The organism is Roseomonas alba (assembly GCF_019430885.1).
Classification (GTDB): Bacteria; Pseudomonadota; Alphaproteobacteria; order Acetobacterales; family Acetobacteraceae; genus Neoroseomonas; species Neoroseomonas alba.
This window is the reverse complement of the sequence record NZ_JAHYBZ010000009.1, coordinates 110,573-223,547: the sequence shown is the minus strand read 5'-3', so window position 1 is coordinate 223,547 and position 112,975 is coordinate 110,573. Positions and strand designations below refer to the sequence as shown.

Here is a 112,975-nt window from a genome sequence, read left to right as displayed (position 1 = left end):
AAGCCGGCCGGCTGGAGCGCCTCCGGTTCCAGCAGTGTCGGGCGTGGGTCCACCGGGCTGTCGGCAAGGGCGAGGCCCAGCGTCGAGGTACAAAGCAACTCATGCAGCAGCGCCGCCTGCGCGCCGATGCCACGCAGATGCAGCCGCAGCCTGTCGAGCCCCAGCTTGGCGAAGGTCAGTTCCGGATTGGCCGTGCGCAGCGTGATGCGCAGCACCGCCAATGCGCCCTGCACCCGGTTGTTCGCCGGCGCGGTGATAGGCAGGCCCGACAGGCGGAAGGACTCCACCGTCACCGGCCAGACGGTGACGTCATGGCAGGTGGAAAAGCGAACCGGCTCGCCGCGCACCGGCTCCGTTTCGACCATCAGGCCGCGCGGCACCTGGGTCGGGCCCTGCGCCTCGGGCGGCGGCGAGAGCTTCAGCGTCGTCATCGACGGCACCGGCGCCAGCAGATGCGGCGACAGCATTTCGAGCAGCGTCTCGCTGAATTCCGGCAGCTCGTCGTCAAGCCGCTGCTGCACGCGCGCGGCGATGAAGGCGACGCCTTCGAGCAGGCGCTCAACATAGGGGTCGTCCACCGCCTCCGGCGTCACGCGCAGCCGCGCGGCGACCTTCGGATAGGCGTCGGCGAATTCCCCGGCGAGCTTGCGGATCGCCCGGAGTTCCCGGTTGTAGTAGGGCAGCAGCGATTCAGACATGGTTCAGCCCTCCCGCACCGCGACGTCGAGCGTCGTCGGCCGGACCACCGTCTCGAAGGAGATGTGCTCCGGCACGGGATCGGTGCGCAGCACCGCCTCGATGCGCAGGCGCAGCACGCGGTCGATGGACTCGCCTTCGTTCTTGTGCAGTTGCACCTTCACTGCCGTCAGGCGCGGTTCGAAGCGCGTGATGGTGGCCTGGATCTCGCGCGACAGGGCCGCGCGGCGTTCCTCCTCGGTGAAGGATCCGGCGGTCGGGTCCGGCACGCCATAGCCGATCGGCGACATGGGCAGTTCCGCGAGGCCACTCGGCGGCGGCAGGCGCCGGCGCCGGGCATTGAGCAGGGCCTCCAGGTCACGCCGCACGGCGGTGCGCAGCAGGTCCACCGCCATGGATTGCGACAGCGGGGGATCGCGCGGGCTGTCGGGATCGGCATCGAGCAGCCGGTCGAGCAGCGGCAGGCGGATGCGGGAACTGGAACGATTGTCGCTCATGATTACGACGGCCGGACATTGGAGGGGCCCTGCCCCTCCAAACCACAACGCCAAAGGCCACAAGGCCTTTGGAAACCGATACCGGGTGCCGGGCTCAGAGGGCGCTCAGCCGCAACAGGAACCTCTCTGCGCATGGCGGCCGAAATCGAGCAATCGCGACATGCCCCGCGCATACTGGCGCATTCGGCCTGCCCACCCCGCCCAACGCCAAGGTCGAGGTTTCCAAAGGCCCTTCGGCCTTTGGTGGGGTGAGGTCTGGAGAGGGACAAAGCCCCTTTCCAATCGCCCTGCGCAGCGGTCCCGATCAATCGAACGTCACCTCGGTGAGTTCCGCGAGGGTCTTCGCCTCCTCTCCCACCAGGAATTCCCGCATGCCGAGCCCGCGCACCAACCCGTTGTCATCCTGCCATTCCGTCCCGCGCCCGAGCCTCAGCGGATTGGGCAGCGTCTTCGCCGTCCAGGGATAGATGGTCGGCACATAGACCACGCCTTCCTGGCCGTCCTTCATCTCGATCGAGCAGCGCCGCCAGTAGAGGTCGCGCGGCCGCTTCGGTTCGTCGAAGGACAGGGCGCGCAGACGTTCCACCGGAACCCACATGTACTCGCCGCCAGAGGTATGGACCTCGACGATCGCGGCCAGCACGTCATCCGCGTCACGCAGGTCTTCGAAGGCGACACCATCGATCTTGCCCGGCGCGCGCGGACGCAGCGTCTCGACCTCGGCCGCGGCGGCCGCGGCGCCTGCCGTGTCGCCGGCGCGCAGCAGGGTCACCGCATGCGCCGCCGCCTTCTGGGCGTCGGTCGGGTCCTCGCCCTGGAACTTCGGCACGCGGCCCTCGGTGAAGACCTGGCGGCGCGCGACCTCGGCCCGCAGCAGCTGGCGGAACTCCATCACGGTGGGGGACGGCGTCTCCTCGATCACCGCATCCAGGGCGCGATCGGCACGCTCATAATCGCCCGCGAAGAGCAGCATCTCCGAGAGCAGCCAGCGCGCCCCCGCATCGCGGGGACTGGCCTTCACCGTGGCCATTGCCGCGGCCACCGCCCCTTCGATGTCGCCTGCCTTGAACGCTTCGCCTGCCGTGGTCATGCCGCTTGCCTCGCCGCCTGGAGATCTGTCACGAGGCGGAAGGCCGCCCCCACCTCGTCCAACTGGTAATGCGGCTGCAGCATGATCGTGCAGCCATAGACACCGGGCTGGCCCGGCTTCTCGCGCACCTCGACCCGCGCGTCGCGCAGCGGGTAGCGCGCACCCGCATCGCCCGCGCCGCCGGCCGAGATATTGGTGAACCCCTGCAGCCAGCGCTGCAGCCGGTACTGGATTTCGTCCCCCGTCTTGAAGGACCCGACCATGTCGCGGCCCATCAGCTTCACGCAATGGGCGAAGCGGCTGACGCAGAGCATGGCGTTGAACTGAGCCGAGAGCCGCTGGTTGGCGTTCGCCGCCGCCGCCGTCTCGCCCTGCATGCGCGGCGGGCGATGGATGGACGGCGTCGCAGCGAAGGAACCTTCGGGCAGCAGTTCGAGACCGATGAAGGGAATGAAGCCCGCCTCGACGGCCTGGCGTTCCTGCTCGTCGGTCAGCGCGACCTCGACGGGCGGGCGCAACGGGCCGCTGCGCGGATCGCCGGACAGATGCTCGGCCGGCAGGTTGTCGATGACCCCGCCGGTGGCCTCCGTCGCGATCGCTGCACCGCGTACATCGGCCGGCCAGGACGCCTTGGCAAAGGCACGGATCGCCGCGGCGGCCAGTGCATAGGCCGGGCTGATCCAGACCCGGGAATCCGACCCCGGTGCGTATTCGCGATAGCGGAAGCGATCCGCGCGCGTCGCATTGTCCGGCCAGGGCGTGCGGCCGAGCACGCGCGGCAGCACCACGGCGAGGAACCGGCTGTCCTCCCGCCCCTGGAGAGAGCGCCAGCGCGTGCGGTCGGTGCCGCGCAGCACATCTGTCAGATCCGCCGCGGCATTGACGCCCGCCCAATGGTCGAAGCCGAGCAAGGCCGGATGGGCAGCGATCGCCGCCGGAGCGAAGGCCGCCGCGGCCACGCCGGCCAGCCCGTCAAGCCCCGCCACATCGTCCGTCGGGCTGCCACGCCCCGGCGCGTGGCGCACTTCGTAATCGGCGACCAGCATGCCGAAGGGCTCGCCGCCCGGCGTGCCGAACTCGCCCTCATAGACCTGCTTGAACAGCACCGACTGGTCGAACTCGCTGGCGCGCTCGAAGTCGCGGCAGAACTCGGCCCAGCGGGCGGTGAAGACGCGGACCTTGACGCGCGCGCCGAAGGGCACGCGGTCCACCAGCCAAGCCAGCGCCCGCCAGCTCCCTTCCAGGCGCCGCAGGCGGTCATGATGCAGGACGGCGTCGAGTTGCGCGCCGATCAGCCGGTCGAGCGCGGCGATGTCGCGATCGACCGCTTCCTCCAGCCGCGCCATAGCATCGGCGCGGCCGGCGGCGGAGCCGTCATGGGCGACGATGTCGGCAAGCCGCGCCCCAAACCAGGCGCGCAGCGCCTCGACCGGGGATCGCTCACCCATGAAGGCGGTGAGGGCTTCTGCCCCCTCCGCCCCCGAACGGCCAAGGTAGTTCCCCGAAAGCGCGACGGCGCGCAGCGGCACGGGCGGGTTGGTGTCGGGCGGCTGTAGCACCACGCCGCATTCCCCTTCCCGCCCTGCCGTTGCGTCAGGCCTTTTGCGGAATACGCGCGACCATGCGCATGGAGGTGGTGAGTTCCTCCATCTGCAGCCACGGACGCAGATAGGCCACGGCGTTGTAGACGCCGGGCTTGCCCGGCACTTCCTTCACCTCGACCTTCGCCTCGCGCAGCGGGTAGCGCGCCTTGAGATCCTGGCCCGCATTTTCGTTCGCGTTGACGTAGTTCTGGATCCAACGGTTCAGCCAGATCTCGACATCGCTCGATTCCATGAAGGAACCGATCTTGTCGCGCGCCATCACCTTCAGGAAGTGGGCGAAGCGGCTGGTCGCCATCAGGTACGGCAGGCGGGCGGAGATCGCCGCATTCGCGGTGGCTTCCGGCCGGTCGTACTTCTTGGGCTTCTGCACGGACTGCGCCCCGAAGAAGACCGAGTAGTCGGTGTTCTTGTAGTGGCAGAGCGGCAGGAAGCCGAGGCCGGAGAGCTCTGCCTCACGACGGTCGGTGATGCCGATCTCGGTCGGGCACTTGGTGTCGCTGTCGCCGTCGTCCGAGGTGAAGACGTGGGTCGGCAGGTTCGACACCTTGCCGCCGCCCTCGGCGCCGCGGATCGCGACGCAGAAGCCGTACTGGGCGAAGGCGTCGGTCAGGCGCGCGCCCATGACATAGGCGGCGTTCATCCAGCAATAGTGCTGGTGCTCCATCGCCTTCGGCTTGCCGTTGGCGTCATAGGGCGCTTCCTCATAGGCGAAGTCCTCGACCGGCACGGTCGCGGCGCCATAGGGCAGGCGGGCGATGGTGCGCGGCATCACCAGGTTGAGGAAGCGCGCATCCTCGGTGTCGCGCAGGGCGCGCCACTTGGTGTACTCGGCCGTCTCGAAGATCTTGGCGAGGTCGCGCGGCTTGGACAGCTCGCGGTAGTCGTCCATGCCGAACATCTGCGACGAGGCCGCCGAGATGAAAGGCGCGAAGGACGCTGCCGCGACGGACGACATCAGGCGCAGCGTCTCGACATCGTCCGGGTGGGAGGTCCACTCGTAGTCGCCGATCAGCGAGGCGTAGGGCTCGCCGCCCGGGGTGCCGAATTCGTTCTCGTAGATCTTCTTGAAGAGCTGGCTCTGGTCGAACTCGACCGCACGCTGCAGGTCGCGCGACAGCTCACGCTTGCTGATCTGCAGCAGGCGCAGCTTCAGCGACGTTCCCGTCTCCGAATTCATCACCAGGTAATGCAGGCCGCGCCAGGAGCCCTCGAGCTTGCTGAAGCGCTCATTGTGCATGATCTGGTTCAGCTGCTCGCTGACCTTGGCGTCGATCGCGGCGATGGCGCGGTCGAAGGTCTGCTGCAGGTTGCGGCTGAAGGTCACGGTGCCCTTCAGCGCTTCCTCGGTCAGGGCCTTGATCAGGTCCTGCGCGCGGTCCTTCTCGGTCTGCTTGGTCGCGCCGATGACCTGGTCGAGGAGGCCAAGGCCGCCTTCGAGTTCAGTCGTCGTCGTGGAGCCGGCGGCGGAAGACTGAGCGTCGCTCATCGATCAGCCCTCCTTCTTGTCGAGGCCGAGTTCGGCCGACAGCTTGTCCAGCTTGTCCTTGTCCTGCAGCACCTGCTCCAGCAACCCTTCGAGCTCGTCCGAACGGTCCACCTTGGACATCAGGTCACGCAGCTTGGCCCGCGTCTCGAGCATCGCCTTCAGCGCCGGGACCTGCTCGGCCACCCGCGTCGGCTCGAAGTCGTCGAGGCTGTTGAACTTCAGGTTGACCGCCATCTGGCTGCCGTCGCCGGCGAGCGTGTTGTCGACCTTGATGTTCAGGCCCGGCTGGATGCGCGCCATGACATCATTGAAGTTGTCGCGGTCGATCTGGACGAATTTACGCTCGGCGAGCGGCTTCAACGGCTCGGAGGGATCGCCGGCGAAATCGCCCATGATGCCCATCACGAACGGGAGCTCGCGCTCGATCTGCGCGCCTTCAGTCTCGACTTCGTAGGTGATGTGGACGCGCGGCTTGCGGACCCGCGCGAGCTTGTCATGCACGCTGCTCATGAAGTTCCTCCTCAGGGCGAGGTCCGTGGCCCAACGGATTGCGGTGGCGGGAGACTACGCACCCCCAACGATCCGGGTCAACGCATCCGGACCATGGGGTGTGATACATGTGACGGCACGTCATTCGTCGGCAACCCGGATGCCGAGCGCGGTGAGCAACATGCGGCGCGCCGAATAGTCGGGCAGCACCTCGGCGAGCAGTTCCGGCAGGGGAAGGCGCGCCCGGCGCACCGCGTCGTCCAGCGTGAAGGCCAGAGGGGAATGCGGCTCCGTCTTGCGGAAGAAATTGGCGATGTCCTCAAGCTGGCGGATGGCATCCTCGCGGGTGCGCAGCGGCTTGGGGCCGCCCCCGCCCACCGCCGCGACGGCGCCACTGCCCCCCCCAGCCACGGCGGGTGCCCCGGCATCAGCGTCATGCGCCTCCTCCTCCGCCGCGGCAGTCGGCTCGCTCGGTGACCCGGCGATCCGGGTGACGAGGTCGATGATGCTCTGAAGGGCTTCAGACACCCGACGGGTGGAAGGCGCGTTGCCGCCGAAGCGGTTGCCGAGCGCCGTATCCATCGCGGTCCAGGCGTCGAGCGCGCGGCGCGCCTCCTGCCCCACGGCGCGCAGGGCCGCTGTGCTCGCCCGCGCCTCGTTCTGCAGCACGTCGAAATCCGGAACGCCGGAATCGAGCCGTGCCTGCTTCCGCTCGGCATCGGCGATCGCCGCCGTCTCCTCGGAACGCTGCCAGGTGAACAGGTCGCCATCGCTGCCGTCGCCGCGCTGGAACAGCGGATAGCGGCGGATGGAGGCCATCAGCGTGCCGTCCGCCCCCTCCCCCGACAGGCCGCCGATCGGCGCGCTGCGGTCTTCGAGGCCGTCCTCGCTCTCCAGGCTCGGGAAGCCATTGTCCCAATACTGGTCGCAGAGCCCCCCGATCAGCAGCGCCGCATCGGTCAGGCCCGGCAACCCATCCACACGCACCAGCGCCTCGGCCATCCAGGCGGCGATCTCGAAGTCTTTCGACTTCCCGCTGATCGCTTCGGCACCGAGCTTCTTCACCTCCCGCCAGGCGCTGGCGATGGCCGCGGGATTGGCCTCGGGATCGCCGCTGTCGATGGCCCGTTCGCCGGTGCGGGCGTCGTTCCGCTGGGTGCGGACACGCTGGTAGAGCGACGTGTAGGAATCGTCCGCCCGCAGGTCCTCCCCGCCGCCGCCGCCATCGGCGAGCGGCGCAAGCAGCGCCTCGAGATCGAGTACACCTTCACCCATCGTGAAACCCTCGCAAGCCACCGATGTGATGCCCCTTACACGGGTGAAAGGGGACCATCGCCAACCCACGCTAGCATGCTGGACTCGTTTCGCACGCCCCCCTAACGTCCCGTTCCGCGTGAGCGAAATCGCTTTGCGCGTTCCTGCTCATCTGGTGAGGCACGTCCGGCATGGTGGCGATCGACCTGAAATCCCTCGTCGGGCGCATGAACGCGCTCACGCGTCGTCAGCTCGAAGCGGCAGCAGGGCTGACGCTTTCCCGCACGCACTACAATGTCGAGATCGAGCACGTGCTGCTCAAGCTGGTCGAGACCAGCGGATCCGACGTCGCGGCGGTGCTGCGCAAGGGCGGCGTCGATGCCGGACGGGTCGCCAACGAGCTGACCCGCGCGCTCGACAAGTTCAAGACGGGCAATGCGCGGGCGCCCTCGCTGTCCCCCGACATCGTCACCTGGCTGCGCGAGGCCTGGCTGCTGACCAGCCTCGAAAGCGGGGCGCCGAAGATCCGCTCCGGCCATCTGCTCGCGGCGCTTCTGAATGACGAGACGCTCGGCCGCACGGTGAAGGACAGCGCGCCGTCGCTGCTGAACCTGCCGGCCGATGCGGTGCGGCGGAACCTCGGCGAGATGGCCGAGGGCAGCGAGGAAGCCGCCGAGGCCGGGGCGGAAGCCGCCGCCGGTCCCGCCGATGGCAGCGCCCCGGCCGGCGAGGCCCCGCGCTCCGGCGGCCCACTCGACCAGTTCTGCACCGAGCTCGTCGCTCAGGCGAAGGCCGGCAAGATCGACCCGATCCTCGGGCGCGACGGGGAGATCCGCCAGATGGTGGATATCCTCACCCGGCGCCGCCAGAACAACCCGATCCTCACGGGCGAGGCCGGCGTCGGCAAGACGGCCGTGGTCGAGGGCCTGGCACTGCGCATCGCCGCCGGCGACGTGCCGGACGCGCTGAAGGGCGTGAAGCTCTACTCACTGGACATGGGCCTGTTGCAGGCGGGCGCGGGCGTGAAAGGCGAGTTCGAGAACCGCCTCAAAGGTGTCATCGATGCGGTGAAGTCCTCGCCGACGCCAATCGTGATGTTCATCGACGAGGCGCATACCCTGATCGGCGCCGGTGGTGCGGCCGGCCAGAACGACGCGGCGAACCTGCTGAAGCCGGCGCTGGCGCGCGGCGAGATGCGCTGCATCGCGGCGACCACCTGGGCCGAGTACAAGAAGTACTTCGAGAAGGACGCCGCCCTGACCCGCCGCTTCCAGGTGGTGAAGGTCGAGGAACCCTCCGAGCCGCTCGCCGCCGCCATGCTGCGCGGCCTGGTGACCACGCTCGAGAAGCATCACGGCGTCCGCATCCTCGATGAGGCGATCACCCAGGCGGTGAAGCTGTCGGCCCGCTACATCCCGGCGCGGCAGCTGCCGGACAAGGGCGTGTCGCTGCTCGACACCGCCTGCGCCCGCGTGGGCATGTCCCAGGCGGCGATCCCCGCCCCGGTCGAGGACCGCCAACGGCGCCTCGCGCTGATCGACACCGAGCTTGGCGCCATCCGGCGCGAGGAAGCGACCGGTGCCGACCACGCGGCGCGCCGCGTCGCCCTGGAACAGGAGCACGCGAAGGTCTCCGCCGAACTCGAAGAGGTCCTGAACCGCTGGGAGGAGGAGAAGGCGCTCGTCGCGAAGATGCGCGACCTCCGCCACCAGATCGAGGCGGCGGCGGTGCCGATGCCCGGCCCCGACGGCAAGGCGCCGGAGCCGGTGGACACCGAGGCACTGAAGACGGAACTCGGCGAGACTGCCGCGGCGCTGCACAAGCTCCAGGGCGAGGAACCGCTGGTCTTCCCGGTGGTGGACGGTCAGGCGGTCGCCGACGTGGTCGGCACCTGGACCGGCATCCCGGTCGGCCGGATGGTCTCGGACGAGATCAACAATGTCCTGAAGCTCAAGGACCATCTGATGGAGCGCGTGGTCGGCCAGGACCATGCGCTTGACGCGATCGCCCAGGCGATCCGCACCTCGCGCGCCGGGCTCACGGATCCACGCAAGCCGATCGGTGTCTTCCTGATGGCCGGCACCTCCGGCGTCGGCAAGACGGAGACGGCGCTCGCGGTCGCCGACCTGCTCTATGGCGGCGAGCAGAACATGACCACCATCAACATGTCGGAGTTCAAGGAGGAGCATAAGGTCTCGCTCCTGATGGGCTCACCGCCGGGCTATGTCGGCTACGGCGAAGGTGGCGTGCTGACGGAAGCGGTGCGTCGGCGTCCCTACTCCGTGGTCCTGCTGGACGAGATGGAGAAGGCGCATCCCGGCGTGCAGGATGTCTTCTTCCAGGTCTTCGACAAGGGCGCGATGAAGGACGGCGAAGGCCGCGACATCGACTTCCGCAACACCGTCATCATCATGACGTCGAACGCGGGCACCGACACCATCGACAAGCTCTGCGCCGACCCCGAGATGGCGCCGGAGCCCGAGGCGTTGCGCGACGCGCTGATGCCGGACCTGCTGAAGTCGTTCAAGCCGGCCTTCCTCGGCCGCACCAACGTCGTCATCTACTATCCGCTCGCGCCCGAGATCCTGAAGAAGATCGCGGGCCTGAAGTTGCGCAGCATCGGACGTCGCCTCAAGGAGGCGTACAACGTGCCGCTGCAGGTGGACGATGCGGTGATCGACGCGATCGTCGAGCGCTGCAAGGAGGTCTCCTCGGGCGCGCGCAACATCGACAACATCCTCAGCCGCACGGTGCTGCCGGAACTCTCCGCGCGCATCCTCGAACGCCTCGCCGAAGGTCATGAAATCCTTCAGGTGAAGGTGGGTCTGAACGACGATGGCTCGTTCCGGTACGAGGTCGGTTGAGGTAAGGTTCTTCGTATCAGGAGGCGACAGGGTGTCGCCTTCCGGGGGTAGGTTGGGAAAGGGAAAACGCAGATGCCTATTCTGATGCAGTACCAGGGTGTTCCGGGTGAATCCAAGGTGAAGGGCTTCGAGAAGTACATCGAGCTCACCTCCTTCGAATTCGGCCTCGGCCGTCGCATCACCTCGGGTGTGAACTCGGTGCGCGAAGGTTCGGTGGTGAACATGTCCGAAGTGGTGGTGAAGAAGTCCACCGACGGCACGACGATCAAGCTGTTCGAGCAGGCCTGCAACGGCAAGCTCAACAACGACGTGAAGGTTTCCTTCGTGCGCACCGGCTCGGGCGACCCGCAGGAGTTCCTCGGCATCTACCTTAAGGCCACCGGCGTGTCCGGCCTGTCCTTCAAGGCCGCCGGCGGCTCGGGCGTCGACAGCCGCCCCGGCGAGACGCTGCACATGAACTTCGGCGAGATCGAGGTGAAGTACAACCCGATCGGCGACGACCTGACGGGCAGCCCGTCCTCGGCCAGCTGGAAGCTCGCCAGCATCACGAAGTGATGCCGCGCCGCGACGCGGCGTGATCTTCCGGCGCCCATCAGCGGCGCCGGCCAGAAGGATCGGCCATGCCGTCCGGAGCGATCCGGGCGGCATGTCCATAGAAGGCCCCACGCGGAGCTGAGCCAGCATGTCGGGCAGCGACGGCACCACCACCATCTACATGTGCTTCGGTTCCGTCCGCGGCGAATCCGAAGTGCCCGCCAAGGTGCGCAAGGCACCGGCGAGCGGCGGCTGGATGCAGGTGATGAGCTGCAACTTCGCCGGCGCCATGCATTACGGCCAGCGCTTCGCGCAGGAAACGGAAGGCGGCGGCCAGGTCTCGCCGATCGTCATCACCAAGCAGACGGACGCCTCCTCCACCGGCCTGTTCCGCGAGGCGCTGCTCGGCACCTTCGACAAGAACGTCGTCATCACCTTCATGCGCAGCGGGACCGACGGGCCGCAGGAATATCTGCGCCTCGAACTCCAGGGCTGCGGCCTCGTCGACTTCCAGATCGACGGCGGCCATGACGAACGCGCGACAGAGCGCTTCGCCATCCGCTACGGGCAGATGTCGATCATCACCGGGAATTTCGACAAGGGCGGCACGGCAACGGGCAACGCCATCGCCAGTATCGTCAACCAATCCTCCGGCCAGGCGGCACTGCCCGCCCCGACCGTGACCCGCCCCGCACAGGGGCAGACGGAGAGCACCGGGATGTCAGGAAGCGAAAGCACCATCTTCATGTGCTACGGCTCGGTCCGCGGCGAATCCGAGGTGCCGGCCAAGGTGCGCAAGGCGCCCGCGAGCGGCGGCTGGATGAAGCTGCTCACCTGCAGCTTCGCCGGGTCCGTCAACTACGGCCAACGCTTTGCGCAGAAGACGGATGGCGGCGGCGACGTGACGCCGGTAACCGTCACCAAGGTGACCGACGCCTCCTCCACCGGCCTGTTCCGCGAGGCGCTGCTCGGCACCTTCGACAAGAACGTCGTCATCACCTTCATGCGCAGCGGCCCGGACGGCCCGCAGGAATACCTGCGCCTCGAGCTGCAGGGCTGCGGGCTGGTGGATTTCCAGATGGACAGCGGCGGGGACAAGCGCGCCACCGAACGCTTCTCCATCCGCTACGGGCAGATGTCCGTCATTTCCTCGGGCTTCGACAAGGCGGGCATCGCCTCGACCCTGGGCTTCGCGACCGTCGTCAACCAGGCCTGAAGAGGAGGAAGGTCCCATGCCGCTCCTGATGCAGATCGCAACCATCCCCGGCGAAAGCGAGGTTGCGGGCCACACCACCTGGCATCCGCTGCTGGGCTTCTCCTGGGGCGGCACGCGTGAATCGCGCAGCATGAATGTCGGCTCGCATCGGGCCGATACGCGCGTCTGGGCGCCGCAGCTCCGTCACGCCTCGATCAGGCGCTTTACGGATTCGCGCTCGGCGCTGTTCTGGGAGGCCGCCTTCCGGAACATGGATATCGGGATGGTGAAATTCGAATGGCTGCGCACCGGCGAAGGGGCACCGGTCTGCTTCTTCGCCATCACGCTCACCGGCGTGCGCATCCTGCGCCTGTCGGCCGGCGCGGTCGGCGGGCGGCCGATCGAGGATGTCGACCTCAGCTATCGGGAGATCGAGCTTGGCGTGCGCGACGTCGGCAACACGCTGACCGGCGCACAGGACATCGTCACCTACAAGGTTCCCTCGCATGAGGGCGGCTGAGCACGTCTTGCCGGCCCGGCCAGGGATGCCTCGAAGAACCGTATAGATTCACGGATGCCATGACCGGGGGGGGCTCCGCCCCTCCGCATGCGACCAGCCCGTCACCGCAGTATTGCGGGCCGCGACGTCCTCCACCTCAGCCGACGCAATCCACTCCGATGGCGCTGACATTGTCCCGCGCGCCGCGGCCGACGGCCTCGGTGACGATCGCCAGGACATCGGCGCCGCCCCGGAGCATCGCCCCGATCTCAGCCTCCGCCATGGTCTTGAACAGGCCGTCTGTGCACAGCAGGAAGCGGTCACCCTCGGCGATGCGGCCCGAGACCTTGTCGAGTTCCAGCTCCCCCTGCGCGCCGACCGCGCGGGTGATGACATTGGCCTGCGGGTGGCTCTCCGCCTCTTCCTCGCGCAGCGTCCCCTGATCGACGAGCTCCTGCACCAGGCTGTGGTCCTTGGTCACCCGCGACAGCGTGCCCTGGCGCAGCAGATAGGCCCGCGAATCGCCGGCCCAGAGCATCGCGAAATGCTCCCCCCGCGCGAGCATGACGACGACGGTCGATGCCAGGATGCGGCCGGGCCCGCGCCGCGCCGCCTCCTCCTGCAATTCGCGATGCACCGCAGCCAGGCGCAGGCGCACCTGGGCGAGCAGTTCCGCCGCGGCCAGACCCGGCGGAATGACGCCCATTGCCGCGACGATGGCGTTCGACGCGACATCGCCCGCACCATGACCTCCGGCGCCATCGGCGACGACCCAAAGGCCGATATCGGGACGCTCGAGCAGCGCATCCTCGTTGCGGGGACGCACGGCGCCGGGATGGGTCGCGGCGAGGGAGGCAAGGCGCCAGGTCATGCGTCGGCTTCCAGCAGGCGGACGAATTCGGCCGGGGGCAGCAGCGCGGCGATTGGCCGGACGGCGGGCGGCAGGCGCCGACCCCCGCCGGTCCACCAGCCGCCCTCCGGCGGAGCGGCAGGGACCTCCGTCGGCGCCGCGAGCGGCGGCGGCACGGCCTCGGCCGGCAACCGATCCACGACGTCCTGGATCGGCGAGGTGGGCGACGCCACCTCGATAGGCTCAGCGATCAACGGCGATGCGCCCGAGGCGATCAGCGCGGCCAGCGGATCGGCCGGACCGGGCTCGACGGCGTCGGACGCGCCGCCGGGCAGGAGCGCCGCCGGGCTCTCGGTCGCGCCGGCGCCCTCGCCGAGCAGGAAGGCCAACGTGCCGTCGGACGCCGCCGGATCCTGCGATGCGGCCGGCGCTACCGATGCCGAGCCCATCAGCAGCCCGAGCACGTCGTCGTCCCCCGCGGCTCGGTTCGCCCCGTCCGTATCCGTGCCCAGCACGTCCCCCGAGGCCGCCGGCATATCAGTGCCCGCCAGCAGGCCCAGCATTTCCTCGGGCGCCGTCGCGCCACCGCCCAGTAGCCCGATCACATCGTCCGCAGCCGCTGCGACCGCGCTATCCGCGGCGGGCATCGCCGCCGCTGCCCAGGCCTGCCCGAAACCCTCGGCGTCCGTCGGCGCTGCCGGTGGCGGATCGATGGCCTCCAGCAGCGGCCAGGACGCCACGACGTCCGACAGTTCGGCATCCGGTGCCGGTATCGCCGCAGCCAGCCCATCCGCATCGAGCCGTCCCGCGCGACCGGCGATCGCCGCCGCCTCCAGCGCCGCGAACCAACCTGGGGCCGGCAGGGCGCCATCAGGCGGCAGGATGGCCGCCAGGGTGATGGGGAAGCGTCGGCCGACCATGTCCTCGCTGGACAGCATCACGCCGGCCACCGCATCCGGCCCGCAGGCACCTGCGGGCAGGGCGAAGCGCCAGGGTGGCGCGTCATCCCAGACCGCCGTCCAACGATCGCCCAGGCGCTCCCGCGCCTCCGCCATGCCCTGCTGCAGCCAGGCATCCCAGGGTCCGACGAAGCTCGTCGGCAGGCGGCGGCGCACGAAATCCCCGTGCGCCGGAACCTTGCCGTAAAGGCCGGTCAGGGGGAGAGCGTCGGGCATCGGAACTCCGTCAGCTCACGCAGGCCGAAAGGGTGCTGCGTGCTGCCCGCGCGCAGCTCGAAGTCGATGACGCGATCGCCCTGGGTCACGCGCAGCCGCAACCGCTCGGGCGACGACCCGCGCGCCAGCGTGCTGCCCCGTCGCATCACCAGACGCAGCGCCGACCAGGCGCCGTCATAGGCGAGCGGCCCCGCCAGCGACGGCGGATCGAAGCTCAGCGTCGTATTGCCGCGCGCCGGCCAGGCCAGGGGGATCGGCCGGAAGGCAGAGTTCCGCGTGATCTCGGTCCGCGTCCCTTCGGCCTCCAGCGTCGCCGAGATCGCCCCCGGGTCCATGCTCTGCGGCACCAGTTCAAAACGCAGGCCGATGGACGCGACGCCAGGGAAGAAAGCGTCGCGGATCGCCCGTGCCCGCTGGAACTGCATCAGGTCGGCAGCCGAAATCGGCGGCGGCAAGCCATCGGTCGCCACCGGCCGCCAGGGCGTGCTGGTGGTGTCGACATACTGCCGGACGTTCTGCGTGAAGAACTGGTCGAACACGCCGCCGGGGCCGAACAGGCGGATGAAGTCGTCCACCGGCAGGTCGTCACCGGCGATGTTGAAGGGGAAGCGCCGGTCGAGCCCGCGGCAGAAGGGCGCGAGCTGCTGCGCCCCCGCCGCCGCCAAAGCCGCCTTCGCGCCGCCGCCGCGCGCAGCCGCGGTGGCGGTGACCATGCCGTTCAGCCAGCGTTGCAGCGGCTGGGGCTGGCGCGCGGCCTCGGCCTGGAGGCGTTGGCCGGGGTCGAGGCCGACGCTCGGCGGCGGCAGTGTGCCCGGCGGCGTGGTCGCCAGGCGCTGCACCTGGACGAACAGGTCGTTGACGATCTTCAGCACGTCGTCGAGCGGCTGGCCCGAGGCGGTGCGGATGGCCTCGAAGCGCGGATCGACGATTTCGGCGACGGGCTCGGCGCCGGTGGGCTCGGGCGGCTGCGCCGGCTGGCCGGGCTGCTGCGCCGGCCGCGGCTGGGCGCCTGGCCGCGTCCAGCCCTGCGGCGGCGTCGCGAGCGTCACCTGCCGTACGATGGCGCGCAGCAGGTCCTTGATGGGCGAATTGGGCGCGCCGAGCAGGTTCAACGCCTCGGCCTGCTGCGCGAGCGCCGGCGGCAAGGGCACCAGGTTCAGGTCGTCCAGCATGGTCTGCCACTGCTTGACGTATTCCTGCGCGTAGAGCCGCAGCACCGCCTGCTCCAGCCGCACCGGATCGTCGGTATTCGCGCCGGCGCCCTCGGCCCCCAGCACCCAGTATTCGGCGACGCCCTGGCGCACCACGTCACCCAGGACCGGCAGCAGGCCGCGATACAGACCGTCCAGCGTGTAGAGCGCCGGGATGCCTTCGGTCAGCGGCTGGCCGGAGGCGCGCACGAAATACCGCTGCCCCGCCTGGCCCAGCGCATCCGCCGGCCGCCAGGGCTGGAGCGCGTTCGCCGAGGCCGCGGCCGCCGTCTGCAACCGCGAGAAGACACGTTCCGCGAGCGGCAGGCGCGAGAAGATGCGCCGCGCCGCGTCCACCAGCGCGCCATCCACCGGATAGCGCTGGAAGTTGCGCGCCAGCGTGGCATTCAGATGCCCCATCAGCGCGTCGCGGATCGGCTGGTTCACCGCGCCGGGGAAGCTCTGCTGCCAGTCCCGCGCGAACCACGCCCGCACCACGTCGATGTCGAGCGGGCCTTCCTGGCCGAGCATCAGATAGGTGCGCGTCGTGTCGTACAGCTCGTCCGGCCGCTGGAAGGAGCCCCGCATGACGATCTCGAGCCGTGCCAGCAGCCGCGGCAGGAAGGTCCGGTCCAGCGCGCGGCGATAGGCGGCGTTGGCGCCGGCCTCCAGCTTCGCGCCCTGGTCCAGTCCGAAGGGTGGGCCATCGCCCTGCGCGGCCGGCGGCAGGTCGCGCGCGGCGTCGAGGTAGGGCAGGACGCGGCGGAACTCGGCCTCGGTGATGCGCTCGAAGGGGATGCCCTGGGACGCTTGTTCAGCCTTGCCGATCTGCTCGGCGAGGCGCTGCGCGCGCGCCTGTTCCTTCGCCCAGGCGGTGTAACCGAAGAAGCTGCCTCCGGCGATAACCAGCGCGGCGATCGACCAGGCGGCGATGGCGACGACGCGCCGCCGCTTGTCGGCCTTGCGGTCGTTCGAGGCGAGCCGCGCCTCGTTGAACACAACGTCCTTCAGCAGCTTGGTGATGAAGTAGGCGCGCCCCTTCTGCTGCATCACCGCCGCCGGGCGACGCGGATCGAAGCCGAAGGACCGCGACAGCGCGCCGGCCAGCCGATCCAGCGGGCTGCCCTCCTGCGTGCCGGAGGTGAAGTAGACGCCGCGCAGCATCGGCGCGGGATCGAGCCGCGTGCCGCCGAAAGCCGCCGCGACGAAGGCGCCGAGCGGCGCCTCCAGCGAGGCGAACTGGGACGGAAACCCTTCCAGCGCCGCGCGCTGCTGCGGGCCGCGCTCGTTCTGCAAGCGCTCCAGCGTGCGGTCCTGAAGGCGACCCAGCAGGAGCTGGAACTCCTCCGCGAATTTCGCCGCATGGCCGGCCTCGCCGCCACCCTCGACGGGAAAGGTGAAGCCCCAGACCTGCTCGCGCGCTGTCTTGTCGAGGTCGTCGAAGAACTCCATGAAGCCGGCGACGAGGTCGGCCTTGCTGATCATGAAATAGACCGGCAGGCGCTGGCCGAGCTTGTCTTCCAGTTCCTTGATGCGCCGCCGCACGGTGCGGGCGTGCTGCTCGCGTTCGGCAGGGCCGAGGCGGGAAATCATGTCCACGCCGAAGGTCACCAGCACGCCATTCAGCGGCAGGCGCGGCCGGTTCTTCTTGAGAAGGCCAAGGAAGCGTTCCCACCCCGCCTTGTCCGCCGCCGCGTCGGAATCCTGCGTGGTGTAGCGCCCGGCCGTGTCGATCAGCACGGCGGTGTCGGTCAGCCACCATTCGCAGAAGCGCGTGCCGCCGACGCCCTGGAGCTTGCCGCCGTCGGACAGCGGGAAGTCGAGGCCGGAATTGGCGAGCGCCGTCGTCTTGCCGGACCCGGGCGGGCCGATGATGACGTACCAGGGCTGGTCGTAGAGATAGCCGCCCTTCTTGCCGGAGGCGGATTTGAGGCGGTCGAGCGCGGCGGTCAGCCGCTCGCGCATCTCGCTCTCTTCCTCGGCGGCGCGGTCGGCGCCCGGGTCCGGGGCGGCGATGCCGGCGACCAGCAGCAGGTCGCGCCGCTTCTTCTTCCGCTCCACGACCCACAGCACGACCAGGACGACGAGGAACAGGACGCCGCAGACGATCCAGCGGGTGATCTCGCTTTCCAACGGCCGGATGCCGCCGATTTCGACCAACGGACCGAACAGGTAGATGATCGGCCACAGCAGCACGACCGCCATCATCGCCGCGAGCGCGCGGCCGGTCATGAAGGGCTGGAAGACGTTCAAGGCTTCCATGTCAGTTCGCCCCCCGCATCAGCACCACTTCGATGCGTCGGTTCAGTTCGCGGCCCTCGGCCGTCCGGTTGTCGGCAATGGGCTCGGCATCGGCGCGGCCCTCGGAGGCGAAGCGGCCGGCATCGCCGTTCGCGGCGGCGATGATCGCCTCCGCCGCCTCGGCGCGCGCCGCGGAAAGGTGGAAGTTCGACGGGAAGCGCACGGTGCGGATGGGCTGGTTGTCGGAATGGCCGACCACCATCACGCGGCCCGGTTCCGTCCGCAGCCCCTCCCCGATCCGCCGCAGCATCGGAATGAAGCGCGGCTCGACCGTCGCGGAACCCGAGGCGAAGAGCCCGCCGCCCTTGATGCGCACGGTCACCGACCGGCCATCGCCAAAGACGGACAGCAGCCCCTGGTCGATCTCCGGCTTGAGGAATTGCTGCAAGGTCAGCAGGAAATCCGGCCGCGGCGGCGCGACCGAGGGCGGTGGCGGTGGCGGCGGCGCCGGCGGCCGTGGCGGATCGACGCGCTCGATCGTCGGCAGCGCGCCCGGCGGCAGCGCCGCCATGCGCTCATAGAGCCCATCCGAACCTTCGTTCATCGCATTGGCGAGCCACGCATAGCCCATGCCGAGCGCGAAGATCGCCACGCAGGCCGCGACCCAGGCCGGGATACCGCGGCGCGGCCCGCGATGCGGCGCGTTCACGCCCTTCCAATGCGGCGAGAGCTCCCGCTCCCATGGTGCACGCACCTGGGTCAGAAGCTGATAGAGGCCGGTACGGATGTGATCGAGTTCCGAGGCCCCGCGCGGCGATAGCCGATAGCGCCCCTGGAAGCCGAGCGAGAGGCAGAGATAGGTGACCTCCAGCGCATCCTTCCAACGCCCGGGGTCCTTCTGCATGCCGGCGAGCACGTCGAAGAAGCGGTCGCCTGACTTCACCTCCTGGTGGAAGGTGGCGACCAGCGACTGCACCGACCACACGGACCCCTGGCCCCAATTGTAGGACAGCACCACGTCATCGAGGCTGGCGCAGAGGATATAATGCGCCGCGCGCACCTGCTCGGCGGAGATCCCGGCCGCGGCGGCGTCGGTCTCGAACTGGCGGAAGGCGCGCAGCGCGCGCTCGCGCAGCTCGCCGCCCTGCGGCGGGGCCGTCATGCCCTGGTTCGCGAGACGCCCCAGCAGGTCGAGCAGCGGCTGGGCCGCGGCGGCCAGCGGCCCGACGCCGGTCTTGGGCACGGCCTCGGCTTCGCCCGCCAGGCGCGGCGCGGATTCGACGCGACCGCCGCCTGCCGCGGCACCGGTCGGCAGGCCGGGCATGCCGCCCACTGGGCCGGCGGGCGCGCCGAAGGCCGGCGGCGGCGCGGCAGGTTGGGGCGGCGGCGCACCGCCGCCCGGTCCACGAACGACGGTGCGGTCGTTGTCATGCGGTTCGGCGAAGGGATTGTCGCTCATCGCGCGTCCTTCGGGTCAGGCCCGGGCCGGCAGGGGGTCAGCCCCTGATCGCCCAGAGTTCCATCTTGAGGTTCGGGAAATCGCCGGAGACATGGATGGCGAAGGCCCCGGAATTCTGCATCTGCGCCCAGTGCGGGCTGCCGCGGTCGAGCTCGAAATAGACCGCCGCCGCGTGGAACGGGATCTGCCGCGGCGCGACCGGCAGCGGCCGCACCTGGATGCCCGGCAGGGCGACGTTGACCAGTTCGCGGATGTGCTCGACGGCGCCGATCTTTACCTGGTTGGGGAAGACGCGGCGCAATTGCTCGGAGGGCATGTCCGCCTGCACGGTCAGCACGAACTGGCTGGCACGCAGGATGTTGCGGTCGACGATAGGGCCGACGCGCACGCCGAACTGGCGTTCCTGGAGCGGGATGGAGACGGCGTTGGTCTCCAGCACCATCGACAGGCTGCGGCGGATATCGCTGACGACCGGCGCGAAGGACCGTTGCAGGTCCTCATGCCGATAGGCCGGGTAAGTCGCGGCCATGCGCTTCGGATCGGTGAAGGTGGCGAGTTCGCCCGCCAACTGCACCAGCGCCGAATAGAGCTGTTCCGGATGCACATTCCCCGCATCGGCCCAGTGGGCGAGCAGCGGCTGCCAACGATTGACCGCCTGCAGCAGCAGGAAGTCCGCGACCTCCGCGACGCCGCGCGCACCTGGCTGGGACAGCCGCGCGCCCAGCGCCTCCGCCCGCTGCCCGAGCATGCCGACCAACTCGCCGACCAGATTGGCAAGCGGCGGCGTGGCCGAGACCCGCAGGCAGGGCGGGATGAAGCGCTCATCGACCAGGACGCGGCGGTCGGCCTGTACCTCGACCACGCGGGTCAGGCCGATGGTGGTGAAGCCCGCGCGTTCCTCCGTCTCCAACATGAAGCGCAGTCGCGGGCGGCCGACCTGGAGCTCGGCCGGCACGGTCGCGTCGGAATGGGTGTCGAACGCCTCGAAGCCACGCATGCCGTAGCGGGCATTGGCCATGTCGGGGCCTTCGGTGAAGGCGATCTCCGGGCTGCCCGGCTGACGCACCGGCAGGGCCAGATAGACGACGCAGTTGCGCGTGCCCTCGGGCAGGTCGAGCGGCGGAGGCTGGTCGGCATGGCCCGGCACGGAGAAGGCCGTGCCGTCCTCCATGATCCCGGTCGCCGAGGCGATGGCGAATTTCCCCGCCGCCAGCAGGTCACGGTCGAGCGAGAGTTCCGTGATGCCCCAGGGATGCGGGCGCAGCGGTGCCGCGCGGGCCTGGAGCATCCATTCCGCGTGCCGGTCCTGCTGCTGGAAATGCTGGGCCCGGAGGAACATGCCCTCCTGCCAGACCACCTTGTCGTGCCACAGCATCCGAAGCCTACCCCCCTGTCCCCCGGCCTAGCCGTCGCGCCGTGACGCCTGTTCGTAGGCGCGCGCGAATTCCTTGCCGAAGGCGCTGTCGAAATCATCGTCGAATTGTTCGGTGACCTGCTGATGGAGGCGCTTGTAGGCGTCCCACAGGCGCTTGTCCTTGCTCGCGAAGAGGCCGCCGCCGCCCTGGTCGCCGCCCTCGAGCCCCTCGGGCGCGAGGCGCGCCAGCAGCGCCCGGGCCGCGGCCTGGGTCGCGGCCAGCGTCGCGACCTGGTGGGCCGTGAGGTCCTCCACCGTCTCGCGCACCGCGCGCGGCCCCGCCTGGGGGCCGGCGGAGAGCAGCGCGGCGAGCGCCTGTTCGTCCGACGCAGCGAACTTGACCGGGTTGTTGCCGGCCGAGCGCAGCATGGTCTGCTCGATGCGGAACTCGCGCTTCACGTCGGCACGGGCGATCAGCAACTGCCGCAGGCCGGACACCGCCGCGTGGAAGGCGGCACCGAGCGCGCGCAACGCCACTTCGGGATCCGCCTGGCCGGCGAGACCCGGCGGCAACCCCGCGCCGGCGAGGAAGGCCGCGAGCCCGGCATCGGCCCCGCCAGCCGAAGCCCCGGCGGGACGCGCCGGCGCCGGCTCATGAACCGGCGGTGACGGCGGCGCGGCCGGACGCGGCGGCTCGGCGAAGGGGTCCGCATGCGTGGCGGGTGGCGACGGTGGCGCAGCCCTGGCCGGCGCCGCACCCGCGAAAGGATCAGCGGGCGGCGGCGGCGCAGGGGGGGCTGCGAAAGGGTCCGCCGTGCGGGGCACCGCAGCCGGCGGCGCAGCATAGGCTGCGGGCGCCGCGAAAGGGTCCGGTTCCGCGGGATGGGCCGGCGGCGGCGCGAAAGGATCATGCCCCGATGCCGGCGGCGGCGTATGGGGGTCGCGCCTCACTGTCGGCGGCGCGGCGAAGGGGTCGGACCCCGCAGGCTGGGCCTGCGGCGATGGCGCATAGGAATCGGGCCCGCGCGCGGCCGACGCAGCGAAGGGGTCGGGTCCGGCGGAGCGTGACGACGGTGCCGCAAACGGGTCGGGCCCGCCGGCTGGTGGCGCGGCAAAGGGGTCCGGCCCCGCGGGGCGCGCCTGCGGCGGTGGCGCATAGGGATCGGGCCTGCGCGCCGCCGGCGCGGCGAAAGGATCAGGTCCGGCCGGATGCGCCGGCGGTGCCGCGAAGGGATCAGGCCCTGCAGGCGGCGGAGCGGGCCGCTGCGGCGCGGCCGCAGGGCCCGGTGACAGATCGACGTTCCAGTCGTCCGGAATGTGGTTCGGCGCCCCACCCGGAGCGGGTGGCGGCGGGGCCACCGGCGTCGAGGGCGTCGGCCCCAGATCCCAGCTGTCCGGGATCACCGAGACCTGCTGCATCGGCCGCGGCGGCGTGAAGGCGTCGGCTGTCGAGGGGCGATGATCCGGCATGGCCGGCCCCTCGTTGAACGGATCGAAATTCGTCGGCAGGCCCGACGCGCTCGGCAGGCCGGGCGCGCCCGCTGCAGGGGGCTTGGCGCCGAGATAGGGATCGCCCGGCAGACGCGGCTGCAACGGCTCGTCGCGCTGCGGCTGGCCACCCCAGGCATGCTGCTGCGCGGGTGGGGCGCCCCAATCCTGCGCCGGCGCGGCCGGCCCACTGGCCCAGCCCGGCGAGGGCCCAGTGTCCCAGCCACCGGCCGCCGATGGGCTCGCTGGCTGGTCCCAGCCGCCACCCACGGTGTTGCCGCCGCCCGGCAACCCACCACCGGTCCAGGCGGGCCCCGCGGACTGGCCGCCGGCCATGGCGACGCGCACCTCGATCTCATAGGCGCCGAGCCGCAGCCGGTCGCCATCCTCCAGCATCTTCACCTGGTCGCGCCCGACCGGCGTGTCGGCGTGGTTGATGAAGGTGCCGTTCGTCGACAGGTCGCGCACCTGCCATCCGCCGCCACGGAACTCGACGACGCAATGATGCTTCGACAGCAGCCGGTCCGGATCGGGCAGCACCCAGCTCGCATCGGCGCCGCGCCCAATGACGTAGTCGCCGCCGGGCACGCGGCGCTGCTCGGGCACCACGCTGTCCGGGCAGCGGATCATCGTCAGGGTCAGTTCCATCGGCGCGCTCCTCAACAGGTCGGCATGGCGCGGATCGTCACGGCATCCTCGGCCGCGGTGCCGGCGGGGGCGCCGGGATGGGCCTTGGCTTGATGGCGGGCGGCGGCTCCTCCGGCGGCGGCGGTGGCGGCGGGTCCTCCGGCTGCAGGCGCCCGGCCCCACCGCCCGCGATGTCGCGGGCGCTGACGAGGAAGCGCTCCAGCCGTTCCTTCTGCTTGTCCGGCACGTGGCGCACGGCAGCGAGCATCACGGCCCCGGTCACCGCCGTCGCGGTCAGATGATCCGGCGGCGGGACTGCCATCTGGCCCTCCGGCGCCATGCTCCCGCCGCTCCAGAAGGCGCCCATGGCAGTCCAGGATTCCGGCGTCGCGAACTTCGTCTTCTCGGCCGCGGCGGCGGCGGCACGGCGCGCGGGCTCGTCGGGACGGCGCACCCAGCCCTCCGCCGCGGTGATGGCGCCGCCATCCTCGGGCGGCAGGGCGGCATCGGGAATGGCGCGCGCGCACATGCAGGCCCACCATACCGCCTCGCGCTTCGGCAGCGCATGGGCGACCAGTTTCACCGCATCCTGGTGCCGGCCGGCGGCGACGAGACGCTCCACGCCGGCGCCAGCCGAATCGGCGCCGGCGATGGCAGCCTGGCCATCGCCGTCGAGTTCAAGCCGCGGCAGCAGGGGCGCGAGCGGCACGGCAAGCTTGGGGGGGATCTGGGTCATCAGTTGATGAGGACGATGCCCCCCTTCACGATGGTCACGGCACTGCCTTCCACCTGGTTCAACATCGCCTCGACCTTGCTCATGAGGCCGGCCTTGGCCTCGAACATCATCTCCGCGTCGTTCTTGATCATCATCGACTTCAGCTCGATCTGGAAGGGCGACATCTTGATCGAGCTGCCACCGCAGATCAGCTCGATCGCCTGCGGCGCCTTCAGCGTGATCTTGCCCGCCTTCGCCTCGACCGTGATGTTGCCGGTCTTGGACGTCTGGGTGATGTTTCCGTTAACCGTGGACGTGGAATTGCCGGTACCGACCGTCAGCGTCTGGTGGCCCTTCTGGACCTCGGTATCGAGGTTGCCCTCCTTCACCCAGACGCCAAGGTTGCCCTTGTCGACCACCGTGCCGTGGTCGCCCTTCTGGACGAAGACGTTGAAGTTGCCGGTGCCGACGACGGTCTCGCGGTTCCCCGTGTCCACCCACTCGTCGTAGTTGCCTGTGTGGACGGTGACGTATTTGTGGCCGTTCTTCAGGTAGTAGGTGTCGTCGCCGTCGAAGCTGCCGACATTGATCGTCTCCGTCCTGGCATTCTTGATCAGGACGTTCATGTCCTTCTCGGCCTGGATGAAGAACTCCTCGGACGACTTGGTGTCGTCGAAGCGCAGGATGTTGGCGTTGGACGTGCCACCCTTCTTCGACGATCGGGTCGAGAAGCCCCCCTGCTCCTTCTTGGAGGGCATCGGGAAAGGCGGCGGTGCGTCGTCGCTGTAGAGCGAGCCGACGATCACCGGCTTGTCCGGATCGCCATCGACGAAGCCGACCAGCACTTCGTCCCCGATGCGCGGCAGAAAGAAGGTGCCACCCCATTTGCCGGCGAATGGCTGGGCGACGCGCACCCAGATCTCGCAGGCAGTGTCGTCGGCCGGCCAGTGGCGGTCCCACAGGAAGCGGATTTTCACCCGCCCCAACTTGTCCGTGTAGATCTCCTCGTTCTTCGGTCCCACCACGATCGCGGACTGCAGGCCCGGCACATGCGGGCGCGGACGCGGATGCCGAGGACGATAGGGGCGGTCCGCCGGCATCATGGTGATGGCGCAGGAATAGCCCTGGCTGCCGCCATCGACGATGTGCGTCTCGTCGAAGGCACTGTGGACCACCTGGGTCAGGAGGAAAGGCGTCTCGGCGTCGCTGCTCGGGTCCGTGACAACCTTGATCTGCGCGCCGGCGAGCAGCGCCGGGTCATAGGCCGTCGCCCGTGCGACTTCGGCCTCCGCCTCGTAGGTCTGCATCGACAGCAGCGCCGGATCGGCGTCCGCCTTGGTATGCTGCCCGCCCGGCCACTGGAACATCTGGAAGGCCGCGTCGTTGTAGACGTCGGTGATGTTGGTCGCCGTCGTGCCGTCCAGCAGCACCGAGTGCTTCTGCAGATCGTAGTCCAGGCTGCGCACCGCCGAGGGCTTCAGTCGCGCGCGCTGATGGAAGCCGGTCAGCGAATCCCACGCCGTCGAGCCCGAGCTGACCCTGTATGGTCCCGAAGAAACCGGCAAATAGTCCGCCAGCGACGAGGCGACGAGCATGACATGCTCGTTGTCGCCATGGATGAAGTAGTAGCCGGCGCCGATCTCATCCATCAGCCGCTGGCAGAAATCGAAATCCGTCTCGTTGTACTGCAGGCAATAGGGCCGCGGCGTTTCCGGCGCGGACATGAAGACGGGTGCCGACGCCGCCCCTTCCTGGCAGAGCTTCTTGATGATCGCCGGCACCGACTCGTTCTGGAAGACGCGCACATTCGACTTGCGCGTGAGGTTCCAGAAAGTCGGCACGATCTCGAGCCCATAGGAGGCGTATTTCGTTCCAAAGACGCCGAGCTTGCGGAAGGCCGCGATCATGCCGTGGAACTGCCGCGGCTGCTCGCTCTCGCCGCGCGTGATGGTCACCAGCGCGGATTGGCCGATCATGTCCGCCGCGGTGATTGCCTTGTCCTCGCTCAGGACCTCGACGCGCACCAGATAGGGCCGGGAGATCGCCTCCACGGCTTCGACCCTGCGCAGGACCAGCTCCTTGCCGGTCGAGGTGGCGATCGCCAGCAGACGCGGCCCCTGGCTCAGCTCCTCGGACATACAAACGGCTCCTTTGCCCCGGCGCGCAGCATAGCCACCTCTGTCCGCGTCACGAAACAGCCGCGCCGGGCCCGGGCGGTCGCAAGATGAAGCGTTTCATCCGGCCTGTCGCGGTCCAAAGCGGAGCGGCGGTCTTGCGCCAGCGCAAGGCGTGCGCCGCGTCACATCGGGCAGAAGGCGGCATGCTCGATCAGCCCGGCCCCGCCAACCCCGCCGAGGACACGCTGCTGCGCCATGCGGCGATGCCGCTGCCGCGCTACACCAGCTATCCGACCGCCCCGCATTTCGCGCCCCTCGCGCCGGAGGAGGCGGCCTCCTGGCTCGGCGCCTGCACGGCGGAGGATGCGCTGTCCCTCTACGTGCATGTGCCCTTCTGCCACGCGCTCTGCTGGTATTGCGGCTGCCATACCGCGGTCACGCGATCCGCTGCGCGCATCGCGCGCTACGAGGCCGGGCTGGAGCGCGAGGCCGCGATGATCGCCGCCCTGCTGCCGGCGCATGGCGGCGTCGCCGCGCTGCATCTCGGGGGCGGCACGCCGACCGCGCTCGGCGCCGAGGGGCTCACGCGCCTGGCCGCGGCCCTGCGCCGCCTCTTCCCCTTCCGCGACGATGCCGAGATTGCCGCGGAGCTCGATCCCCGCACCCTCGAAGCGCCGATGATCGCAGCCCTCGCCAGCATGGGCGTGCGGCGCGCGAGCCTCGGCGTACAGGACATCAACCCGGCGGTGCAGGCGCTGATCGGCCGCGTCCAGCCCGCCGAGATGGTCGAGGCCGCGGTGCGCGGCCTGCGTGCCGGCGGCATCGGCAGCATCAACATGGACCTGATCTACGGCCTGCCCGCCCAGGGCGTGGCCGAGGTCGAGGCCTCCGCCCAATTCGCCGCCAAGTGCGGCGCCGACCGCGTGGCGGTCTTCGGTTACGCCCATGTGCCCTGGATGAAGGCGCACCAGAAGGCCATCCGCACCGAGGATCTGCCCGGCGCCGCGCTGCGCATGCGTCAGGCCGAGGCCGCGGCCCAGGTGCTGACCGATGCCGGCTATGTCGCGATCGGCCTCGACCACTTCGCGCTGCCGGGCGATTCCATGGCGCGCGCAGCCGCCACCGGCATGCTGCGCCGCAACTTCCAGGGCTACACCACCGACACGGCGCCCTATCTGCTCGGCATCGGTGCCTCGGCGATCGGGCGCACGCCACAGGGCTATGTGCAGAACGAGCCGGATGAGCGCCGCTGGCTGGCCGCCGTCGAAGCCGGCCGGCTGCCCGTCGCGCGCGGGCGTGCCCTGACGGAAGATGACCGGTTGCGCGGCACGCTGATCGAACGGGTGATGTGCGAGGGCAGCCTCGCCCTCGATGCGGTGCCGCCAGCCGTGTTGCGGGATGCCGGCCCACGGCTCGACGCGCTGCTCGCCGAGGGCTTCCTGCAACGCCGGGGCGGCCGCCTCGTGCTGACCGACCTTGGCCGGCCCTTCCTGCGGCACTTCGCCGCCTGCTTCGACGCCTACCTGGCGCCGGCGGCCGGGCGGCACAGCGCGGCGGTGTGACCGGGCAGGCTGCGCCAAGCCCGGCCGGTGAAGGCTACCGGCGCCCCTCGCACAGCCGCGCCAGCACCGCCGTCAGATCGGCCGGGTCATAGGGTTTCGGCAGCACCGGCACCCCGCGGTGCCCCGCCGGTAGGCCAGCCGCCCCATAGCCCGTCGCCACCACAAAGGGGATGCCGAGCGCGACCAACGCATCGGCGACCGAGACCGAATTCTCGCCGGCAAGGTTGAGGTCGAGCACCGCGGCGTCCGGCCGCTCCGCCTCCAGCACCTCCAGCGCCTGGGCCACCGAGCGCACCGGGCCGATCACGCCGAAGCCGGCATCCTCCAGCGCGTCCTCAACCAGCATGGCCACCAGAGCCTCATCCTCAACGACCAGGATGCGGTGGGTGGGAGACTCGGGGGGCATTCGACGGTTCCTTGGATTACTCTCTGGGATGGCGCGGCACGAAAGGGGGGCGGCCGGCATCGGGGCCGCGTCGATACCACGACCGGGATGGTTTCAGACAGGCCACAAGGGCGAACGATACATCAGCGTCGCGTGATCATCAGGACCAGGCCGAGTCCTGCCAGACCCACCACCGCCATGGTCACGACGGCGAGGCGCGGCCCGGTCGCGTCCGCCAACGCGCCGACCAGCAGCACGCCGAGCGGCCCGGCCCCGATGCAGGTCGTGGTCAATCCCAAGATCCGGGACCGCGCATCGGGCGGCGCCTCCATCATTACGAGGCCGGTCTGGAGGTTTGAGAAGGCTGCCGTGCCAAGCCCGCCGATCACCAGCAGAAGCACGGCCAGCGGCAGGGAAGGCGCCAGCGCAGCGAGGAACAGCGTCACCAGGAAGCCGCCCGCGCCCGCCGCCATCAGCAGCCGGCCCGGCGCCGCCCCGCGCCGCAATGCCAGCGCCAGGCCGGTCAGCAATGCGCCGAAGGGCTCGCCCGCCGCCAGAAGTCCCACCTCGGCCGGGCTGGCCTGGAAGGCGATGGCCCCGAAAGCAGGCAGGATGCCGGTATAGGAAAAGCCGAAGACATTCATCACCACCGTCACCCCCAGCACTAGGCGCAGCGCGGGATGCGCGAGGGCGATGCGCGCGGCTTCGGTGATCTCGCCAGCCAGGCGGCTCAGAACCAGGGGGCGGCTCTGCTGGCTGTGCCGCACGCCGAGCACCAGCAGGAAAGCCGTGAGGTAGAGGCCGGCGACGATGCCATAGGCCGCGGTGACGCCGACGGCCCCGTAGAACACGCCGCCGGCGACCGGTCCCAGCATGCGCGTGGTCGAGGATGTCATGCTGTCGAAGGCGATGGCGCGGCTGATATGCGCAGGCCCCGCGGCCTCGGCCACCATGCGCCGGCGCGTTGCGAGTTCGTTGGTCCAGGCGAGCCCGCCGACCAGCCCGTTCACGAAGAGGTGCCAGGGCTGGAGCAGCCCTGTCGCCGCCAACACGGCGATGATCAGCGCCGTCACCGCCTGCGTCGCCTGCCCGGCCATGAGCAGGCGCCGGCGATCGAGGCTCTCCGCGATCGCGCCGGCCAGCGCGCCCATGGCGAGCATCGGCAGGGCGCGCGACGTGAGCACGAGCGAGACGGCGAGCGCCGAATCCGTCAGCCCAAAGGTGAAGAGGCCACTGACCAGCATGTCCAGCCAGCGCATCGCGTTGGTGATCCCCCCGGCGGCCCAGAGCCGCCGGAACTCAGCATTCGCGAAGAGCGCGCGGACCGGACTTCGGCCAGGGCCGGCCGAGAGCGTGTTCAATATCCGGAATCGTCCAGCCTCAGCAGCGGGAAGGCACTGTGCACATGCGGCAGGTTGGTCGGCATCGCCGCATGCACGAAGCCCGGCCCGAGCTCGGCCACCGACGTCACGCCGAGCAGGCCAAGCGCCGAGCGAAACTCGTTCTCGAGGATTTCCAGCAGCCGCACCACGCCGGCCGCGCCATCGGCCGCAAGCGCGTAGCAGTAAAGCCGCCCGAGCCCGACCGCCTCCGCGCCGAGGCACAGCGCCTTCACGATGTCCGTCCCGCGCGAGAAGCCGCCATCGACCCAGACCTTGGCGCGGCCGCCGACCGCCTGGACGACCTCTGGCAGCACCTCGATCGACCCGCGCCCGGCGTCGAGCTGCCGCCCACCATGGTTGGAGACATAGACGACCTCGACACCATGCTGGACGGCGATCATCGCATCCTCGGCGGTCGCGATGCCCTTGAGGATCAGCTTCAGGTCCGGGTGCTGGTCCTTGATGCGCTTCACATCGTTCCAGTTGAGCTGTGCCTGGTAGTGTTGCGCCTGGTTGGTCGCGCTGGCGCGCCACGGCTTGGCGAAGCGGCGGACGATGTCGCGCTCGCGCCGCGAATAGATCGCGGTGTCCACGGTCAGGCAGAAGGCATCATAGCCGTGGGCCTTGGCGCGCTGGATGCTGTCCTCGATCGAGGCGGCATCGCCGCGGACATAGAGTTGGTAGATCTTCATCCCCGTCGCCGCGGCGGCGACATCCTCGAGGCCCGGCTTCGAGACGGAGGAGAGCATGATCGGCACGCCGAAGCCCGACGCCCCCTCGCCCGCCGTCACCGCGCCATTTGCGCCGACCGCCATGAATTCGAGTCCACCGACCGGGGCGAGGAAGACCGGCAGTCGGATCGTCTTGTCGAACAGCGTCGAGGTGCTGTCGATCTCCGACACGTCGCGCAGCACACGCGGGCGCAACGCCAGCGCATCGATGCCCATGCGGTTGCGCCGCATGGTGGTCTCGGTCTCGGTCGCGCCGACCAGGTAATCCCAGAGATTGGCGTCGAGCCGCCCCTTCGCGACCTTCACGAATTCATGGAGCGCCAGGTACTTATCCTGCAGCGCGGCCAGGGTTTCGGGATTGACGGGCATGGTGTGTCTCGCGTCCGGAGGTCAGAGGAAGTCGCGTGCGGCGGTGGCGTAGTCGGCCTCGCGCGTCACCTGCTTCATCAACGCGGCGGGGGCGATGCCCTGCAGGTCGGCCGGCGCGGTGCCGTCACGCAGCGCCTTCAGCGTCGCGTGGATGGCGGCGACCGCGGCGGCGAAGGGCTGGTGGCCCTGCAAGGCGACGCGCACGCCATGCGAGGCGAGACGCGCCTTGTCGGCCATCTTGGCCGGCGTGCCTCCGAGGATGATCGGCAGCCCGCCCGACACGGCCTGGATGGCGGCAAGCTGGTCCCAGTCGTTCACCCCGGTGAAGAACAGGCCATCCACGCCGGTCCCCACATAGGCCTTGGCGCGCCGCACGGCCTCGTCGAGGTTCACGAGGTTCAGCGCGCTGGTGCGGGCAATGACGACGAGGCCCTTCTCCTCCCGCGCCGCCACCGCCGCGCGCATCTTGCCGAGACCGGCTTCGAGGCTCAGCAGGCCCGGCTCGCCCACGCCATGACCGCGCGGCAGATCGGTGTCCTCGATGGTCAGGGCGGCGATGCCGGCGGTCTCCAGTTCCTCGACCGTGCGCATCACGTTCAGCGCATTGCCGTAGCCGTGATCGGCATCGACCAGCAGGGGCGGCGCGCCGCCGCGGCAGATGCGCCGCGCCTGGTCGGCGAATTCGGTCAGCGTCAGCACAATGATGTCCGGCGCGCCGAGAACGGTCAGCGAAGCGACGGAACCGGCGAACATCGCGGCCTCGAAACCGAGATCGGCAGCGATGCGCCCGGCGATGGGGTCATGCACGGAGGCGGGATGGATACAGTCCTTCCCCGCCAGGATCGCGCGAAAGGCTGCGCGGCGTTCGGCCGTGCTTGGTGGACGTCCCATCCCGGTTCCCTCGGAATTGTGTTGCCGCACTCTGCAACCGCGCGGCCGGTCGGTCTAGGCTGCCCCCATGCAGCCGAGGAATGCAGCATGAGCGAAGCGGTCGCCGAGGCCTTGTTGGCCCGGAAGGACGAGATCCTGGAACGGTTGAAGGCGCTGCTGCGCCTGCCGAGCGTCAGCACCGATCCGGCCTATGCCGAGGGAATGAAGGCCACGCGCGAATTCCTGATGGCGCGGCTGAAGGAGGGCGGCGTCGAGGATGTCCGCCTGCTCGACGGCGGCGGCCAGCCGGCGATCACGGGTGCGTGGAACGGCGCGCCGGGCAAGCCGACGCTGCTGATCTACGGCCACTACGACGTGCAGCCGCCCGACCCGTTGGAACTGTGGAAGACCCCACCTTTCGAGCCGACCATCCGCGACGGCCGGCTCTATGCGCGCGGTGCGTCGGACGTGAAGGGCTCGACCCTGATCGCGGTCGAGACGGTGATCGAGTTCATCAAGGCCGGCGGCTGCCCGGTGAACATCCGCTTCTTCCTCGAAGGCGAGGAGGAGATCGGCAGCCCGTCCCTGCGCAGCATCATCGACCGCTATCCGGATGCGCTGGTGGGCGATGCGATGATCTCGGCCGATGGCGGGCGGGCCAGCACGACGCTGCCCACCGTCAGCGTCGGCTCGCGCGGGCTGACGGCGCTGCGCTTCACCCTGCGCACTTCGGCCAAGGACGTGCATTCCGGTCGATATGGCGGGGCGCTGCGCAATGCGAATCACGAGATCGCCCGGCTGATCGCCTCCCTGCACCATGAAGACGGCACCATCGCCGTCGAAGGCTTCATGGACGACATGGCCCCAATTGGCCCGCGCGAGAAAGAGGACGCCGAGGCCCTGCCGGTGGACGAGGCCGAATTCTACGGCAGCGTCGGCGGAGCACCCTATGGCGATCCACGCTACAGCGTGCGGGAGCGTATCACCCTGCTGCCCACCATCGAGGTGAACGGCATGTGGGGTGGCTACATTGGCGCAGGATCCAAGACCGTGCTGCCATGCGAGGCGCATGCGAAGTTGACCATGCGGCTCGGCCCGGGGATGGACCCGGTGCGCGCCCAGGCGAAGGTGCGCGACCACCTGATCGCCAAGGCGCCGAAGGGTGTGAGCCTCGATTTCGAGGAATCGGGCAATGGCACCCCGGCCTTCACGCTCGGTGAGGGCCATCCGCTGCTCGCCGCGGCGGAGACCGTCATCCGCCGCACTCGCAACCGCGCCCCGGTGCGCGCGCGGGCCGGCGGGACCATCCCGATCACGGCGATCTTCAAGGAACGGCTCGGCCTCGACACCATCACCTTCGGCTTCGCCATGCCGGATGAGGATGTGCACGCGCCGAACGAGTTCTTCCGGCTGTCCTCGCTGGAGGAAGGGCTGCGGTCCTGGCCGCTGCTGCTGACGGAACTCGGGAAGGTCGCGCCGGAGGCACTACGCGCGGGCTGACAGTGAGATACCGCCGCGCCGTCGGTCACGACGCGGCGGTCGGGAACCAAGGGGAGCCCCTCCCCTCGAGCCACCACCCGCCGCGTTCATGCTGCTGGCCAAGACAACGGGGCGCCAGCCGGGCGTCCGCATACGGCGCCGGCCTTGCCCATGGTCGTGCTCAGTTGGCCGGCGGCGGACCGGCACCGGCCTCGCCGGCCAGCGCCTCGACGAACACATTGCAGTATCGTGCCGCCGTCACCTCGAACACCGCGCGCCGCAGCGCCGCATGGCGTTCCTGGCGCTCCTCCAGCGACATCTCCAGCGCGGTGTTCATCGCCTCGGCGATCTCGTCGGGGTCGTAGGGATTCACCAGCAGCGCCTCGGTGAGCTCCTCCGCCGCGCCGGCGAAGCGCGACAGGACCAGCACGCCCGGATCGGCCGGGTCCTGTGCGGCGACGAATTCCTTCGCCACCAGGTTCATCCCGTCGCGCAGCGGTGTCACCAGCCCGATGCGCGCGATGCGGAACAGACCGGCAAGCTTCGTCCGCGCCACTGTCTGCGTCATGTAGCGCAGCGGGACCCAGTCGAACTGGGAGAAGCGGCCGTTGATGTCGCCCGCCAGCCGGTCAAGCTCCCGCCGCAGCGCCTGGTATTCCACGACATCCTCGCGCGATCGCGCGGCGATCTGCAGCAGCGAGACGGTGCGGTGATGCTGCGGGAAGCGCGCGAGCAGCCGCGCGAATCCTTCGAAGCGGTTGGGCAGGCCCTTGGAATAGTCGAGACGCTCCGCGCTGATGGCGAGCGCGCGCCCGGTCAGGCTCTCCGTGAGTCGCCGGATATAGTCCGTGCCGGCGGACCGCGCCGCGACGCGCGCGAAGCTCGGCGCGTCGATGCCGATCGGATCGGCGATGGCGCGCACGCGGCCGCCTTCGGTCACCACCTCCTCGCCTTCCACGGCGAAGCCGCCGAAGCGCCGCGCGCAGTCGAGGAAGTCCTGCAGATGCGTGCGCGTCTGGAATCCCACCACATCATAGGCGCAGAGCGAGCGCATCAATGCCCGGGCCGGCGGCAGCGCATCCAGCACCGAGGGCGGCACGAAGGGGATGTGCAGGAAGAAGCCGATGCGCCCGGTGAAGCCTCTCGCCCGCAGTGCGTCGGCGAAGGGAATGAGGTGGTAGTCGTGCACCCAGATCATGTCGTCGGGGCGCAGCATGGGAATCAGCGCCTCGGCGAAGGCGGCATTGACCGCCAGGTAGCCTTCGAAATCCTCGCGCCGGTAACGCATCAGCCCGAGCCGGAAATGCAGCAGCGGCCAGAGCGAGGAGTTGGCGAAGCCAACATAGAAGCGGTCGTAGTCCTCGGCGCCGAGATCGATGGTGGCGTAGGTGACGCCGCCACCATTCACGATCTTCGGCTTGCCCGGGGTCCGTTCGGTCACGCGGCCGGACCAGCCGAACCACAGCGTCCCTGAGGAAACGAAGGATTGCAGGGCGACGGCGAGGCCGCCGGCGCTGGCGGCCCCCTTGGCGCGAGGCGGCGGGACCCGGTTGGAGACGATTACGAGGCGCGCCAAAGGCCTTCCTCCCAGGATCGGGACAGGCGCATGGCCGACAGGATGAGGCCCACCTGCGAATAGGTCTGCGGAAAATTGCCCCACAGGGCGCCCGTCGCGGGATGAACATCCTCCGAGAGCAAGCCAACGTGATTGCGCCAGGACAGGGCGCGCTCGAACAGGGCGCGTGCCTCGTCCTTGCGGCCGATGCGCGCCAGCGTGTCGATGTACCAGAAGGTGCAGACCAGGAAGCCGACCTCGGGCGTGCCGAAGTCATCCTCGTGGTCATAGCGCAGCACGATGCCGTCGCGGACCAGGCGCTTCTCCAGCACTTCGACGGTGCGCAGGAACAACGGGTCCGTCGCGCGGATCAGCCCGAATTCCGGCAGCAGGAAGGTGGAGGCATCGGCGACCGGCGTGCCGTCCAGCACGCCGGACAGCCAACCCTCCCCCGGCACCGTCGCGGCGTCGATGATGCGCAGGCGCAGCCCCTCGGCGCGACTGTCCCAGTCGCGGGCCTCGGCCTCCAGCCCCAAATGCTGCGCGATGGCGCCGAGCCGGTCGAGCGCCGCCCAGCACATCGCCGCCGAATGGGTGTGCGCCGCAGCATGGCCGCGATACTCCCACAGCCCCGCATCAGGGGAGAAGGCGGCATGTTCCGCCTGCGTGCCGATGACGGCGAGCTGGCGATAGAGCGCGATGTCCCCGGTGCGGGCGAGGCGCTGGTCGTGGAACATCTGCGCCGCGGTCATGATGATGGCGCCATAGCCATCGTTCTGGATCTGGGAGACGGCGGCATTGCCGATGCGCACCGGCCCGTCGCCGCGAAAGCCCGGCAGCGCGGTGGCGATGCGTTCCTCCACCCGCGTCCCCGGTGCGATGGGAAATAGCGGCGCGATCGGGCCCGGCGCACCGTCATGCACCGCATCCATGATGAAGCGCATGAAGCCTTCCATGGTGCGCGTCGCGTTCAGCCGGTTCAGCGCGCCAACGGTGAAGAAGGAATCGCGCAGCCAGGAGAAGCGATAGTCCCAGCAGCGGCCGCTGCCCGGCGCCTCGGGGATGGAGGTGGTCAGCGCCGCGACGATGCCGCCGGTGTCCTCATAGGAGCAGAGCTTCAGCGTGATGGCGGCGCGGATCACCGCCTCCTGCCAGTCGAAGGGCAGGTTCAGCCCACGCACCCAGTCGAGCCAATAGCCCTCGGTCTCGGCGACCATCACGCGGGCGACCGAATCGGGTGCCTCGGGCAGGCTCTCATCGGGGCCGAGCACCAGGGTCATCGGCCGGTCGAGGCCGAGCTCCGCCTCCTCCGTCACATAGGACAGCGGCGCGTCGGTGGTGAGCCGCAGCACCGTCTCGGCGCCGATATAGCGGATGTGGTTGCTGCCGATGCTGGTCCGCCCCGGATCGGCGCCATCGCTGAAGGAGGGCCTGATGCGGATGCGGATGCGCGGCCGGCCCGAGACAGGTTCCAGCCGCCGCAACAGCATGGGCGGTCGGTAGACGCGCCCGAAGCGGCGGAAGCGCGGTGCCACGTCGATGACGCGCAGTGCCGCGCCCGAATCGTCGGTCAGCAGCGTTTCCACCACGGCGGTATTGCGGCGGTAGCGTTGCGTCGCATTCGCCTGTCCGCGCAGCACCACATCCATGAAGCCACGCTGCGGATCGATGCCGCCGAGCAGCGCGTTGAACACCGGCTCGCCATCGAGGCGAGGAAAGCAGAACCACTCCAGCCGTGCCGTGGCGGAGATCAGGGCAGCGACGTTGCAGTTGCCGACGACGGCATAGTCAAGATTGGGCAAGGGGCTGCTCCTGTGTCAGGCGACGGGCGGCGCGGGCGAGCCAGGCGCGCACCTGTGGCGGCCCGCCGGTGAAGTCGCGGCCGACATGCAGGCCGAGGCCGCCAAGGTCGCGCGCCGCGGCCATCCCGTCCTCATCCGTCACGTCGTCGCCGACGAAGACCGGGCGGCGGCCGAGGAAGGGCGGCGCGGCCATCAGCGCAGTGACGGGCCGCGCCTTGGTCGCGGCGCGCGGGCGGATCTCGAAGGCCATATGGGCGGGCAGCAGGACGAAATCGTTCGGCGCCTGCAGCACGAGTGCCTGCATCGCGGCGCGCACGGCCTCGCCTTGCGTCGGCACGGCGCGGTAGTGCAGCGCGATGCCATGCGGCTTGCGTTCCAACAGCAGCCCGTCGCGCGTCGCTGCGAATCGGGTCAGGGTGTCGCACCAGGCGCTCGGCGGCGCCGGCACGGTGTCGTCGCCAACCGCGGCGCCAACAGCGTCGCGCAGTTCGGCACCGTGGCCGAAGCCGCCGGTGGGCAGGAATGGGGCCAGGAGCTGGTCCGCCGTCTCCCGCGCCCGCCCGGTCACGATGGCGAGCGCACCGCCCAGCCCACCCGACAGGCAGGCCAGCACCGATGGCAGGTCAGCAGGCACAATGACGGCGTCAGGCGTGGGCGCGAGCTCGAGAAGGGTGCCATCAAGATCGAGGAAGAGCGCCCAATCGGCCTCGATCTCGGGAACACCGGGAGGAGTCACTCGTCCTAGTTAGGTTACATTGCCAAGGATTGCACCCCTGTCATCGGTCCGGGGCCCGTGACATATGGGCGACGCGGCCGCGCCCGATGCGCGCGGCAGGGGGAATCGGCACGAAAGGAGGCACGAGGCCGCAGGAGCAGGACGATGGATCAGCAGGCGCGAAACGAGGGGCTGCAACAGGACGGCCCGGCGCCCGATCGCGTGACGTCCGGCGTGGTGCTCGGCTTCCTCTCCTTCGCGGCCTTCTCGTTCAGCGACGCCAGCGTGAAGGCGATCGAGGGCGCGCTGCCGGCCTACGAATCCTCCTTCTTCGGCGCGCTCTTCGCCTTCCTCGCCATGCCCTTCCTGATGCGGCCCGGCGATCGCTGGACCGACATCTTCGCCACGGGCAGCCGGGCGCTGTGGCTGCTGCGCTTCGTCGCCTATCCGCTCGGCGTCATCGGGTCCGTCATCGCCTTCACCCATCTGCCGATGGCCGAGGCCTTCGCGCTGATCTTCCTGCAGCCGGCCTTCGTGACGCTGATGTCCATGACCTTCCTGCGGGAGCGGATCGGCATCCGCCGCTGGGCCGCCGTCATCATCGGCTTCATCGGCGTGCTGATCGTGCTGCGGCCAGGGCTGCGGCCGCTTGAGATCGGGCATCTCGGCGCGCTGGTCGCGGGGCTCGGCGGGGCCGTGGTGGTCATCACCTTCCGCGCGGCGGGGCCGGAGGAGAAGCGGATCTCGCTGTTCGGCGCGGGCATCCTCGGCACGGTGGTGATCTGCGGGTTGCTCATGGTGCCGGGCTTCCGGATGCCGAGCGCGCTGCAATGGGGATTCCTGGCGAGCTACGGCCTGCTTGCCGCGCTGGCCAATATCCTACTTATGGCCGCGGCCTTCCGCGCGCCGGCGGTCGCGCTTGGCCCGACGCAGTACAGCCAGATGCTGTGGGCGATCGTGCTGGGCTACCTGTTCTTCGGCGACGGCGTCGACCTGCCCATGCTGGTCGGAATCGCGTTGATCATCGGGTCGGGACTGCTGACGCTGCTGCGGGAGCGCACCCGCGGCACGCCCCTGCCGCCACCGGTGGCGACAGGCCGTCCGGCATCATCCGTGGCGCTGACGCCGGAGCAGGATGACTGAACGGAGCGTGGCGAGGAGCGCTTGAGGCATGCCGCCTCACTCACACCGCTGCACTCGTTCCCATATCTATCTGATTTTGCGCGATTCTGGCGCGCCCGGGAAGATTCGAACTCCCAACCCCCAGATCCGTAGTCTGGTGCTCTGTCCAGTTGAGCTACGGGCGCAGCCCGCCCGGCGGTGAAGGGAGAAGTGGCGCGCCCGAAGAGATTCGAACTCCTGACCCCCAGATTCGTAGTCTGGTGCTCTATCCAGCTGAGCTACGGGCGCCCTTGCCGCTCACCGCGGCGAGGCCGGGGGAATAGCGGAGGCCGCGATGGGGCGCAACCCCCTCCCCCACGAGATTGACGCGACGGGAAGACCGATGGCGGGGGCTTTGCGCGCTCCGGGCCTCGGCAACGCTTCCATGACGACGTGTCGGTTTCGCTGCGATGGAGATCGGAGGGTCTCTGTTCCTCCGAATCACCCCACCCTCAGGGTCCCGCTGATGCTGCTTTGCAGCGCCAGTGCGTGCCCCCGGATGCTGGGCGTCCTGGACTGCGGTCTTCTGGCGCGGAGCAGGACGGACCCGCCAAGCGCGCGTCGTGCGCGAGTGCGGGTCCGGATGCTGTCCTGCCCGTGGCGCACGGCACCGGGTTGAGGTTTCCAAAGGCCCTTCGGCCTTTGGTGGGGAGAGCCTGAGAGAGGCAAAGCCCCCCTCGGACCGTCATCGCCTGCGTCACGCGACCACCACCCCAGCGGCCGCGATCAACAAGACCAGGCCTACCGGCGCTGCGATCCGCCTGCCCCAGCGGCTGTTCTTCTCCAGTGCCATGACGGCGCCGAGCACCAGCATCCAGCCCAGGCTGCCGGTCCCGACTATGAACATCAGCAGCATCAGCAGCCAGCAGCAGCCGACGCAGTAGGCACCATGCGCGACGCCGAGTCGGACGCTCTCCCACATCGGCCGTTCGCCGCTCCAGCGTGCGAAGACAAAGGCGAGCGGCGACCGGCACCCGTCAAGGCAGCGATATTTCATCGGCGAGAACTGGAACAGTCCGGCCGCGAGCAGAATGCCCGCCCCGATGACCCACCCGTTGAAGGTCAGCCAGACCGAGGCCCGCGCAAGCACGAGCAGCCCCAACCCCAGCAGATGCGCCATGATGCCAAAGGCGAACCAGACCGAGAGATAGCCGGCGAAGAGTAGCGCCAGCAGCCAGGCGCGGTCGGCTCGGTCGCGCGTCACCCGCCGGAACACGATGACCAGAGGTAGCGTCGTGGGCAGCATCATCGCCGCCGTCATCAGCACCCATCCGCCGGCATAGAGCAAGGCCGGCCCGACGATCTCGCCCGCCGGCAGCGCCGTGCACAGGCTCGCGGCGATGCCGATCTGCGTCCAGTCATGTCGCAGATAGGCGGCATAGGGCGACAGGTCCCACACGCCCAGCGCCGCCCAGGCCAGCAGCACGGTGCCGCCGAACAGCGGCACGAACCATCGATCATGCGGCGTCAGCCCGCCCATCGCCGTGTTCGGCGTCATGGCGGCGCCACCTCAACTCTGAAGTTCGAAGAAGCCCTGGATGGCGTTGTGGCCCTTCAGGCTGACATCGATGCCGAGCTCCGGCTGTGTCAACCGGAACTCCGACGCCTTGCTGACGAAGGCGGGCGAGCCGGGAATGGTAGAGAAAATGCTCTCAACCAGTCGTGTCGGTTCGCCGGTGGGGCCGCGATAGGGCTCCATCACGGCGTGGACGGCATCGCCGATCCGCAACGTCCCCTTGCCTTCCTTCACATCGAAGGTGAAGCGCGCGCGCCGGGCGTCCACCTCCTCCCCGACCAGGCCGGCGAGTTGTGCCATCGGCCCGCCAGCCTCGCCGCGGAAGACCTTCAGCAGCGCCGCTTCCTGCGGACCGCTGGCGCGGTCATCGACATAGCGGACCACACGCCATTTCCCGGCGAGCACATTGCCCGGAATGAAGACAGCGACCCCGAAATTCAGGCCGGAGACATCGACCCCGTCGATCTCGCCCTTCTCGATGCGATAGGCGAGCGACGAACGGCAGGTGCCGTTGTCCGGGTCTTCGCCGATCCAGCAGGGGCAGAGGGTGTTGCAGTCGCAGACCTCGAGCAGCTCACCCTTGAGATGATAGCCCATGGTGTTCCCTCCCAGCGTCGCGGCCCCGCGAAGGCGTGGGCCGAAGGCAATTCGATACGGAATGCCTGGCACCGCACCGGGCGGTACCAACGGGATCGGAAGACTGATTCGGGATCAGACTGACCCTGATGCGTTCCGCTGTCACGCGGAATCGCATCAGGCGTGGTGCAGTGCAGAAGCGGCCGGGGCGCGACCGCTACTCGATATCAGGCGGAGAGCTTGTCGAGCTCGCGCACCACGGCCTCACCCATCACGGTGGTGCCGACGCGCGCCATGCCAGCCTGCATGATGTCTGCCGTGCGCAGCCCACCGGACAGCACCTTGGCGACCGCGGATTCGAGCAGATCGGCATCCTCGTCCATGCCGAAGGACCAGCGCAGCAGCATGGCGAAGGACAGAATCTGCGCCAGTGGATTGGCGATGCCCTTCCCTGCGATATCCGGCGCGGAACCATGGATCGGCTCATACAGCGCATGCCGCTTGCCGCTGGTCGGATCGACCGCGCCAAGCGTCGCCGAGGGCAGCATGCCGAGCGAGCCGGTCAGCGCCGCCGCGAGATCCGACAGCACGTCGCCGAACAGGTTGGATCCGAGGATCACGTCGAACTGCTTCGGCCGCGAGCAGAGCTGCATGGCGCAGTTGTCCGCGTACATGTTCTCGAGCTCCACATCGGCGTATTCGGCCTTGTGGATCTCGCCCACCACGGCGCGCCACAGGCGGCCGGACTGCATGACGTTCGCCTTCTCGACCGAGGTCACCTTCCCGCGGCGCTTGCGCGCCAGGTCGAAGGCGACGCGGGCCACACGGGCGATCTCGTCCTCATGATACACGTCGGTGTCGAAGCCGCGGCGCTTGCCGTCGGGCAGGGTCTCGACGCCGCGCGGTTCCCCGAAATAGACGCCGCCGGTCGATTCCCGCACGACCATGATGTCCACGCCGCGCACGATGTCGGGCTTCAGCGAGGACGCATCGACCAGCGGATCCATCACCAGCGCCGGGCGCAGATTGGCGAAGAGGCCGAGATCCTTGCGCAGGCGCAGGATGCCGAGTTCCGGCCGCTGCTCGAACGGCAGGCCATCCCACTTCGGCCCGCCGACCGACCCGAACAGCACGGCATCGGCGGCCTTGGCCTTCTCCACCGTCTCATCCGTGATCGGCGTGCCCTGTGCGTCGATCGAGGCCCCGCCGACGACGCCCTCCTCCATGTCGAAGGTCACCGCACGACGCCGGTCCATCCAGTCGATGACGCGGCGGACTTCGCGCATCACCTCGGGGCCGATCCCGTCGCCGGGCAGAATGAGGAGTTTCTTGTTGGAGGGCATGTCTCGGGACGTCTCCTGATAGTCGGGGAGGCGCCCCGGGAGGGCGCCACCCGGGGGTGAGTCAGCTCAGGCGTAGAGCCAGGGCTGTGAAGCCTTCTGCTTCGCCTCGAAGGAATCGATGGCCGGCGCGTGCTGCATGGTCTGGCCGATATCGTCGAGGCCGTTCAGCAGCAGGTGCCTGCGCAGCGGGTCGATCTTGAAGGGGATCTCCTCGCCATTGGGACGCACCACCACTTCGCGTTCCAGGTCGACGGTGATGCGGGCATTGGGGCCCATCTTCGCGTCTTCCATGAGCTGCGCGCAGACTTCCTTCGGCAGCCGGACCGGCAGCACGCCGTTCTTGAAGCTGTTGTTGTGGAAGATGTCCGCGAAGTCCGGCGCGATGACGCAGCGGATGCCGAAATCGAGCAGCGCCCAGGGCGCGTGTTCGCGCGATGAGCCGCAGCCGAAATTCTCGAAGGCGATCAGCACTTCTGCCTTGCGATACGGCTCCTGGTTCAGCACGAAGTCCGGGTTCTCCGACCCGTCCTCCATGAAGCGGAAATTGGCGAAGAGGTGCTTGCCGAATCCGCTGCGCGAAATCGACTTCAGGAAGCGCGCCGGGATGATCTGGTCGGTGTCGACATTCGCCTTAGGAAGCGGCGCCGCGATGCCGGTGAGCTTGGTGAAGGCCTGCATCACACGCTCTCCTTCGGCTGATAGTCGCGCACATCGGCTAGGCGGCCTGCCAGCGCCGCGGCCGCGGCCATGGCGGGGGAAAGCAGATGCGTCCGCCCGCCCGGCCCCTGGCGCCCTTCGAAATTGCGGTTCGAGGTGCTGGCGCAGCGCTGGCCCGGCGTCAGCTTGTCCGGGTTCATGCCGAGGCACATGGAGCAGCCGGCCTCGCGCCATTCAAAGCCCGCCTCCCGCAGGATGCGGTCGAGGCCCTCGGCCTCCGCCTGCTTCTTCACCAGGCCGGAGCCCGGCACGACCATCGCGCGCACATGGTCCGCGACCTTGCGACCCTTGGCGATGGCAGCGGCGGCGCGGATGTCCTCGATGCGGCTGTTGGTGCAGGACCCGATGAAGACGACGTCCACCGCGAGGTCCTGCAACCGCTGCCCGGGCGTGAGATCCATGTAGTGGATCATCCGCTCCATCTGCACGCGCCTCGCCTCATCCGCCTCGTCGGCGGGGTTCGGCACCACGCCGGTGATCGGCAGCACGGCTTCCGGGTTGGTGCCCCAGGTGACCTGCGGCGCGATGGCATGCGCGTCGAGCTGGACGACCGTGTCGAAATGCGCCCCGGGGTCGGTGGGCAGCGTCTTCCACCACTCCATGGCGCGGGCGAGTGCCTCGCCCTTCGGCCCGTTCGGCGTCTTCGCGACATAGTCGTAGGTCGTCTGGTCGGGGGCGACCATGCCGGCGCGGGCCCCGCCCTCGATCGACATGTTGCACACCGTCATGCGTCCGGCCATGTCGAGCGCGCGGATCGCATCACCCGCATATTCGATCACATGGCCCGTGCCGCCGGCCGTGCCGATGCGTCCGATGATGGCGAGCACGATGTCCTTGCCCGTGCAGCCATAGGCCAGGTTGCCATCGACGCTGATGCGCATGTTCTTGGCCGGCTTCTGCAGCAGCGTCTGCGTGGCGAGCACGTGCTCGACCTCGCTGGTGCCGATGCCGAAGGCGAGCGCGCCCATCGCGCCATGCGTCGAGGTGTGGCTGTCGCCACAGACGATGGTCATGCCCGGCAGCGAGCGCCCCAGTTCGGGGCCGATCACATGCACAATGCCCTGCCGGTCATCGAGCAGCGGAATATAAGGCACGCCGAATTCGGCGACGTTCTTCTCGAGCGTCTCGACCTGCAGCCGGCTTTCCGGGTCGAGAATGCCGGTGCGGCGGCTGTCGTCGGTGGCGATGTTGTGATCGACCACTGCCAGCGTCGCATCGGGGCGACGCACGCGACGGCCCGCCGCCCGCAGGCCGTCATAGGCCTGCGGCGTGGTCACTTCGTGGGTAAGGTGAAGGTCGATGTAGAGCAGAGCCGTGCCGTCGGGGAGCGTGTCCACCACATGGGCGTCCCAGATCTTGTCGAACAACGTGCGCGGCTTCTGCGCTGACATATTCTTCTCCCTTCCCGACGGCCGCCGCCCCATGCGGCGGCCCGTGGAATAGTTACGCTTCGGTGGCCGGAGCCGCCGGCGCCGCGGCCGGGGCGGCAGCAGCGGCAGAGGCAGAGGCCTTCGGCGCCAGCTTCTCGGCGATGCGCGCCGACTTACCGGTGCGGCCACGCAGGTAGTACAGCTTCGCGCGGCGGACCTTGCCACGGCGGACCACCTGGATCTCGGCCACGTTCGGCGAATAGAGTGGGAACACGCGTTCCACGCCCTCGCCATAGGACAGCTTGCGGACGGTGAAGTTGCTCTGCACGCCCTTGTTGTTGCGCGCGATCACCACGCCCTCATAGGCCTGGGTACGGACGCGCTCGCCTTCCTGCACCTTCACCATCACGCGGACGGTGTCGCCCGGCGCGAAGTCGGGCGTCGCGCGGGCGGCGCTGAGGCGGGCCAGCTGATCGGCCTCGAACTGCTCCAGAAGGTTCATAACCTGGGTCCTTTCGATGATTCTCTTAAGCGGCGGCAGGGTGGCCGTCCATGCCCCCAGCCCCGCGTTGTTTCGCTTCGTGCCGTGCCCAGAGGTCGGGTCGGCGCTCTTTCGTGATCCGCTCGCTCTCGGCCCGCCGCCAGCGCGCGATGTCAGCGTGGTGGCCGGAGAGCAGCACCTCCGGGATGGCACGGCCCTGCCATTCGGCCGGGCGTGTGTAGTGCGGGTATTCCAGCAGGCCTTCGCCGCCGTGGCTTTCCTCGGTGGCGCTGTCCGCCGCCCCCATCACGCCCGGCAGCAACCGGACGCAGGCATCGAGCAGCACCAGCGCCGCCGTCTCGCCACCGCTCAGCACGTAGTCGCCGATCGAGACCTCGACCATGCCGCGCGCCTCGATGACGCGCTGGTCGATGCCTTCGTAGCGGCCGCAGAGCAGGACGCAGCCCGGCCCCTCGGCGAGGCCGCGGACCATCGCCTGGTCCAGCAGCCGCCCGCGCGGGGTCAGGTAAATCAGCGGACGGGCATCGCCCTCGGGCATGACGCCCGCGATGGCGGTGTCCAGCACGTCGGGGCGCATGACCATCCCCGCCCCGCCGCCGGCCGGCGTGTCATCGACGGTGCGATGACGGTCGGTCGCGAAGGAGCGGATGTCGGTCGCCTCCAGCGCCCACTTGCCATCGCGCAACGCGCGACCGGCGAGCGACAGCCCGAGCGGCCCCGGGAACATCTCCGGGAACAAGGTCAGGACAGAAGCCCGCCAGCTCATGCCGCGTCCTCCTCCCCCGCCTGCGGGCGCACCAGGATCTCGCCCGGCATCACCACCGTGACGCGCCCGCCCGCCAGGTCCACCACCGGCACGACGGCCTTGGTGAAGGGCAGCAGGTGCTCGCGCGTCCCGCCATCGACGATCAGGAAGGCGCCGGCGCCGTGGTCCTCGACCGCGCGCACCCGCCCCAGGGTCTCCCCATCCGCTGTCACGGCCGACAGGCCGATCAGGTCGGTCAGGTAGAACTCCTCTTCCTCCGTCGCCGGCAGCCGGTCGCGCTCGACATAGAGCTTGGTCCCGGTCAGGCGCTGCGCCGCGTCGCGATCGGTGACACCCGCGATGGCGGCGATATCGCCCCCCTTCAGGGTCAGCTCGAAGCGCCGCGCACCACTCTCGTCGGTCAGCGGGGAGTAGGCGGCGATGGCGGCCGGGTCCTCGGTGAAGGCGCGCAGGCGCACGAGACCACGCACGCCATGCGGCCTGCCGATCTCGCCCACCATCACGCGCTTCACCGCCACGTCAGATCACCCCGTTCGGAAGGATTCAGCCCGCCGCGGCGGCGGCGCGTTCCTGCGCCTTCTTCTTCGGCGCGGACTGCTTCGGCTGCTCACGGAACACGGGCATCGGCGCCAGGCCGGCCTTGCCCAGGAACTTCGCGACGCGGTCCGTCGCCACCGCACCCTGGCTGATCCAGTGGGTGATGCGCTCATCCTTCAGGCGCACGCGCTCGGCGTGGTCCGACGGCAGCATCGGGTTGTAGGAACCCACGGCCTCGATGAAACGGCCATCGCGCGGCGAACGGCTGTCGGCCACGACGATGTGGTAGTAGGGACGCTTCTTCGCGCCGGCGCGGGCAAGGCGGATCTTGAGGCCCATAGAGAGGCTTCCTTTCGCTGAGTGTCGTCTAGAATGGTCGCTTGTTTCCGGCCCCGGGCAGCAGCGCGGCGAGCCCGCCCCGCATCAGCCCCTTCTGGCCGAGCTTGTTCATCCGCTTCATCATCGCGGACATGTCATCGAACTGCTTGAGCAGCTTGTTCACTTCCTGAACCGAGGTCCCCGACCCCGCGGCGATGCGCTTCTTGCGCGACGCCTTGATCACGTCGGGGAGGCGACGCTCCTTCGGCGTCATCGAGGAGATGATCGCCGCCTGTCGCTTCAGGATGGAGGTATCCAGATTGGCGTCGCTCAGCTGCTGCTTGATCTTGCCGACACCCGGCAGCATGCCGAGGATGCCCTGCAGGCTGCCCATCTTGCCGATCTGCTTGAGCTGGGAGGCGTAGTCCTCCAGCGTGAACTGGCCCTTCTGCATCCGGGCCGCGAGCTTCTCGGCCTCGTCCTGGTCGATCGTCGCCGCGGCCTTCTCGACCAGCGACACGATGTCGCCCATGCCGAGGATGCGCGAGGCGATCCGGTCCGGATGGAAATCCTCGAGCGCATCGAGCTTCTCGCCCGCGCCCAGCAGCTTGATCGGCGCGCCGGTGACGGCCCGCATGGACAGCGCCGCACCGCCGCGCGCATCGCCGTCGATGCGCGTCATGACGATGCCCGTCACGCCGACCTTGTCCTGGAAGGCCTTGGCGGTGTTCACCGCGTCCTGGCCGGTCATGGCGTCCACGACCAGCAGCGTCTCGTGCGGATTGGTGGCGAGCTTGACCTGCGCCACCTCCTCCATCAGCGCCTCATCGATGGCGAGGCGGCCGGCGGTGTCGAGGATGACGACGTCGTAGAGCTCGCGCCGGCCGACATCCATCGCCCGCATCGCGATCTGCATCGGCGTCTGGCCGGCCACGATCGGCAGCGAGGTCACCTCGGCCTGCTGTGCCAGGGTCTGCAACTGCAATTGCGCCGCCGGGCGATGCACGTCGAGCGAGGCGAGCAGGACCTTCTTCTTGTCCCGCGACCGGAGCCGCAGCGCGATCTTGCCCGAGGTCGTCGTCTTGCCCGACCCCTGCAGGCCGACCATCAGGATCGGCACCGGCGACGGCGCGTTCAGGTCGATGCCGCGCTTGCCGTCATCGCCTTCGCCGCCGCCCAGCGCCTCGACCAGCGCGTCGTTGACGATCTTGATGACCTGCTGGGCGGGGGAGACGGAGCGGATGACCTCCTGCCCCACCGCGCGGTCGCGCACCTTGTTGACCAGGTCACGGACCACCGGCAGCGCAACGTCGGCCTCCAGCAACGCCACGCGGACCTCGCGCAGCGCCTCGGTCACGTCGGCCTCCGACAGCGCGCCGCGGCGGCGCAGCCGGTCGAAGACCCCGTTCAGCTTGCTGGACAATGCCTCGAACATCGGGCGGTCCGTTCCAGTCCTTCACAACGCGTTGCGGTTGCCCCAAACGAGTTTGCGCCGCTGCGCGAGCCTTCGCGGAGCGGCGGTGCCAGCCCATCAGGGGCCGACAGACGGTTCGGGGCGAACCGGGGAATGGGCGTTTAGGGCGGGTCGGGGGGAAAGGTCAAGAAGGAAGGCCCGGGGAAGGGTCTGGCCGCCCGCAGAGGCGAGCCGACGGCGAAATCCCCGTCCGATCGGAGGGGCGCCGCCCCTCCGAACCACCCCGCCAGGGGCTTGGAGCCCCTGGACCGCAATCTGTTGCGGCCGGGCACGGCGGTCATGCCAACCGTCCCAGCCGGCGTCGTGCGCCAGTATGGGACGAATACCATGCGTCAGTGGCGTCTTCCAAAGGCCCCAGGCCTTCAGCGGGTGGCGCAAGGGGCCGATTTCCCCTGTAGCGCCAAGGGGATGGCTGCCCAGGCCCTCGGCTCCGTTTATAGCGCGGGACCTCTCCGGGAGCACCGCCGATACGCTATCTCGAGACGTCAGACGACGAGCCTCGCGACAAGGCGCACCACCGCGACTGGATTCCCTGACAAGGAAGACGAGACCCATGGCCCCCGACGACCCTGCCCGCCTGATCGACGCCCGCATCCAGGAACTGGGGGATTGGCGTGGCGAAACCCTCGCGCGCATCCGCGCCCTGATCCACGAAGCCGACCCCGAGGTGGTCGAAACCTGGAAATGGCGCGGCGTGCCGGTCTGGGAGCATGCCGGCATCCTCTGCACCGGAGAGACCTACAAAGCCGTGGTGAAGCTGACCTTCGCCAAGGGCGCCGCGCTGGAGGACCCCTCCGGCCTGTTCCACAGTAGCCTGGACGGCAACACCCGCCGCGCCATCGATATCCGTCAGGGGGAGACGATCGACGCGGCGGCCTTCAAGACCCTGATTCGCGCCGCGGTTGCCCTGAACAACAAGAAGGCCCGGCGCTGACCGGGCCTTTACTTCGCTTGCACCAGGAGGCGCCGACAGGCGGCAGGATCGCTCTCCCGCGAGGCGTAGCGCCGGCAATCCGGAACAGTCCCGGCGTTCAGGCATCCAAGTGACCGGCAGGAGGGATACCCCTCCCCTCCGCTCACTTCGGTGCCAGCACCATGATCATCTGGCGGTTTTCCATCCGCGGGAACTGCTCGACCTTGGTGGTCTCGGTCAGCTCGTTGCGGATGCGCTCAAGTACTTTCGCGCCAAGATCCTGGTGCGCCATTTCGCGGCCACGGAACCGCAGCGTCACCTTCACCTTGTCGCCTTCCGAGATGAAGGTCTTCATCTGGCGCATCTTCACATCGTAGTCGTGATCGTCGATGTTCGGACGGACCTTGATTTCCTTGATCTCGACGACCTTCTGCTTCTTCCGCGCCTCGTTCGCCTTCTTCTGCTGCTCGTACTTGTACTTGCCGTAGTCGAGGATCTTGCAGACAGGCGGGACCGCATTGGGCGAAATCTCGACCAGGTCGAGGCCGACATCATAGGCGCGGATCAGCGCCTCGCGGGCGGTCATCACGCCCTGCATTTCGCCATGCTGGTCGATCAGGCGGACCTGGGGAACGCGGATCTCGTCATTGATACGCGGGCCGTCGCGGGTCGGGGCCTGGGCGGCGGGTACGGGGGGTCGGGCTATGGTCGTCTCCTGTCGACGTTTCGAACGGATTTCGGGCGAGTTATGGGGCGGCGGTCACGTTGCTGCAACCGCCGCCGTCTTCACGGCGCCATATTCTTCAGATCGGGGGCGGTTGCCTCGGCTGCAAGGCGGGCCACCGCCTCGGCGAGCGGCACCGTCTCCTGCTCGCGGCCGGGCAGCCGGCGCAGGACGAGCGAGCCCTCCTCCGCCTCCCGCTTGCCGACCACGGCCAGGACGGGGACGCGCTGGTCGATATGGTCCACGATCTTGCGGTTGATCTTCTCGTTCCGCAGATCGAGTTCCACGCGCAGCCCCGCCGCACGGAGCGCCTCGGCCGCCTGCTTCGCGAAGGGCGCGGCGTCGTCCACGATGGTCGCCACCACCACCTGCACCGGGGACAGCCAGAGCGGGAACCGCCCCGCATGCTGCTCGATCAGGATGCCGAGGAAGCGCTCGAACGACCCCAGGATGGCGCGATGCAGCATGACCGGGCGCTTCCGGGTGCCGTCCTCGGCCACGTATTCGGCGTCCAGCCGCTCGGGCAGCACGAAGTCCACCTGCAGCGTGCCGCATTGCCAGTCGCGGCCGATCGCATCGCGCAGGACGAATTCCAGCTTGGGGCCGTAGAAGGCGCCCTCCCCCGGGTTCAGCTCGTATTCCACACCGGCGATGCGGCAGGCCTCGCGCAGCGCGCCTTCGGCCTGGTCCCAAACCTCGTCGGTACCCGCGCGCTTCTCCGGACGGTCGGAGAACTTCACGCGGAACTCCTCGAAGCCGAGCTCGCGATAGATGGAGGACAGCAAGGCGACGAAGCGCACCGTCTCATCGGCGATCTGGTCTTCCGAACAGAAGATATGCGCGTCGTCCTGGGTGAAGGACCGCACCCGCATGATGCCGTGCAGCGCCCCCGAGGGCTCGTAGCGATGGCAGGCGCCGAATTCCGCCATGCGCAGCGGCAGTTCGCGATACGACCGCAGGCCCTGGTTGAAGATCTGCACGTGGCAGGGGCAGTTCATCGGCTTCAGCGCCAGGACGCGATCCTTCTCGGACTCATCCTCGACGGTCGCGATGAACATGTTCTCGCGGAACTTCTCCCAATGGCCCGAGGCCACCCAGAGCTTCCGGTCCACCAGCTGCGGGGTCTTCACTTCCTGGTAGTCGGCGCCGTCCAGCCGGCGGCGCATGTAGTCCTCGACGGTGCGGTACAGCTTCCAGCCCTTCGGGTGCCAGAAGACCGAGCCGACCGCCTCTTCCTGGAGATGGAACAGCCCCATCTCCTTGCCGATCTTGCGATGGTCGCGCTTCTCGGCCTCTTCGAGCTGATGCAGATACGCATCCAGCTCCTTCTGGTCACGCCAGGCGGTGCCGTAGATGCGCGAGAGCATCGCGTTGCGGTGGTCGCCGCGCCAATAGGCGCCGGCCACCTTCATCAGCTTGAAGGCGGTGCCGACATCACCGGTGCCGCGCATATGCGGGCCGCGGCAGAGGTCGATCCAGTCGCCCTGCTTGTACAGGGTGATGGTCTCGCCCTGCGGCAGGTCCTGGATCAGCTCGACCTTGTACTTCTCGCCCTTCTCGCTGAAGAGCGCGATGGCCTCGTGCCGGGTGGTGACGATGCGTTCGAAGGCGGCGTTGCGGGCGACGATCTCGCGCATCTTCGCCTCGATCGCCGCGAAGTCGTCCGGGGCGAAGGGCTCGTTGCGGGCGAAGTCGTAGTAGAAGCCGTTCTCGATCGACGGGCCGATGGTGACCTGGGTGCCGGGGAACAGTTCCTGAACGGCCTCGGCCAGCACATGGGCGGCGTCGTGGCGGATCAGCTCCAGCGCCTCGGGGTCCTTGCGGGTGATGAAGCGGAGCTTCGCGTCGGACTCGATGGTCCGCGCGAGGTCCTGCATCGCCCCGTCCACGGTCATGGCGAGCGCGGCCTTGGCGAGGCCCGGCCCGATGGCGGCCGCGACCTGCGTGCCCGTCACCGGCCCATCGAAGGACCGGACGGAACCATCAGGCAGGGTGATCGCGGGCATCGGGAAGGCATCTCCTTCGTGGGAAAATCGGGCGCGGACCATGAGCACCGCGCCCCTTCGGGTCAAGTCAGGCGGGGCAGTTCGGCCGCGACGTCCGCCGGTTCCAGGCCTGCGAGAGGAACATGGCGCAGAAAGGTGGCCCGCCGGCCACGGGGGGCGCAGAGCGCCGGGTCGCTGTCCTCGCCGAACAGGGCGAGCGTCGGACAGCCTGCCGCGGCCACCAGATGGGTGGGGCCGGTGTCGTTGCCGATGCAGAAGGCGGCGCGGCGAGCCAGAGCGGCGATATCGGCGAAGCTCGTCCGGCCGGTCAGGTCCATCGTGCCCGGCGCAGCCGCGACGATGGCCGCGGCCAGCGGCGTCTCGGCCGGCCCGCCGATCACCACCGCCGGCAGGGCCAGCGACGCGGCCAGGGCCCCGAACCGGTCCTCGGGCCAGCGCTTGGCTGGCCGCCCCGGGGAGGCGCCCGGGACCAGCAGGCAGAATCGGTCCGGCAGGGCGAAGCGGGACAGATCGGCATCGAGCCAGGACAGATCCGGCTCCGGAAACGCCGTGATGCCCGCCATCCGGAGTTGGTCGCGCTGCCGGTCGACCGTGTGCATCGCGTCGCGCGCCGGGTTCGCGTGCGGGTGCGAGGCCCCGCGCGCGATCCCCGACCATTCGGCCTGGCGACCGACGAACCAGCGGTATCGCGAAGACCGCGCGGAGGTCTGCAGGTCATAGACCCTGTCGAACCGCGCGCCGTGCAGCCGGCGCGCGAGGCGCCACAGGGCGGGAATGTCGGACCAGGACGGCCGGCCATCCTCCCACACCTCGTCGAACCAGGGCGCCATCCGGGCGAGCGGCGCATAGGCCCGCGTCGTCAGGAGCGTGATGCGCGCCCCCGGATGATGGGCGCGGATCGCCGCGAAGGGCCCGAAGGCCTGGGCGAAATCCCCCAGCGCCGCGAGCTTGATGACCAGCACCCGCATCACAGGACGTCCCGGTAGACGTCCAGCGTCGCCGCCTGCATCCGGGCCGTGGTGTAGCCCGCCAGCACCGCCGCCCGCGCCCGCGCGCCGGCGGCCGCACGATCCTCCGGCGTCATCGCCAGCACCCGGCCGATCGCCGCGGCCAGCGCCGCCGGATCGCCGGGCGGCACGCGCCAGCCGGTCACGCCCTCCTCCACCGTCTCGGTCGGCCCGCCAAGATCGCTCGCGATGACGCAGCGCTCCATGGCCTGGGCCTCGATGACGGTCCGCCCGAAGGCCTCGGGGTCGGTCGAGGCATGCACCACCACATCGGCCAGAAGAAGCGCCGCCGGCACATCCGCCGCATGGCCCACGAGGCGCACCCGCGCGTCGAGGCCAAGTGCGGCGATGCGATCCTGAAGCTCGTCGCGGAAGGCCGGCTTGGCACCGGCATCACCGACCAGCAGTGCAACGGCATCGCCGGGCAGTGTCGCCATGGCCTCGACCAGCACGCCCTGCCCCTTCCATCGCGTCACCCGGCCGGGCAGCATTACCACCGGACGCCCGGGCGCGAGACCCCAGGCCGCACGCAATGCCGCGACGCGATCGGGGGCCACGGCCGCGGGATCGAAGCGTCGCTCATCGACGCCGCGGGGGATGATGCGCAGCCGGTCCTCGCCCACGCCGTGCCGCGCCCGCACCACGCCGGCGATGAAGCGGCTGATGGCGATGACCCGGTCGCCGCGCGCCATCACCGAGTTGTAGAGCCGCTTGCCCGGGAAGCCTTCATTGTAGGTGCCGTGATAGGTGGTGACGAAGCGCGCGCCCGTGCGCCGTGCCGCCAACAGCGCCGACCAGGCCGGGGCGCGGGACCGCGCATGCAGGATGGCGACCTGTTCCGAACGCGTAATTTCGGCCAGTGTTGCGGCGTTGCGCCAGATGCCGAGCGGCGACTTGGTGTCGAGTGGCAGGGTCAGATGCCGGGCGCCGAGCGCCTCCAGCGCCGGCACCAATGGCCCGCCGGCCGATGCCACCAGCGCGCGAAACCCCGCCGCAACCAGGGCCTCGGCAATCTCGAGCGTGCCTCGCTCCACACCGCCCGAAACGAGCGTCGGGAGCACCTGCAGGATGGCGGGGGAGGAGCGCAGGCTCACGCTTCCCTGAAGTGTTTCATGGCGAGTCACATAATTTGCCGCAACGCAGCATGCCGGGTCTTGCGCCGATGGCGCGCGGGACGCAAGTGGATGCCATGTCGACCTATTTCCTCGCCATGATACTGCTGTCCGGCGGGAGCTTCATCCGCACCCGCTCGATCGCGCCGGAAATGCGGCCGGCTTCGGCCGCCTCGGACGTCGTCTGGAGCGTGGTCGCACGCGCCTCGTTCTGGATGTGGCTCGGGCTGATCATCTGGGGCTTCATGCATTATCATTGGTCGCAGCCGGTTGCCGCAGTGATGATGTCGCTCGTTGTCAACGCGGTGATCGCCCTGCGCGGTCCGATGCGGACCTGGCCGGGCCTGTCCCTGCTGTTCTGCGCCGCCGGGCTGATGTCGGGCGCGGCGACCTTTCTCCAATACTACCAACCCTGACACCCCGCCCGGCGGGACGGGGTGCCCGCCGTCACAGCGGCGGCAGATGCAGGGCGACGACATCGCCGCCCTGCCCCGGGACGGCGGGGAAGCGGGCGCGCACCGCCGGGTCGTGGCCGGGAATGACGCGGCTGTCATCGCCGCCGGCGAGCTTCTTCGCCGTGCGCCACCCCGCTGCCATGGCACCGAGGTCGAAGATAATCGGGAAGGGATTCCCGCTCAGCGCATTGGCGTAGAAGTGCATGGCGTCCGAGGCGACGACCACCGGCCCGCGGGCCGTCTCCACCCGCACCACCTGCAAGCCATCGGAATGGCCGCCCACGCGATGGACGGTGACGCCGGGCGCAACTTCAGCATCGCCGTCGTGGAATTCCACCCGGTCGGCGTAGAGGGCGCGGACCATGGCGACGACGTGCTCCGCCTCGAAGGGATGGCGGATGGCGTGAACGCACATGTGCCGGCCGACGGCGAAGTGCATCTCGCGTTCCTGGAGGTGGAAGCGCGCCTTGGGGAAGATGCCGAGGCTGCCGGCGTGATCGTAGTGCAGATGGGTGACGATCACGTCCTCGACCGTCGCCGGGTCGGTGCCCATGGCAGTGAGGGATTCCGCCACGGATCGCGACAGCTTGCGCCCCCGCTTCGCCGCGAGTTCGTGATCGAAGCCGGTATCGACCACGATCTCCCGCCCGCCGGGGCCACGCAGCAGCCAGACATAGTAGTCGAGCGGCATGGCCTCATGCGGATCGGGTAGCGGCAGCAGGTGATTGGTCTGCGCCTCCCGATCGTGTCGGCCGTAGCGGATGGCGTATGCCTCCCAGATCATGTTTCCTTGTTCCCTCCCAGGACCGTGCCGCTCATCTGTTCCGAGAGCTTGGCCACGGCGGTGTGATCCGCGCCCGGCCCAAGCAGGGCGGCGGCCGAGGCCCACATCTCCCGGCACAGCGCCGCGAAAGGCGTGGGCGTCGTCGTCTCGCGGCCGACCTCGAGCGCGATGGACAGGTCCTTGACCATGAGGTCGAGGCCGAAGCCCGCGTCGAAGCGCCGCGACAGCACGTATTCCTTGAACTTCTTCTGGGTCGAGTTGTTCATGCCCGTGCTGGCATTGAGGACATCGACCATCTTCGCCGGATCGAGGCCGAAGCGCTGGCCGATCAGCAGGGCCTCGATGCCGATCAGGTAGCCGCCGGCGGAGACCAGGTTGTTCAGCGCCTTCATCGCCTGCCCCGCGCCGATCGGCCCGCAACGGTGGATGGAGGTGCCCATGGCCTTCAGCACGGCATCGGCGCGATCGAGATCGGCGTCCTCGCCACCGGCCATGATGGCAAGCTGGCCGGTCTTCGCCCGCGGCACGCCGCCCGAGACCGGGCAGTCGATCATCGCCACGCCCTTCCCGGCCAGCACCGCTGCGATCTCCCGCGTGCGGCCCGGCTGGCCGGAGGTCATGTCGATGACCAGCATGCCGGGGGCGAGCGACGGGGCAATGCTCTCCATCGCCTCGGCCACCTGCTTGGAGGTCGGCACGATGGTGATGACGCAGTCGACACCCTTCGTGGCCACGGCCGGGTTCGCCGCCGCCTTGCCGCCGGTCTCGGCGGCGAAGGCGTCCGCGCGGCCCGGCACCACGTCGGCAACGGTGACATCGAAGCCTGCCTTCACCAGGTTGGCCGCCATCGGCCAACCCATGTTCCCGATGCCGAGAAAGGCAACACGCTTGATCGGCGCGGCCATCACTTCTTCCCCGGCAGCGCGCCCTCGGCGACCAGCACCTCATGAGCCGCCTTGAAGGCGTCGAGGCCGGCGGGGATACCGCAATAGGCGGTGGCGTGCAGCAGGGTCGCCTTGATCTCATCCACCGTGATGCCGTTGTTGAGCGCGCCCTTCACATGCAGCTTCACCTCCGGGATCTTGCCCAGCGCGGTGAGCATCGCGAGGTTCAGCAGCGAGCGCGTCTTGCGATCCAGCGTCGGGTCGCCCCAGGCCCAGCCCCAGGCCCAGGCGGTCGTCGCGCGCTGGAACGACATCATGAATTCGTCAGCCTTGGCCATCGAGGCATCGACGTATTCGGCGCCCAGCACCGCGCGACGGATCGGCAGGCCTTTGTCGAACAGGGCGGCATCGTCGGACATTTGGCGTCACTCCCTCAGGATGATTGAGGGCGGCACGCTGGCCCCTCGGGGCGGTACGGTCAACGGGCCGGGGCGATGTCCGGGCCGGCAATGCGCCGCAAGCCCGCCAGCATCGCAGCGAAGGGCTCGGCGCCGAGCTGCCCTGCCCATTCCGCATGGATGGTGCGCAGGCAGGCGAAGATGGTCTCGCACAGGGCGCGCCCCCGCGGGGTGAGGAAGACCAGACGCCGCGCGGCGCCTTCCGGGCTGCGGCGTTCGAAATAGCCTAGCGCTTCCATCTGGGCGATCAGGTGGTTCGCCGCCTGACGCGACATGCTTGCTCGCCGCGCGAGTTCCGAGGGCCGCACCCCATCCGGCGCGGGGTAGGTCAGCAGCGCCCAATGAGCGTCCTGCAGGTCGGTGAAACCGGCCTCACGCGCCGCCTGCCGCATGCGGGCCCGCACCTGTTCCAGGCAGAGCCGGAGCAGGGCGCCGACGAAGGGCGGGCCTTCGGTCAGCGGCGATGATTTCGGCATTGACTCGAACGTAAAGCCATTTTACGCCTCCATTCGTAAAGGGATTTTACGTTCCGGAGACCGCCCATGGAAGCCCAAACCGCCCCGCGCACCGTCCGCATCGGCGCCCTGGAACTGCATTTCCACGTCGACGAGACCGACGGCGCCGGCGATGTGGTGATGTTCGACTTCGTCGTCCCGCCCAATGCGCGCGTTCCGGCGCCGCACTACCACGAGGCCTGCGACGAGATCGTCTACGGCCTGGACGGCATCATGACGACGACACGCGCCGGCGTGGTGCATGAGGTCCGCAAGGGCGACGTGGTCTTCATCCCGCGCGGCATCGTCCATCACCACACCAACCTGCATGACGAGATCGCACGCGCGCTGATCGTCATCGCGCCAGGCACCATCGGCCGCCGCTACTTCGAGGAAATGGCCGAAGCGATCAGCCAGCCCGGCCCGCCGGACATGGCGCGACTGAAGGAGATCATGCTGCGCCACGGGCTGGTGCCGGCCTGACAGCGAGGGCGCCTTACCGGAACTGTGGAACCGGGAAGGGCATTGCCCCTCCCGGACCCACCCCACCAAAGGCCGAAAGGCCTTTGGAATCCTCAACCTGGCGCCGGGCGCCACTGTCAGAATGAGCGCCGAGACCCGCACTGGCGCACCGAACGCGCTGTGAGGGTGCAGAATGTCATTGGTGCAGGCAGCCAAGTATCCGGCTTTCCAAATGATCCATCATTTGGCGGGGTGGTTTGGAGGGGCAGCGCCCCTCCAATTCCGCCCTCACCGGCTATTCCTGGGCCCCACCGGCATGACAGCCCCGAAGGTCCCGAGTGCAGGGTCTGACGACCGCGCGCTTTCATGCCACGCTGTGGGTCGGAGGGATCGGCCCATGTTCTTCGACGGCTTTGCACTTCAATACCAGGAAGCGGCAGGCAAGCGCTTCCGCCTGCGCCGCGGCGGCGAGGGACCGCCGCTGCTGTTGCTGCACGGCAATCCGCAAACCCATGCGATGTGGCACAAGGTCGCGCCGGTGCTGGCGCGGCGCTTCACGGTCTATTGCCCCGACATCACCGGCTACGGCTTTTCGGCCAAGCCGCCGGTCAGCGCCGACCATGCGCCCTATTCCAAGCGGTCGATGGCGGCGGATCTCGTCGCACTGATGGCGGGCTTTGGGCATGCGCGCTTCCAGGTCGTCGCGCATGACCGCGGCGCACGTGTCGCGCATCGCATGGTGCTGGACCATCCGGCGGTGGTGGAACGCCTCTGCACCATGGACATCATCCCGACGCTCGAGCATTTCGAGCGCGTCGATATGGCCTTCGCCATGGGCTACTGGCACTGGTTCTTCCTCGCCCAGCGCCATCCGGGCCCGGAACGCATGATCCGCGCGGAGATCGAGCCCTGGTTCGACTTCCACACATCGCGCGAGCCGAAGCCCGCCGATTTCTTCCATCCGGAGGCGCGGGCCGATTATCTTGGCGCGCTGCACGAACCGGGGACCATCGAGGCCATCTGCGAGGATTACCGCGCGGCGACGACGATCGACCTCGACCACGACCGCACGTCCCGCGATGCCGGGGACACGGTGCGCTGCCCGATGCTCGCGCTGTGGGGTGCAAAGGGCAGCATCCCGAAATGGTACGACGCGGCGGAGGTCTGGCGGCGTTATGCCTCCGGTCCGCTGACCACGGGCGACGTGCTGTCAGGCCACTACCTGGCGGAGGAAGCGCCGGACGCGGTGCTCGCGCATCTGGACGGCTTTCTCAGCCAATGACGGCGTCCTCGGCCGGCAGCACCAAGTGCAGCCGGTTGCGGCCATCCGCAGTGCGCTTATAGACGAGCTCAGCGGCGACGCGGCGCAGCAGCGGCACACCCAGGCCGCCGACCGGCGCATCCTTCAGGCTGCCGGGCCTGACCGGCAGGGCCGCCTGGGTCGGATCGAAGGGCGCGCCGCGGTCCTCGAAGTCCAGGCCAGCATGCGCCCCGTCATGCCAGGCGGTGACGACGAGTTCCGGCGTGCCCCCGGCGGCGAAGCCATGGCGCAACGTGTTCAACGCGAGTTCTTCCAGCAACAGTTCGGCCCGCGCCGCGGTGTTGGGGCCGGCACCCTGGTCGCGCAGGAACGCCGCGACGGCGAGCTGCGCGGCGCGCAGCGCCTCCGTGCCCTCGTGCAGGATCAGGCGATAGGTCGCGCCCGCCGGCATCACGCCTTGATCTGCGCGCGGGCCGAGGCCTCGTCCACCAGCACCGGGATCAGCTCATCGAGGGCAGTGGTGCGGAAGACCTCGGCCACGGCGGGCTGGACGCCGAAGATCACGACCTTGCGGCCGGCCCGGTCGGCGGCGCGCGCGGCCGCGACCAGCATGCGCAGGCCGAGCGAGCCGACGAAGCTTACCGCCGTCATGTCCACCATGGCATGGCCGGCGGCGGCACGGATGCGAGCAGCGAAGACCGTCTCGACCTGCTCGGTGCCCGCCGCATCCAGGCGACCCTTCAGCACCAGGCGCAGCGGCCCGCCAGCACCATCCACCACCACCAGTTCCATCAGCGGATCTCCCAGTCTCGCCCGGCATCGCGCCGGGGCGTCATAGCAAGGAGCGGTGGCATGACACGGGCCTCAGGCGAAATCGAGTGCGACAAGTGACACATCGTCATCAAGCGGCCCCGGCCGCGCGGCGGTGCGGACGGCGCGCCAGAGGCGTTCAGGCTCGGCGATGCCCGGCATGGCGGCCGCCGTCAGCAGGGGCAGGAAGTCGCCGATGGTCAGTTCGCGGCCATCGGCGGTGACGATCTCGAAGGCGCCGTCGCTGAACAGGTGCAGGCGGGACCCGGGTGGGACGGTCACCTCAGCGCGGCGATAGGGCCAGTCAGGCATCATCCCCACCGGCGGGTTCTTCACCCACAGCGCCTGGGGCGCGGCCTCACCAGGCACAAGCAGGAAGCCCGGATGCTGCCCGGCGCAGCCGAAGCCGAGGATGCGCGTGCGCGGGTCGAACACGCCGTACCAGATGGTGAAATAGAGCCCGCCCTGGCGATCCATCTGGAAGCGGTCGTTCAGCGCGGCAAGCACTGCGGCCGCGTCGGTGAAATCGGTCCCCGGCAGTGAATGTACCCGCAGCAGGTTCATCACCGAGGCGGCAAGCAGCGCCGACCCCACCCCATGCCCGGAGACGTCCAGCAGCCACGCCGCGAAGCGATGCTGGTCGAGCCAGCCATAACCGAAGCCGTCCCCGCCGATATTCGTGGAGGGCACGAAGCGCCAATGCGCGCGCACCGGGCCATCCGGGATGGGCGGAGGCAGCAGCGCCTCGACATAGCGGCCGGCGCGGGCGAGGTCCTTCTCCACCTCCTCGGTCCGCGCGAAATCGGCGGCACGGCCGCTGCGATAGACGAGCGTGACCGGGCCGAGCGTCAGGCGCGCCCCGGGCGTCAGGCGCGTCGGCCCGTCGATCCGTCGCCCATCCACGATGGTGCCGTTGGTCGAGCCGAGATCGGTGACGACCGCCGCCTCCCCCTCCAACGCAATGACGCAGTGGCTGCGCGAGACATCGCCCGAATCCAGCACCAGCCCGGCCTGGGCGCCGCGGCCGATGGTCAGCGGCACGGGGCCGATGGCGACGCGGCGGGCCGGCTGGCCCTCGGTACCTTCAAGGTCGAGGAGATGGACGATGGGTTCCGCCGCCGCGACCGGCCCAGCCCGGCGGACCATGGTCCGCTCCTCCTCCGGCGGGTGGCGCTCGGTCGCGTCGCTGGTCATGGCAGCAGGCCAAGACCCTTGAGGTCCACGGCCCAGGGAAGGTCGGTGTCCTCGGTCGTCGCGCCGGAAGCGGTGATCAGCGCATGGGCCTGGCCGCGATGATGCGTCTGGTGGTTGAAGAAATGGGTGATCGTGATCCAGCGCGGCTGGGTCAGTTGCTGCTGCGTGGCACCGGAGAACCAGACCAGCGGTTCGGCCAGATGCTCGGGCGTCAGGCGACCGGCCCAGGCCTCGATACGGGCATCGGCCTCGACGCGCGCGGCCTTCAGCGCCGCCCAGTCCGCAACCATGTCCGGGCTGCCCTTGATGCCGACCGGCGGCTTTTCCCAGCCGTCGAAGCGGCTCATCCACTGGGTGTCGCCCCAAAGGAGGTGCGACAGGGTGCGGTGCAGGGACCCGAAGAAGGCGCCGCGGTCGAGGCGGCGCGCCGCATCGTCCAGCGTATCGGCGGCACGGTAGAGGCGGCGGTTCATCTCGGCATTGTAGGCCGCCATCATGCGGCACCAGTCCGGGCTGATCATCGCCTCTCTCCTATGGATCAGAGAGCCTTCCAGAAGAAGACGGTATCGCAGGGGCGGCGCTCCGAATCGATCTCGTAGCGCGGGATGCGACCGAGTTCGACCCAGGATTCGGCACGGTAGAGCGCCTCGGCCGCGCTGCCGGCCCGGGCGTCCAGGGTGAGGATATGCCGGCCATGGGCGCGCGCGGCCTGTTCCGAGCGGCGCATCAGGGCGCGGCCGATGCCGCGCCGGCGCATCGCCGGATCGACCATGAGCGTGCGGATGGTCGCGGCGTTGGGCGTCGTTTCCTCCACCGCGAAATCGATGGTGGCGCTGCCCGCGAGCCTCCCGTCGAGCCAGGCACCGAGCAATACGCGCGTCCCGGCTGCGACCGCCGCCGACGCCGCCTTCCAGAACAGCGTCGCGCGGTCGCGCGAGAGCGGCGGCAGGAAGGTGAGCGACGCGCCGTCGGCCACGCAAGCGATCAGCAGCTCGGACAGGCGGCGTTCGGCGGAAGCTGCCGCGGCGGCGTCCAGCGCCTCCACCACCAGACCCGCCGCGGGCTTGGCGTAGCGGAATTCCAGCGAGTGGGAGATGTCGTCGAGGATGCGGATCGAGCCGTGCCGGACATAGCCGAGCTTCTCGTAGAAGCCGTGCGCCCGGGTGAAGCGCGTATCGGTCCAGAGCACCATGCGCTCGGCACCCGATGCGCGCGCATGCGCTTCCGCGGTGTCGAGGAGCGCCGTCGCGAGGCCGCTGCCGCGCGCGGCGGCATCGACATACATGCGGCAGATCTCCCAGGCCTCGTCCTCCTTCAGCGGGCGAGTGCCGACCATGCCGACGAGGCGGCCATCCTGTTCCGCCGCCCAGAGCCTGCCGCCCTGGTCGCGGAACCAGGTGGCGAGGGCGCGCAGTTCGGGGACCTCGCCATCCACGTCGAGGATGCAGCCGGGGTACTCCGCCCAGCAGGTGCCGATCAGGGCGATGAAACCCTCGGCGTCGTCGTCGCGACCTTCGCGGATCATAGGAAGCGCAGTCCAAAAAGGTCGGAGGGGCTCTGCCCCTCCGAACCACCCCGCCAGGGGCCTGGAGCCCCTGGAGCACGATCTGTTGGTGCAGGACGCGACGGCCGCGCCAGGATGCTCATAGCGCGTGTCCTGCGCAAATGCGCGTCTCGGCAACCACTTTGCCAGCGGCGTCCGGCGCCAGGTTGAGGTTTCCAAAGGCCTTTCGGCCTTTGGTGGGGTGAGGTCCGGAGAGGGGTAGAGCCCCTCTCCGGCCGCCCTGGCCGATCACGCGAGTTCCTTGCAGAACTCCTGAATCCGCGCGCAGGCCTCGCGCAGGCTCTCCATGTCGGTCGCATAGGAAATGCGCAGATAGGGCGACATGCCATAGGCCGCGCCCTGCACCGCGGCGACGTATTTCTCCTCGAGCAGCGCGAGGGCGAAGTCGGCATCCGTCTCGATCTTCGTGCCGGCCTTGCTGGTCTTGCCGAGACAGCCCGCGACGTTCGGGAAGACGTAGAAGGCGCCTTCCGGCTTGTGGCAGACGATGCCGGGCGCGGCATTCAGCATGTCCACCACCATGTCGCGGCGCCGGCGATACTCCTCGGCGCGTTCGCGCACCAGATCCTGCGGGCCGTCCAGTGCGGCCGCCGCGGCGGCTTGGCCTACCGTGGACACGCCCGAGGTCGCCTGCCCCTGCATGTTCATCATCGCCTTGATGAGCTGCTTCGGACCACCGCAGAAGCCGATGCGCCAGCCCGTCATGGCATAGGTCTTGGAGGCGCCGTTGACCGTCAGGGTGCGGTCCTTCAGCTCGGGCGCCACCTCGGCGATCGTGCAGAACTCGAAGCCGTCATAGACGAGGTGCTCATACATGTCGTCGGTCATGACCCAGACATGCGGGTGCTTCTTGAGCACGGCGGCGATGGCCTGCATTTCCTCACGCGAGCAGGCGGCCCCGGTCGGGTTGTTCGGGAAGTTCAGCATCACCCACTTGGTCTTCGGCGTGATGGCGGCGTCGAGATCCTCGGGGCGCAGCTTGAAGCCGTTGTTCTGCGGGCAGGAGACGAGCACCGGCTTGCCGCCGGCGACCTTCGCCATGTCGGCATAGGAGATCCAGTAGGGGGCGGGGATCACCACCTCGTCGCCCGGATCGAGCGTCGCCATGAAGGCGTTGAAGATGCACTGCTTGCCGCCATTGGTGACGAGGATCTCGTCAAGCGCGTAGTCGAGCTTGTTGTCACGCTTGAACTTGCGCTGGATGGCGGTCTTCAGCTCCTTGGTGCCGTCCTGCGGCGGGTACTTGGTGTCGCCGGCGAGCGCAGCCTTGTGGGCGGCCTCGATCGCATGCATCGGCGTCGGGAAGTCCGGCTCGCCGGAGGCGAGGCTGATGACCTTGATCCCCTTCGCCGCGAGCTCGCGCCCCTTCATCGTCATCACGACGGAGGCGGAGATGGAGACCTCATTCATACGGGCGGCAAGGGCGGGCATCGGCGGGCACTCTTCCTTGGTGCTGGGAGGAGGCGACCCTATGCGCCCCGCCGCGCCCCGCCAAGCCACCTTCGGAAAGGGGGAGGCATGCCCGGCGGACAGTGCCCGGCCGCCAGGTGGGGGTCGATGCCGCTGAGCACCGCTCATGCCGTGTCATCGACGGGGCGGACGGCATGGTGCGCGGTGCCGGCGTCCCGGCAGCGCGCGCAGCCGTGGAGTCGCGGCCTCGCGGCAGCCGAAGGGTCCGCCGGTAGCGGGTTGCGCTTTGTTGCACGCAACCCCGGCAGGCCGCGGTCGGAGGCGGGCAGGATGCCAACAGTGATCCTGCCACGCCGCGGCCTGCTGGCCGGCATCGGCACCGCCATGCAATGCCGGCCGTCGCATAGAGGGCGCCCTCGCCCGGCCCTGCTGCGCCACGCCGGCGAGACCTGCCGCCTCACCCCACAGGCCATCGAGGGGCCCTTCTATCGCGACCCGAGCCTCGAACGCGCCGACATCACCGAGGGCAAACCAGGGGTGAAACTCGACCTGCGGCTGCAGGTCGTCGAAGGGGCGAATTGCCAGCCCCTGCCCGGCGCACGCGTGGATGTCTGGCACGGTGACGCACTCGGCGCCTTTTCGGGCTATCCTGGGCAGACCGATACGCATGCCGTGTCCACCGTCGGGCAGACCTTCCTGCGCGGCACCCAGTTCGCGGACAGCGCGGGACAGGTGGCGTTCAACACCATCTATCCGGGCTGATACCGGGGCCGGACGCCCCATGTGCATTTCAAGGTCTTCCTGGACAGCCGAACGGTGCTCACCGGCCAGTTCTACTTCCCCGACGCGCTGACGCCGTTCCTCTATGACAATGCCAGCCCCTGTCGCGATCGTGGCCGGCGGCGCGACACCACAAATGCGACAGACGGAATCCTGCGGGCGAGCGGCGGCGGACCCGAGCACAGCACCAGATTGGGCGAACCTCTCCCTTGTTCCCGGCCAGGGCGGAGGACGATAGCCGAGTCGCCTCGCGCTACGGCAGCGCGCCCGGCTCGCGTTCGCATAGCCAGTCGAAGGACTGTTCCGCGATGACGCGGAAGCCCTGCTTCTGCCAGAAGCCAAGGACGGCGCTGCCCTTCAGCACCTCGATCCGCACCGTCAGCGCCGCATGGCGGCCAGCCACGGCAGCGAAAACCGCGGCACCGAGGCCCCGCCCCTGCACCGAGGGCTCGAGATAGAAGGAATGGATCTCGACATGATCCGCGGCCGGCGTGGCGGCGATGCAGCCGACCCGGCGGCCATCCACCTCGACCACGGAAAGCGTGGCCGGATCGAACCCCGCGCGCATGCGCGTGCGCCGGCGATCAGGGTCGAAGCGGCCGACCCGATCCAGGTCGGCCCGCAACACGCGAATGGAGAGGTCGAGGAGCGGCTCGAAATCCGCTTCCTCGACCGGGCGCAGCGTGAAGGCCGCGCTCACTTCATCCCGGCGCAGAAGGCCTGGATGCGGGTGCAGGCTTCCTTCAGCGCCTCGTCCGAGGTCGCGTAGGAAATGCGGAAATGCCCCGGCGACAGGAAGGCCGCACCATGCACGGTGGCGACGCCGGCTTCCTCGAGCAGGGCGATGGTGAAGTCCTCGTCGGTCTCGATCTTCTTGCCGCCGGCGGTGGTCTTGCCGATGCAGCCATGGATGTCGGGGAACACGTAGAAAGCGCCCTCGGGCTTGTGGCAGCGGATGCCCGGGGCGGCGTTCAGCATGTCCACCACCATGTTGCGGCGGCGCTCATAGACTTGGCGCATCGCCTCGATGCTCTCCTGCGGGCCGGCCAGCGCCTCGACGGCGGCGGCCTGGGAGATCGAGGAGGTGCCCGAGGTGGACTGGCCCTGCAGCTTGTCCATCGCCTTGATCAGGGCGACGGGGGCGCCGGCGAAGCCGATGCGCCAGCCGGTCATGGCATAGGCCTTCGAGCAGCCGTTCATCGTCACGGTGCGGTCGCGCAGGCGCGGCTCGACCTCTAGGATCGTCGCCGGCTTGAAGCCGTCATAGACCAGCTTCTCATAGATATCGTCGGTGAAGACCCAGACGTTCGGGTGCTTCATCAGCACGTCCGTCAGCTTCTTCATCTCCTCGGCGTTGTAGGCGGCGCCGGTCGGATTGCAGGGGTTGTTCAGGATCAGCCACTTGGTCTTGGGCGTGATCGCGGCTTCCAGATCCTCGGCCGTCATCTTGAAGCCGTTGTTCTGGCCGCACTGGACGATCACCGGCTTGCCCTCGGCGAGCTCGACGATGTCCGGGTAGGACACCCAGCACGGGGCGGGGATGATCGCCTCGTCGCCCGGATTGATGGTGGCGAGCAGCGCGTCGAAGATGACCTGCTTGCCGCCGGTGGAGACGATGATCTCCTCCGGCTTGTAGTCGAGGCCGCTGTCGCGCGCGAACTTCTCGCAGACCGCCTTGCGCAGGGCCATGGTGCCGGCGACGTCAGTGTACTTCGTCTCGCCACGCTGGATCGCCGCGATCGCCGCATCCTTGACGTTCTGGGGCGTGTCGAAGTCGGGCTCGCCCGAGGACAGGCCGATCACGTCCTTGCCCGCCGCCTTGAGGGCCCGCGCCTTCGTCGTCATGGCGATGGTGAGCGACGGCGAAATGCGGTTGAGGCGATCGGCGATCAGGTTCATGGCTGGCCCGGAACGGTGTGTGGGGAAGGGCCGGACCCTAGTCCCGCCCCGGGCCGGCATCAACCCGGGACGGGCGCCCTTCCCCGCGCGATCAGCCCGGCAGGACGAAGGGCTTGGCGGCCGCCTCATAGGCCGCATAGCCCAGGGCCTGGCGGAACTCCGCCGGCGGCAGGGCGCCATCGGCCGCGGACTTGCCGGCCTTGAGCGCCGCCAGTCCGGCCTTCATCCCCGCCATCGCGGGGGATAGCGTCCCGGTCGGGAAGGTGCCGATCTTGAGGCCCAGCTCGGCCGCGCGCGCCTGGGTCGGCGTCTCGCGATCCGCACCCGGGGACAGCACCGCGAAATGCGGCCGGCCCTTCGACGCCGCGACGGCGCGCTTCACCTCCTCCTCATCCTTCGGGCTGTCGAGGAAGAGGATGTCGGCGCCTTCCTCGACATACATCTCGATGCGCGCCACGGCCTCCTCGATCCCCGCAGTCGGGCGGCAATCGGTGCGCGCCATGACCAGGATGCCGCTGTCCTTCGCGGCCGCGACGGCCGCGCGGACCTTCATGCGTACCTCCTCCCGCGGCAGGCAGGGCTTGCCGGCGGAGGTCAGGGCACGCGGGGTGATCTTGTCCTCGATGAGGATGGCGGCGGCCCCCGCGCGGCCATAGGCGCGCACCGTCCGCTGCACGTTCATCGCATTGCCGTAGCCATGGTCGCCATCGGCCAGGATCAGCAGATCGGGTGCCGCGCCACGCGCCATCTCCAGGCTGTTGAGCATCTCGGCGAAGGAGATGATGTCGAGATCCGGCCCGCCGAGGCGGCTCGCCGCGACGCAGGACCCCGAGAGGAAGGCCGTCTCGAAGCCGGCATCGTGGGTCAGCTTGGCGGTCAGCCCGTCCCAGATCGCCGGCATGGCAACGAAATCGGGCTTGGCGAGCAGGGCGCGGAAGCGGTCAGGCGGGGTCATGGCAGGTCCTTATTCATGGGTAGTCTCAGGGTCTGATTGGAAACGCGCCTTGCGGCACGATTCCATGTGCGGCACTGGCCCGCACCCCAACCCGGCCACTCACGTCAGTATCCTGGAATGGGTGGCCGGGCTGGGGGTGCGGGCCGGTGCCGGACTGTCCAAACAGTCTCTCAGTCGCGCCAGGGTTTGCGCGCCCAGATGGCGCGCAGCCTGACATCCTCCTCGAGGAAGAGGCGCTCCTGCGCCTCCGCCGTCATCGGGCGGAGTGGCAGGTTGAGCCGCGTCGCCTCGGCGATCCAGACGGGGTCGGCATTGGCCTCGGACACGGCATGGCGCAGCGCGTCCCGCATGCCGGCGGGCAGGTTCGGCGGGGCCACCATGCCGCGCGTGGACCCGCCCAGAACGGCGACCGCCTGGTCGCGGAAGGTCGGCACGCCCGGCGTGCCCGCCCAGCGTTCCGGCCCGCCCTGGGCGATGCCGCGCAGCGCGCCTTCGCGCAGCAGGGCGAGACCCTCGCTCATGTTGAAGGATCCGACATCGATGCTGCGGGACAGCAGGTTCTGGATGATCGGCGGCGTGCCGTTGAAGGGCACATGGGAGAATTCGACCCCGGCCGCGTCCTGCAGGGCGAGCACCAGCAGATGGTCGTCGCTGCCGATACCGGCCGTGCCGATCGTCACCTGCCCCGGCCGCTGCCGCGCCGCGGCGATCAGTGCCGCGACGCTGGTGATCGGGCTGTCGGCGCGGGTCCACAATCCGCAGGGGTCCTCGATGACATTGCCGAGGAAGGTGAAGTCCTGCACGCGGTAGCGCACCTGGCGTTCGATTGGCAGGGTGATGGAATTGGGCGCCTGGGCCGCGCCGATGGTGAAGCCGTCGGGCGCGGCCTGGGCAATGCCCTCGAAGGCCTGCTGACCGCCGGCGGTGGGGCGGTTGACTACGACGAAGGTCGCCCCCGCGAGGCGCTGTTGCATGAAGGGAAGAAAGCTGCGGGCCAGGATGTCCATCCCGCCGCCGGCGGGTCCGGGCACCAGGACCTGAATCGGCCGATCGCCTGGCCAAGCCGCGCGGGCCAGTCTGGGGGCCACCACTGTCGCAGCAGCGACGGTCGCGGCCAGGATGCTTCTCCGGCGCATGGTGTTTCCTCCTCGATGGGGCGCGCCCGTGCCGGGCGTCGTTGCGACGGCGATGCTACGGACTCGCGCCGGGAAGGCAATCCGCCGCGACTCAGCGCCGCGCGCGCATCAGCACTGTCGCCAGCGCAAGCATGGCGCCAACGGCGAGCACGATCACCGCACCGAGGGCGTTCACCTCCGGCGTCAGCCCACGCCGCAGCATGGCGAAGACGGCCATGGGCAGCGTCGTCCCTGCTGGCCCCGACACAAAGGACGCGATGACCACGTCGTCGAGCGACAGGGTGAAAGCGAGCAGCCATCCCGCCGCCAGGGCCGGCGCGATCAATGGCAGGGTGATGGTGCGGAAGGCGGTCGCGGGGGTTGCGCCGAGATCCATGGCTGCCTCTTCCAGGCTGCGGTCGGTCTCCGCCAAACGCGCCTGCACCACGACCGCGACGAATGCGGCGCCGAGCGTCGCGTGCGCCAGCAGCACAGTGAAGGCGCCACGGCCGTCCGGCCACCCCGTCGTGACTTCCAACGCCACGAAGAGCAACAGCAGCGAGAGCCCGGTCACGACCTCGGGCAGCACGAGCGGCGCGCCGATCAGCGCGCCGAACAGGGCGCGGCCGCGAAAGCGCCCGTAGCGCGCCAGCGCCCAGCCCGCCGCGCCGCCGAGCAACACCGCGAGCGTCGCCGCCCCCGCCGCGATGCGCAACGACAGGAACGCCGCTTCGACGATGCGTTCGTTCTCCGCCAGCGCGGCGAACCAGCGCAGCGAGAAACCGCCCCATTGGAAGGGAATGCGGTCCGCGCTGAAGGCGTAGATCACCAGCAGCAGGATCGGCAGCCAGAGGAAGGCGAAACCCGCCGTCAGCACGGCGGTAACGAAGCGGCCGCTGCTCATCCCCGTGCCTCAAGCCGCTGGAACAGGCGGATCGGGATCAGCAGCAGGACCAGCAGCGTCACGGCGAGCGCCGCGGCGACCGGCCAGTCGCGGTTCTGGAAGAACTCCTGCCACAGCACGCGGCCGACGAGCTGGGCCTCGGGCGGTCCCATCAGTTCGGGAATGACGAACTCGCCGGCCGCCGGGATGAAGACCAGCAGAAAGGCGGCCGCGGCCGCGGGCAGCGTCACCGGCAGTGTTACCGTGAAGAAGATCGTCGCCGGCCGCGCGCCGAGATCCGCCGCCGCCTCACCCAACGTCGGGTCGAGACGCAGCAGCGCCGCGAAGAGTGGCAGCACCGCGAAGGGCAGATAGGCGTGGATCATGCCGATCAGCATCGCGCCCTCGGTGTAGAGCAGCGGCAGCGGCTCATCCGTGATGCCGAGCCCCATCAGCAGACCGTTGATCCAGCCCTCGTCGCGCAACAGGCCGATCCAGGCGCCGACGCGTAGCAGGAACCCCGTCCAGAAGGGGAGCATCAGCGCGGCGAGCAGCAGTACGCGCCGCCCCGGCACCGCCCGCGCAATGCCCATGGCCATCGGATAGGCAAGCAGCAGGCAACCCCCGGCGGTCATCGCCGCGATGCGCAACGCGGCCAGCAGCGCGTCGAGGTAATAGGCATCCTGCGTCAGCGTCGCGAAGCCGGCGAGCGACCAGGCGAGGCGAAAGGGTGGCAGCCCGGAATCCGCCTCGGCCAGGGCGATGGCGAGGAGGATGCCCGCCGGCGCCGCGACGAAGACCAGCAGCCAGACCCAGACTGGCGCGAGGACCGCGAGGCGCCCCATCACGAGGCCAGCGCCACGACGTCGTCGGCATCCCAGGTGAGGGTCACGGCATCGCCGCGGGCGGGCGGGGCGCCGTCTTCCTCCGCATGGGCGACGCGCAGCACGGCACCCCCCGGCAGGCGCACCAGCAGCAGCGTGTCGTCGCCGCGGAAGGCGGCATCCTCGACGACGCCATGGGCGGTGTTGGGACCTTCGGCGGAGGGAACCACGCGGATGCGCTCGGGGCGCAAGGCCACGGCGACCGTGTCGGGCGCGATCGCGCCGGCGAAGGTGACGCCCGCCTCGGCGCTGTCGAAGCCCTCCGCCGCCGCCCGGCCTTCCAGCACATTCGCCGCGCCGAGGAAGCGCGCCACGAAACGGGTCGCCGGACGTTCGTAAATGGCACGCGGCGGACCGAGCTGCGCGATGCGTCCGCCCTCCAGAACAGCAACGCGGTCGGCGAGCGCCAACGCTTCCTCCTGGTCATGCGTCACCATCACAAAGGCGGCGCCGGTCTCGCGTTGCAGGGCGCGCAGCTCGAAGCCCGTGCGCTCCCGCAGCCCCGCATCCAGTGCGCCGAGTGGTTCGTCCAGCAGCAGCAGGCGCGGGCGCATCACCAGGCTGCGAGCCAATGCGACGCGCTGCCGCTGCCCGCCGGAAAGCTGATGCGGCCGGCGCGTCCCGAAGCCGTCGAGATGGACCATGGCCAGCGCCGCGGCGACGCGCGTCGCCGCTTCCGCACGCTTCACCCCGGCGCGGCGCAGGCCATAGGCGACATTGTCCGCCACGCTGAGATGCGGAAACAGCGCATAGGACTGGAACATCATGTTGATCGGCCGCGCCCAGGGCGGCGTCGCGGCGATCTCTGTGCCGTCCAGCAGCAGCCGGCCGGAATCCGGCGTCTCGAAGCCCGCGATGATGCGCAGCAGTGTGGACTTGCCGGACCCCGACCCGCCGAGCAGCGCGAAGAACTCGCCTTCAGCGATGGCGAGGTCGAGCGCATCCAGGGCCAGCGTCGGGCCGAAGCGCTTGGTGATCGCCTCGGCACGGAGAAGCGTCTTCAACGCCCCGCCTTGAAGCGCGACCAAAGCCGCGTGCGCAGCCGCTCCGCCTCGCGCGGCGGGGTGCTGGCGACGAAGGTGCGCGACAGCGCCTCGGCCGAGGGGAAGACATTAGGGTCGTTGCGCACCGCCTCGTTCACCATCGGCCGGCTGGCGGGCACGGCGTTGGGGTAGCGCACATGGTTGGTGATGCCCGCCATCACGTCGGGCTGCAGGATGAAGTTGATGAAGCGCTGCGCATCCTCGGGGTTCGGCGCATCGGCCGGGATCGCCATCATGTCGAACCAGAGCTGCGCGCCCTCGCGCGGCATGACGTAGCCGACCTCGACGCCGCGCCCGGCCTCGCGCGCCCGCACGCCGGCCTGGATCACGTCGCCGGAATAGGTCAGCGCGACGCAGGCCTCCCCCGTCGCCAGCGCATCGAGGATGGACGACGACGCGATGATCGCGCGCACATGCCGGCGGATGCCCATCAGCGCCTGTTCCACGGCGCGCAGATCCTCGGGCGCGTTGCTGTTGGGGTCGCGGCCGAGCCAGCGCAGCACGGACGGGATCACGTCGGTCGGGCTGTCCATGACCATGATGCCGCAGCGGGCGAGCTTCGCCGCATTCTCCGGCTTCAGCAGGATGTCGAGGCTGTCGAGCGGCCCCTCTCCCAGCGCCGCGCGCACGCGATCGATCCGGATGCCGAGGCCCACCGTGCCCCACAGATAGATCGCACCATGCCGGTTGTCGGGGTCGATGGCCGCGACGCGCGCCATCAGCACGGGATCGAGGTTGGCCCAGTTCGGCACCGCCGCGCGGTCGATCGGGCGCAACGCCCCGGCGCGCACCAGGCGGGCGAAGGTCGGCTCGCTGGTCGGGACGATAATGTCGTAGCCAGACCGACCCGCGGACAATCGTCCTTCCAGGGTCTCCAGGCTGTCATAGACGTCGTAGCGGACCCGGATGCCGGTCTCCCGCGTGAAGCGGGCGACGGCATAGGGGTCGATGTAGTCGGACCAGTTATAGACATTCAGCACCCGCTCCTGCGCCGCGGCCGGAAAGGCCAGGAACAGCAGGGCAAGCAGCGGCAGCAGGCGTCGGAGCATCGGCGCGGGTCCCTCGGGCGACGGTCGGCGGGGTCGAGGCAAGACTAACACGCACAGCCATCCTGCCATCCCCCGGCTACAGAAACAGGAATAGGTATTTTTACCTTGACCGCAGGTTGAATGTCCTGTATCCACCCGCTCACCACGGGGCGAGATGCGTCCGGCATCCACCCTGGTCCACCCCGACAGCCTGTCCCCCAGCACCCGCCCCCCGGCGGAAGGCCCGCGTGCGCCCTCCGCCCATGGCGGCCGAGGAGCCCCGCATGTCTTTTCTCCCCAGTGGCCTTTCGGCGCTGACCAACGCGAACGGCTTCACCCTGTGGCACTACCGCACCGAGGACAGCCGGACCACGGTGCTGGCGCCGGGCTACTTCGCCTCGGCCGGTCCCATGCTGCAGCCCGGCGACATTGTCATCGTCCAGGCCTCCGATGCCACGGCGCTGGTACCGATCCGCGGCGGCGCCATCACCGGCGGCGGCGTGACGGTGGATGCCGCGGGAGCCGCGCCGGCGCTGCTGCGCTCCGCGACGCTGCTGATCGACGTCGCGGTCGCGGCCACGGTCACGCCGCGGGCGATCGTGCTGGACCCGCCGCCCAGTCCGCTGTCCCAGGGCGACATCTTCACCACGGGGGCGAGCATCACCGGCCCCATGTCCCAGATCACCTTCCATTTCCGCACTGCGACCGGGGCGGAAGTCAGCGCGCCGCACACCGTCGCCGTCTTGGCCGGGCGCGCGGTAACCAGCTTCACCGCACCCCCGCCGGCGGGGGGCTACCGGCTGCTCGCCGTGGATGCCGCCGACCCGGCGAACTTCGCGCTGTCACCGCCCTTCGCGGTGACCCAGCCGCCCCGCCTGCTGAGCGAGACCGGCGGGTTGCTGCTGCTCGAGAGCGGCGGCGCACTCCTTCTCTAGGCCCCCCTTCCGTCCCGAGCCACAAGGGAGACTTTCATGTCCGATTCGAAGATCAGCCTGCTGCCCGCCATCGCGGCGGCGGCGGACAGCGACGTGCTGCCCATCGTCCAGGGCAGCGGCGGTTCCGCCGTCACGCGCCGCACCACGCTCGCGCAGCTGCGCAGCGGGATTCTCGCCGATCGTGCCTATCACGTCCGCGACTTCGGCGCCGTCGGCGACGGCGTGACCAATGACGCGCCGGCCATCCAGGCCGCGGTCGATGCCATGAACGCCGCCGGCGGTGGCGTGCTGGAGTTCGGCGCCCGCGTCTATCGCCTGGCAAGCCCCATCGTCGTCGACAGCGTCTCCATCATCTTCCAGGGCGCGGGCTTCACCGAAGGCTCGAACACCGCGGACGGCACCTGGTTCAGTATCACCACCACCGGCTTCACCCCCTTCACCTTCACCGGCGGCGGCGCACGCGGATCGGCCGTGCGCGACATCGCCATCCGTCAGACCCACGGCGCCGCGCAGGATGCGAGCTGGGCGCCGACCGACTACGACTTCGTCTTCCGGGTGCAGGACTGCCTCGGCCTGGTCGAGTTCCGCAACGTGTTCTTCGCCAGCATCAATCGCGGCATCTGGTGCGACAATTCGGGGCGGCTGAACATCGAGGGCCTGCGCGGCCAGGTCTTCACCACCGGCATCGAGATCGACCGTGCCTACGACACCTGCCGCATCCAGCACGTCCATTTCTGGCCCTTCGGCACGGCCGACGACGACGTGGTGCGCTGGCAGCAGCAGTATTGCGATGCGATCGTGATGCGCCGTGTCGACGGCATCTTCCTCGACGACCTCTTCGTGTTCGGCGCTCGGTCCATGCTGCGCTTCGCCTCCTCGGCCAGCGGCACGACCAAGAAGTTCTACGTGGGCAACCTCTATTCCGACTTCGTGCTCTATTCGATCTGGATCGAGGGCAACAACGTCACCGGCCAGATCGCGAACGCGACGACGCAATCCGAGATCTACAGCGGCGGCGGCCAGCCGCTTGCCGGCTCCAACGGCATCCGCATCGACGGCAACAATGCGCGTCTGCAGATCAGCAACCTGCGCCTCGATGATTCCCAGAGCAACGCCATCCGGGTCAACGGCTCCGGCAACCGGATCGACCTCTTCTCCCTGCGCGTCGAATACTACAACACGCTGAACGACGGCTCGGCGGCGATCCACCTCGCCAACGTCGCTTCGGGCACGCCGAATGTGGTGTATCTCGGCAGCCCGGCGCTGCTCGGGAACGGCAACTCCGGACCGTTCGTGAACAGCGGCACCAACGGCTATGTCTCCCTGGGCGCGCCGGCTGGCCGCAGCGATCGGCCGGGCTTGCAGGTCGGCGTCGACAACAGCGGCCTCTTCGCGCCGTCCGCGACGGAGGTCGCCGCCTCCGCCGCCGGGATCGAGGTGCTGCGAGCGAGCTCCAGCGGGGTCATCTCATTGGGCGGTGCGTCCGGGGCGCATGGCCTCGGCATCACGACGCCGGCCAACAGCGTCAATCGCGTGCTCATCAGCTCCGCGGCCGCCTCCGGCGTGCCCTCCATCGCCACCCAGGGCACGGATACCAACATCGCGCTCAACCTCGCCGCCAAGGGCACCGGCACAGTACGGCTGTGGACCCAGGGCCAGGTCGCCTTCGAGGCCTATTCGGCCGGCGGGCTGCCGCGCAACTACCTTCGCGCGGACGCTGCGGCGGCCGGCGGCACGCCACGCCTGTCCGTGCAAGGCCTCGACACGGACGCGCATCTCCAACTCACGCCGAAGGGTGCCGGCTATGTCGAAAGCACCGCACCGCTCCGCCTGGCGACCTACACTGTCTCCACCCTGCCTTCGGCGGCCGGCTTCGCGCGCTGCCTGGTCTTCGTCAGCGACGGCACATCGAACAAGCGCTTCGCAGTCAGCGACGGCACCAATTGGCGCTGGCCGGACGGCGCGGTGGTGAGCTGAGCGGCCCCCGGGTGAAGGACAGACAGCCATGACCGCTCTGACCGACTATGCCAAGAACCTCCTGGCCCGCGCCCTGATCGGGCGGCAGCCGAGCCTGCCGGCGGCTGTTTGGGTCGGCCTCGGCACCGGCGGCACTGACGCCGCCGGGCTGACGGGTGAACCTTCCGCCGCGGCTGGCTACGCCCGCCAGCCCTCTGCCTTCACCGGCAGCGGTACGCAGCGCAACGCGGCGTCGATCCGCTTCGGCTTCACCGGGGCCGTCGGCACCCTGACGCATGTCGGGCTGTTCGACGCAGTCTCGGGCGGCAATGCGCTGGCCTGGGCGGTGCTCGGTTCGCCGGCCACACTCGGCGCGGCGGGCAGCATCACCATTCCGGCCGAGAGCCTGACGGTGCTCGCCGACTGACCGTCACCAGGTCCGGGAGCGGATCCCCGCCCCGGCCGACCGGCCCGCATCCAGCAGCGCCTGGGTGCGGTCCATCGCCCAGGTCGCGCCCATATGCGGCCGCACATCACCATCGCGCTCATCCGTCACCGCGTAGGTGACGAGGTAGCCGCGCCCCGACCGCCCGGCGATGACGGCGAGTTCCACCACCATGAAGCCGATGTGCAGATCGGGCGTGCAACTGTCGTTGCGCTCGATCGCCATCCGCACTTCGCGCTGAAGCCCAGCGGTGAAGGCGAGCGTATCGTCCCGCGCCTCGGCATGGCGATCGACGCTGATGCAGGACGCCGCCGCCCCGCCCGACGAAACGGCGAGGCCCAGCATCGCCCTCGCCACGGTCTGACCGATCGTCACACGCACCCCCTGCCCTGTCCCGCCGAGGATGCCCCGGATGCCGAGCACCGGGCCAGCCTCACCCATCCCCCGTGAGGAACCCCCATGGATCCCCGCCAGACCCGCGGCTATCGCAACCGCAACCCGGGCAATCTCGACCATGTGCCGGCCAATCGCTGGCAGGGCCTGGCCGACCCGCCGATCGAGACGGTCCCGCCCGGCGGGCGGGCCCGCTTCGCCCGCTTCGTCTCCCACGAATACGGCATCCGCGCCCTGGCCGTGCTGCTGACGACCTATCAGGACCGGCACGGGCTCGACACCATCCGCGGCATCGTCTCGCGCTGGGCGCCGGGAGTGGAAAACGACACCGAGGCTTATATCGCCGCCGTGGCACGGCGGATGGACCGCCACCCGCGCCAGGCGCTCGACCTGCATCGCTACGAGGATCTCCGCCCGCTGGTCGAGGCCGTGATCGTCCATGAGCTCGGCGGCAATCCCTATGACCGCGCCACGATTGATGCCGGGCTGCGCCTCGCGGGCGTGGTGCCCGCAGGCCGCGCGGCGGTCGCGCAGACCGGCACGGCGCGCGCCGCGGCCGGCACGGCCGCCGCGGGGGCCGCGGCCGTGACGGTCGTGCAGCCCGCCCTCGATGCCGTCAGCCAGGCCGCCCCGGCGCTGAGCGTGCTGCAGACCCTGGCACCCTGGCTCGCCGTCGCGGTGATCGTCGCGGTCGCGGCCTGGTTCATCTGGCAGCGCGCGCGACGGGCGGCATGAGCGCCCTGACAGCCCTGTTCGCCGCCGCCTGGTCGCGCGCGGCGGGCTGGGTCGCGACGGCGGGGACGGTGCTCGCGCTGCTGCTCGCCGCCTATGCCGCCGGCCGGCGCGACGGCGGCGTTGCACAACGCCATGCAACCCTGGAACGCGCGGCCCGCGCGCGGGAGGTCAGAGATGAGGTGGACCGCGTTGTGGATCGCTCTGGCGATGCCCTTGGCGAGTTGCGCCGCGACTGGCGGCGGCGCTGACGCCTGTGGCCCCTGGCGGCCGGTCCTGGTCGACGACGCTGACAGCCTGACCCCGACCACGGCCCGCGCCATCCTGGCGCATAACCGCACGGGCGCGCGGCTCTGCGGCTGGTAACGCTGTCCGTCCGGATACTTTCCGGTAACCCTACCGGCCTATCCGGGCGATATGCGCGCTGCTCATGGCGCCTTCGCGTAAATTCTCTTGCATCAGGCGAAGTCACTGCATATTTTCCGGCCCGCGCCTGATGGTTCGGGCGCTGACGCCATCGCACGTGCCGCGAGGCCCGACCTTCCTGACGGGCCACAGCAACGACGGGACGCGTCCTTTGTTCGATCCGGCCATGCGTGTGGGCCGGAAGGTTCGAGGGAGCCGCCTGTGTCGCCTGACCGCCGCCTTGCGATGAGTAGCCATCGCATCAGCCGCAGCGCCTGATCCACGACGCTGCGCCGCCGTCCCGCCCCTAAGCCCGTTCCGCGGGCCGAGGGGATCGCGGGGCGTCGTCCGTGGCGGTCCGCCGGCAGGCTCCCTCATTCCCCGCCGCCGCGCCTGGCCCTTCCGGCCGTGGCGCGGCGGCGGGCGCGCCCACCCGTTTCCTCCAAGGCCAGATGCGATGACCCAGTTCCGTCCCCGTGGCGCCGTCGCGCCGCTCCGCCGCCCTGCCAGCACCCCGCGCCGCCCGAGCGTCGATGCGGTGATCACGTCGCTGCGCCCGGAGGAGCCGCTGCACTGCCTGCGCCCCGCAGCGGTGTCCGCGGCCGCGCGCGCCTTCGTCGCCGCCTTCCCGGGTGATGTGCTCTATGCCGTGAAGTGCAATGCCGAGCCGACCATGCTGCGCGCCATCGCGGCCGGCGGGGTCACGCATTTCGACTGCGCCTCGGAAGCCGAGGTGCGGCTGGTGCGCAGCATGTTCCCCGACGCCGCCATCCACTTCATGCATCCGGTGAAGTCCCGCGCGGCCATCCGCGCCGCCTGGTCGCAGGCGGGCGTGCGCGACTTCGTGCTGGATACCGATTCCGAGCTGACCAAGATCCTCGAGGAGACTGAGGGGGGCGCCGGCGATCTCGGCCTGGTGGTGCGGCTCGCGCTGCCGAAGGGCAATGCGGCCTATGACCTGTCGGGCAAGTTCGGCGCCGCGCCGGAGGATGCCATCGCGCTGCTCCGCGCGGCGCGGCCGCATGCCGCGCGGCTCGGGCTGTCCTTCCATGTCGGGTCGCAGTGCTGCGATCCGGCAGCCTGGACGCGCGCCCTCGCGCTCGCCGCGCAGGTGATCGCGGTCGCCGGCGTCGCGGTCGAGATCGTCGACGTCGGCGGCGGCTTCCCGGTCGCCTATCCGGGCAGCGAACCGCCGGCGCTCGACACCCTCATGGACGCGATCCGCGAAGGCGCGGCGCTGCTGCCCGAAGGCGTGCGCCTCTGGGCAGAGCCGGGCCGCGCGCTGGTCGCCGGCGGTGCCTCGGTCGTCGTGCAGGTGCAGTGCCGGCGCGGCGACGCGCTCTATGTGAATGACGGCGTCTATGGCGCGCTGTCGGATGCCGGCGCGCCCGGCTTCCGCTTCCCGCACCGGCTGGTCCGCCTGGATGGCGAGGCCGCCGCGGTGGAGCGCGCCTTTACGCTTTTCGGTCCGACCTGTGACAGCGCAGATGTGATGCGCGGTCCCTGGATGCTGCCCGCCGATGTGCGGGAAGGAGACTGGATCGAGATCGGCCAGCTCGGCGCCTATGGAACGGCGCTGCGCACGGCCTTCAATGGCTTCGATCGGGCGCATGTCACGGAAGTGTCTGATTCGCCCATGCTCGCAACGCCGGGCTATGAAGCCGCCGCGGCCCGCGCCGCCTGATACGGGGAATATTGTGGAAATGAAGCACGCCGCCTTCGACGGCCGCCTGGTCATGCTCGGCTTCGGGTCGATCGGCCAGGGCGTCCTGCCGCTGATCCTGCGCCATATCGACATGCCGAAGGACCGCATCGAGATCGTCACATCCGACGATCGCGGCGCTTCCATCGCGGCCGAATATGGCATTGCGCACAGCGTGCTGCCGCTGACGCGCGACAACTACGAGACCGTGCTGCGCGGCAAGCTGTCGCAGGGCGACTTCCTGCTGAACCTGTCGGTGGACGTGTCCTCGGTCGCGCTGATCATGCTGTGCCGCGAGATCGGTGCGCTCTACCTCGACACCTGCATTGAGCCCTGGCTCGGCGGCTACACCGACCCCTCGCTCAGCCCGTCCCAGCGGTCGAACTACGCGCTGCGCGAGAGCGCGCTGGCGCTGAAGACCGGCACAGGCCCGACCGCCGTGACGACGCATGGCGCCAATCCGGGCCTCGTCTCGCATTTCGTGAAGCAGGCGCTGCTCGACATCGCGCGCGACACCGGCCGCGATGCGACCGCGCCGACGACACGCGAGGGCTGGGCGAAGCTCGCCGCCGATCTCGGCGTGAAGGTCATCCACATCGCCGAGCGCGACACCCAGGTCGCCGCCGGCCAGCCCAAGAAGCGCGGCGAATTCGTCAACACCTGGTCGATCGACGGCTTCACCGGCGAAGGGTGCCAGCCGGCCGAACTCGGCTGGGGCTCGCATGAAAAGGCGCTGCCCGTGGACGGCATGCGCCACGAGTTCGGCTGCGACGCGGCGATCTACCTGATGCGCCCGGGTGCCTCCACGCGCGTGCGGTCCTGGACGCCGCTGGAAGGGCCGATGCATTCCTTCCTGATCACCCACAACGAGAGCATCTCGCTCGCCGACTACTACACGCTGCGCGATGCCTCGGGTGCCGTCGTCTATCGCCCGACGGCGCACTACGCCTATCACCCCTGCGACGACGCCGTGCTGTCGGTGCACGAATTCGCCGGCCGGAACTGGGAACTGCAATCCGAGAAGCGCCTGATGATGGAGGAGATCACCTCCGGCATGGACGAGCTCGGCGTGCTGCTGATGGGCCATGAGAAAGGCGCCTACTGGTATGGCTCCCGCCTCACCATCGAGGAAGCGCGCAAGCTTTGCCCGCACAACAACGCGACTTCACTGCAGGTCTGCGTCGCGGTGCTGGCCGGCATGGTCCATGCGATCGAGAACCCGAATGCCGGCGTGCTCGAAGCCGATGAGCTCGACCACGCCCGGGCGCTCGAGATCTGCTTCCCCTATCTGGGCGAAATGGCCGGCGTCTATTCCGACTGGACGCCGCTGCAGGATCGCGGGCAGCTCTTCCCCGAGGAAGTGGACGCCGACTGCCCCTGGCAGTTCACGAACTTCCGCGTGTCCTGACGCGCCGGAGAGGGGCGCCGCCCCTCTCCCCGCCCGCGCGAGGCTGGACTTCGGGCGTGATGGCCGGTTCTTATCCTCCCCATGGAGGAAACGCCGATGACCATCATCCGCCCGAACCGGCCGGCCCCCGTCGGCGCCGAGGCCGTGCCCGATGCCCATGGGCTGAACCTCTACCGCGCCGATCCGATGCTGGCGGCGCTGCTGCCGCTGTATCTGCCGCGCGATCTCGACGCGCATCTCGCGCCGCATCTCGACCGGCTGGGCGCCATGGCCGGCGGGCGGCTGTCCGACCTGGCCTCAACCGCCGATGTGAACCCGCCCGTGCTGCACATGCGCACGCGCCGGGGCGAGGACAGCCAGTCCATCGCCTATCACCCCGCCTATCGCGAGCTGGAACGCGTCGCCTTCGGCGATTATGGCCTCGCCGCCCTGTCGCATCGCGAGGGCGTGCTGGACTGGCCGAAGCCCATGCCGGCCGCGGCGAAATACGCCATCACCTATCTGTTCGTGCAGGCGGAGTTCGGCCTGTGCTGTCCGGTCTCGATGACCGACAGCCTAACGCGCACGCTGCGCAAATTCGGCTCCCAGGACCTGATCGACCGCTATCTGCCGGCGCTGACCAGCCAGGATCTGGACGATCTGTACCAGGGCGCGATGTTCATGACCGAGCAGGGCGCCGGGTCGGACATCGCCAACACGGCGGTCACCGCCTCGCCCCAGGATGACGGGTCCTGGCTGCTGACCGGCGACAAGTGGTTCTGCTCCAACGCCGATGCGGAACTGGCCATGGTGCTGGCGCGGCCGGAGGGTGCGCCGTCGGGCATCAAGGGCGTGTCGCTCTTCCTGCTGCCGCGGGTGCTGCCGGATGGTTCGACCAACCGCTATCGCATCGTGCGGCTGAAGGAGAAACTCGGGACACGCTCCATGGCGTCCGGCGAGATCAGGCTGGAAGGGGCCACCGCCTGGATGATCGGCTCACCCGGCGCGGGCATGCGCCAGATGGCGGACATGGTGAACAATTCCCGCCTGTCGAACGGCGTGCGTGCCGCGGGGATGATGCGCAAGGCGGTGACCGAGGCACTCTACATCGCCCATCGCCGCATCGCCTTCGGCGCGCCGATCGTGACGCTGCCGCTGATGCGTCGCCAGCTCGCCAAGATGCTGATGCGCGCGGAACAGGCGCGCTCGATGGTCTTCCAGACCGCCGATGCGCTGCGCAGGTCCGATGCCGGGGAGGCCGGCGCCTATGCCTTGCTGCGTATCCTCACGCCCTTGATCAAGTTCCGCGCCTGCCGCGACGCCCGCGTCGTCACCGGCGATGCGATGGAGGTACGCGGCGGCTGCGGCTACATCGAGGACTTCCCCGATGCGCGCCTGGTGCGCGATGCGCATCTCGGGTCGATCTGGGAAGGGACCTCGAACATCGTCGCGCTCGACGTGCTGCGCGCGGCGCAGCGTGAAAGCTCGCTGGAGGCGTTGGAAGCGCATCTTGCCGCGCTACGCGCGACGACGCCGGAAGATCTGCCCCAGCTTGACGTTGCGACGGAGCGCGCCTTCGCGCTCGCCCGTCACGCCGCGGGGGATGGCGGGCCTGTGCTGGCACGCCAGGCGGGGACGGCGCTCTACAACATCGCCTCGGCGACCGCGATGGCATGGGAGGCCGCACGCATCAACGCGCCGGAGCGGCGCGAACTCGCGCGCCTGGTTCTGGTGCATCGCGTGCTGCCGCGCGACCCGCTCGCAGCCATGTCGGAGCCCGTCCCCGACGCACTGCTGCCCGATCCGGCGCCAGCGCAGGCGGCATAGCGGGCAGTCGCGTCAGGTGGCGGAAGCCATGCCCGCGTCTTCCGCGCGGGCCACCTCCACCGCCTTGACCAGCGTCACCAGGACCCGGTTGACCGGTGTCGGGATGCCCAGTTCCGCTCCCTTGCGCACCACGATTCCATTGAGGTGGTCGATCTCCGTCGGCTTGCCTCGGGACAGGTCCTGTGCCGTCGAGGATTTCTGCGTCGCCATGCTGCGCGCAAGCCCCAGAACGGCAGGAAGGATATCCGGCGCGACCGACACGCCCGAGGCGGTCGCCACCGCCACGCATTCCGCCACGATATCCCGCATGACCGCTTCGACACCGGCCATCTGCAGCAGCCGGCCATAGGGAAGCTGTGTCAGCGCCGACAACGCGTTGTAGGCACAGTTGACGATGAGCTTGCCCCACAGCGCATCCATGGCCTGGTCGGACACCTGTACCGGCACCCCCGCCGCCGCGAAGCGCGCGACAATCTCCGCGTCACGCGGGCTTGGCCCCATGACCAGATCACCGCGCCCCTTGTGCCGCACATGGCCTGGCCCGGCCATCTCGGTCGCGACATAGACGGCGACCGGCACCACGGTCCGGCTGACCACAGCCTCCAGCCGCTCGGGATTGTCGACGCCATTCTGCAGGCTCAGGATCGTCACGTCGGGTCGCAGATGGGGTGCGATCTCCCGCCCCACCGCCTCCGTATCGCCCGACTTCACGCAGAACAGCACCAGATCGGCATCGGCCACGCCCCTGGCCTCGGTCGTCGCGGGCATGGGCACGCGGTGCTGCTCGCCGCCGACATCCATCAGCAGCCCACGCTCCGTCACCGCGTCGACATGCTGGCGGCGGCCAATGAGCGTAACGGGCAGCCCGGCCCGCGCGAGCAGCCCCCCATAGTAGCAACCGATCGACCCGGCCCCCATTACGGCAACCTTCATCTTCCGCCTCTCATCTCCATCACGTCCGGCGCGGGATACTGCAACGCTGCCACCGGCCTGACGAGCGGCATGCGGCGATCGGCTCCGCGATCCGTCCTACGCGGGCGACCATGGCCCGTTCGGGCGCCAGTCATGCAAGCAGTGTCGTCCACGCCGGCCGGGCGGCGGCGCGCCCGACCAGCGCATCGGTCAGGCCTTGAAGTACCATTGCTCCGGATGCCCGCCCCAGGGCGTGCGGATGTGCTGGGACACGCCGGTCCGGGCGGGGACGTTCTCCAGTTTCTCGTTGACGACGCGCACACCCATGAAGGCGGGCGACAGGCCGACGACGCCGATCCCCCATTGCTGCTCGACCGCGATCTTCCAGATCTCCTGCGCGGTACGGGTGCGCTCTGCCTGGCGCTGCCCGGCCGCGGCGCGCATGAGCTGGAAGGCGCGCAGCATCTCCGGTTCGGTCGGCGGCGTGCCGCGCTCCCCGTTCGACGCGTACCAGAGCGCATGCGCATTGCCCATGACGCCGGCCGTGGGATCCACCGGCAATGCATAGCGTGGATAGAGGTACAGGCTCTCCGTCCCGTTGTTGGTCCACATCAGGATCTGGTTCTGATCGTTGAGCGCGCGGGTGATGGCAAGGCCGCGTTCCATCACCTTCACATCGCCCGCCAGGCCGATCTGCCGCCAATGCTGGACGATCATCTCCGCCTGCTGTGGCCAGGTCGGCGAGAGCGTCTGCGCTACCGCGATCTCGATGCGCAGGCGTTCGCCATTGTCGCGGCGCAGACGGTATCCCTCGCGATCCTTGCGGGTGAGCCCGACGGCATCGAGCAGCGCATTGGCCTGCCGCGGGTCATGGATGGACCATTTCGTGCGCCATTCCTCGCCCGGGCTCTCGGGAATGATGCGGTCGGGCACGACCGACCCCGGCGTCCCGAGGCCGAGCCAGAAGGCCTCGTTGAGCTGTTCCCGGTCGATGCCGAGCGACATGGCGCGACGAAAGCGCGCATCGGCCAGCAACGCCCCGATCTCGCGATCCTCGGTGTAGGTCAGGTTCGGAAACAGCACCGTGTCCGAACCGTTGAAGCCGGGATCGAGATGCACGCGATAGCGGCTGCGCGCGCGGTTCTCGAGCAGGATCGGCAGCTTGCCGAGGTCGATGAAACGCTCCTGGTAGTCGTAGTCGCCGGCCACGGCGCGCAGGTTCACCACCTCCGGATTCTCGGCCAATGTGAGCTGCACGCGATCAATGTAGGGAAGCTGGTTGCCTTCGGTGTCCACCGCATAGAAGAACGGGTTGCGTTCCAGGATCCATTGCTGGCCGGTGATCGGCTGCACCATGCGCCACGCACAGAGCGTCGGCAGGTCGCGGTTCAACCGCCAGTCCGACCGCGCGCGGAAAAGCTGCACCCAGTTGTTGAAACCCGCCGCACGCGCCTGATTGTTCAGCGTCTCGATCGGCGTGTATTTCGGCAGGAACTGGCTGAGATAGTGCTTCGGCGCATAGACACTGTAGGCGCGGCCTTCCGATTGTTGCCGCGTCTGGCCACCGCCCACCAGCGTGTCGCCGGCAAGCAGATAGGGGAAGAGGTAGTTCGGATCGTCGAAGACGAAGGCGACGGTGTGCTCGTCGACCTTCTCGACCCGGCTCGGCTTGCCCCCGGCCGACATCTCCGGTGCCGGGGCGGCGACGAGGTCGCGGTTCTGATACAGATCCTCGAACCAGAAGACCCAGTCATCGGCGGTGTGCGGCGTGCCGTCAGACCAGCGCATGCCGCGGCGCAGGAAGACGGTGGTGCGCTTGCCATCCTCGCTGAGCTCATAGCCCCTGCACAGGCAGGGCGCGATCTCGGTGCCGGTCTTGTCGAAGAAGAAGGGCTTGTCCGCCGACATGATGCGGTTGCCGTTCTCGCTGTCGCTCGGGCCGATGAAGCCGCGGCGCCAGGTGCCGCCATACCGGCCGATGCTGCGCAGCGGCTGGATCACCATGACATCCTGCGGCAGGCGCTGATCCACCGGCTGAAGCCGGCCCGCACGCACCTGTTCAGCGAGCATCGGCGCTTCCTTGAACTGCCTCGGCCGCCGTGCCGGATCGTCGATCAGGGTCGGACCTTCAAGCTCCCCAACCAGTCCGGATTCCCGGATCTGCCCGGCCGATTGTGCCAGGGCCGCATGGGCGAGTGCCGTTCCCGCCATCAGGGTCGCCCCGAATTCGCGTCGCTTCATGGTGTCCTCCCGTGTTCCTGTCAGGCCACGCCGGCGAGTTCGATCTCCCCTGCGCGGTGGCAACTCGTCCATCGCCCCGGTGACACTTCGGTCAGTTCCGGGCGGTCCGTGCGGCAGCGGTCCTGTGCATAGGGGCAGCGCGGATGGAACGCGCAGCCCGGGGGCGGCTTCGCAGGATCCGCGACTTCGCCCGTCGCCTTCATCTCCCGGCCGCGGCGCATCGGGTCCGGCGCCGGCACGGCGGCGAGCAGGGTCTCTGTGTAGGGATGGCGTGGCGTGCGATACAGCGCATCCGTCGGTGCGATCTCGACGATGCGCCCGACATACATCACCGCGACGCGGTCGCTGACATGGCGCACGACGGACAGGTCGTGCGCGACGAACAGCATGGACAGCTTCAGCCGGTCCTGCAGGTCCAGCAGCAGGTTGATGATCTGCGCCTGCACCGAGACATCGAGTGCGCTGACCGGCTCATCCGCCACTACCAGGCGCGGGTTCAGCGCGAGCGCACGGGCGATGCCGATGCGCTGGCGCTGCCCACCCGAGAAGGCGTGCGGAAAGCGCGTGCGCGCCACCGCCGGCATCTGCACCAGGTCGAGCAACTCGAGCACGCGCGCGTTGCGTTCCGCGGCGGGCACGCCGTTCACCTTCAGCGGCTCGGCGATGATGTCGCCCACCATCATGCGGGGGTTCAGCGACGAGTAGGGATCCTGGAAGATCATCTGGATATGCCGCCGAAGCGGCCGCATCGACCGCTTCGGCAGGACGGCGAGATCAACGCTGCGCCCCTCCTCCGGGCTGAAGCGGATGGCGCCGGATGTCGGGCTCAACGCCCGCAGGATGCAGCGGGACACGGTGGTCTTGCCGCAGCCGCTCTCGCCCACCAGCGCCAGCGTCTCGCCCGCCGCGATGTGGAAGGACACGCCATCGACGGCACGCACGCGCCCGACCTCTCGCCGCAGCATGCCGGCATGGATCGGGTAGTGCTTCTTCAGGTCGTCGACCTCGAGCACATTCATGCCGGCACCTCGAGGAAGCAGGAGGCGCCGGCTCGGCCCGGCGCGAGGGGCGGCGGCGATGCGGCGTCGCAGCGGCCTGGCATGAAGTCGGTGCAGCGCGGATGGAAGGCGCAGCCCGAAGGTCTTGCGCCGGGGTGCGGCACCGCGCCGCCGATCGTCGCCAGGCGCTGGCGCGGTGTGGCGAGAATGGACGGCACCGCACGCAGTAGCGCCCGCGTATAGGGATGGCGCGGCGCAGCGAAGAGATCGGCGACCGGCGCATACTCCACGACGCGGCCAAGATACATCACCGCCACCTCGTCGCACATCTCAGCGATCACGCCCATGTCGTGGGTGATGAGCATCAGCGCGATGTTCTTCTCCCGCTGCAGCCTCCGCAGCAGGTCGAGCACCTGCGCCTGCGTCGTGACATCGAGCGCGGTGGTCGGTTCGTCGGCGATGACGATGTCCGGATCCCCCGCCAGGGCCATGGCGATTCCGACACGCTGGCGCAGCCCGCCGCTGAGCTGGAAGGGATAGGCATCGACCCGCAGTTCCGGACGGGGAATGCCGACCTCGCGCAGCAATTCGATGGCGCGGTCGCGCGCGGCAGCCTTCGACAGGTTCGAATGCTGGCGCACTGCCTCGATGATCTGGTTACCCACGGTGTAGTGCACCGACAGCGCCGTCATCGGCTCCTGGAAGATCAGGCCGATTCGACCGCCCCGGATGCCGCGCATGCGCCGCGATTCCGGGTCCGTGGCGATCAGGTCGACTTCCTCCGGCATGCCGGGGTCGAGCAGGATGCGCCCGCCCACGATCCGTCCCGGTCGGTCGAGGATGCGCAGGATGGATCGCGCGGTGACGGATTTTCCGCAGCCGCTCTCGCCCACGATGCCGAGCGTCCGCCCGGCATGCAGGTCGAAGGAGACGCCTTCCAGCGCACGCACCGTGCCCTGTTCCATCTCGAAATGGACGGCGAGGTCGCGCACGGCGAGGGATGTCTGTTCAGCCATAGGGATCCGCCGCGTCGCGCAGCCCGTCACCGAGGAAGTTGAAGGCGAGGATCACCAGAATCACCGGCACCGCCGCCGAAAGCAGCCAAGGCGCATTGGCCAGCACCTGAATGTTCTGCGCGTCCTGCAACAGGATTCCCCAGGAGATCGCCGGCGGCCGCAGCCCCAGGCCGAGGAAGGACAACGCCGTCTCCGACACGATCATCGCCGGCAGCGCGAGGCTGACCGCGGCGATGATGTGGCTGGCGAAGGATGGCAGCATGTGGCGGAAGATGATGCGTCCCTGGCTGGCGCCCGCCAGTTCCGCCGCGACCACGAAATCCTCCTCGCGCAGCGACAGGAAGCGCCCGCGCACCACGCGCGCGAGATCCGTCCAGCCGATCAGCGAGATGATGACAGTGATGGCGAAATAGACCTGTGTCGTGCTCCAGGTATTGGGCAGCGCGGCGGCCAGCCCCATCCAGAGAGGGATGGTCGGAATGGAGCGCAGCACCTCGATGACGCGCTGGATGAAGGTGTCCACCCAGCCGCCATAGAGCCCGGATATGCCGCCGAGGATGACGCCGAGCAGCAGGGACAGCGTGACGCCCGCGAGGCCGATGGACAGCGAGACCCGCGTCGCGACGATCATGCGCGAGAACAGGTCCCGCCCGAGCTGATCCGTGCCGAGCAGGAAGATGCCGTCCGTGCGCTGTCCGCCCTCGATGCCGATCAAATGGATGTCGGTCTCGAACAGGCCAAGGAGGTTGTAGGAGTATCCTCGCGTGAACAGCCGCACCGGCAGCTTGCGGTTCGGGTCGGGTGTGTAGGTGAGCTGGAAGGTCTGCATGTTCCGCACGCCGCGCAGACCATAGACATGCGGGTTGAAGCCGTCCTTGTCGAACAGGTGGATGCCCTGCGGCGGGATGAAGGACCGCCTGGCATCGGTCGCGTGCGGGTCGTTGATCGCGAGGAAATCCGCGAAGGCCGCGACAAGGTAGAAGAGGACAATGATCACCAGACTGATCACTGCCAGCCGATGCCGGCGGAACCGCCACCAGGTGAGCTGAAGCTGCGTCGCCTCCGCCCAGCGGTCCTGGGCGGCGGCGGTGGTCGCGCTCATGATCGTCCCTCCAGTCGGATCCGCGGGTCGATCCACATCAGCAGCAGGTCGGAGATCAGCGTGCCGATCACCGTCATGACGCCAAGCAGCAGTACGATCGCGCCGGCCAGGAACATGTCCTGCGCGACCAGCGCCTGCAGCAGCAGGGGCCCCACTGTCGGCAGGCCGAGCACCAGAGAGACGACGATGCTGCCCGACACGAGATAGGGGAACAGATACGCGATCGACGACGCGAAGGGATTGAGCGCGGCGCGCACCGGATACTTCAGCACGACGCGCCGTTCCGAAAGCCCCTTGGCGCGGGCCGTCACCACATAGGGCCGCCGCAGCTCATCGAGCAGATTGGCGCGCATGATGCGGATGAGCTGCGCCGTGCCCGCCAGCGCCAGCACCGCGGCCGGCAGCGGCAGATGCTTCATCAGGTCCCAGACACGGGCCCAGCTCCAGTCGGCCTGCACGAATTCCGGCGAGAACAGCCCGCCCACCGACAGGCCGAGATAGCGGAAGCCGAGATACATCAGGATCAGCGCCAACAGGAAGTTCGGCACCGCGAGCCCGATGAAGCCGAGCGTGGTGAAGGCGTAGTCGCCGATGGAATACTGCCGCACGGCGGAATAGATGCCGATCGGCAGTGCGATCGCCCAGGTGAGGAAGAGCGCAGCCAGCGAGACCACCATCGTGAGCCAGAGCCGGTCGCCGATGACCTCATTCACCGGCCGGCGCCAGACCATGGAGACGCCGAAATCCCCCTGCAGGACGCGCCCCATCCACCGCGCATATTGTACGATCACCGGCTGGTCCAAGCCGTATTCGATACGCATGGCCGCCGCCTGATCCTGGGAGACCGAACTCCCGCTCGCGACCAGGTTGGCGATGTAGGCATCGACGAAGTCGCCCGGTGGCAACCGGATGATCACGAAGGTCAGCGCCGAGATGAAGACGCAGGTGATGAGCGCGAGACCAAGGCGCTGCAGAAGGTAGCTCAGCATGCAGGCACGCGGCCTGGTCGGGCCCCGGACATCCTCTCGTTTCCTCTCCATGCGCCCGGTCGAAGCCGGGCTTCTTGCAGGGAGTAAACACTCCGCTCCCCGGCGCGGCAAGGCACCGGTTGCGCCGCATCGGTATCTTCGCAGGTGCGGCATTGCCCGTACGACGATGCGGCTCCGCTCATCCACCCTGCCGCCAGCAATGGGTGGGCGAAGCTGACGCGGCTTGCTGGACGCTTCGATGCCTGTGCCGACGGCCGCGGGCTTGCTGATCCTCGCTGTCGTGCTCCACGCGCGGCCCATGGCCGCGTTCCACGTCATCGAGGGCTTCTCCGCTGGCACCACCCGCCCAGGGCTACCTCTCGCCCCTCGAATTCGAAGCCAGGACGAAGCTCACGAACGACTGGCCTCTACGGCGAGCCATCCACGGAGCCCTGAGGAGCTTCAACTCCATGTTCGATGAACGGATCACCACACATGAGCCAGGGGACTCATGTTCATCATTCTCCGGCAAGCCAAGCGCGATTCAGCCGCCATCCGCGACAGCTTGCCTTACGATGCAGCACGGTCTCCATGCGTCGAGAGCGCTTGCGCAATCGCCCTGGCCAGCACCCCACCGGCGGGCGGCAAGCTCGGCATCATCGACCGGCCGCTACGGCTGATCTTCAACGAGACCGGCATCGTGATCGGCAGGGCCCATGCGCTGCTGCCCTTCATGGTGCTCGCGATCATGGGCAGCCTGCAGACCATCGACAGTGCGCTCGACGATGCCTCGGCAAGCCTCGGCGCCAGTCTTGGTGCGCGAAGTCGTCCCCTTCACCGCCCATGCCGGCGAGGCTGTCGCGCTGATCGGCGAAAGCGACCGGGGAAGTCGATGATAGCGCTGACCACCCTCGGCCTGCTGGTGCGTCACATCGCCGATCGCGTGGCGGTGATGGATCTCAGGCGCATCGTCGAACGGGGGCAGTCGCCGCCAAGCCACGCCCTTGAGGCTTCCTCGGTTCGCCGCACCGGCAATGCCCCAGGCGTCTGCACAAGATGGCCAAATGCGATGCGCGATGCCATGGTACAGGCGACCGACACGCACTGACGCATCAGCCATCCGGCAGTGATGCGACGGCAGCGGCGACGGCCTCGACGAAGCGTTCCATCCAGCCGCCCTGATCGCCCATGCGCCACGCATAGGCGCCGAAGGAGAAATCGATCGCCGGCTCGAAGGCACGGCTGGCGCCACCTGTGGCCGCATGGCTGCGGGCCGTCATCGGATCGACGATGGCACAGCCGAAACCAGCCTGGACGAGTTGCGCCGCAGAGAAGGCCTGCATCGTCTCGATCGCCACGCGAAAGGGTACGCCGCGCTGGGCGAAGGCCTGCTCGGTCTCCACCCGCATCAGCGAATGCGCCGCCAGCGCGACCATGGGCTCGTCCGCCAGCATCTCAGGCGTTAACGCGTGCGTCTCGCCCTCCAGGCGATGCCCGGCCGGTAGGATGACACACCCGCGCATCGGAAAGGCCGCGACCTGCCGCCCGATCTCCGGTGCGGGCGCGATCGAGGCGAAGACGATGTCGCAGCGGCGCTGGGCGAGCATGCCCAGCGCCTGCTGCGACGGCACGATGTGCAGGCGCACCACCGGGGCGCCCGCCAGTGTCTGAAAGCCCCTCAACACCGCGGGCAGCAGCGTGTTGCCCAGAGCCGGTATGGTGGCGATCGTGAGCACACCGGCACGGCGCGCCCGGATCTGCCCTGCCGTATCCAGCACGCGCGCTAGGCCGAGGAAGGACCGTTCGACCTCGTCATAGAGGTCGACGCCGTCCGCCGTGGCGGTCAGGCGCGTGCCGCGCCTGTCGAACAGCCGCAGCCCGAGCCCCGCTTCGAGGTCTGCCAGCAATCGGCTGACCGATGGCTGGGAGATGTTGAGCATGCCGGCCGCGCGCGTGACGCTGCCGCTTTGCATCACGGCGCGGAAGGCCTCGACCATGCGATGGGTGACCATGCGTGCGCCCGCCTTTCATAGCACCAGCGCATGACTAGCCGAACAAATACGATTGGACACTATGAGAGATCGCCCGTGATGATCGTGCCGCGGCGCGAATAGCCCCGACTGTTCCGACCATCCTTCAGGGAAGACAGCTCAGTGCCCATCTCCAGAAGAAGCCTGCTGGCCGCGGCCGGCACGAGCCTGCCCATGGTGGCCCTGGCCCAGGGCAGCAGCCCCGGGCCGATCCGGCTCGTCGTGCCCTTCGCACCCGGCGGTTCGGTCGATGTGCTCGCGCGCCTCATGGCGCCGCACCTTGGCGAAAGGCTGCACCAGGAGGTGGTGGTCGAGAACCGCACCGGCGCCGCCGGTCTCATCGCCGCGGAGAACGTCGTCCAGTCGCCGGCGAACGGGATGACCCTGCTGGTCGCCTCGGGCGGGCAGGTCACGATCGCCGCCGCGCTGCCGCAGACCCTCAGCTTCGATCCGATGCGTGACCTGGTACCGGTCACGCATCTGGTGGACACGCCCTACATCTTCTCCGCCGGGCCGTCGTTGCGCCAGCCGGGGCTGAACGAGATGATCACCGACACCAAGGCACGTCCGGGCAGCATCACCTATGCCTCGCCGGGCACGGGATCGGTGACGCATCTGATGATGGAAATCCTGAACCAGGAGACTGGCGCGGGCTTCCTGCACGTTCCCTATCGCGGCACGGGCCAGGCGATGGCGGATCTCATGGCCGGGCGCGTGGACATGACGCTGGGTTCGGTCGCGTCGGTGAAGCCGGCGCTCGATCGTCGGGAACTGCGCGCGGTCGCCACCGCGGGCCATGCGCGCCTGGCACAGCTCCCAGCCGTTCCGACCACGACGGAGCTCGGCATCCCGGGCATGGATGTGCGGGTGTGGATCGGTCTCGTCGCCCGCGCAGGCGCGCCGGACCCGGCGATCGCACGGATGGACGATGCGGCACGGGCGGTGCTCGCACTGCCCGAGTTGCGTGCGCGGCTGGAGCCGTTGATCCTCATCCCGGTGGGCGATGGCCCGGCCGCCTTTGCTGCGACGCTCGCGGAAGATGCGGCTCGCTGGAAGCGCGTGGTCACGCGCGGCAACATCACCCTGAACTGAGACGCCGCGGGGACCGTGCGGTCCCCCGCGCCCAAGGATGCCTCGCATGGACACCGACGCGATCATCGCCACGCTGCGGCGATACGACACGCCGACCGTCTGGAACGCCCTGACGAAGCTGCGCGGCCACAGCATCGAAGGGCTGACCCTCGGCCGCCCCATCGCGAGCGATCCCACGATGCGCATGGTCGGCCATGCGGTGACGGCGCGCATGACCTCCGACCATCCCGCCCCGCTCACCCAGGCGGAGAAAGACCACATCCGCTTCGGCTACTACCGCATGGTGAACAGCGGGCCAGCCCAACGCATCGTGGTGATGGAGGATGTCGGCGAGAGGCCCGGCCTGGGTTCGATCTGGGGCGAGGTGCATGCCGCGATCCATCGCGGCCTCGGCTGCGCGGGTGTGATCACCAACGGCGCTGTGCGCGACCTTGATGCGCTGGATGGCTTTCCGATCCTCGCGGGCAGCGTCTGCCTCGGCAATGGCTTCACGCAGATCCGCAGCATCGGGGAACCCGTCACCGTATTCGGACTGACGGTACACCCGGGAGACCTGATCCACGCCGACCGGCATGGCGCGATGATCGTGCCGCCGGACCACCTCGATGCCCTGCCCGACGCGATCGAGGCACTGCTCGCGACTGAGCAGGCGATGATCCGCGCCGCTCGCTTGCCCGGCTTCGATGCCGAGGCGCTCATCTCCCTCTGGCAGAAGACGCACTGATGAAGATCCTGGTCATCGATCCGCTCTACGACACCGAGCCTGATGTGGAGGAGGCTGCCGCGGGCGCGGGCGTCGAGCTCGTCTTTCGCCGCTCGGTGAAGGGCACGCTGCCCGATCCCGGTGACTATGCGGGTGTGGATGCGGTGCTGAACTGCCGTAGCGCGCACCGGCTGCCGGCGGAGATCATCGCCAGGCTCGACCGCTGCCGCTGCATCGCGCAGGGCGGCGTCGGCTATGGCCATGTCGATCTCAGGGCCGCCGGGGAGCGCGGCATCCCGGTGATCAACACACCGGACTATGGCACGACGGAAGTGGCGGACCACGCCGTGGCGCTGGCGCTCGCCCTGTTGCGCGGCATCCAGGCCTATGACCGTCGCCTGCGCCGGTCCAACGACAGTTGGGATGCGCGGCTGCTGAAGACCGTGAGGCGGCTGGGTGGTGTGCGGGTCGGGCTGGTCGGGCTGGGCCGCATCGGCACCGCCGCCGCACGCCGCTTCGACGCCTTCGGCATGAAGGTCGGCTACTACGATCCGCATCTGCCGGTCGGACATCAGCTTTCCTTCGGCTGGGAACGGTTCGACACGCTGGATGGGCTGCTCGCACGCAGCGACCTGCTCAGCATCCATTGCCTGCTGAACGAGGAAACGCGCCACATGATCGACGCGCGCGCCCTCGCCCTGCTGCCCGAAGGCGCGGTGCTGGTAAACACCGCGCGCGGGGGCATCGTGGACTTCGCCGCCGTCGGCGATGCGCTGCGGAACGGCCGGCTCGGCGCCGCCGGCCTCGATGTCTTCGAGGAGGAGCCGCTCGACCGCGAGGATCCGCTGATCAAGGCCTGGGCCGCCGGCGAGGAATGGCTGGACGAGCGGCTGATCCTCACGCCGCATTCGGCCTTCTACAGCACGGCAAGCATCCTCGACATCCGTCGCCTGTCCATGACCTATCTGGTCGATTACCTGCGCAGCGGTCGCCTGCGTACCTGCGTGAACGCACAGTACCTCGTGAATCCGAGGTGAAGCCGCTGCCGACCAGCATCGCGGGGCTGCGCGAGGAGGCTCACCGCTACCTGCCGCGCTTCGTCGTGGATTACCTGGAAGGTGGGGCGGGGCAGCAACGCACCCTCGCGCGCAATCGCGCCGCGCTCGACGCGCTGGCGCTGCTGCCGCGCACGCTGCGCGACGTCTCGCATGTCGATGTCACCACCCGGTTCCTTGGTCTCGATATGGCGGCGCCGGTCATGGTGGCGCCGACCGGCGTCGCCGGCATGATGCGCCCCGGTGCGGATGGCATGCTCGCAAGGGCCGCGGCGCGGATGGGCGTGCCGTTCATTCTCAGCGCAGCGTCGAACATGCCGGTCGAGCAGGTTGCAAAGGCTGGCGGACAGGTGTGGATGCAGGCCTTTCCGCTGCGCGAGCAGGGCGCGACGCAGCGGCTGATGGGGCGGGCGAAGGACGCAGGCTGCACGGCACTGGTCCTGACGGTCGACACGCCTGTCGCCGGCATCCGCCATTGGGAGGCGCGGCACTTCTCGCCGTCGGGACGGCCGCGACTGTCCACGCGGATCGATGGGTTGCGCCATCCCACCTGGCTGGCGGCGACACTGCGGCATGGGCCACCACGCTTTCCGAACATCGCGATGCAGTTGCCGGACAACAGCGTCCAGTCCGAACGGAGAGCGATCAACGAAGGCAAGGATCCGGCCTTCAGCATCGAGAGCCTCGCCCGGCTCCGCGATGCGTGGCAGGGGCGGTTGATCGTGAAGGGCGTGGTGGATCCGGAGGATGTCGCTCGCATCGCGGCCGTCGGCGCCGATGCCGTCGTGCTGAGCAACCACGGTGGGCGGCAATTGGACGGCATGGTCTCGACGGTGGAGATGCTTCCTGTCTGCCTGCAGGCCGCCGGGGAAATGCCGCTGTTGCTGGATGGCGGCATCCGCGACGGCGTGGATGTGGCAAAGGTCCTCGCATTGGGTGCCAAGGCCGTGCTGGTCGGCCGCGTTCCGCTCTACGGCGTGGCCGCCGCCGGAGAGGCCGGCGCTGTCCGGGCGATCGAGCTTCTTCTGGTCGAACTCAAGCGCGTGATGGCCCTGCTGGGTCGACCGACTATCAGCGAGCTGAGCCGATCCAGCATAGTGCCCGGGTGATGGTGGGGCCGGGCTTTCCGGCACGAGCGCAAGCCGCAATGCTCGGGCATGGGCCGGTATCCCCAGCAGAATGAGAAATGCCACGCTGCGTTGATTGCACGGGCCTACCGGGCATCATTCTCGACGCTGCGCAGTGGATGGCTCTTTGGCGTCGTGCATCCGTCCTTCTGGCTCCCGATGACCGCCCGGCCTCGGGCGGGATTGTCGCGACCAGCACGGGTTGCGTCGTGGTGCTTCCGAGGGGCAAGGCTCTGGACGTCATCTCTGCTGCCTGCATCGGAGGGTGGTCCAGCGATGCACCGCGATGGGAAGCGTGGTTTCGGGCACGCTCCGGAGCTGCGTCCGCGGGTTCGTGTGGGCTCAGCCGCTTGAGAGCTGCACCAGAGGCGGGCGCGCCGTCTTGCCCCGGGGGCGCAAGCCATAACCGAGAAAAGATGGCCGAACGAGTCAGCCTGAGCGCAGGTGCCGAGGCCGACCGCTCCGACGCAGCTACGAATGCGCGACTGAAGCCGCGTTCTGCGCTCGGCTATCGGCTGCCAGCGCCGGAGAGAGCACCAATGGCCAAGCCACAGATCTGCTCTGGAGACGGCACGGCGGCGGCCGCCCATCAGAGTATCCTTCCGGACCATTCGACGAGGGCTGGCCAGGTGTCGAACCGAGAACGGCGTCGGTGCCGAGGTGGCCATTGAAATTTTGCCCGCGTCCGTACGCGTACTTGATCGGCCAGGTCAGGAGGTACGGAGAGAATTGGCCCACGGAGAGAGATTTTCGGCCGTCTGCATGCCAAGCCAGTCAACAGGCCCGCCCCGAAAGCCCCAGGAAACCTGCCACTCAGAGCGGCGGTCGGTCTGTCGGAGAGCGGGACGCCCGAGGGAACTGGCGGAGGAGGTGCGACTCGGTACAGGCGGTCTCTAGGCTGGAGCCTTGGAGAGCGGCGTCCGCCTCAGCGGGTGCGTCAGCGTTTCCCTTGAACTCCGCTCGTATTTCCGGATATGTTACCGGAAATTGTTGAGGGTACCCTATGCCTGCGAAGTCCACACCCAAGCCGCCCTCCGCCGTGGCCGAGCATCGGCGCCGCCTGCGCAGCCGTGGCCTGCAGCGCATTGAGGTGCAGGTACGCGGTGAAGATGCGCCGCTCGTCCGGGCGGTGGCAGCGGCGCTCGCCGACCCCGACCAGGCTGGCGAGGCGCGCGCCCTGCTCCGTCGCCGCTTTGGGCCGGAGCTGACGCGCAGCCTGAAGGACCTGCTCGCCGCGGCACCACTGGATGACATCGATCTCACCCGATCCCGCGATACCGGACGTCCAATCGACCTATGACCTGGCTCGTCGACACCAACATCATCTCGGAGATCCAGAAGGGGCCGCGATGCCATCCGAGCGTCGCCTCCTGGTGGGCTGCGGTCGAGGATCGCGATCTGTTCCTCAGCGCGTTGACGCTCGGCGAGATCCGAAAGGGAATCGAGAGCGTCCGTCCGCGTGATCCGTTGAAGGCGGGAGCGCTGGAGCGCTGGCTTCGCGAAGTGTCCGATGTATTTGGGGCGCGCATCATCGGCGTGGATCCAGCGGTGGCCGACGCATGGGGGCGAATGTCGGCATCACGATCCGTCCCGGTCATTGATGCCCTGCTTGCCGCGACAGCGCAGGTCCACGATCTCGTTCTCGTCACACGCAATATAGCCGATGTAAGTGGGCTCGGAGTGCGGACGTTGAACCCGTTCGACGAGGCACAGGCGTAGGGCAACCGACCGATGCCGGACCGCATAACCGATCGGACCCAGGCGAAGCGGCGTCCTGCACGATCAAGGACAAAGGTCCGGCCAACGACTGAGTTCTACGTGGTGCAGATCGAACGATGGGAGTGGAGCTTCAGCTTCGGCGTAAATCCGAGCCGCAAGCACTTCCCTGAGCCATACTCCGATTATCGCCATCTGGAGGTCCACGGCCGGCTCCTCCGGCCGAAGGCCACGAAGGCCGAGATGGCCGGTCTCACCTTCCTGCCTCGGTTGGATTTGGACCTTGCAGTCGTGGCGGACCTCCCTGCATCTGCAGAGCCTAAAGCTGTTGGTAACGCTCATGTCCGAGCGGGCGTGTTCCAGGGTATGCTATCGATGCCGCACGACGTGCTGGCTTGCCTCATGACCGCTCTGGCGGCAGGGCAGCTGCGCTATGTGACGCTGGATGGCGAGCCGCTCTTCCGCAGTCAGGCCATGATTCGCCGCTTTACCTTCCAGGCTGCCTACGATCCGGATGACCTGCCCGACGAGGCCGGCCGTGCTCGATAATTCGCCGACAGGGATGAACGGTGGCGCGCCTCTGACGCGGCGCGAACTCTACGACCTCGTTTGGGCGAAGCCGATGATGCACGTTGCTGCCCAGTTTGGTGTGACCGGCACGGGCTTGGCGAAGATCTGTGAGCGGTACGCTATCCCCACCCCGCCGCGAGGCTACTGGGCGAAGCTCCAGCACGGGAAGAAGGTGAAGCAGGAGCCCTTCGTCGAGGTGGAGGATCCAAGACTGCAGACACTGGAGATCCACGCAGGCGCATGGCGTCTCCCCGATGAGGTGCGAGAAGTCATCCAGTACGCGAAGGCGCGCCAGGCGGAACGCCAGCGTCCACCGCCCGCTCCACGTGAGAAATCCCCAGAGGCGGACGTCGCACCTGCGCCGCCATGGCCTGTCGCGGATGTCCACCCGCTCCTTCGTCGCACCGCGCAAGCGCTGCGGAAGGGTAAGCCGAACGCGGACGGAGCGATCCAGGCCAACGGCGAGGGCATGGCCGGCGTGGCCGTTGGCAAGGACGCCGTCGAGCGCTCGATCTACATTCTCGACGCGCTGATCCGCTCTCTCGTGGAGCGCGGCCTTCCGCCGACCATGGCTGGTGACGGGATGCGCGTTGAACGCGGCAAGGACTCGGCGTCGATCGCGATGTCTGAACGCATCCGACGAGAGAAGCACGTTCCGACGCCCGAGGAGTTAGCCGCGGAGGAGCGGCGCAAGAAGCGATTGGAGCGATACTACGCGACGCGTCGGACGTGGGATGCGCCCTCGTCTTCGGATCTCTACGCGCAGGCCTACCCGGCGATCGACACCATCCGGACCGGCGAACTGGTCGTCCAGATCCAGGGCTGGGGTGATGGTGTACGACGGACATGGGCAGACGGCCGAACCCAGCGCCTAGACCGAATGGTCGAAGATGTGGCTACCGGCCTTGAGGCGATCCTGGCCGCGCGTCGGCTCCAGCGGGAGGAGAGAGAGGAGCGGGAGCGGCGCTACCAGGAACGGGCAAGGCGCCACGCCCTGGCTCGTCAGCGAGCGGAGCGAGAGAAGAAGCGCGAAGCCTTCCTAGACCGGCTCATGGAGCTCCGACGGGAGGTAGATGCATTGGAGGCTTGGCTCGCGCTGACCGGACCGACGTCCGCGCTAGTTGGATCACACGCCCGCCTGATTGGCTGGGTTACCGCGAGATTGGAAACGATCAGCCGGCGCCTTGAACCCGACCAGATCAGCGCGGCGCTCGATGCCGAGAAGCTCTTTCCAGAACCAGACGAACTCCATGACCCTCTGGGCGACCCCAACGAACCATTGGGATGGTAGTGACTTGGACGCCCATTGGCTCAGTGGCAGCCAACGAGGCGACCCAGTTCGAACCGCCGCCAGTCCGTCTTATCGCCCCAACACACAAGGACAAAAGAAGAACCCAAAACGCTCGACACTTCCGACGCAGGCTTCCCAATCGCGAGCAACATATGCGGTCAGCTGCTAATGCATCCGAGGCTGAGACCGTGCGAATGCACAGAATCGTTTTCAATGCAGAGCGAACCTGTTCAGAATGCGGGTAAGTCTTGTATCCGGCCGGGCGGCTGGCCTGGGCTGGCGATGGCCGGCATCACTCCAATGAGGCACGAGGAGCGCACATCATGTCTGGCGGCAGTCAAGGCGGGGGAGGTGACTGGCGACCGGGGCCCGGCGGCAATGCAGGCGGGAGCGGAGGTGGTGGCGGAGGCGACCCTGCTGACCCGTGCGAAATCCATGAGATCACCAACCTGAGTTCGCCGAACCCATCGGTAGTGCGGACACTGACGCCGGGGGACGTGCTCCAAGTCCAGCTTAATCCCGGGCCACCGCGTGTGGTCGAGCCGCCCTACTAGGGACCCGTTGCCCCGTGCGACACCGGCCGTCCTCGAGCCTCTCGACTGGCCGGTGCGCCGGACGCTTGGGCCGTGTCCCCCGGCGAACCCGGGGCCGCTCCTTTTGCGCGACGCCATGCTGGCGCGGCGCTCGGTCCGGGAGATGGCGCCCGCGCCCCTCAGGTCCATCCTTGCCCTCGTCGGCTGGGTGACAGTTGCGCGCGCCATCCGGGTCGCCGACCCGCTCGGCCGCACGCGTCGTGTGCCGCCCTCGGCGGGCGCCCTGCATCCAGTGGAGGTGATCGTGGTCGCGGGTGGCCGCCGTGCACCGGTTCTGCTCCGCGTGGATCCGGGCAGCGCCCGGGTGCAGGTGCTTTCGGAGCGTCGTACGGGTCGAGCGGGCCGTCTCCTGGCGCGGTTGCCCGAACTGCTGCCCCGGGCACGCGGGACCGCGCTCGTACTGCTTGCCGATTACGGCAGGACAGCCGCCGTCTACCGGAAGCCGGACAGCCTGCTCTGGCGGGATGCAGGCGCGCTGCTGGCCAGCCTGCAGCTCGCGGCTGGTGGCATGGGCCTTGTGGCCTGCCCGACGGGGCTGCTCGGCGAGGAGGTCGGCGACGGGCTGTTCCACACCAATGAAAGGGTGCTGGCAGCTGGGACAATGCTCGTCGGGCTGGGGAGCGCTGATCACCCAGACGGCAGCCGTAACGCGGACGCGTTGGCCTTGACTGCCTGAAGTGAGCCATCGGCATCTATGGTCAGCTGATCCAACTCCAGGAGATCTCTTGACGATTGGCCACGAAGCATTGGCATCAGATCTTCTGAACAATTTGATTGACAGAACCCATGGACAAAAAAAGAAAGAGTGTTGCTTGGCGCGAATACCAGGAAAAAGTTGCTGACCTCTTTCGGAGGATGGGCTGCGACGCAGCCGTCGAGGAGACGCTCGAAGGCGCGCGCGGAAAACACGAGATAGATGTAGTCGTACGAACTACAATGGCCGGATTGCCAATCATTTGGATTGTCGAGTGCAAATACTGGAAGACCGCTGTACCGAAGGCGCAGGTTCTGACTCTCGTCCAGATCGCCCAAGACGTCGGTGCTGACCGGGCCTTTCTGCTGTCTGAGAAGGGCTTCCAAGCCGGGGCGGTGGCTGTCGTCAGGAGGGCAAATGTCTCGCTTACCAGCCTGAACGAACTGATGGCTGCAGCCGCGGACAGCATCGCTGACGCCTCGATTAGGCAGTCCCTGCAGGTGGTGAAGGGCATTGAGGACGAACTGCGGACGGTGATGTTTGAGCAAAGACCGCGGAACCCACCCCCACCGCTTCTAGATGAGACGATTACCCTTCTGGGTACATGCTTTGAGGTAACAATGGCCGCGATGGCGACCATGATGCTCCGCTTCCCGGTGCGCCTACCGCAGATCCTCACGCAAACCTCGCCGGATCGGACAAGTGAACCAGCGGAGGTGGCTGCAGCGATCGTCTCCACCTTGGCAGCGATCAGACCCCGGTTCTCTGCACTCAAAGCCGCATTGAGCGCTGCCAGGAACCTAGGCTTTACCAACTCAACAGAACTGGCGCGCAGGGTCCGTGAGCTGCTTGCCGTCGGCGATACTCTGCTCGCTGAGGTCGATGTGGGCGATGCCGAGGAGGCGAAGCTCAGGCGCGCGCTCGACGTCATGTCAGCTATAGGAGACGTGCTGCAGGCTCTTCGAGAAATACCGAGTGAGCGGGCCTTTTCGGCTGTTAGCGCGCCGAGAGGCGATTTGCTGGACGGCGTCTATCTCTGGCTTGCCGATCCGGCGCGGACCGCAAATCGTTGGAACGAGTTGAAGGCTTCGACCGAGCGCGCAATTGCAAAGCTTGAGGAAGCTACCCGCACGCTGTCGCCTTCGAGCGCTGGTCCTCCTTAACTTCGCGACACTGCCGCGTTACCAAGGCTCCTGCTGTCGCGATCGCCCGGGCTGAGGCGGCGCATCCGGCGGCCTCGACGGCGAGGTCGCCGAACCGCCGCATCTGCTCCCAGATGACGGCGTCCAGCAGCGCTGCGCGGATACCTATGGCTTCGGCCAGGTCCAGAAACGCTTCCTCGAGTTGGCGGTAGTTCCGCTGGGGCGTCCACGCCGGGTCGAAGACACCGGCCACCACCCCGGCGCGGATCACGTGCACGTCGATGATGGCGACCGCGCTCGACGCACGGTGGTTCCGGACAACCCAAGACGCGGTCTTCCACCCCAGGCCCGGCAGCCCGAGGAGGGCATCGCGCAACTCGCGGTCGCCCTCCGGCTCCCTCAGCGTCTCGAACGCCCACAGGCACCCAGCCAGGTGAGCCGCCCGCTGCCTCGGAAAGCGATAGCGACGCAACGTGCTCTGGACGGCCAGCGGCTCCGACAGGGCGGCCTCCAGAACGTGCGCGGGGGCGGGGCCTCGCAGCAGGCCGCGGTCGCGCAGGCGCCGAAAGGCGGCCAAGCCCAGCTCGGCGGGCATGCCCCAGCCGCCGAGCAGGCAGGCGGCCACCTCCTCCCGCAAGTCGGAGCCGAGCCGGAAGGTGCCGTGCCAGCCCAGGAGTTCAGCCTGCCAGCACTGCCCCTTCCAGTAGGCGGGCGTCATGAGGTCATCGACCCGCCCCCACCGTACTCCCGGCAGGACCTCATCGTGGGGGGCAGGCAGACGCAGGGCGAGGGCATCTTCATCCCCGCCAAGCCAAATCTCTTGTTGCAACCGTTTTTCCTCCCCCGGCCGATCGAGAGAATCATGCAACCTCACAAAAGGGAATCCCCCGCTGGTCGAAGCGACCCGGCCCCCGCCCGGTTGTCGGCACCACGGCCCGCAATTCAGCGGCATGAAGGGAGCCGCTGTCAGTTCGCGTTGGCTCTGGTATCCAGCGACTATGCTTGCGCGGCGCCGCCCGAGCGGGCCCTTCGCGGGAATGAGGAAGAGCAGTGCAGATGAACAGCGACTGGGAGGCGCGGCAGGAGGCCTGGACGCAGCGCGAGGACGACGCGCGGACACCCTTCGACGTCGACTACGCCCGCGTCATTCACTCTGGATCGTTTCGACGTCTCCAAGGCAAAACACAGATCCTGAACCTTGGCGACAGCGATTTTTATCGGACGCGGCTCACGCACTCCCTGGAGGTGGCGCAAGTCGCAAACGGCATCCGGATGCATCTCGCGATGGTGGATCTCCCGGAGGACGCCAAGCGGTACCTACCACCCGCCAGCCTAATTCAGGCCATCGGCTTTACCCACGATCTAGGGCATCCTCCCTTCGGCCACGGTGGCGAGGTCGCTCTCAACTACTGCATGCGCAGCAACGGCGGGTTCGAGGGAAACGGCCAAACCCTGCGCATCCTGGCCCGCCTGGAGGATTTTTCGAAGGCGCATGGGTCGAACCTCACCCGGCGCTGCCTGCTCGGAGTCCTGAAGTACCCCGTACCCTACAGCAAGCTGGTACATCCTGAGGTGAAGCCGTCGCTCCGCACTGACACGACGGCCATCCGCATTATCGACCGCGAGGCATGCAAGCCGCCCAAATGCCACCTCGACACCGAGGCCGACGTGGTCGAGTGGATCCTGGAGCCCTTCACTCCGGCGGACCGCAAACGCTTCATGAGTATCGATGAGCGCGAGGGCAAGCATAGCAAGCCGCGCTACAAGTCCTTCGATTGCTCCATCATGGACGTCGCCGACGACATCGCATACGGCGTCCACGATCTCGAGGATGCCATCGCGCTCGGGCTCATAACGGCACGAGACTTCGTAGGGCACGTCAAGCCAGAAGAATGCGTTAGCTTCCTGGAGAGCCCCGGGATGGCCAGGGATGCTGAGAAGCAAGGGAAGAGCCCATACGACGTACTCGTCGACGGCCTGTTCGGGCCAAGCGGCAGGCGGAAGCAGCTGATCAGCCGCGCCGTAGGCTACCTCATCAATAGCGTAGTGCTGCATGAGGATCCTGGCTTCGATCACCCTCTCCTCCGGTTTCGCGTTGCCATGCCTAAGGGTCCACACGCATTCCTACGGCAGCTGCGGGACATTGTTGACGCTCAGGTCATTAGGTCGGCAAACGTCCAGCACCTCGAGTTCAAGGGCCAGCAGATGGTGGTCGCTGTCTTCGAGGCCCTTCTCTCCGAGCCGAGAAGCTTCCTGCCTGCTGATGCCTACGCGGTCTTCGATGCCGCGGGGAAAGACCCGAGGGCCATCTGCGACTACGTCGCTGGGATGACCGACCACTTCCTGCTGAAGACATACGACCGCCTGTTTAGCCCGCGCATGGGATCCGTGTTTGACAAGCTGTAGTGGTCGGAATTTCCGGGCTACGGCACTCGCCGCTTCGTCACCTGCACGGACAGCGGTGCCGCGGCCAGATCAACCGTCGACGCGCTGACGTTCCGCGCCGTGACGCGCACGCTGTTGTTGGACCAGACATGGCAGTCCAGCACGAAGGCGATGCTGCTGGTGTCGGCCGTGGCGTCGGCGAAGTCGCCGCGCCGCGCACCTGGCACGGTCACGTCGATGTTCGCCGTCGAGCCAGCCGTGAGGCTCGGCAGATCCCAGGTGGTCTCCAGCGCTAGGCTGCGCGTCCCGATCGGCACCGAAGGACAGGCATAAAGCACCGCTGGCGCCGCCTCGGGCAGCCCGAACAGCCGCAGCGCCTCAAGCTCGATCTGACCGTCGAAGCCCACGATCCCGACCTGCGCAAAGGCGACGCCGGCACCCACCCGGATCGTCTGCCGCCGGTTCAGCGAGGCATCCGCCATCACCGCGCCGGCGTTCCAGCCTTTCGCCGGCGCGTTCCACTGCATAGTGGTGCCGGAGGCCAGCACGTCCCCGGCGATGTTCTCCCGCACATTCGCCGCGCCATCGAAGACCCGCACGAATAGCCGCCCGCCATCGACCCCGCCGACCAGCCAATGCGCCAGCGCGAACTCCTTCGCCGAGGAGGTGTCCACCACGAAGGCCATGCCGCGATTGGCATCCAGGAGCAGGCCGCGCGCGGTCGCCGCGATCCCGTCCAGCCCGTTGAAGCACAGCCCTGCCAGCGTCGTGGCCGCAGTGGTGGAGGTCGCCAGCGTCGCCAGCTTCTCCACGCCGATCTCGGTCCCACTCTGCCGGAAGGCCGCGGCGCGGAGGTTGGGTACCGCGTCCAGAACCCGCAGCAGCCGCGAGGCCGGCGCGCGGTGACGGTTGATCACCGCATTGCCGGCGCGGTCCGCGGTCGAGGTGTAATCCATCCGCACGGCATACGTGTTGGCCCAGGCCACCTCGTATTCGCAGTCGGTGGCGCTGCCGGTGTGACGCGCCACGATCGGCGAGCAGGCTTCGCCGGCGAGGACGACGTCCCCTGCCCGCGCGAAGGCCGGCGGGATGCGCGGGAAGCCGGCGCTGTCGGCCGTGGCCTCCAGCGAGGGCAGGCTGCGCCAGCCTGGTCGACGACCGGTGCTGGCCTGCACTGCGGCCAGAGCGAACCGCCCGCAGTTCCAGTGATGCGCATCGAACGGACGCGCCTCCGACGCGGCGAGCAGCGCTGCGAGCCGCGCGTGCCAGTCCGGCAGCCGGGTCATCAGCTGGCCGGCAGCCGGATCTCCGCCTCCTGCAGGGCGGGGACGAACTCGAAGAAGCGATCGCCCGGATACTCGGCCTGCTGGTCGGCATCGGTGTAGCGCCGAACCTCGGCACGCTCGAGGTCGACGAGGCGGCTCTCGCAGGTGAGCGAGATGCGCGGCTCGGCCCCGTCGACCACCTGCATGGTGTCCATCAGCCCGGCCCAGAGGGGAAACGGATCGGCGACGAAGGCGCCCTCGGCATCGAGCAGCGCGCCCCACAGCCGCGCCGGGCGCAGCCGGAAGGACTGCTCGGCCAGCGCGATGTCGACCACCTCCTGCGGCACCGGCGAGAGGGTGAGCGTGATGCGCACCGCCCTGAGTTCGGCGGTCTCCTCGATGTCGGAGACGGCGCCGATGGTGCCCATGCCCTCGTAGGTGACGCCTGCCCAATCGAGCGGCCCGAGCCCGGTCCAGGCGCGGATCGGGCCGGAGGCGAAGTCGAGATCGACCAGGACGACGGGCGTCGCCACCGGCGTGGTCGCCGCGGCGGCGGCTTGGGGCGAGAGGCGCGGCGTGGCGGTGATGCCGTCGGTCATGGCAGCACCTCCTCGAGGCGGATGGTGATGGCGGTGACTCACAAATAGCCTGCCCGTCTTCGCGCCGGGCCAACCGATACCGACCATCGTCGTCCCCGACGTTTCCGACAAGACGAGCGGGTTCTGGTCGTTGTGGCGGATCAGCCTGCACACGTCCGGCGGGCGGGAGCAGCGCTTTCTGGCTCTTTTCCTCGCCGACGACGGCCGCGTGTTTGGACCGACAGCCCGCACGATCTGGGAACGCTTGATCGACCTCCCCAACGGTCTGAGCCAACCAGGTGAGGAGATTTCAGGTTCCACCGCGGTGGATGCGTTCGATGCCAGCCGCAAGGCTGCCGAAGCGCAGGGCGCTGCGGTGTTTGAGGAGCTGGTTGGTTCTCATCAGATGAGCATCATGCGTGAGCGCAAGAAGGGCACGCACGCATTCTCATCGCGCCGGCGTGCCATCGAGCGGCTCGGGCTACCCCAGGTCCGGGCGCATCGTCTTCGGATTTTGGGGGACGAAGAACAGGCATGGACCCGAGAGCTCGCGGCGCGGGAAGCTGCGCTCCCTGATCTCGCCGCCGTCGTCATGGTTCGCGTTGCGCCGATGGGAGCCAGCGCATGAGCACCTCGTTGCCTGGTGGCACATGGCGCGAGCCCATCCTGGCGCAGTTCAGCCGCGACATGGCCAGTGTCGCGCGTCTGACCGTCGTGGCGGACCCTGACGAGTTGCTGACGGAACAGGGTATCGTTGATGGTATCCGCCAGCGCGGATTCGAGATCGTGCCGTTCGAGGACCACGTCGCGTTTCGATACGCCTATGAGCGACGTTTCCGGGAGGTTTGGGACAACGGCTACGACACAAATCTGGTCGTCGTCCTGCGAGCGGCGCGCTCGGACATCAGTGGCCTTCCCTTTGACCTGCTTCAGCAGGCAGAGCGTGAACGGCGGTTGCTTTCGTTCAGCCTGGCGGAGCTTTTCCCTTCGCTCGCCCCTCATGTGCTTTCCGAGATCGATCGAGGTGAGCTCGATGCCGTGTCTGCCGCCCAGCAACTTTTCAAGCCAGAGCGTATGGGCGAGAACGCGACACGGGACTTTCTTCTGCGAAATGTGTTTCGACTCGATCCCGCACAATTCCAAAGTGATGCAGACCTGCTCCGCGCGCTTCTGCGGCGCCACTACAGCGGCAAGATAGTTCCCAAGTCACTGGACGAGCGGTTGATCCATCTTCTGCGATCGACCGGGCGATGGCACGATTGGCCGCTCGATCAGATTCTCCCTAGCCGCGCGAGCTTTCTGGAGTTCCTGCAAGAGAGATGGCCGATCTTCGTTCAGGATCATTTGGGCTCGCAGGCAAGCGGCGTGCGCGAGGAGCCCGAACCCTACGATCTGCAGTTCTCAGGTCCAAAACATCTTCCCTTCGACCACGACGATGTGCGGATCTACGTTGACAACCTTTTTGCTGACGGTTTGCTAACCCCGACGAACAGAGTCTCTCGATTGCTCGTCGAGGGAACGTGGATGGCTGTCGGTGTGGCGGGATCCCAGCCTGCCGACGACACATCGCGCTTCCGAAGGCTCCTGGAGCTATTACGCTCCAGCGGTCCATCTGCGAGCAGCGATCATCACGAGTTGGTTCAGGCGGCGGCTCGGTGGGCCGAGATTGTTGCACTGCGTTGGTCCCTGCCCGGAGACGTGTCGTCCGAAGACAAGGATCGCTTCAACGCTGCACACCAGCTGATTGAGCAGAGCTTTTGTGCGTGGATGGACGCGCACTACGCCACGTTGCACAGCCTCTCGTACTTGCCTCGCCCGGTCATGGTTCATCAGATTCCAAAGTACATGGCGCATCGGCTTTCCGCGAAGGGAACCAAGGCGAAGTTGGCTGTCGTTATCATCGACGGTCTGGCCATGGACCAGTGGGCGATCGTCCGTCAGGAAATGCCGCATCGGCAATGGGTGACCGAGGAATTCGGCGCCTTCGCCTGGGTGCCGACACTGACGTCGGTGTCGCGCCAATCGATCTTTGCGGGCGACCCTCCGTTCTTTTTTGGGCAGTGTCTCGACACGACGCGCAAGGAAGAGCAGCACTGGTCTCGCTTCTGGGAAGATCGCGGTTTCCGGAAAGGCGACGCCGTTTATGCGTGTCAGGGCACCCTGGAAGACGACGACGCCTTCATCGCCAGGGTCAGCGGGAAGCTCGACGAGCCGCGCTGCAGGATCGCGGGCATCGTGGTCGGGACAATCGATCAGATGCTGCATGGCATTGTCACCGGCACCGATGGGATGCATGCCGGGGTCCGTCATTGGGCCAAGAGGGGTTCGCTTTGGCGCCTCCTGGACGCTTTGCTTGATCGCGATTTTGAAGTTGTTGTCACCTCCGATCATGGAAACGTAGAGGGGATCGGCATAGGAAAGCCTAACGTTGGCGCGACAGCCGACGAGCGCGGGGAGAGGGTCCATGTGTTCCGGGACGCTCTGCTGCGATCCAATGCCTCGGCGAAATATCCGGGAACTCTGGAGTGGCCGAGCGTCGGGTTACCCGATGACTATCTCGCCTTGATAGCCCCACCGTTACGCGCCTTCCTTGGTGAAGGAAAAAGAACGGTGGCGCATGGCGGAATATGTATCGAGGAAGCCATCGTGCCCTTCGTGACAGTGGCAAGATCGGCATGAGCATGGGAAGAAAGACCACGATCGGCTTCGATCGAACGATCGACATCGAATGGCTCGATATTGCCGCCGCGCGGGTCTCCACCGGCGAGCTTCCCACGGAAACACGGAAGGTCCTGTGGGACTTTCTCGAAGACCTCGTTCCGGGCAACACCAACAACAGTGGCCGTGGAAAGACCCTTACGGTCCTGACCCGTATCTGGCTGACGGTGCCGGAGCAGGTCGAACCGTTGCGAGACCGGGCTTTCAAGTGCCTCGCTGCAGCAAATGGCGAGAACCGTGTGGCTGTTCACTGGGCCATGGTCGTGGCTACGCATCCATTCTTTTTCCATGTTGCCACGCATGTCGGAAAGCTTCTCGCACTGCATGGCCAAGCCAACAGATCTCAGATCAAGCGCCGTATGACGGAATCATGGGGCGACCGCTCTACGTTGGAGCGCACAATCCAGCATGTGCTCAAATCCATGGCTCAGTGGGGGGTGCTGAAGCCCGGCTCGGAGAAGGGATCACTCGTCGTCGCTCGCAACCCGATTCGGGTCTCCGAGGAGATCGCTGAGCTATTGGTGCACGGTGTCATGCTGAGCCAAGGACGCGGCATGTCACTTTCGCAGCTAGTCAGCCACCCAGCCATATTTCCATTCAAGCTGCAGCTGAACGCCGCCACGCTCAGAAGGCACCCATGCCTCCGCGTTCAACGTCAGGGCGATCAAAGCGACTTCGTCGAGTTGGCTGAGAACCCGTGTCACCATTGATGGTTTGCTTGTCCGAGCGGCATGCAAACTCTGTATGCCAGAGCGGATCGCAAGTCGTTGTTCGGCAAGGCCCTTCGCCGGCGTACCAAATCCGGCAGGTCAACAGGTTCGGAGAGAACCGGGCCTCCGGAGACCCGATCCGGGCCATTCCCGGCCCCCCGGCGGTCAACAGGTCAGGGCCCGAACCCGCAGGAAACCTGCGCCTCACGGCGGGGCGGCCCTGGGTGGAGACTGCGCTTCGCAAGGCAACTGGCGGACAGGGAGGGATTCGAACCCTCGATACGCTTTTGACGTATACGCACTTTCCAGGCGCGCGCCTTCGACCGCTCGGCCACCTGTCCGGAGGGCGCGGAACATAGTCAGGGTGCGGCTGAAGGGCAACCCGTCAACCACACCCTTTTGCCGATCAATCCGCGAACTGCCCTGCAGCCTGGATCAGCGGCCGCCACTTCGCGATATCGGCCATCCAGAACTGGCGGTGGACCTCGGGCGTCGCACGCGTCGCGGCGACCGGCGCCGTGCCCAGATCCGCGAATCGCTGGGCCACGGAAGGCGTCTCAAGCGCCTTCACCAACGCCTGGTTGAGCCGCGCGATGATCGGCGCCGGCGTGCCCTTCGGGGCGTACAGCCCGTGCCACACCGACACCTCGAAGCCCGGCAGCCCGCCCTGCGCGGAGGTCGGCAGATCGGGCAGTGCCGCAACGCGGTCCTCGGTCGTCACGGCGAAGGCGCGCACCGTACCGGCGCGGATCTGCTCGGTGGTGTTGGTGGTCTGGTCGCACATGATGTCCACCGTGCCGGCCACCAGATCATTCATCGCCGGCCCTGTGCCGCGATACGGCACGGTCGTCATGCGCGTATCCACCGCTTTCATCAGCAGCAACCCGCACAGATGGCTCGCCGCGCCGATGCCGGCATTGGCATAGTTCAGGCTCTCCCCGCGCTGGCGGATCAGCGCGACCAATTCCTGCAGGGTATTCGCCTCGATGTTGCGGCGCGCGATCAGCGTCATCGGCACTTCCGTGACCAGGCCGACCGTCTCGAACCCGTTCACCGGGTCATAGGCCAGGCGACGGTACAGCGTCGGGATCGTCGCCATGCCGATATGATGCAGCAGGATCGTATAGCCATCCGGCCGTGCCTGAGCGACGCGCTGCGCGCCGAGCGTACCGCCCGCGCCGCCGACATTCTCCACCACCACCGGCTGGCCAAGGTCAGCTCCCATCGCCTGGGCGATCAGCCGGCCGACCGTGTCGGTCGGGCCGCCGGCGGCGAACGGGATGACCATGGTGATCGGGCGGTTCGGATAGGCTCCCTGCGCCATCGCCGGCGCGGCAAGACCGACACCGAGCGCAGCGCCAGAGAAGACCCGGCGGGTGATGTGCGTCATGCGACGTCCTCCTGGGTTGGCGGGCGTTACAGCCAGGGAGCCCGCAATTCACTATTCGTTCAGATCAAGCCTGATCCGTGACAAGTCAAGAGGTCGCGCACCGCCCTACCGCGGCAAAAACCGCGGAACAGCAGGCCGTTCGAAGGCGCGATGCAGCCGGTGGAAGACGGGCCCGCTCAGGCGTCCATCTTCAGTGCGGCGATGAAGGCGCTCTGCGGAATCTCGACCTTGCCGAACTGCCGCATGCGCTTCTTGCCTTCCTTCTGCTTCTCCAGAAGCTTGCGCTTGCGGCTGATGTCGCCGCCATAGCACTTGGCGGTCACGTCCTTCGACAGCGCGCCGATCGTCTCGCGCGCGATCACGCGCCCGCCGATCGCCGCCTGAATGGGGATCTTGAACAGCTGGCGGGGGATCAGGTCCTTCAGCTTCTCGCAGATCTGCCGGCCGCGACGCTCAGCCTGACTGCGATGGGCCATGAAGGACAGCGCATCCACCGGCTCGTTGTTCACCAGGATGGAGATCTTCACCAGATCCCCGTCCTCATACCCGTCCATCGCGTAGTCAAAGGACGCATAGCCGCGGCTGACCGATTTCAGCCGGTCGTAGAAGTCGAAGACCACCTCGTTCAGCGGCAGGCGATAGACCAGCATGGCGCGCGCACCGACATAGGTCAGTTCGACCTGCTGGCCGCGGCGTTCGTTGCACAGCGCCAGCACCGGGCCGAGATAGTCGTCCGGCAGCATGATGGTCGCCTTGATCCACGGCTCCTCGATGCGGTCGAGCACGCTGCCATCCGGCATGTCGGCCGGGTTGTGCAGTTCGAACATCTCGCCGTTGGTCTTGTGGACCTTGTAGACGACCGATGGCGCGGTCGCGATCAGGTCGAGGTCGAATTCGCGCGACAGCCGCTCCTGGATGATCTCCAGATGCAGCAGGCCCAGGAAGCCGCAACGGAAGCCGAAGCCGAGCGCCGCCGAGGTCTCCGTCTCATAATGGAAGGACGCGTCGTTCAGCCGCAGCTTGCCGAGCGATTCACGCAGCTTCTCGAAATCATCGGCATCGACCGGATAGAGTCCACACCACACCACGGGAATGGAGGGCTTGAAGCCCGGCAGCGGTTCGGTCGCCGGGTTGCGGTCGTCGGTCAGCGTGTCGCCGACATTGGTGTCGGCCACCGTCTTGATGGCCGCGGTGACATAACCCATCTCGCCCGGCCCGAGGCTGTCGGTCGGGGTCAGCTTCGGCGCGAAGACGCCCACCTGCTCGATGGTATGCACCGCACCGTTCGACATCATGCGGATGCGCTGGCCCTTGCGCAGGAAGCCATCCTTCACCCGCACCAGGATGATCACGCCGAGATAGGCGTCGTACCAGCTGTCGACCAGCAGCGCCTTGGTCGTAGCGCTGGCATCGCCCTTGGGCGGCGGCAGCCGCTGGACGATGGCTTCCAGTACGCCCTCGATGTTCAGCCCGGTCTTGGCGCTGATCTCGACGGCATCGGACGTATCGAGGCCGATCACGTCCTCGATCTGCTGCTTCACCCGCGCCGGCTCCGCCGCCGGCAGGTCGATCTTGTTGAGCACGGGCACGATCTCATGCCCCGCATCGATCGCCTGGTAGACATTGGCCAGCGTCTGCGCCTCGACCCCCTGGGAGGCATCGACCACCAGCAGCGACCCCTCGCAGGCGGCCAGGCTACGCGAGACCTCATAGGCGAAGTCCACATGGCCTGGCGTGTCCATCAGGTTGAGGACGTAGGTCTTCCCGTCCTTGGCCGGATAGGTGAGCCGCACCGTCTGCGCCTTGATGGTGATGCCGCGCTCGCGCTCGATCTCCATGTTGTCGAGCACCTGTTCCTTCATCTCCCGCGCCGTCAGGGCGCCGGTCTGCTGGATCAGACGGTCGGCAAGCGTGGACTTCCCATGGTCGATGTGGGCGATGATCGAGAAGTTGCGAATCAGGGCGAGCGGGGTGTCGGTCATGGGTATCCGGGGTCGGGACAGGGGCCGGGGCGCGCCCCGCGGTCTGAAGGGGGACATAGGGCAGTCGGCCCCCAAGTCAAAGCACCTCCTGATGGCCCCCATACGTCTGCTGCGGAGGTTGCCGGGCCTTTGCCCCTCCAAACCACCCCAGCAAGGGCCGAAAGGCCTTTGCAAACCTCAACCTGGCATTGCGCGCCGCTGGCAGGACCAACGCCGAAATCCGCTCCTGCGCTCGAAGCGCGCCGTGCGGGGGCAATGCTGGCTTTCCGCCGATCGCCAAGTGCCTGCGGTCCAGGATGCCCAGCATCCTGGCGGGGTGGTTCGGAGGGGCAGCGCCCCTCCGATTTCCGACAGCAGCAATAGGCGAACAACCAGGAATCACCTTGGCGTCCTGACCCTGCTGCTGACCCTTCTCGGCTGTGCCGGCGCGGATCGCGGCATCAACCCCGCGCTGACCCCGGGAGCGCGAAACGGCGGTTACGGCCTGGCCGAGATCAACGCCTCGGGCGGCCGGCCGGACCTGTTGATCTTCGTCGCCTTCTCGGGCGGGGGTAAGCGTTCGGCGGCCTTCGGCCATGGAGCCCTGCGCGGCATGCGGGACGTGCCTGTCACCCTCGGCGGCCCGCCCTCGACCCTGCTGGCCGAGGTCGACCAGGTCGCCGGTGTCTCCGGCGGCAGCTTCACCGCGGCCCATTACGCGCTTTACGGCGAACAATCCTTCGAGACCTTCCCCCGGGACTTCCTGCACCGGGACCTCGCCGCCTATGTCTGGGGCACCTATATCCTGCCCTGGCAATGGGGCTGGCTCGTGGACCCGGCCGTGGGCACCAATGACCGCATGACCGAGGTCTATGACGACCTCATGTTCCGCGGCGCCACCTTCCGTGAGCTGATGGCCCGCGGACGGCCCCGCCTGTCGATCAACGCGACCGACCTCGCCAGCGGATCGGCCTTCCCCTTCCTGCCCCATGCCTTCGACGTGATCTGTTCCGATCTCGGACGCTTTTCCGTCGCGCGTGCCGTCGCGGCCTCGAATGGCTTCCCCCTGCTGTTCACACCGATCACGCTCGCCAACCATCGCGGCCCGAATTGCGACGCGCCCCTGCCGGTGAACCTCTCGGTCATGCCCATGCTGGCCGAATACAACCGCCGCCGGCTGGTGGACGTCGTCGCACGCATGGCCGACCGCGATCGCACGCCCTGGATCCATCTGCTGGATGGCGGCATCTCAGACAACCTGGCCCTGCGCGCGACCCTGAACTTCGCCATCCTGGGCGGCACGGACGAGCCGGACTTCGCCAGCTTGGTCCGCCCCGTGCGCCGCATCCTGATGATCAGCGTGGATGGTCAGTCCGCCACCGACCCGGCCCTGTCCCGCCAGCGCATGGTCAACGGGCTGGTGCAGATCTTCGATGCGGTCTCGGGCGGGCAGATCGACAACTACAACCTGGAAACACTCGCCGTCACCGCGGCCGAGGTCGAGCGCATGGTGGGCCGGCAGCGCGAGAATCGCTGCCAGCACGCACCCGCGATCGATGGCTGGCCGTGCGAGGACGTCCAGGGCCTGCTGGTCCATGTCTCGCTGGCCGACCACCCGGATCCGGCGCTGCGGAGCCGGCTGCGCCGCGTCCCGACCGGCCTGACCCTGCCCGATGACGACGTTGACCTGCTCGTCGCCGCTGGGGAAACGGTCATCCGCGGCAACCGTGCGATCGCCGGCTTCCTCGGCGCCGATGGCAGCGTGCCGGCGCCGCGTCCGGTTCGTGCCGCCCATCGCTGACCCGCCGCGGCGTTCCGTGCCGGGCCGCGATCGGCGTCCGTCCCGGGGATGGACGCCCCTACCCCGTCGTCCCGCCCGCAAACCCCCGTGACAGCGCCCGGTGCACCACCCCGATCAGCGCCAGCACCGGTAGCGACGCCAGCACCCCGATCGCCGAGAGCTGCCCCCACAGCGTCTCGTCCTCGTTGATCCGCGTCGCGATGAAGGTCGGCAGGGTGAAGTTCGATGGCGATTGCAGGAACAGGAAGGCGAACAGGAACTCGTTCCAGGCGGCGATCGCCACCAGCACAGCGGTCGCCGCCAGCCCGGCCGCGGTGACCGGGACCAGGATCTCCCACAGGATGCGCGGCAGCCGGGCGCCGTCCATGCGCGCCGCCTCCTCCAGCGCCACCGGCACGTCGCGGATGAAGCCGAGCAGCATCCAGATGGCGAAGGGCAGCGCATAGATCTGCTGCG

Annotated in this window: 104 protein-coding genes and 3 tRNA genes (2 of these 107 cut by a window edge); 36 read left to right on the top strand and 71 right to left on the bottom strand. The window is 68.6% G+C overall.

The window, feature by feature from the left end:
* The 7 genes from tssF to tssA all read right to left on the bottom strand — a co-directional run.
* Positions 1-698, bottom strand: partial view of a type VI secretion system baseplate subunit TssF gene (tssF, locus tag KPL78_RS24130; protein ID WP_219765528.1) — the start only. Its footprint begins 1,129 nt before the window's first position; 698 of the gene's 1,827 nt are visible here — the first part of the coding sequence; its start codon is at positions 696-698; its stop codon lies off the left edge, out of view.
* Between the two features lie 3 nt (positions 699-701).
* Positions 702-1,193, bottom strand: a complete 492-nt coding sequence (tssE, locus tag KPL78_RS24125; protein WP_219765527.1) for a type VI secretion system baseplate subunit TssE — start codon at positions 1,191-1,193, stop codon at positions 702-704.
* Positions 1,194-1,497: 304 nt separating this feature from the next.
* Complete coding sequence (locus KPL78_RS24120) at positions 1,498-2,283, bottom strand: type VI secretion system accessory protein TagJ (RefSeq protein ID WP_219765526.1); 786 nt, start codon at positions 2,281-2,283, stop codon at positions 1,498-1,500.
* Positions 2,280-3,845 (bottom strand): type VI secretion system contractile sheath large subunit, encoded by a 1,566-nt coding sequence (tssC, locus tag KPL78_RS24115; RefSeq protein WP_369412839.1) that lies wholly within the window; start codon positions 3,843-3,845, stop codon positions 2,280-2,282. The genes KPL78_RS24120 and tssC (KPL78_RS24115) overlap by 4 nt, the downstream gene beginning before the upstream one ends.
* 31 nt (positions 3,846-3,876) lie before the next feature.
* A complete protein-coding gene (tssC, locus tag KPL78_RS24110) occupies positions 3,877-5,373 on the bottom strand; it encodes a type VI secretion system contractile sheath large subunit (protein ID WP_219765525.1) in 1,497 nt (498 codons plus the stop codon).
* Positions 5,374-5,376: 3 nt separating this feature from the next.
* Entirely contained in the window at positions 5,377-5,883 is a 507-nt protein-coding gene (tssB, locus tag KPL78_RS24105) for a type VI secretion system contractile sheath small subunit (protein WP_211868913.1), read from the bottom strand.
* Between the two features lie 120 nt (positions 5,884-6,003).
* On the bottom strand, positions 6,004-7,137 hold the full coding sequence (tssA, locus tag KPL78_RS24100; RefSeq protein ID WP_219765524.1) for a type VI secretion system protein TssA: 1,134 nt from the start codon (positions 7,135-7,137) through the stop codon (positions 6,004-6,006).
* Between the two features lie 170 nt (positions 7,138-7,307).
* On the opposite strand from tssA, the gene tssH reads away from it, so the two are divergent.
* The 4 genes from tssH (at position 7,308) to KPL78_RS24080 (ending at position 12,229) form a co-directional block, all read left to right on the top strand.
* Positions 7,308-9,980 (top strand): type VI secretion system ATPase TssH, encoded by a 2,673-nt coding sequence (gene tssH / locus KPL78_RS24095; protein WP_219765523.1) that lies wholly within the window; start codon positions 7,308-7,310, stop codon positions 9,978-9,980.
* Positions 9,981-10,052: 72 nt separating this feature from the next.
* Positions 10,053-10,535, top strand: a complete 483-nt coding sequence (locus tag KPL78_RS24090) for an Hcp family type VI secretion system effector (RefSeq protein WP_219765522.1) — start codon at positions 10,053-10,055, stop codon at positions 10,533-10,535.
* A 127-nt stretch (positions 10,536-10,662) separates the two neighbouring features.
* Positions 10,663-11,730, top strand: coding sequence for a type VI secretion system tube protein Hcp (locus tag KPL78_RS24085; protein ID WP_219765521.1), 1,068 nt, complete (start codon positions 10,663-10,665; stop codon positions 11,728-11,730).
* A gap of 16 nt (positions 11,731-11,746) precedes the next feature.
* Positions 11,747-12,229, top strand: coding sequence for an Hcp family type VI secretion system effector (locus KPL78_RS24080; protein ID WP_219765520.1), 483 nt, complete (start codon positions 11,747-11,749; stop codon positions 12,227-12,229).
* Positions 12,230-12,365: 136 nt separating this feature from the next.
* Here the strand turns inward: KPL78_RS24080 and KPL78_RS24075 are convergent, their stop codons facing one another.
* From KPL78_RS24075 to KPL78_RS24040, 8 genes are read right to left on the bottom strand one after another with little or no spacing between them, the layout of a single operon-like run.
* On the bottom strand, positions 12,366-13,079 hold the full coding sequence (locus KPL78_RS24075; RefSeq protein ID WP_219765519.1) for a PP2C family protein-serine/threonine phosphatase: 714 nt from the start codon (positions 13,077-13,079) through the stop codon (positions 12,366-12,368).
* Positions 13,076-14,233 carry a type VI secretion system-associated protein TagF gene (gene tagF / locus KPL78_RS24070; RefSeq protein WP_219765518.1) on the bottom strand — a complete coding sequence of 386 codons (1,158 nt, stop codon included), beginning with the start codon at positions 14,231-14,233 and terminating at the stop codon, positions 13,076-13,078. The genes KPL78_RS24075 and tagF overlap by 4 nt, the downstream gene beginning before the upstream one ends.
* On the bottom strand, positions 14,212-17,685 hold the full coding sequence (tssM, locus tag KPL78_RS24065) for a type VI secretion system membrane subunit TssM (protein ID WP_219765517.1): 3,474 nt from the start codon (positions 17,683-17,685) through the stop codon (positions 14,212-14,214). The genes tagF and tssM overlap by 22 nt, the downstream gene beginning before the upstream one ends.
* A 1-nt stretch (position 17,686) precedes the next feature.
* Entirely contained in the window at positions 17,687-19,123 is a 1,437-nt protein-coding gene (gene tssL, locus KPL78_RS24060) for a type VI secretion system protein TssL, long form (protein ID WP_219765516.1), read from the bottom strand.
* 37 nt (positions 19,124-19,160) lie between these two features.
* Positions 19,161-20,498: a type VI secretion system baseplate subunit TssK gene (gene tssK, locus KPL78_RS24055; RefSeq protein ID WP_219765515.1), complete on the bottom strand. Its 1,338-nt coding sequence runs from the start codon at positions 20,496-20,498 to the stop codon at positions 19,161-19,163.
* A 27-nt stretch (positions 20,499-20,525) separates the two neighbouring features.
* A complete protein-coding gene (tagH, locus tag KPL78_RS30670; RefSeq protein WP_219765514.1) occupies positions 20,526-22,613 on the bottom strand; it encodes a type VI secretion system-associated FHA domain protein TagH in 2,088 nt (695 codons plus the stop codon).
* 37 nt (positions 22,614-22,650) lie between these two features.
* Positions 22,651-23,328: a DUF6931 family protein gene (locus KPL78_RS24045; RefSeq protein ID WP_219765513.1), complete on the bottom strand. Its 678-nt coding sequence runs from the start codon at positions 23,326-23,328 to the stop codon at positions 22,651-22,653.
* Positions 23,328-25,445: a type VI secretion system Vgr family protein gene (locus KPL78_RS24040; RefSeq protein WP_219765512.1), complete on the bottom strand. Its 2,118-nt coding sequence runs from the start codon at positions 25,443-25,445 to the stop codon at positions 23,328-23,330. Before KPL78_RS24040 ends, KPL78_RS24045 begins: the two co-directional genes overlap by 1 nt.
* A gap of 182 nt (positions 25,446-25,627) precedes the next feature.
* Between KPL78_RS24040 and hemN the strand changes: the two genes are divergently transcribed.
* Positions 25,628-26,986, top strand: coding sequence for an oxygen-independent coproporphyrinogen III oxidase (hemN, locus tag KPL78_RS24035; protein WP_219765511.1), 1,359 nt, complete (start codon positions 25,628-25,630; stop codon positions 26,984-26,986).
* A gap of 34 nt (positions 26,987-27,020) precedes the next feature.
* On the opposite strand, the gene KPL78_RS24030 is transcribed toward hemN, so the two are convergent.
* The 4 genes from KPL78_RS24030 to KPL78_RS24015 all read right to left on the bottom strand — a co-directional run bounded on the left by KPL78_RS24030 (position 27,021) and on the right by KPL78_RS24015 (position 30,744).
* Positions 27,021-27,392 (bottom strand): response regulator, encoded by a 372-nt coding sequence (locus tag KPL78_RS24030; protein WP_219765510.1) that lies wholly within the window; start codon positions 27,390-27,392, stop codon positions 27,021-27,023.
* Positions 27,393-27,514: 122 nt separating this feature from the next.
* The gene (locus KPL78_RS24025; RefSeq protein WP_219765509.1) at positions 27,515-28,732 is read right to left on the bottom strand and encodes an MFS transporter; all 1,218 of its coding nucleotides are present in this window, start codon (positions 28,730-28,732) and stop codon (positions 27,515-27,517) included.
* Positions 28,729-29,853: an alpha-hydroxy acid oxidase gene (locus KPL78_RS24020; RefSeq protein ID WP_219765508.1), complete on the bottom strand. Its 1,125-nt coding sequence runs from the start codon at positions 29,851-29,853 to the stop codon at positions 28,729-28,731. The genes KPL78_RS24025 and KPL78_RS24020 overlap by 4 nt, the downstream gene beginning before the upstream one ends.
* Before the next feature lie 21 nt (positions 29,854-29,874).
* Positions 29,875-30,744: an isocitrate lyase/PEP mutase family protein gene (locus KPL78_RS24015; protein ID WP_219765507.1), complete on the bottom strand. Its 870-nt coding sequence runs from the start codon at positions 30,742-30,744 to the stop codon at positions 29,875-29,877.
* Between the two features lie 87 nt (positions 30,745-30,831).
* Here KPL78_RS24015 and KPL78_RS24010 point away from each other — a divergent pair, with 87 nt between their 5' ends.
* The gene (locus KPL78_RS24010; RefSeq protein ID WP_219765506.1) at positions 30,832-32,223 is read left to right on the top strand and encodes a M20/M25/M40 family metallo-hydrolase; all 1,392 of its coding nucleotides are present in this window, start codon (positions 30,832-30,834) and stop codon (positions 32,221-32,223) included.
* A gap of 160 nt (positions 32,224-32,383) precedes the next feature.
* On the opposite strand, the gene KPL78_RS24005 is transcribed toward KPL78_RS24010, so the two are convergent.
* The 3 genes from KPL78_RS24005 to otsB are packed head-to-tail and all read right to left on the bottom strand — an operon-like array spanning position 32,384 to position 36,295.
* Positions 32,384-33,778 carry an alpha,alpha-trehalose-phosphate synthase (UDP-forming) gene (locus KPL78_RS24005; protein ID WP_219765505.1) on the bottom strand — a complete coding sequence of 465 codons (1,395 nt, stop codon included), beginning with the start codon at positions 33,776-33,778 and terminating at the stop codon, positions 32,384-32,386.
* Positions 33,763-35,559, bottom strand: a complete 1,797-nt coding sequence (locus KPL78_RS24000) for a glycoside hydrolase family 15 protein (protein ID WP_219765504.1) — start codon at positions 35,557-35,559, stop codon at positions 33,763-33,765. The genes KPL78_RS24005 and KPL78_RS24000 overlap by 16 nt, the downstream gene beginning before the upstream one ends.
* The gene (gene otsB, locus KPL78_RS23995; protein ID WP_219765503.1) at positions 35,546-36,295 is read right to left on the bottom strand and encodes a trehalose-phosphatase; all 750 of its coding nucleotides are present in this window, start codon (positions 36,293-36,295) and stop codon (positions 35,546-35,548) included. Before otsB ends, KPL78_RS24000 begins: the two co-directional genes overlap by 14 nt.
* 144 nt (positions 36,296-36,439) lie before the next feature.
* On the opposite strand from otsB, the gene KPL78_RS23990 reads away from it, so the two are divergent.
* Entirely contained in the window at positions 36,440-37,417 is a 978-nt protein-coding gene (locus KPL78_RS23990) for a DMT family transporter (protein ID WP_219765502.1), read from the top strand.
* Positions 37,418-37,504: 87 nt separating this feature from the next.
* On the opposite strand, the gene KPL78_RS23985 is transcribed toward KPL78_RS23990, so the two are convergent.
* The 12 genes from KPL78_RS23985 to ffh form a co-directional block, all read right to left on the bottom strand.
* A tRNA-Arg gene (locus KPL78_RS23985) sits at positions 37,505-37,581 on the bottom strand.
* Between the two features lie 26 nt (positions 37,582-37,607).
* Positions 37,608-37,684 (bottom strand) — tRNA-Arg (locus KPL78_RS23980).
* Positions 37,685-38,132: 448 nt separating this feature from the next.
* Positions 38,133-38,933, bottom strand: a complete 801-nt coding sequence (locus KPL78_RS23975; protein WP_219765501.1) for a DUF2182 domain-containing protein — start codon at positions 38,931-38,933, stop codon at positions 38,133-38,135.
* Between the two features lie 12 nt (positions 38,934-38,945).
* Complete coding sequence (locus tag KPL78_RS23970; protein ID WP_219765500.1) at positions 38,946-39,548, bottom strand: DUF1326 domain-containing protein; 603 nt, start codon at positions 39,546-39,548, stop codon at positions 38,946-38,948.
* Between the two features lie 206 nt (positions 39,549-39,754).
* Positions 39,755-40,870, bottom strand: a complete 1,116-nt coding sequence (leuB, locus tag KPL78_RS23965; RefSeq protein WP_219765499.1) for a 3-isopropylmalate dehydrogenase — start codon at positions 40,868-40,870, stop codon at positions 39,755-39,757.
* Positions 40,871-40,936: 66 nt separating this feature from the next.
* Positions 40,937-41,548 (bottom strand): 3-isopropylmalate dehydratase small subunit, encoded by a 612-nt coding sequence (gene leuD / locus KPL78_RS23960; RefSeq protein ID WP_219765498.1) that lies wholly within the window; start codon positions 41,546-41,548, stop codon positions 40,937-40,939.
* The gene (gene leuC, locus KPL78_RS23955; protein ID WP_219765497.1) at positions 41,548-42,978 is read right to left on the bottom strand and encodes a 3-isopropylmalate dehydratase large subunit; all 1,431 of its coding nucleotides are present in this window, start codon (positions 42,976-42,978) and stop codon (positions 41,548-41,550) included. Before leuC ends, leuD begins: the two co-directional genes overlap by 1 nt.
* A 52-nt stretch (positions 42,979-43,030) precedes the next feature.
* On the bottom strand, positions 43,031-43,459 hold the full coding sequence (gene rplS / locus KPL78_RS23950; protein ID WP_219765496.1) for a 50S ribosomal protein L19: 429 nt from the start codon (positions 43,457-43,459) through the stop codon (positions 43,031-43,033).
* 25 nt (positions 43,460-43,484) lie between these two features.
* Positions 43,485-44,225, bottom strand: coding sequence for a tRNA (guanosine(37)-N1)-methyltransferase TrmD (gene trmD / locus KPL78_RS23945; RefSeq protein ID WP_219765495.1), 741 nt, complete (start codon positions 44,223-44,225; stop codon positions 43,485-43,487).
* Complete coding sequence (gene rimM, locus KPL78_RS23940) at positions 44,222-44,725, bottom strand: ribosome maturation factor RimM (protein WP_255569401.1); 504 nt, start codon at positions 44,723-44,725, stop codon at positions 44,222-44,224. Before rimM ends, trmD begins: the two co-directional genes overlap by 4 nt.
* Before the next feature lie 43 nt (positions 44,726-44,768).
* Positions 44,769-45,101, bottom strand: a complete 333-nt coding sequence (gene rpsP, locus KPL78_RS23935) for a 30S ribosomal protein S16 (protein WP_219765493.1) — start codon at positions 45,099-45,101, stop codon at positions 44,769-44,771.
* 28 nt (positions 45,102-45,129) lie between these two features.
* Positions 45,130-46,515: a signal recognition particle protein gene (gene ffh, locus KPL78_RS23930; RefSeq protein WP_219765492.1), complete on the bottom strand. Its 1,386-nt coding sequence runs from the start codon at positions 46,513-46,515 to the stop codon at positions 45,130-45,132.
* A 592-nt stretch (positions 46,516-47,107) separates the two neighbouring features.
* Between ffh and KPL78_RS23925 the strand changes: the two genes are divergently transcribed.
* Positions 47,108-47,488, top strand: a complete 381-nt coding sequence (locus tag KPL78_RS23925) for a DUF1801 domain-containing protein (protein ID WP_219765491.1) — start codon at positions 47,108-47,110, stop codon at positions 47,486-47,488.
* A gap of 142 nt (positions 47,489-47,630) precedes the next feature.
* Here the strand turns inward: KPL78_RS23925 and infC are convergent, their stop codons facing one another.
* The 4 genes from infC to KPL78_RS23905 form a co-directional block, all read right to left on the bottom strand.
* The gene (infC, locus tag KPL78_RS23920) at positions 47,631-48,173 is read right to left on the bottom strand and encodes a translation initiation factor IF-3 (RefSeq protein WP_219765635.1); all 543 of its coding nucleotides are present in this window, start codon (positions 48,171-48,173) and stop codon (positions 47,631-47,633) included.
* Between the two features lie 80 nt (positions 48,174-48,253).
* Positions 48,254-50,197: a threonine--tRNA ligase gene (thrS, locus tag KPL78_RS23915; protein WP_219765490.1), complete on the bottom strand. Its 1,944-nt coding sequence runs from the start codon at positions 50,195-50,197 to the stop codon at positions 48,254-48,256.
* 62 nt (positions 50,198-50,259) lie between these two features.
* Positions 50,260-51,168 (bottom strand): glycosyltransferase family 9 protein, encoded by a 909-nt coding sequence (locus KPL78_RS23910; RefSeq protein ID WP_432761293.1) that lies wholly within the window; start codon positions 51,166-51,168, stop codon positions 50,260-50,262.
* Positions 51,165-52,298 (bottom strand): glycosyltransferase family 4 protein, encoded by a 1,134-nt coding sequence (locus tag KPL78_RS23905; RefSeq protein WP_369412838.1) that lies wholly within the window; start codon positions 52,296-52,298, stop codon positions 51,165-51,167. Before KPL78_RS23905 ends, KPL78_RS23910 begins: the two co-directional genes overlap by 4 nt.
* A gap of 95 nt (positions 52,299-52,393) precedes the next feature.
* Here KPL78_RS23905 and KPL78_RS23900 point away from each other — a divergent pair, with 95 nt between their 5' ends.
* A complete protein-coding gene (locus tag KPL78_RS23900; protein WP_219765488.1) occupies positions 52,394-52,732 on the top strand; it encodes a multidrug DMT transporter permease in 339 nt (112 codons plus the stop codon).
* Between the two features lie 31 nt (positions 52,733-52,763).
* On the opposite strand, the gene KPL78_RS23895 is transcribed toward KPL78_RS23900, so the two are convergent.
* The 4 genes from KPL78_RS23895 to KPL78_RS23880 are packed head-to-tail and all read right to left on the bottom strand — an operon-like array spanning position 52,764 to position 55,373.
* Positions 52,764-53,555 (bottom strand): N-acyl homoserine lactonase family protein, encoded by a 792-nt coding sequence (locus KPL78_RS23895; RefSeq protein WP_219765487.1) that lies wholly within the window; start codon positions 53,553-53,555, stop codon positions 52,764-52,766.
* Positions 53,552-54,460 carry an NAD(P)-dependent oxidoreductase gene (locus tag KPL78_RS23890; protein WP_219765486.1) on the bottom strand — a complete coding sequence of 303 codons (909 nt, stop codon included), beginning with the start codon at positions 54,458-54,460 and terminating at the stop codon, positions 53,552-53,554. Before KPL78_RS23890 ends, KPL78_RS23895 begins: the two co-directional genes overlap by 4 nt.
* Positions 54,460-54,858, bottom strand: a complete 399-nt coding sequence (locus KPL78_RS23885; protein WP_219765485.1) for a carboxymuconolactone decarboxylase family protein — start codon at positions 54,856-54,858, stop codon at positions 54,460-54,462. Before KPL78_RS23885 ends, KPL78_RS23890 begins: the two co-directional genes overlap by 1 nt.
* A gap of 59 nt (positions 54,859-54,917) precedes the next feature.
* Complete coding sequence (locus KPL78_RS23880; protein ID WP_219765484.1) at positions 54,918-55,373, bottom strand: MarR family winged helix-turn-helix transcriptional regulator; 456 nt, start codon at positions 55,371-55,373, stop codon at positions 54,918-54,920.
* A 66-nt stretch (positions 55,374-55,439) separates the two neighbouring features.
* Here KPL78_RS23880 and KPL78_RS23875 point away from each other — a divergent pair, with 66 nt between their 5' ends.
* Together KPL78_RS23875 and KPL78_RS23870 are read left to right on the top strand one after the other, a co-directional pair.
* Positions 55,440-55,874, top strand: coding sequence for a cupin domain-containing protein (locus KPL78_RS23875; RefSeq protein ID WP_219765483.1), 435 nt, complete (start codon positions 55,440-55,442; stop codon positions 55,872-55,874).
* Between the two features lie 376 nt (positions 55,875-56,250).
* Positions 56,251-57,135, top strand: coding sequence for an alpha/beta fold hydrolase (locus tag KPL78_RS23870; RefSeq protein WP_219765482.1), 885 nt, complete (start codon positions 56,251-56,253; stop codon positions 57,133-57,135).
* On the opposite strand, the gene KPL78_RS23865 is transcribed toward KPL78_RS23870, so the two are convergent.
* From KPL78_RS23865 to KPL78_RS23840, 6 genes are all read right to left on the bottom strand, one after another.
* Positions 57,125-57,565 carry an ATP-binding protein gene (locus KPL78_RS23865; RefSeq protein WP_255569400.1) on the bottom strand — a complete coding sequence of 147 codons (441 nt, stop codon included), beginning with the start codon at positions 57,563-57,565 and terminating at the stop codon, positions 57,125-57,127. The two genes, KPL78_RS23870 and KPL78_RS23865, sit on opposite strands and share 11 nt — an antisense overlap.
* A complete protein-coding gene (locus KPL78_RS23860) occupies positions 57,565-57,906 on the bottom strand; it encodes an STAS domain-containing protein (protein ID WP_219765480.1) in 342 nt (113 codons plus the stop codon). The genes KPL78_RS23865 and KPL78_RS23860 overlap by 1 nt, the downstream gene beginning before the upstream one ends.
* Positions 57,907-57,978: 72 nt before the next feature.
* Positions 57,979-59,118, bottom strand: a complete 1,140-nt coding sequence (locus tag KPL78_RS23855) for a PP2C family protein-serine/threonine phosphatase (protein WP_219765479.1) — start codon at positions 59,116-59,118, stop codon at positions 57,979-57,981.
* Positions 59,115-59,639, bottom strand: coding sequence for a DinB family protein (locus KPL78_RS23850; RefSeq protein WP_219765478.1), 525 nt, complete (start codon positions 59,637-59,639; stop codon positions 59,115-59,117). Before KPL78_RS23850 ends, KPL78_RS23855 begins: the two co-directional genes overlap by 4 nt.
* A gap of 17 nt (positions 59,640-59,656) precedes the next feature.
* Entirely contained in the window at positions 59,657-60,643 is a 987-nt protein-coding gene (locus tag KPL78_RS23845) for a GNAT family N-acetyltransferase (protein WP_219765477.1), read from the bottom strand.
* 267 nt (positions 60,644-60,910) lie between these two features.
* Complete coding sequence (locus KPL78_RS23840; protein ID WP_219765476.1) at positions 60,911-62,113, bottom strand: pyridoxal phosphate-dependent aminotransferase; 1,203 nt, start codon at positions 62,111-62,113, stop codon at positions 60,911-60,913.
* 318 nt (positions 62,114-62,431) lie between these two features.
* On the opposite strand from KPL78_RS23840, the gene KPL78_RS23835 reads away from it, so the two are divergent.
* Entirely contained in the window at positions 62,432-62,854 is a 423-nt protein-coding gene (locus tag KPL78_RS23835; protein ID WP_219765475.1) for a dioxygenase family protein, read from the top strand.
* A 271-nt stretch (positions 62,855-63,125) separates the two neighbouring features.
* Here the strand turns inward: KPL78_RS23835 and KPL78_RS23830 are convergent, their stop codons facing one another.
* The 8 genes from KPL78_RS23830 to KPL78_RS23795 all read right to left on the bottom strand — a co-directional run bounded on the left by KPL78_RS23830 (position 63,126) and on the right by KPL78_RS23795 (position 70,700).
* On the bottom strand, positions 63,126-63,572 hold the full coding sequence (locus KPL78_RS23830) for a GNAT family N-acetyltransferase (RefSeq protein WP_219765474.1): 447 nt from the start codon (positions 63,570-63,572) through the stop codon (positions 63,126-63,128).
* Positions 63,569-64,771, bottom strand: coding sequence for a pyridoxal phosphate-dependent aminotransferase (locus KPL78_RS23825; RefSeq protein ID WP_219765473.1), 1,203 nt, complete (start codon positions 64,769-64,771; stop codon positions 63,569-63,571). The genes KPL78_RS23830 and KPL78_RS23825 overlap by 4 nt, the downstream gene beginning before the upstream one ends.
* 91 nt (positions 64,772-64,862) lie before the next feature.
* Entirely contained in the window at positions 64,863-65,726 is an 864-nt protein-coding gene (locus KPL78_RS23820; protein WP_219765472.1) for an isocitrate lyase/PEP mutase family protein, read from the bottom strand.
* A 170-nt stretch (positions 65,727-65,896) separates the two neighbouring features.
* Complete coding sequence (locus KPL78_RS23815) at positions 65,897-66,862, bottom strand: tripartite tricarboxylate transporter substrate binding protein (protein WP_219765471.1); 966 nt, start codon at positions 66,860-66,862, stop codon at positions 65,897-65,899.
* 91 nt (positions 66,863-66,953) lie between these two features.
* The gene (locus KPL78_RS23810) at positions 66,954-67,745 is read right to left on the bottom strand and encodes an ABC transporter permease subunit (protein ID WP_219765470.1); all 792 of its coding nucleotides are present in this window, start codon (positions 67,743-67,745) and stop codon (positions 66,954-66,956) included.
* A complete protein-coding gene (locus tag KPL78_RS23805; protein WP_219765633.1) occupies positions 67,742-68,569 on the bottom strand; it encodes an ABC transporter permease in 828 nt (275 codons plus the stop codon). The genes KPL78_RS23810 and KPL78_RS23805 overlap by 4 nt, the downstream gene beginning before the upstream one ends.
* A complete protein-coding gene (locus KPL78_RS23800; RefSeq protein ID WP_219765469.1) occupies positions 68,569-69,612 on the bottom strand; it encodes an ABC transporter ATP-binding protein in 1,044 nt (347 codons plus the stop codon). Before KPL78_RS23800 ends, KPL78_RS23805 begins: the two co-directional genes overlap by 1 nt.
* Complete coding sequence (locus KPL78_RS23795) at positions 69,609-70,700, bottom strand: polyamine ABC transporter substrate-binding protein (protein ID WP_219765468.1); 1,092 nt, start codon at positions 70,698-70,700, stop codon at positions 69,609-69,611. Before KPL78_RS23795 ends, KPL78_RS23800 begins: the two co-directional genes overlap by 4 nt.
* Positions 70,701-70,963: 263 nt before the next feature.
* Between KPL78_RS23795 and KPL78_RS23790 the strand changes: the two genes are divergently transcribed.
* From KPL78_RS23790 to KPL78_RS23780, 3 genes are read left to right on the top strand one after another with little or no spacing between them, the layout of a single operon-like run.
* Entirely contained in the window at positions 70,964-71,614 is a 651-nt protein-coding gene (locus KPL78_RS23790; RefSeq protein WP_219765467.1) for a hypothetical protein, read from the top strand.
* A 36-nt stretch (positions 71,615-71,650) separates the two neighbouring features.
* Positions 71,651-73,591 (top strand): glycosyl hydrolase family 28-related protein, encoded by a 1,941-nt coding sequence (locus tag KPL78_RS23785; RefSeq protein WP_219765466.1) that lies wholly within the window; start codon positions 71,651-71,653, stop codon positions 73,589-73,591.
* A 28-nt stretch (positions 73,592-73,619) separates the two neighbouring features.
* On the top strand, positions 73,620-73,997 hold the full coding sequence (locus tag KPL78_RS23780; RefSeq protein WP_219765465.1) for a phage tail fiber protein: 378 nt from the start codon (positions 73,620-73,622) through the stop codon (positions 73,995-73,997).
* A 3-nt stretch (positions 73,998-74,000) separates the two neighbouring features.
* Here the strand turns inward: KPL78_RS23780 and KPL78_RS23775 are convergent, their stop codons facing one another.
* Positions 74,001-74,438: a hypothetical protein gene (locus tag KPL78_RS23775; protein WP_219765464.1), complete on the bottom strand. Its 438-nt coding sequence runs from the start codon at positions 74,436-74,438 to the stop codon at positions 74,001-74,003.
* A gap of 36 nt (positions 74,439-74,474) precedes the next feature.
* Between KPL78_RS23775 and KPL78_RS23770 the strand changes: the two genes are divergently transcribed.
* The 5 genes from KPL78_RS23770 (at position 74,475) to KPL78_RS23750 (ending at position 80,461) form a co-directional block, all read left to right on the top strand.
* A complete protein-coding gene (locus KPL78_RS23770) occupies positions 74,475-75,143 on the top strand; it encodes a structural protein (protein ID WP_219765463.1) in 669 nt (222 codons plus the stop codon).
* Complete coding sequence (locus KPL78_RS23765) at positions 75,140-75,391, top strand: hypothetical protein (RefSeq protein WP_219765462.1); 252 nt, start codon at positions 75,140-75,142, stop codon at positions 75,389-75,391. Before KPL78_RS23770 ends, KPL78_RS23765 begins: the two co-directional genes overlap by 4 nt.
* A gap of 611 nt (positions 75,392-76,002) precedes the next feature.
* Entirely contained in the window at positions 76,003-77,229 is a 1,227-nt protein-coding gene (locus tag KPL78_RS23760) for a type III PLP-dependent enzyme (RefSeq protein ID WP_219765461.1), read from the top strand.
* 19 nt (positions 77,230-77,248) lie between these two features.
* Complete coding sequence (locus KPL78_RS23755; RefSeq protein WP_219765460.1) at positions 77,249-78,655, top strand: homospermidine synthase; 1,407 nt, start codon at positions 77,249-77,251, stop codon at positions 78,653-78,655.
* 96 nt (positions 78,656-78,751) lie between these two features.
* Positions 78,752-80,461: an acyl-CoA dehydrogenase family protein gene (locus KPL78_RS23750; protein WP_219765459.1), complete on the top strand. Its 1,710-nt coding sequence runs from the start codon at positions 78,752-78,754 to the stop codon at positions 80,459-80,461.
* Between the two features lie 12 nt (positions 80,462-80,473).
* On the opposite strand, the gene KPL78_RS23745 is transcribed toward KPL78_RS23750, so the two are convergent.
* From KPL78_RS23745 to KPL78_RS23720, 6 genes are all read right to left on the bottom strand, one after another.
* Positions 80,474-81,394 (bottom strand): ketopantoate reductase family protein, encoded by a 921-nt coding sequence (locus KPL78_RS23745; protein ID WP_219765458.1) that lies wholly within the window; start codon positions 81,392-81,394, stop codon positions 80,474-80,476.
* A 189-nt stretch (positions 81,395-81,583) separates the two neighbouring features.
* Positions 81,584-83,614: an ABC transporter substrate-binding protein gene (locus KPL78_RS23740; protein ID WP_219765457.1), complete on the bottom strand. Its 2,031-nt coding sequence runs from the start codon at positions 83,612-83,614 to the stop codon at positions 81,584-81,586.
* A gap of 20 nt (positions 83,615-83,634) precedes the next feature.
* Positions 83,635-84,633: an ABC transporter ATP-binding protein gene (locus KPL78_RS23735; protein ID WP_219765456.1), complete on the bottom strand. Its 999-nt coding sequence runs from the start codon at positions 84,631-84,633 to the stop codon at positions 83,635-83,637.
* Positions 84,630-85,628, bottom strand: coding sequence for an ABC transporter ATP-binding protein (locus KPL78_RS23730; RefSeq protein ID WP_219765455.1), 999 nt, complete (start codon positions 85,626-85,628; stop codon positions 84,630-84,632). Before KPL78_RS23730 ends, KPL78_RS23735 begins: the two co-directional genes overlap by 4 nt.
* The gene (locus KPL78_RS23725; RefSeq protein WP_219765454.1) at positions 85,621-86,730 is read right to left on the bottom strand and encodes an ABC transporter permease; all 1,110 of its coding nucleotides are present in this window, start codon (positions 86,728-86,730) and stop codon (positions 85,621-85,623) included. The genes KPL78_RS23730 and KPL78_RS23725 overlap by 8 nt, the downstream gene beginning before the upstream one ends.
* Positions 86,727-87,719, bottom strand: coding sequence for an ABC transporter permease (locus tag KPL78_RS23720; RefSeq protein WP_219765453.1), 993 nt, complete (start codon positions 87,717-87,719; stop codon positions 86,727-86,729). The genes KPL78_RS23725 and KPL78_RS23720 overlap by 4 nt, the downstream gene beginning before the upstream one ends.
* A 490-nt stretch (positions 87,720-88,209) precedes the next feature.
* On the opposite strand from KPL78_RS23720, the gene KPL78_RS23715 reads away from it, so the two are divergent.
* On the top strand, positions 88,210-88,806 hold the full coding sequence (locus tag KPL78_RS23715; protein ID WP_219765452.1) for a hypothetical protein: 597 nt from the start codon (positions 88,210-88,212) through the stop codon (positions 88,804-88,806).
* 4 nt (positions 88,807-88,810) lie between these two features.
* Here the strand turns inward: KPL78_RS23715 and KPL78_RS23710 are convergent, their stop codons facing one another.
* Positions 88,811-89,710 (bottom strand): LysR substrate-binding domain-containing protein, encoded by a 900-nt coding sequence (locus KPL78_RS23710; protein ID WP_219765451.1) that lies wholly within the window; start codon positions 89,708-89,710, stop codon positions 88,811-88,813.
* Between the two features lie 141 nt (positions 89,711-89,851).
* Here KPL78_RS23710 and KPL78_RS23705 point away from each other — a divergent pair, with 141 nt between their 5' ends.
* From KPL78_RS23705 to KPL78_RS23660, 10 genes are all read left to right on the top strand, one after another.
* Positions 89,852-90,820: a Bug family tripartite tricarboxylate transporter substrate binding protein gene (locus KPL78_RS23705; protein ID WP_219765450.1), complete on the top strand. Its 969-nt coding sequence runs from the start codon at positions 89,852-89,854 to the stop codon at positions 90,818-90,820.
* Positions 90,821-90,866: 46 nt separating this feature from the next.
* The gene (locus KPL78_RS23700; RefSeq protein WP_219765449.1) at positions 90,867-91,544 is read left to right on the top strand and encodes an RraA family protein; all 678 of its coding nucleotides are present in this window, start codon (positions 90,867-90,869) and stop codon (positions 91,542-91,544) included.
* Entirely contained in the window at positions 91,544-92,560 is a 1,017-nt protein-coding gene (locus KPL78_RS23695; RefSeq protein WP_219765448.1) for a C-terminal binding protein, read from the top strand. The genes KPL78_RS23700 and KPL78_RS23695 overlap by 1 nt, the downstream gene beginning before the upstream one ends.
* Positions 92,557-93,687 carry an alpha-hydroxy acid oxidase gene (locus KPL78_RS23690; RefSeq protein WP_219765447.1) on the top strand — a complete coding sequence of 377 codons (1,131 nt, stop codon included), beginning with the start codon at positions 92,557-92,559 and terminating at the stop codon, positions 93,685-93,687. The genes KPL78_RS23695 and KPL78_RS23690 overlap by 4 nt, the downstream gene beginning before the upstream one ends.
* 1,021 nt (positions 93,688-94,708) lie before the next feature.
* Entirely contained in the window at positions 94,709-95,005 is a 297-nt protein-coding gene (locus tag KPL78_RS23685) for a hypothetical protein (protein WP_219765446.1), read from the top strand.
* Positions 95,002-95,424, top strand: a complete 423-nt coding sequence (locus KPL78_RS23680; RefSeq protein ID WP_219765445.1) for a type II toxin-antitoxin system VapC family toxin — start codon at positions 95,002-95,004, stop codon at positions 95,422-95,424. The genes KPL78_RS23685 and KPL78_RS23680 overlap by 4 nt, the downstream gene beginning before the upstream one ends.
* Before the next feature lie 99 nt (positions 95,425-95,523).
* Complete coding sequence (locus tag KPL78_RS23675) at positions 95,524-95,970, top strand: hypothetical protein (RefSeq protein WP_219765444.1); 447 nt, start codon at positions 95,524-95,526, stop codon at positions 95,968-95,970.
* Entirely contained in the window at positions 95,960-97,282 is a 1,323-nt protein-coding gene (locus KPL78_RS23670; RefSeq protein WP_219765443.1) for a hypothetical protein, read from the top strand. Before KPL78_RS23675 ends, KPL78_RS23670 begins: the two co-directional genes overlap by 11 nt.
* Positions 97,283-97,939: 657 nt before the next feature.
* Positions 97,940-98,551: a nitroreductase family protein gene (locus tag KPL78_RS23665; protein WP_219765442.1), complete on the top strand. Its 612-nt coding sequence runs from the start codon at positions 97,940-97,942 to the stop codon at positions 98,549-98,551.
* A 98-nt stretch (positions 98,552-98,649) separates the two neighbouring features.
* Positions 98,650-99,732: a restriction endonuclease gene (locus KPL78_RS23660; RefSeq protein ID WP_219765441.1), complete on the top strand. Its 1,083-nt coding sequence runs from the start codon at positions 98,650-98,652 to the stop codon at positions 99,730-99,732.
* Here KPL78_RS23660 and KPL78_RS23655 read toward each other — a convergent pair.
* On the bottom strand, positions 99,692-100,429 hold the full coding sequence (locus tag KPL78_RS23655; RefSeq protein ID WP_219765440.1) for an 8-oxoguanine DNA glycosylase: 738 nt from the start codon (positions 100,427-100,429) through the stop codon (positions 99,692-99,694). The genes KPL78_RS23660 and KPL78_RS23655 overlap by 41 nt on opposite strands.
* Before the next feature lie 338 nt (positions 100,430-100,767).
* Between KPL78_RS23655 and KPL78_RS23650 the strand changes: the two genes are divergently transcribed.
* A complete protein-coding gene (locus tag KPL78_RS23650; protein WP_219765439.1) occupies positions 100,768-102,117 on the top strand; it encodes an anti-phage deoxyguanosine triphosphatase in 1,350 nt (449 codons plus the stop codon).
* A gap of 17 nt (positions 102,118-102,134) precedes the next feature.
* Here the strand turns inward: KPL78_RS23650 and KPL78_RS23645 are convergent, their stop codons facing one another.
* Together KPL78_RS23645 and KPL78_RS23640 are read right to left on the bottom strand one after the other, a co-directional pair.
* Positions 102,135-103,382: a DUF6950 family protein gene (locus KPL78_RS23645; protein ID WP_255569374.1), complete on the bottom strand. Its 1,248-nt coding sequence runs from the start codon at positions 103,380-103,382 to the stop codon at positions 102,135-102,137.
* Positions 103,382-103,960, bottom strand: coding sequence for a hypothetical protein (locus KPL78_RS23640; RefSeq protein WP_219765438.1), 579 nt, complete (start codon positions 103,958-103,960; stop codon positions 103,382-103,384). Before KPL78_RS23640 ends, KPL78_RS23645 begins: the two co-directional genes overlap by 1 nt.
* 130 nt (positions 103,961-104,090) lie before the next feature.
* Between KPL78_RS23640 and KPL78_RS23635 the strand changes: the two genes are divergently transcribed.
* The 3 genes from KPL78_RS23635 to KPL78_RS23625 are packed head-to-tail and all read left to right on the top strand — an operon-like array spanning position 104,091 to position 107,367.
* Complete coding sequence (locus KPL78_RS23635) at positions 104,091-104,567, top strand: hypothetical protein (protein WP_219765437.1); 477 nt, start codon at positions 104,091-104,093, stop codon at positions 104,565-104,567.
* Positions 104,564-106,618: a BREX-3 system phosphatase PglZ gene (gene pglZ, locus KPL78_RS23630; RefSeq protein ID WP_219765436.1), complete on the top strand. Its 2,055-nt coding sequence runs from the start codon at positions 104,564-104,566 to the stop codon at positions 106,616-106,618. The genes KPL78_RS23635 and pglZ overlap by 4 nt, the downstream gene beginning before the upstream one ends.
* Positions 106,615-107,367 (top strand): hypothetical protein, encoded by a 753-nt coding sequence (locus KPL78_RS23625; RefSeq protein ID WP_219765435.1) that lies wholly within the window; start codon positions 106,615-106,617, stop codon positions 107,365-107,367. The genes pglZ and KPL78_RS23625 overlap by 4 nt, the downstream gene beginning before the upstream one ends.
* Positions 107,368-107,617: 250 nt before the next feature.
* On the opposite strand, the gene KPL78_RS23620 is transcribed toward KPL78_RS23625, so the two are convergent.
* From KPL78_RS23620 to lepA, 3 genes are all read right to left on the bottom strand, one after another.
* Positions 107,618-107,708: transfer RNA gene (locus KPL78_RS23620), tRNA-Ser, on the bottom strand.
* A gap of 65 nt (positions 107,709-107,773) precedes the next feature.
* Entirely contained in the window at positions 107,774-108,757 is a 984-nt protein-coding gene (locus tag KPL78_RS23615; protein ID WP_219765434.1) for a tripartite tricarboxylate transporter substrate-binding protein, read from the bottom strand.
* Positions 108,758-108,933: 176 nt separating this feature from the next.
* On the bottom strand, positions 108,934-110,739 hold the full coding sequence (gene lepA, locus KPL78_RS23610; RefSeq protein WP_219765433.1) for a translation elongation factor 4: 1,806 nt from the start codon (positions 110,737-110,739) through the stop codon (positions 108,934-108,936).
* A 280-nt stretch (positions 110,740-111,019) separates the two neighbouring features.
* Here lepA and KPL78_RS23605 point away from each other — a divergent pair, with 280 nt between their 5' ends.
* Complete coding sequence (locus KPL78_RS23605; RefSeq protein ID WP_219765432.1) at positions 111,020-112,519, top strand: patatin-like phospholipase family protein; 1,500 nt, start codon at positions 111,020-111,022, stop codon at positions 112,517-112,519.
* 58 nt (positions 112,520-112,577) lie between these two features.
* On the opposite strand, the gene KPL78_RS23600 is transcribed toward KPL78_RS23605, so the two are convergent.
* Positions 112,578-112,975, bottom strand: partial view of a carbohydrate ABC transporter permease gene (locus KPL78_RS23600; RefSeq protein ID WP_255569395.1) — the end only. The gene runs 427 nt beyond the window's last position; the window shows 398 of its 825 coding nt (coding positions 428-825); its start codon lies beyond the right edge, outside the window; its stop codon occupies positions 112,578-112,580.

What these genes read in the sequence shown, in the direction of transcription:
- KPL78_RS23925 (WP_219765491.1), top strand. Translation starts at nt 47,108, where the DNA reads ATGGCCCCCGACGACCCTGCCCGCCTGATCGACGCCCGCATCCAGGAA.
- tssK (WP_219765515.1), bottom strand. Translation starts at nt 20,498, where the DNA reads ATGCTGTGGCACGACAAGGTGGTCTGGCAGGAGGGCATGTTCCTCCGG.
- tssE (WP_219765527.1), bottom strand. Translation starts at nt 1,193, where the DNA reads ATGAGCGACAATCGTTCCAGTTCCCGCATCCGCCTGCCGCTGCTCGAC.
- KPL78_RS23730 (WP_219765455.1), bottom strand. Translation starts at nt 85,628, where the DNA reads ATGGCTGAACAGACATCCCTCGCCGTGCGCGACCTCGCCGTCCATTTC.
- KPL78_RS24075 (WP_219765519.1), bottom strand. Translation starts at nt 13,079, where the DNA reads ATGACCTGGCGCCTTGCCTCCCTCGCCGCGACCCATCCCGGCGCCGTG.
- KPL78_RS23780 (WP_219765465.1), top strand. Translation starts at nt 73,620, where the DNA reads ATGACCGCTCTGACCGACTATGCCAAGAACCTCCTGGCCCGCGCCCTG.
- ffh (WP_219765492.1), bottom strand. Translation starts at nt 46,515, where the DNA reads ATGTTCGAGGCATTGTCCAGCAAGCTGAACGGGGTCTTCGACCGGCTG.
- KPL78_RS23680 (WP_219765445.1), top strand. Translation starts at nt 95,002, where the DNA reads ATGACCTGGCTCGTCGACACCAACATCATCTCGGAGATCCAGAAGGGG.
- tssC (WP_219765525.1), bottom strand. Translation starts at nt 5,373, where the DNA reads ATGAGCGACGCTCAGTCTTCCGCCGCCGGCTCCACGACGACGACTGAA.
- KPL78_RS23815 (WP_219765471.1), bottom strand. Translation starts at nt 66,862, where the DNA reads ATGCGCCGGAGAAGCATCCTGGCCGCGACCGTCGCTGCTGCGACAGTG.
- trmD (WP_219765495.1), bottom strand. Translation starts at nt 44,225, where the DNA reads ATGAGCTGGCGGGCTTCTGTCCTGACCTTGTTCCCGGAGATGTTCCCG.
- rimM (WP_255569401.1), bottom strand. Translation starts at nt 44,725, where the DNA reads ATGGTGGGCGAGATCGGCAGGCCGCATGGCGTGCGTGGTCTCGTGCGC.
- KPL78_RS23715 (WP_219765452.1), top strand. Translation starts at nt 88,210, where the DNA reads ATGTTCATCATTCTCCGGCAAGCCAAGCGCGATTCAGCCGCCATCCGC.
- KPL78_RS23785 (WP_219765466.1), top strand. Translation starts at nt 71,651, where the DNA reads ATGTCCGATTCGAAGATCAGCCTGCTGCCCGCCATCGCGGCGGCGGCG.
- KPL78_RS23810 (WP_219765470.1), bottom strand. Translation starts at nt 67,745, where the DNA reads ATGAGCAGCGGCCGCTTCGTTACCGCCGTGCTGACGGCGGGTTTCGCC.
- KPL78_RS23970 (WP_219765500.1), bottom strand. Translation starts at nt 39,548, where the DNA reads ATGGGCTATCATCTCAAGGGTGAGCTGCTCGAGGTCTGCGACTGCAAC.
- KPL78_RS23655 (WP_219765440.1), bottom strand. Translation starts at nt 100,429, where the DNA reads ATGACGCCCGCCTACTGGAAGGGGCAGTGCTGGCAGGCTGAACTCCTG.
- KPL78_RS24030 (WP_219765510.1), bottom strand. Translation starts at nt 27,392, where the DNA reads ATGCCCCCCGAGTCTCCCACCCACCGCATCCTGGTCGTTGAGGATGAG.
- KPL78_RS23725 (WP_219765454.1), bottom strand. Translation starts at nt 86,730, where the DNA reads ATGAGCGCGACCACCGCCGCCGCCCAGGACCGCTGGGCGGAGGCGACG.
- tagF (WP_219765518.1), bottom strand. Translation starts at nt 14,233, where the DNA reads ATGCCCGACGCTCTCCCCCTGACCGGCCTTTACGGCAAGGTTCCGGCG.
- KPL78_RS23820 (WP_219765472.1), bottom strand. Translation starts at nt 65,726, where the DNA reads ATGACCCCGCCTGACCGCTTCCGCGCCCTGCTCGCCAAGCCCGATTTC.
- KPL78_RS23990 (WP_219765502.1), top strand. Translation starts at nt 36,440, where the DNA reads ATGGATCAGCAGGCGCGAAACGAGGGGCTGCAACAGGACGGCCCGGCG.
- hemN (WP_219765511.1), top strand. Translation starts at nt 25,628, where the DNA reads ATGCTCGATCAGCCCGGCCCCGCCAACCCCGCCGAGGACACGCTGCTG.
- KPL78_RS23735 (WP_219765456.1), bottom strand. Translation starts at nt 84,633, where the DNA reads ATGAATGTGCTCGAGGTCGACGACCTGAAGAAGCACTACCCGATCCAT.
- KPL78_RS24090 (WP_219765522.1), top strand. Translation starts at nt 10,053, where the DNA reads ATGCCTATTCTGATGCAGTACCAGGGTGTTCCGGGTGAATCCAAGGTG.
- leuC (WP_219765497.1), bottom strand. Translation starts at nt 42,978, where the DNA reads ATGTCAGCGCAGAAGCCGCGCACGTTGTTCGACAAGATCTGGGACGCC.
- tssB (WP_211868913.1), bottom strand. Translation starts at nt 5,883, where the DNA reads ATGAGCAGCGTGCATGACAAGCTCGCGCGGGTCCGCAAGCCGCGCGTC.
- KPL78_RS23900 (WP_219765488.1), top strand. Translation starts at nt 52,394, where the DNA reads ATGTCGACCTATTTCCTCGCCATGATACTGCTGTCCGGCGGGAGCTTC.
- KPL78_RS23875 (WP_219765483.1), top strand. Translation starts at nt 55,440, where the DNA reads ATGGAAGCCCAAACCGCCCCGCGCACCGTCCGCATCGGCGCCCTGGAA.
- KPL78_RS23625 (WP_219765435.1), top strand. Translation starts at nt 106,615, where the DNA reads ATGAGCATGGGAAGAAAGACCACGATCGGCTTCGATCGAACGATCGAC.
- thrS (WP_219765490.1), bottom strand. Translation starts at nt 50,197, where the DNA reads ATGCCCGCGATCACCCTGCCTGATGGTTCCGTCCGGTCCTTCGATGGG.
- KPL78_RS23650 (WP_219765439.1), top strand. Translation starts at nt 100,768, where the DNA reads ATGAACAGCGACTGGGAGGCGCGGCAGGAGGCCTGGACGCAGCGCGAG.
- KPL78_RS23845 (WP_219765477.1), bottom strand. Translation starts at nt 60,643, where the DNA reads ATGATCCGCGAAGGTCGCGACGACGACGCCGAGGGTTTCATCGCCCTG.
- KPL78_RS23790 (WP_219765467.1), top strand. Translation starts at nt 70,964, where the DNA reads ATGTCTTTTCTCCCCAGTGGCCTTTCGGCGCTGACCAACGCGAACGGC.
- KPL78_RS23825 (WP_219765473.1), bottom strand. Translation starts at nt 64,771, where the DNA reads ATGAACCTGATCGCCGATCGCCTCAACCGCATTTCGCCGTCGCTCACC.
- rplS (WP_219765496.1), bottom strand. Translation starts at nt 43,459, where the DNA reads ATGAACCTTCTGGAGCAGTTCGAGGCCGATCAGCTGGCCCGCCTCAGC.
- KPL78_RS23645 (WP_255569374.1), bottom strand. Translation starts at nt 103,382, where the DNA reads ATGACCCGGCTGCCGGACTGGCACGCGCGGCTCGCAGCGCTGCTCGCC.
- KPL78_RS23740 (WP_219765457.1), bottom strand. Translation starts at nt 83,614, where the DNA reads ATGAAGCGACGCGAATTCGGGGCGACCCTGATGGCGGGAACGGCACTC.
- KPL78_RS23880 (WP_219765484.1), bottom strand. Translation starts at nt 55,373, where the DNA reads ATGCCGAAATCATCGCCGCTGACCGAAGGCCCGCCCTTCGTCGGCGCC.
- lepA (WP_219765433.1), bottom strand. Translation starts at nt 110,739, where the DNA reads ATGACCGACACCCCGCTCGCCCTGATTCGCAACTTCTCGATCATCGCC.
- KPL78_RS24040 (WP_219765512.1), bottom strand. Translation starts at nt 25,445, where the DNA reads ATGTCCGAGGAGCTGAGCCAGGGGCCGCGTCTGCTGGCGATCGCCACC.
- KPL78_RS23840 (WP_219765476.1), bottom strand. Translation starts at nt 62,113, where the DNA reads ATGCCCGCCCTTGCCGCCCGTATGAATGAGGTCTCCATCTCCGCCTCC.
- KPL78_RS23975 (WP_219765501.1), bottom strand. Translation starts at nt 38,933, where the DNA reads ATGACGCCGAACACGGCGATGGGCGGGCTGACGCCGCATGATCGATGG.
- tssA (WP_219765524.1), bottom strand. Translation starts at nt 7,137, where the DNA reads ATGGGTGAAGGTGTACTCGATCTCGAGGCGCTGCTTGCGCCGCTCGCC.
- KPL78_RS23640 (WP_219765438.1), bottom strand. Translation starts at nt 103,960, where the DNA reads ATGACCGACGGCATCACCGCCACGCCGCGCCTCTCGCCCCAAGCCGCC.
- KPL78_RS23745 (WP_219765458.1), bottom strand. Translation starts at nt 81,394, where the DNA reads ATGAAGGTTGCCGTAATGGGGGCCGGGTCGATCGGTTGCTACTATGGG.
- KPL78_RS23890 (WP_219765486.1), bottom strand. Translation starts at nt 54,460, where the DNA reads ATGGCCGCGCCGATCAAGCGTGTTGCCTTTCTCGGCATCGGGAACATG.
- rpsP (WP_219765493.1), bottom strand. Translation starts at nt 45,101, where the DNA reads ATGGGCCTCAAGATCCGCCTTGCCCGCGCCGGCGCGAAGAAGCGTCCC.
- KPL78_RS23860 (WP_219765480.1), bottom strand. Translation starts at nt 57,906, where the DNA reads ATGGAACTGGTGGTGGTGGATGGTGCTGGCGGGCCGCTGCGCCTGGTG.
- tagH (WP_219765514.1), bottom strand. Translation starts at nt 22,613, where the DNA reads ATGGAACTGACCCTGACGATGATCCGCTGCCCGGACAGCGTGGTGCCC.
- KPL78_RS24045 (WP_219765513.1), bottom strand. Translation starts at nt 23,328, where the DNA reads ATGACCCAGATCCCCCCCAAGCTTGCCGTGCCGCTCGCGCCCCTGCTG.
- leuB (WP_219765499.1), bottom strand. Translation starts at nt 40,870, where the DNA reads ATGCCCTCCAACAAGAAACTCCTCATTCTGCCCGGCGACGGGATCGGC.
- KPL78_RS24015 (WP_219765507.1), bottom strand. Translation starts at nt 30,744, where the DNA reads ATGGGACGTCCACCAAGCACGGCCGAACGCCGCGCAGCCTTTCGCGCG.
- tssH (WP_219765523.1), top strand. Translation starts at nt 7,308, where the DNA reads ATGGTGGCGATCGACCTGAAATCCCTCGTCGGGCGCATGAACGCGCTC.
- KPL78_RS23795 (WP_219765468.1), bottom strand. Translation starts at nt 70,700, where the DNA reads ATGCTCCGACGCCTGCTGCCGCTGCTTGCCCTGCTGTTCCTGGCCTTT.
- KPL78_RS23865 (WP_255569400.1), bottom strand. Translation starts at nt 57,565, where the DNA reads ATGCCGGCGGGCGCGACCTATCGCCTGATCCTGCACGAGGGCACGGAG.
- tssM (WP_219765517.1), bottom strand. Translation starts at nt 17,685, where the DNA reads ATGGAAGCCTTGAACGTCTTCCAGCCCTTCATGACCGGCCGCGCGCTC.
- KPL78_RS23710 (WP_219765451.1), bottom strand. Translation starts at nt 89,710, where the DNA reads ATGGTCACCCATCGCATGGTCGAGGCCTTCCGCGCCGTGATGCAAAGC.
- KPL78_RS23895 (WP_219765487.1), bottom strand. Translation starts at nt 53,555, where the DNA reads ATGATCTGGGAGGCATACGCCATCCGCTACGGCCGACACGATCGGGAG.
- KPL78_RS23720 (WP_219765453.1), bottom strand. Translation starts at nt 87,719, where the DNA reads ATGCTGAGCTACCTTCTGCAGCGCCTTGGTCTCGCGCTCATCACCTGC.
- KPL78_RS23700 (WP_219765449.1), top strand. Translation starts at nt 90,867, where the DNA reads ATGGACACCGACGCGATCATCGCCACGCTGCGGCGATACGACACGCCG.
- KPL78_RS23885 (WP_219765485.1), bottom strand. Translation starts at nt 54,858, where the DNA reads ATGTCCGACGATGCCGCCCTGTTCGACAAAGGCCTGCCGATCCGTCGC.
- KPL78_RS23855 (WP_219765479.1), bottom strand. Translation starts at nt 59,118, where the DNA reads ATGACCAGCGACGCGACCGAGCGCCACCCGCCGGAGGAGGAGCGGACC.
- leuD (WP_219765498.1), bottom strand. Translation starts at nt 41,548, where the DNA reads ATGCAGGCCTTCACCAAGCTCACCGGCATCGCGGCGCCGCTTCCTAAG.
- KPL78_RS23695 (WP_219765448.1), top strand. Translation starts at nt 91,544, where the DNA reads ATGAAGATCCTGGTCATCGATCCGCTCTACGACACCGAGCCTGATGTG.
- KPL78_RS24020 (WP_219765508.1), bottom strand. Translation starts at nt 29,853, where the DNA reads ATGCCCGTCAATCCCGAAACCCTGGCCGCGCTGCAGGATAAGTACCTG.
- KPL78_RS23760 (WP_219765461.1), top strand. Translation starts at nt 76,003, where the DNA reads ATGACCCAGTTCCGTCCCCGTGGCGCCGTCGCGCCGCTCCGCCGCCCT.
- pglZ (WP_219765436.1), top strand. Translation starts at nt 104,564, where the DNA reads ATGAGCACCTCGTTGCCTGGTGGCACATGGCGCGAGCCCATCCTGGCG.
- KPL78_RS24010 (WP_219765506.1), top strand. Translation starts at nt 30,832, where the DNA reads ATGAGCGAAGCGGTCGCCGAGGCCTTGTTGGCCCGGAAGGACGAGATC.
- KPL78_RS23615 (WP_219765434.1), bottom strand. Translation starts at nt 108,757, where the DNA reads ATGACGCACATCACCCGCCGGGTCTTCTCTGGCGCTGCGCTCGGTGTC.
- KPL78_RS23685 (WP_219765446.1), top strand. Translation starts at nt 94,709, where the DNA reads ATGCCTGCGAAGTCCACACCCAAGCCGCCCTCCGCCGTGGCCGAGCAT.
- KPL78_RS24080 (WP_219765520.1), top strand. Translation starts at nt 11,747, where the DNA reads ATGCCGCTCCTGATGCAGATCGCAACCATCCCCGGCGAAAGCGAGGTT.
- KPL78_RS23765 (WP_219765462.1), top strand. Translation starts at nt 75,140, where the DNA reads ATGAGCGCCCTGACAGCCCTGTTCGCCGCCGCCTGGTCGCGCGCGGCG.
- KPL78_RS23805 (WP_219765633.1), bottom strand. Translation starts at nt 68,569, where the DNA reads ATGGGGCGCCTCGCGGTCCTCGCGCCAGTCTGGGTCTGGCTGCTGGTC.
- KPL78_RS24120 (WP_219765526.1), bottom strand. Translation starts at nt 2,283, where the DNA reads ATGACCACGGCAGGCGAAGCGTTCAAGGCAGGCGACATCGAAGGGGCG.
- KPL78_RS23755 (WP_219765460.1), top strand. Translation starts at nt 77,249, where the DNA reads ATGAAGCACGCCGCCTTCGACGGCCGCCTGGTCATGCTCGGCTTCGGG.
- KPL78_RS23870 (WP_219765482.1), top strand. Translation starts at nt 56,251, where the DNA reads ATGTTCTTCGACGGCTTTGCACTTCAATACCAGGAAGCGGCAGGCAAG.
- KPL78_RS23750 (WP_219765459.1), top strand. Translation starts at nt 78,752, where the DNA reads ATGACCATCATCCGCCCGAACCGGCCGGCCCCCGTCGGCGCCGAGGCC.
- KPL78_RS23850 (WP_219765478.1), bottom strand. Translation starts at nt 59,639, where the DNA reads ATGATCAGCCCGGACTGGTGCCGCATGATGGCGGCCTACAATGCCGAG.
- tssL (WP_219765516.1), bottom strand. Translation starts at nt 19,123, where the DNA reads ATGAGCGACAATCCCTTCGCCGAACCGCATGACAACGACCGCACCGTC.
- KPL78_RS23770 (WP_219765463.1), top strand. Translation starts at nt 74,475, where the DNA reads ATGGATCCCCGCCAGACCCGCGGCTATCGCAACCGCAACCCGGGCAAT.
- KPL78_RS24085 (WP_219765521.1), top strand. Translation starts at nt 10,663, where the DNA reads ATGTCGGGCAGCGACGGCACCACCACCATCTACATGTGCTTCGGTTCC.